Raw genomic sequence first — 107017 nt, forward strand, 5'->3', positions numbered from 1 at the left:
CCTCCTCCTACTCGATTTCGGAGTAGATAAAGAGAATTATTTGGCTGTTTTTATTGTGATTTCGTTTGCTACTTTTTGAGGTACAAACTGGCTAATATCCCCTCCGTGTATAGCGACTTCACGAACAATGGTTGAAGAGAGGAAAGCATACTCTTCTGAAGGGGTCAGAAATACGCTTTCAAGGCCAGGTAGGAGCTTACGATACATGCTAGTGAGACCAAACTCGTACTCAAAGTCCATGGTTGTTCTTAGACCACGTACTAATACGTTTGCTTGCTGCTGTTTAGCAAAGTCGACTAGTAACCCTGAGAATCCCTCTACAGATACGTTAGGTAAGTGAGACACCGCATCACGTAACAACTCTACACGTTCATCTAACTCAAACATGGTTTTTTTACTTGGGCTCGCTGCTACTCCAACAGTGATATGGTCAAACATGCTAGCGGCACGAACAATGATATCAAGGTGGCCATTGGTCACCGGATCAAAAGTTCCTGGATAAATAACGTGTGTGCTCATTTTAGCTGTCCTTGCTTAATGTAGTGTTCGAATTCGGTGCTTTACTAGAGTTTAAGGCCTTATCGAGTTGCTGCTTTACCATATCGAGTGTGATGTCTTTCATCAGGTCATCGCCTTTAGCACGGGTTCCCCATGGAAGGTCTGCGACTGGTTTACCTTGTTGTGCTTCTACGTGCTGTTGATAAACACTCACTACGATATCGAGATCGTTGTAAGGTCCTGTTCTACGAGGGTCGCTGTGTGCGTACAAGCCGATTACAGGCGTTGACTGCGTAGTTGCCAAGTGGGCTGGGCCAGTATCAGGTGCCAATACCACCGTTGCATGTTTCAGTACGGCAGTCAGTTGCTTCAAGTTCGTTTTGCCAATCAAGTTGGTTACTGGCGACTGGCATAATTTTTCGATGTCGCTACCAAGGTTAACTTCTCTTGGTGCCGGAGAACCACATAACACCACTTGCATGCCTTGTTCGACAGCATAATCAGCAATAGCTGCATATCGCTCAGTTAACCAATTGCGTGAATCTTTGCTTGCAGCTGGGGAGATAACCAAGGTCGGCTTGTCTGCCATGGTGCTAATTGCGAGTTGTTCATCTTCAGGTGTTAAAGGGATATCCCATTGAGGCTTATCGAAGGGGGCACCAATGTAGCGAGCAAATTCGGCAAAGTTATCCAACACATGAAACTTATCTGAAATAGGTAGATGGTGGTTGGTAAAGAGTGACTGCATTTCACGAGTACGGTTTTTGCCAAATCCCACTTTGCACTTCGCCTTTATTCCCCAAGATAGCACGCTGGCTCTGAGTGCGGCTTGCATATGCAGAAGTGCATCAAATTTACGATCAGATAGCTGACGCCATAATTCACGCATTCCTTTGAAGCCTTGTTTCTTATCGAAAACAATCACCTCAATACCGGGTAGATCGCCGATCAGCATGGCTTCTATTTTGCCCGTTATCCAAGTGATTTTCGTTTCAGGCCACTGCTTCTGGATGGCTTGAACCACAGAAATAGCATGACAAACATCGCCAATCGCGGAGAGGCGAAGTATGCAAAGAGATTGAGGTGCAGTTGAGAACAGTGACATAAAGTGCCCGAAAAAAGTGAATAACATCAGAATTATGCAGATACTCGCATTAGTTGTAAAATAGCAATGACGAAAAGCGACCCAAAGGCCTCATAGATGGAAACGATTAGCACCAAGAACCAAACAATTTGGTACGACCCTGAACTTTTGGCTCAGGTACCAGAGGGCGATATCGCTCAGATTTTTGAGGCTGAATATTGGCAGCAACAAGACGCCATTTCAGGCAGTGCTCAAGGACGCGGTACCACATGGTTCATTCAGCTTGATGGAATACAGGCCGCATTGCGCCATTATCGCCGTGGCGGATTGTTTGGGAAGCTAGTCGAAGACCAATATCGCTTCTCTGATTGGGAAAGCACGCGCTGTGCGATGGAGCTTAATGTTCTCAAGGCATTGGCAAACTCAGGTGTGAATGTACCGAAGCCCATTGCTGCTAGAGCCATTAAAAGCGGACTACTTTATCGAGCGGACTTAATGTCTGAACGAATTCCCAATGCCAAAGATCTGGTTGATGTCTTGGTCAATGGCCCGATAGATGCGGATGTTTATCGTCGAATTGGCCAAGAGGTACGCAAGATGCACGATGCTGGGGTTAATCATACCGATCTCAACATTCATAATATCCTGCTTGATGACTCGCAAAGGGTGTGGATTATTGACTTTGATAAGTGTGGTCAGCAAGCGGGTGATGACTGGAAAGAAGGCAACTTGAATCGCTTAAAGCGCTCGTTCTTAAAAGAAGTGAACAAGCGCCAGATTCAATGGCAAGAGTCGGATTGGGAGCCGATATTAAAGGGTTATCAAGGTTAGATGTTAAAGGGCTACCAAGGCTAATTAGGTCAAATAGTTGTTAGCTAAGAATGTATTCCAAGGTTTTATCCAACGCCCCTCGGTTCTGCTCAACTACTTGATAAGCCGCTAAGCCTTTAGTTTTGCGCAGCTCTGATTGTTTGAACAGTCGTTGGAGTTGGCCTGCGATATCTTGGCTATCTTGACATATAACCACGGCATTGGCTTCCAGTAGCTTGTCTGAGATCTCGCTGAAGTTAAAGTAGCTAGGACCATTCAATAAAGGTAGTTGTAGGGCTGCTGGTTCTAGAAGATTGTGGCCACCTACCTTATCGCCTACAAGGCTTCCTCCCATAAAACACACATCAGCACCACCGAGTAAGGTCAACATTTCTCCCATCGTATCAGCAATATACACTTCAACATCAGAGGCGATAGGTTGTTGACTTGTTCGAGTGATGGTGTTGAATTCTTGCTGTTTAGCCAGTTCCGTCACTTGGCTGAATCGTTCAGGGTGACGAGGCACAATCATCAGCAAGGTATTTGGATTGTCTTTAAGGAGCTGTTTATGAGCGTCTAAGATAATTTCATCTTCGCCTTGATGAGTGCTGGCTGCTATCCACACACAGCGTTCAAAGCCAATTTGTTCACGTAACGCTTTGCCTTTTGATACTTGTTCAGCTGAAACTTCAATATCAAACTTGATCGACCCAGTCACATGCACAGATGCTTTATCTAACCCTAATCGTATAAAACGCTCAGCATCACTTGGGTATTGGCAAAGTACTTGAGAGAGATTTTTGGCTAAGAGATCAAAAACGGCTTGGAATTTAGCATAACGCTGGCACGAGCGTTCAGATAGGCGAGCGTTGAGTACCGAAATGGGGATTCCAGCTTTCGCGACGCAGTGCAGTGTGTTTGGCCATAACTCGGTTTCCATGATTAGCATCTGTTTAGGCTGAACAGTCTTCAAAAAACCTCGAATACACCAAGAAAAATCAATCGGCATGTAGCGATGCTCGACTAAATCACCGAGTTTTTCTATCTGCTCTGCACCCGTGCTGGTTGTCGTGGTAACGATAATGGTTTGGTTTGGATTGCGTCGCTTCAGTTGCTTTATGATCGGTACGGCGGCAATCGATTCACCAACCGATACTGCGTGAATCCAGATAGGATTCTTACCTTGAGTTTGCGGTGTGATCCCGAAATGTTCTTTCCAACGCTGACCAAAACTTGGCTTTCCAGGTTTGCTCTTATAAAGCCCATACAGCAGTAGCGGAGAAGCTAATGACAATATGAGAGTATAGATAAGTCGTATAAGCATAAGAACAGTGACACCAGAAGGCAAAATCAATATTCAGAAGAGTATTTTCTTCAATCTCGAAAGTAAAGAGCGTTATAATTAAATGCTTAGTTGCGCTTTCAAACGGACATGGTGAATTTTATCTCATCGCTTATGCAAACCGATCAAACCTATCGTTTCTTGCTCTACGTCGAGCAAAATTATTCATTTGCTATTCTTCGCCCATTCTATGATTACGCGAAGCAACTCGGCCATGAGGTTAAGTGGTTGCTTGTTGGTGAAGACGCTTCTGAACATCTTTTACTGGATCAAGAGCAGAGCGTCTCTTTGACAGAAGCTATTGCCTTTAATCCTTCTGCCGTTCTAGTGCCCGGCGATCGTGTTCCAGCGTTTATTCCAGGGTTGAAGGTACAAGTATTTCATGGTTTGAACGAGAGCAAACGTGGGAACTTATACCCTGAACGTGGTCTATTTGATTTGTATTGCACCGAAGGCCATGAAAGAACAAGCTCGCTTGAGCCGCTAGCTAAGCAGCGCGGCTATTTTCAAGTTAAAGAGACCGGGTGGCTGAAGCTCGATAGCTTGTTTAATTATCAAACCAGTGACAAGCATTTTGAAAGACCTCAAATTCTATTCGCTTCCACTTTTTCGCCAAGTTTATCCTGTGCCGAATTGGTTTATGAAGAGCTTAAGCGCTTAAGCAAACTGAGCCAGTGGCAATGGTTAGTCACACTGCACCCTAAAATGAAGCTAGAGACACGAGAGAAATACCAAGCGTTGGAAGGTGATAATCTTCTGTTCTTCGATAATGATCGAGTGATTGAGATGCAGCATCGTGCTGATGTGATGGTATGTGACAACTCATCGATTTTTCAGGAGTTTTTGTTGCTCAATAAGCCTGTTGTTACGGTCAATAATCGAGACCCTCAAACGAGCTTCATTAATATAACCCAAGCGGAACAGTTAGAATCAGCAATTCAACAAGCGATGCTGCCTGATGAAGCAAGAGATAAAGCCATTGCTAATTATGGTCCGTCAATAACGCCATATTTGGACGGTCAATCCTCAGCGAGAGTTCTGAGTGCTATTACGGATGTGCTAGAAAGCGGTTGGCAGGATAAAAAACCAAAAAATTGGATTCGTAACTTTAAAATCCGTAAATCATTAAACTATTGGAAATTCTAGGGCTGAATAATGAAAATATTAGTTTGTGCATCGTATCTACATGCTTGGAATAGTATTCGCCCTGAAGCGGAGATATTTGTTGAACTAGCAAATCAGGGCCATAGCGTTACGGTTATGACCCAAGGTGAGTCTGAATACGTAGATCGGCTTCGAACAAATGGTGTGAAGGTCATCGATTGTTATCCTAAAAGAAAGGTTTGTTTTGATACGATCAAGACCATTCGACGAGAGTTAAAGAGTGGTGAATATGATATTTGTTATGCTTTTAACTCAAAAACTATTCCGAATGCGGCATTTGCATGTATTGGACTTAAAGTAAAGTTGATCGCCTACAGGGGAACAACGGGCGGCTTGTATCGACATGATCCAAGTGCCTACTTAACTCAACTTCACCCCCGTGTTGATGGCATCGTTTGCGTATCTGAAGCTGTTCGACAGGATGTTATCAAGCGAGTTTGGAAGAACAAAGATAATGTTGTCACCATATATAAGGGGCATCAATTAGAGTGGTATCAAGTCGATCCTACTTCTAGAGAGTCGCTAGAACTGAATCAGACTGATGTTGTTGCGTTTTGCGCTGCGCACGTGCGCCCTAGCAAGGGAATATCTGTTCTCCTCGAGGCGACTGAATATATTACAGCACCCAATTTTCATCTGGTTCTTGCAGGTAGTGGCTATGAGCCCCATTTCGACGAGATGAAAAATAGCCCGATCTCAGATAGAATTCACTATATTGGTCATCGAAAAGATATTCCATCATTAATGGCCATGGCTGATTTTCAGGTACAGCCATCGGTTAGTGGTGAGGGGCTGCCTCGTACAATTATTGAAGCGATGGCTAATGGAACAGCATCAGTTGTTACGACTACAGGTGGAGCTCCAGAGCTTGTCGAGGATGGCCAAACAGGTTTTATTGTTCCTACTGCTGATGCTCAGGCATTAGGTAAAGCTATTAACAAAATCGCCCAAGACAGACAGCAGTGCTCTGATATGGGGCTTGCTGCAAAAGAGAGGCTAGCGCGTCATTTTAGCTCTAAAGTGACAGTGGCCGAACACTTAAAGTATTTTGAACGTTTACTAGGTCATTCAAACTAGCTCAATGAAAAAGGTATATTGATTCAATGAGAACATTATCAGCGTTAATTATTTGTAAAAACGAAGAAGACCGTATTCGACCTTGTTTTGAATCGCTAAAAGGTTTTGCTGATGAAATAATTGTTTATGATTCTGGTAGCACGGATAAGACAGTTGAAATAGCAAGAGAATATACGGATAAAGTCTGGGTTACCGAAGATTGGCCTGGTGATGGTTATCAGAAGGCTAGAGCTTTTGAACAGGCTACGTGTGATTGGGCACTAATTATTGATGCAGATGAATACTTGGATGAAGATATGAAATCCGAGATAACACTTCAGTTAAGTGATCCGAATTTAGAAGAAGTAGCCTTCAAGCTACCTTGGGGTAACCTTATCTTAGGTAAACAAATGCGTTTTGGTCGTTCATCCAGAGCCCCTAAACGTCTTTTTAAGCGTGAAGGAGCCTCTATTACTAAAGTTGTAGTACATGCAAATGTAGAAACTGAAGGGAAGGTATCTACACTGAAAAAAGGTTTTTTGATGCATAACTCGTTGCGTGGCTTTGATCATTTGATGGAAAAAAGCCGAGTATATGGTTGGGAAACCACAAAAAAATATTACAGCAAGGGTAAGCCAAGTTTAGGGATTCCTTTCGCTATTGTGCGCTCAGTTTGGACATTTTTCCTAATTTATATTATCCGATTAGGATTTTTAGACGGTAGTCGTGGTCTATTAATGGCAGTGAACTTTGCTCAATCCTCATTTAACAAATATGCGGGTCTGTGGTACCTAGAGCAAGAAGCTAAATGGAAATCAAAATATTGATATTATTTTTTAATTTTATAAGTAGAAATATATGAAAATAGCAGAAAGAAATATTGGACGTAATCACAAACCATATATTATCGCCGAGATGTCCGGTAATCATAATGGTGATATAAACCGTGCAATTGAGTTGATTAAAGCAGCAAAAGATGCAGGGGCTGATGCAGTAAAGTTACAAACTTATACAGCAGATACGATCACAATTAATCATGATAGTGAAGAGTTTGTTATCAGTGGGGGGCTATGGGATGGCGCTAAATTATATGATTTATATGAGCAAGCTCATACACCTTGGGAGTGGCATAAAATATTGTTTGATGAGGCAGAAAAGCTTGGGATAACGATTTTTAGTTCTCCATTCGATCATTCGGCAGTAGACTTTCTTGAAAGTTTAAATGCACCAGCATACAAAATCGCGTCTTTTGAGTTAATCGATTTACCACTGATTCGGAAAGTAGCAGTGACAGGTAAGCCTATGATTATGTCGACGGGAAATGCGAATTTAGCAGAAATAGAGGAAGCTGTGGCGGCAGCAAAAGGTGCTGGAGCAAAAGATATTGTTTTACTTCATTGTACTAGCGGTTATCCTACTCCCGCCTCACAAGCGAATATTTCCACATTAGCAGTAATGCGTGATGCATTTGGTGTTGAAGTTGGGCTCTCTGATCACACAATGGATATAGGAGTCTCCGTTGCTGCAGTTGCTTTAGGGGCTTGTGTTATTGAAAAGCATTTCACATTGGCGCGTGCTGATGGTGGGGTTGATTCAGCTTTCTCTTTAGAAAAGGAAGAACTTACTTCTTTAGTTACTAATTGCAATATGGCATTTGAAGCTATCGGAAAACCAAACTTTATCAGTACTGAAGAAGAACTTAAAACTAAATGTCATCGTCGCTCACTATATATTGTTAAAGATATAAAAAAAGGTGAGGTTTTTACTACTGAGCATGTTAGATCTATTCGTCCAGGAAATGGAATTCTACCAAAGTACCTGGATGATGTTTTAGGAAAAATGGCTAAACAAGATCTTCAGTTTGGAACTCCACTACAGTTTAATCACTTTTAACTAAACTTAGAATGGAGCTATAAAGCTTTTTCAATTCGGCTTATTAGGCTATTGGGGTTATTCTTCCAGTGAATTATTATTTCATTGAATGACCCCATCTCTTCGTCTCTTATAAGTTTTTGTCTATTACAGAAAGACTCAAATCCGAGACCAGCAGTTGAATTTATAGAAATTATTTTCACATTACTAGTACTATTTATCAACTCAAGTTCTAATGGGTGCTTTACAGATAAAAATTTGTTTCTATCAAAATCGTGGAGGTATGAGTCAATATTTTCACTCGGGTGTAGTTTTATGTAAAAATTAATACCTCTCCTGTCTAGCATATCTGCAATAATTCGGTGTAAGTATATGAAGTAATGTGTATCATTTAGATTTTTGGCTAAGTGCTTTGATAGTGGTTGTGTCGCTATAATAACAATATTGTTACAGTTTTTTGGTATTTTTGGAGTGAATTTAAATATACGATTAATGAAATCTAAGCTATGAGATGTACCTAAAAAATCTATTTCTCTTCCCTTTCCTTGCACTTTAAGGGGGAGGTTCTCAGGGGTAGTTACATTGATTGCTGTACACCTATTACATTCACCTATAATCCAAGTGTTGTTGCCCTTAATATTCACAGGTTTTAAGTACCGACTTATTCCTTTTTTTGGTATGCTAAAATAATTTCCCACGCCATCTTCAATAACTTCATATTTTGTTACTAGTAACTTAAAAATACGAGCCATTTTATTTTTATCATTAAATAGAAACAGCGAAATTTTATTTATATCAGAGAGCCATTTGATCTCTTTTATTCTTGATAATTTATTAGCCATTAATGAGCTTGTTATTTTGTTAGGGAGAGTATTTCTCATTGCTAAAAAAAACAGAACCTTACCAATGGTCGTTTTTTTTAACTCTTTTTTTATAGAAGCCCGTGTTAAGGTTAAAATCTGTATATTACTTTTCAATGTGTTGGTTTCTATTTTTTTTGGATCTATGTTTTGGTAGTCATAAAAAAACAATATAGTCGATTTTTCTCTAGGATTATTTGATGCCTTGGAAATTGCAAATAATAAATGTCTCAGCGTCGAGCATATATATAAGTTCATAGTTTACTTTTCTGCCTTAATTTTGTTTATGCATATAATTGAGGTGAATAAGTATAAGAAGTATGTTCCGGGGTGAGATAGGGGAATATAGGTTAGACCGGCAGAAAATAAAAATATAGGCATAATTACTAGTAGTGGTGAGGAACTGGAAGATAAATTATTAATACCATAAAAGAATGGTATTAATATTATAGATAGATACAAAGCAAGACCTAAAAATCCATATTTTACAGTGCGATCAATGATACTATTATGAAAGTTCTTATTATCAAATTTAGCTAATGATTTCTTTACTTCCCCTCTCTCATACATGTCTTGAATGATCTTAATGTGAGCTGTTTGTCCTAAGCCTACCAATGACGGATTGTTTTTTATGATATCATAGCCCACCATCCATAACTGTAGCCTTATGCCCCATGAAGAGTTTAAATTACCCTCAGTTAGTAGCTCTACCTCATGAATGGAACGATCTATTCTATTTTCTATAATAGGGTAGCTTGACGCTGCTATAGTTGTGAATAATGAAAGAAAAATAAGAGTTACCTTCCAGTTTTTATTTTTCAAGAAAACAAGAAAAATAATAGTAATATAAACTGCAATCAATGCAAGCCAGGTACCTCTTGTATCTACAAGGATTACGTTTATAGTTAGCAAAATGAAGCTAAGAATAGAGAGGGAGACTAAAAGTTTATTCTTATTAATATAGGCAAGGTAAAGGGATATTATAGATAGCAATCCAGTAAAGTTAGCATAAGGAATTGCATTTAGAGGTAGTTGCTTACGTGTTAATCCTTGCAACTCCAATATGTTAATTGTTTGTGATAAGATAAATATAGAGCTTATCGTGATTGTATAAATTAAAGTTTCATGTTTTATTTTTTTAGGTAATGATAATGTGGCATAGAGTAGTGTGCTAATTAATACTCTTATTTCAGATGAGCTATACCCATTGTAAAAATATTTTATAGATGCGTAAATGCTTACAGCAAAAATTGAAAATATTAATAAATTAAAATTTATTAATATTTTTTCTTTTCTAAGGAAGTGAGATAGTAGTTTTGTGATTAAAGATGCTAAAATTAGGCTAACTAATATTTTATCACCGTTATTGACAATGAAAAGACCACTCACAGCCCAGTATATAGGGAGTAAGTGTATAGTGTTTATTATTTTTCGAAACATATTATTTATAAGGATTGACATGATTTTCCGGACGAGTCTTAAGCAGTCTTAAGATCCACATATATTGCTCTGGGTTTTTGCTCACGTAATTTTCAATACATTGGTTCATCATACGTGCGTCCTCTTCTTCGCTTCCTGTTGGGAAGGGTAGAGCAGGGTAGAAGTCCAAGGTGTATTGGCCTGTACTGCTATCGTATTGAGCAAACAAGGGCACAATTTTAGCTTTACTCAGTTTTGATAGGCGACCAAGGCCTGAGATAGTTGCTTTTTGAGTCGCGAAAAAGTCAACGAAGACACTGTGCTCACGGCCAAGATCTTCATCAGGGAGGTAGTAACCCAGGTACCCATCACGTACCGACTTGATGAAAGGTTTGATACCACCGCTGCGATCATAAACACGACCGCCGTATTGCACGCGCTGTCGGTGCATTAGCCAGTCACTGAGTTTGTTTTTTTGTGCTTTCGCCATCGCAGATACAGGTAAATTGCGTGAAGCTAATAATACCGCTGGGATATCGATAGCCCATGTGTGTGGCACCAGCAAGATCACATTCTCGCCACTGTCTATAATATCGGTTAGGTTGCTTAGGCCGTTTATCGAAGTATTATTCTCTAGCCAAGTTTTACTCTTGAGTGTCAGTGAAGCAAATCCCATCAAAAATGAGATGGAAGTAACGTATGACTGATAGAGAGTTTCTTCGCGCTCTTCGATAGATTGCTCAGGGAAACACATCTCAAGATTCACTCGAGCCCGGCGGTTAGCCTTATTCTTAATTTTTACAGCTTGCTTAGCCATAAACTTAGCTAATGCTAAACGAATGCTATTAGGTAAGAAGCAGACTAAAGACGATAACAAAACAGCAATCCAAGTTCCCCAGTATTTAGGTGCTAGAAAACCCCATTCAAACTCAGGATTGTAAGCTTTTGGATCAAAATCATTGCGTTGTGTGGTCATTCATTCACTACATTATTTAAATCAGAGAGTTAACTTAATATCGGTCACTCTGGGAATGATTATATTCGTTAGACATTCCCAATAATACACGCTAAAAGTAGGGTGTATTATTGGTCCTAATCTGAAATATACCGTTAAGCGTTTACGATCTTCATGTACTCAGCAACGCCATCGGCTACTGCTTTAAACTCGATATCGCAACCTGTACCGCGAAGCTTCGTTAGGTCTGCTTGAGTGAATTCTTGGTAAGCACCTTTTAAATGCTCAGGGAAAGGAATCGTTTCGATTTCGCCTTTACCATGGTGCTTGATAACTGCCTTGGCGACTTCTTCAAACGACTCAGCATTGCCAGTACCTAGATTAAAGAGGCCAGATACCCCATTTTCTAAGAACCACAAGTTTACAGCCGCAACATCACCTACATACACAAAATCACGCTTAAAGGTTTCGCTACCTGCGAACAATTTCGGGTTTTCACCGGAATTCATTTGGTTGTTTAGGTGGAAAGCGACAGAGGCCATGCTGCCTTTGTGTTGCTCGCGTGGACCATAAACATTGAAGTAACGAAACCCTACGATTTGCGAAAGCTTTTCGTTGTGTGCTGCTGCATCCGCGGTTAAGCGGCGAACGTAGTTATCAAATTGTTGTTTTGAATAGCCGTAGACATTCAATGCACCTTCGTACTCTCGTTCTTCAATGAAAGTGTCGGTTTCACCGTAAGTTGCAGCTGAAGAGGCATACAAGAAAGGAATTTCACGTTCAACACAGTAATGAAGTAGCTCTTTTGAGTATTCATAGTTGTTGAGCATCATGTATTTGCCATCCCACTCAGTGGTAGCAGAGCATGCTCCTTCATGGAAAACAGCTTCAATATGACCAAAATCATCACCGGCCATGACTTGAGTTAGGAAGTCATCACGATCCATGTAATCTGTGATGTCTAGGTCTACAAGGTTCTTAAATTTCTTACCATCTTTTAAGTTGTCGACGACTAGAATATCGTTGTGGCCCGCTTCATTAAGCGCCTTAACAATATTGCTGCCAATCATGCCAGCACCACCAGTTACGATAATCATAATTTCTAACTCTTTTGAATACAAAACTGTCACGAGTATAGCAAGGAATGGATAAAGCGGGCTAGTGGAATAATTCCCCAACCAGAGTATGATACGGCAAGCTAAGTTATAAATTATGTTGAGTTAATTACTCAAAACTATAGGTATTATCATGAAGATTGCAGTAGCCGGTACAGGGTATGTGGGTCTATCAAACGCTATGCTTTTGGCACAACATCATGAAGTCATTGCGGTAGATATCATCGATGAAAAAGTGGCAATGCTAAACAATAAGCAGTCACCGATTGTAGACAATGAGATTGAGCACTTTCTATCAAATAAGACGCTGAACTTCATGGCAACAACGGATAAAGCCGCTTACAAAAATGCTGAATTTGTCATCATTGCTACACCTACCGATTATGACCCTAAAAACAATTATTTTGATACCAGCTCTGTAGAATCTGTCATCAAAGACGTCATGGAGATCAATCCTGATGCGGTGATGGTTATTAAATCAACGGTGCCGGTTGGCTATACCGAGCGTATTAAGCAAGAGCTGAACTGCGAAAACGTCATGTTCTCACCGGAGTTTTTGCGTGAAGGCAAGGCCCTGTACGATAATCTACACCCATCACGTATTATCGTTGGTGAATGTTCTGAACGCGCTAAAGTGTTTGCGAATCTTCTTGTGGAAGGTGCGGAAAAAGAAAACATCGACGTACTGTTTACTCACTCAACGGAAGCAGAAGCAGTAAAGTTATTCTCAAATACTTATCTAGCGATGCGAGTTTCTTATTTCAATGAGCTTGATTCTTACGCGGAAGCGCATGGCTTGGATTCTCGTCAGATCATAGAAGGTGTTGGCTTAGACCCTCGTATCGGCAATCATTACAACAACCCTTCATTTGGTTACGGTGGTTACTGCTTACCAAAAGACACCAAGCAACTATTAGCAAACTATCAAGATGTACCAAACAACATTGTGGGTGCGATTGTTGATGCAAACCGTACCCGAAAAGACTTCATTGCGGATTCAATTATTAAGCGCTCGCCTAAAATTGTCGGTATTTATCGTTTGATCATGAAGTCGGGCTCTGACAATTTCCGTGCTTCTTCCATCCAAGGGATCATGAAGCGTTTAAAAGCCAAAGGCATCGAAGTCGTCGTGTATGAACCGGTATTGGAAGAAGAGCATTTCTTTAACTCGAAGGTTTATTCTGACCTAGAAGAGTTCAAAGCTGTATCGGATGTGATTGTATCTAACAGAATGGTAGAAGAAATCGCAGACGTTGCAGATAAGGTGTACACACGAGATCTGTTTGGCAGTGATTGATTACAGAGTGATTGATAGAAGGTTAGTTTTAGCGCTTGCTAATTCGACCAGATGTTAACAGCTCGATCTATCCGTTTAGTGGCGATATACTGAACCCCTAAACGGATAGGGATACTAATAACTAATGAAAACACGTGACAAGATTGTTTACGCTGCTCTAGAGCTTTTTAATGAGCACGGTGAGCGTAGTATTACGACCAATCATATTGCTGAGCATATCGAGATTAGCCCTGGTAACCTCTACTACCATTTCCGCAACAAGCAAGAAATTGTCCGTGACATCTTTACTCTCTATTCGACAGAGTTACTTGAAAGGTTCACACCGATTCAAGGGCAACAAGAAAGCCTGACGCTACTAAAGCGCTACTTAGATTCTATCTTCACGTTGATGTGGAAGTACCGATTCTTCTATGCGAACCTACCTGAAATATTGTCACGTGATGAAAAACTCCACCTTGATTACATGGCCGTACAAGAAAAGCTGCAAACGAATCTTGTGGATATTATGAGAGCCTTCGTTGAATTGAACTTGCTCAAAGCAACGGATACGGAAATGAAGTCGATGGTCACTTCTCTTCACTTGATCGCATCGGGTTGGTTAGCTTATCAATCTGCGATGTCTCCAAAAGCCCAAATTACCGAGCAAGTGGTACATCAAGGAATGCTACAGATGATCGCGACCGTTAAACCGATTGCGACAGCTCAAGGTTTTGAGCAGCTGACATTATTGGAAGATGGTGTAAGGGCGTTGAACTCTAAATAGAAAGAGACGAGTAAGCGGTATACGGGATTCGAAGAAAGATACTCGCATCCCGTATCTGCTCTTTATCGAACTAACCAACTCTTTGGATTCTGAGCTTGGCTGTTTCTTCGAATTTCAAAATACAGTGATGGGCGCGTTTGGCCGCCAGTGTCACCAGCAAGTGCAATCGCTTCACCCGCTTTAACTTTGTCACCTTCTTTCTTTAAAAGCGCTTGGTTAAAGCCATAGAGCGTCATATCGCCTTTACCGTGGTCAAGTAGCACCACTAAGCCATAACCACGCAAGTACTCTGCAAATACTACTGTGCCTGAATAAACAGACTTTACCTGCTGGCCGTACTTGGCGTTGATTACCATGCCTTTCCAGTTTATTTGACCCGTTTGGCGTGAACCGTAGTTATGTAGAACTTTGTCTTTGATTGGCCAAGGCAGTTTACCTTTGCGTTTGGCTAACCCATCCATAGGGACGGCATTACGTCTTTCTCGAGCCGCTTTTTCTGCTTTCGCTATTTCAGCTTTTAGGCGAGTTTCATTGCGCTGAAGCTCTGCTAAGTAATTTTTGTCGCCAGAAATATTCTTCTTAATACTACCGACGGTTTTCTTACGTTGTGTTTGGGTTTTGGCTAACGTATCGCGCTTGGTGGTTTGTTGTTTTAGCAGTATTGCTATCTGTTCTTGCTCGAGTTGACGCTGTTTGTGGCTTTCTTCTAGTTCAAGTTGCGTCTGTTCAATCGTGTTGATTGTTGCGGAGCGAGCTTTGGCAAGGTGCTGGTAATAGTGACTGATGCGATCTTCTTCTACACCGGTGTTGAGGATGTGAGAAGACGCTTTAGCTCGACTTGTCATGTAGTAAGTCTGAATCAGTTGCTCTAACTTACCGGTATGGACTTTTTTCTGAGCAGTAAGCGCTTTAATCTTAGCGTCTAAGTTAGCAAGATTTGCATTGGCCGTATTGAGCTGCTTTTTACTATCGAGTATCGCTTTTTCAAGCGAAGCGATGGATAGCTCTTGTTTCTTGAGGCTTGCTTGCAGGCTATCGAGCTTTTTCTGCTGTGAGGATAGGTTTTTTTGTTGGCGAGATATTTCACTCGTTACGCCTTTCAGTTCCCCCTGAGAGGCGGCAAATGACGATGTAGATAAAAGAGCAACACAAAGGCTGGCAGATATCAAAAGAGTCCGGTTAATGGCTCGAATTTGTTTCATCATTATCGTCATTTTGCTCTTATTCATGATCAACAGCTGCTTTTAAATCTTTTCGCATCTCGGCTATCGGTTATTCGTTGAATCCCGAACCTGCTCTTAAATCCCATCACCATGGATGAAGTTCTGAGAGCGACCATTGAATCCTTGGTCCATATCTAAAGATGGTTTATCGGTTTTTGGTTTGCCTACAATTTTTGCAGGAACCCCAGCGACTGTTGTATGAGGTGGTACGGCTTGTAGAACCACAGAGCAAGAACCAATCTTCGCGCCTTCACCCACTTCAATATTGCCAAGGATTTTAGCGCCAGCACCAATCATTACGCCTTCGCGGATTTTAGGGTGACGATCGCCACCTTCTTTACCCGTACCACCTAAAGTAACGTCTTGAAGAATCGATACATCATTTTCAACGACAGCGGTTTCACCAATCACAATACCTGTCGCGTGGTCGAGCATGATCGCTTTACCGATACGAGCCGCTGGGTGAATATCCACTTGGCAAGCAACCGAAATTTGGTTCTGTAGGTAAGTGGCAAGCGCAATACGGCCTTGCTTCCATAGCCAGTTAGCCACTCGGTAACCTTGAAGGGCGTGGTAGCCTTTTAGATAAAGCAGAGGCATTGAGTACATCTCGACCGCAGGATCTCGATTTACCGTCGCGCAAATATCACAAGCGGCAGCATCAATAATAGATTGGTCCTGCTTGAATGCTTGTTCAACCACTTCACGCACCGCCATTGCTGGCATTGAAGCCGTCTTTAGCTTATTGGCTAGGATATAACTTAATGCAGCGCCTAAGCTTTCGTGGTTGATAATGGTGGCATGGTAAAAACTCGCAAGCATAGGTTCTTGCTCCGACTGCTGTCGAGCTTCCTTCACAATGCATTGCCAAACTTTTTGTTGTTCACAGTGTTTCATTTTACCATCCATCTTATCTATTTTATCCCACGACTGAATACGCGATGTTATCGCTCTGACTTCTTGTCTCGTGCAAGTAGATCTTGTGCTGCTAAGTGTGCATCTTTTCCCTGATACAACACTTGATAAATTTGTTCAACAATTGGCATCTCAACGCCCATGCGTTCTGATAATAACCAAACTTCCTTGGTGTTGCGATAACCTTCGACCACTTGGCCAATTTCTTCTTGTGCCGTGTCGACGTCTTTACCTGAGCCTAAAGCTAACCCAAAGCGACGGTTACGTGATTGGTTATCAGTACAGGTTAGTACTAGATCGCCCAGCCCCGCCATACCCATAAAGGTTTCGGGTTGTGCACCCAGTGCAGCACCTAAGCGACTCATTTCAGCTAAGCCACGCGTGATCAGTGCAGTACGAGCATTGGCACCAAAACCAATGCCATCCGACATGCCTGCGCCAATTGCGATAACATTTTTCACCGCGCCGCCAAGTTGCATACCGATGAAATCTGAGTTTGCGTATACGCGGAATGTTTTACCGCAGTGGATCTTCTCTTGCAGCTCTTCTAAGAATACTTCATCTGGTGAAGCGACAGAGATAGCCGTTGGCATGCCCATCGCTAACTCTTTGGCGAAGGTCGGCCCGGATAGAACCGCTAAAGAGTAGCCATCACCCAGCACATCGTGCGCGACATCTTTAAGCAGGCGTCCTGTCTCTGGCTCTAAGCCTTTGGTCGCCCAACAGATGCGAGAGTCTGAGGCTAAGTAAGGTTTAACGCTATTAAGCACAACGCCAAATACGTGGCTCGGGACTACAAGTAAAAGGTCTCGGCTTGAAGTCACTGCTTTTTCTAAGTCTGATTCAATGATCAGGCTTTCTGGGAATTCTATATTTGGTAGAAACTCATTATTAGCGCGCTCAGATTCAAGGCGAGCCATATGAGCAGGGTCATGCCCCCAAAGAACAACGTTTGCACCGTTACGCGCTAGAGAGATAGCTAAAGAGGTTCCGTAAGAACCTGCACCAATGACAGTCATGGCGATCTCTTTGCCGTAAGCGCTGTCTTTACCGTAAGCGTCTGCCGTATTAGTCGGGCGAGTTGTTTCTGTCATGCTTCCACCTAAAAATAATGAGGGAAATCGAAGAGTTTTGAAAAAGCTATCCACTAAAATAAGAAGAGCTTTCAATCTTAGTACAGTGTAAAGAAAAAATGCACATCGCAGAAGTTGCGATGTGCATTTAAAAGCTAACTAGCGCTTGAATCGTTAGAGTTAAGTTCTACTTTGAGACTTAAGCCTGTTCGCCTTCAGCTTGTTGAGCTTGGTTTTGTAGGTAGTTCATGAACAAAGCATCAAAGTTTACTGGAGCTAGGTTCAGTTGTGGGAAGGTACCTTTAACCACTAGGCTAGAAATTGTTTCACGCGCGTATGGGAACAGGATGTTCGGGCAGAATGCACCTAGGCAATGAGCCAGTTGGCCAGCTTCCATTTCGCTTGCAGAGAAGATGCCACCTTGTTGAACTTCACAAAGGAACGCTGTGTCTTCAGCATTCTTAACGGTAACAGTGAGACGTAGGATTACTTCGTAAACGCCTTCGCCAAGTTCACGGCTTTGAGTGTCTAGGTCCAGTTTTACATCTGGGTTCCACTCTTTTTGAAACATGTCTGGAGAGTTTGGCGCTTCGAAAGAGACGTCTTTTAGGAAGATACGTTGGATTGCGAAGTTTTGTTGTGCTGCTTCAGCCATTTTCTTGTCCTTAAAAATTTAAATTAGGTTTTGTTCGTTATATCTGCCGAACAAAACCTTAAAGTTATATTCGTGTAATCGGGTCAGCTTACTGCTTGTCTTTAAAAGTTTTTCACCTTTAACTACTTCTTACCTTTAACCAAAGGTAAGTTAGCTTCGCTCCAAGCCACTAAGCCGCTTTTCAGTACGCTTACGTTTTCGAAACCTGCTTTAACCAGCAAGTTCGCGCTTTCTTGAGCGGTTTGACCTGTCTTGCATACTACGATGATTGGGTCTGCTTTGTGGCTTTCAAGGCTACCAAAGCTATTTGCTTTGATATCTGACGGCAAAATGTGAACTGCGTCCGTAATATGGCCCTTTTTGAACTCATCTTTAGTACGAATATCAACCACAACACCGTTTTCACGGTTAATCATGTGTGTGGTTTGCGCTGCCGTGATCTCTTTGTACGCTGCATTTGATGTTTTGATTACGTTCGCAATGATGGCAACAACCAAGCCGATCCATACGATGGCTAAAATCATATTCTCTTGAACAAATGGAACTAACTCTTGCATATCTTGAACTCTTATTCGTTATTGGGCGAAAAATTTCTTGGGTAGAAGTATAGCGATATTAAGATGCTTATGTACATAAGACTTGAGAGCTAAAAAAACTATCTCATCTATGTTTTGCAAAAAATTAGCATGATACCTAATAAAAGTGATCAATTGTGTGACTATTTGTATGTGTCAAGTGGTAAATATTGCTTCTAAGAGGAGTCATTATCAAGCTCACTGCACCTGATTTCGTTAAGTACTTGAGTTATTCAAGAAAGACAAAAACTTTGATTACTGTGTTCACATTATGGATAATGTGGCTTTACTTATAGGTAGAATAAATCTTTGAATGCCTATCTTCGACTTAACCCGCGTAGTGTGATTTCGCATAGTTATCAAGGGGCGGTAGCTTGCCTGTAATATACGGTAGATGTGTGTTTTTAAGCGAGGCATCTAAATTTAAAGTAGCATTCGGTGCTAGTACATAACGTACTTTGAGTGTTGATTGCGTACAATCCGGTACCCGGAAACATGAGTCATCCTGTGGTTCCGTGGTAGTGAAAACTTAACAAAAAGTGAAGTATTCCATGTTAAATAATAAAACAGTTTTAATTACTGGTGGTACAGGTTCATTTGGTAAGCAATTTATCAGAACAATTCTAGAGCGTCACCCAAATGTTAAAAAGATCATCATTTATTCTCGCGATGAGCTGAAGCAATCTGTAATTAAGCAAAAGTACCCAGCATACGACTTCCCTCAACTACGTTTCTTCATTGGCGATGTTCGTGATAAAGAGCGTATGACACAAGCTTGTGAAGGCGTTGATGTGATTATTCACGCTGCTGCGATTAAGCAGGTAGATACGGCAGAATATAACCCGACAGAGTGTATTCGTACGAACGTTGACGGTGCTGAGAATGTTATCCATGCTGCTCTAGCTTGTGGTGTTAAAGACGTAGTTGCTCTATCGACTGATAAAGCATGTGCTCCGATCAATTTATACGGTGCGACTAAGCTAGCTTCAGATAAATTGTTTGCAGCGGCAAACAACATTCGTGGTTCAAAGGACATTCGCTTCAGTGTTGTACGTTACGGTAACGTAATGGGCTCTCGTGGCTCTGTGATCCCTTTCTTCCTAGAGAAGCGTAAAGATGGTGTGTTACCAATCACTCACAAAGAGATGACTCGATTCAACATTTCGTTACAAGACGGTGTTAATTTAGTTATGTTTGCGCTAGACAATCACCTAGGTGGTGAGATCTTCATTCCTAAGATCCCATCATATAAGATTCTAGATATTGCAGAAGCGGTTGCACCTGAGTGTGAAACTCGTGACGTGGGTATTCGCCCAGGTGAAAAACTACACGAAGAGATGATTACAGATACAGACTCTCTTAACACAATCGACTTAGGTCCATACTACGCAATTCTTCCTTCAGTTTCTTACACATACAGTGAAGCTGAATACATTGCTCACCACAAAGCAGAAAAAGTGCCTTTTGGCTTTAAATATAACTCAGGTACAAATACTGAGTGGGAAACAGTAGAAGGTTTACGTCAGTTAATCGTTGATCATGTAGATCCTAATTTTAAGGCTTAGAAAATGATACCTTACGGCAAGCAAGAGATTTCACAGCAAGATATTGAAGCAGTGATCAATGTACTAAAATCAGACTTTTTAACGCAAGGTCCTCAGGTCCCAGCGTTTGAAAAATCATTAACGGACTTTACTGGGGCTAAACATGCATTAGCGGTTAACAGTGCCACTTCAGCCTTGCATATAGCTTGCTTAGCCCTAGGGTTAGGTGAGGGGGATTTGTTATGGACTACGCCAGTTACTTTTGTTGCCTCAAGTAATTGTGGTCTATATTGCGGTGCGACAATTGATTTTGTTGATATTGACGCAGCGACTTATAACCTTTGCCCTATTAAGTTAGAAGAGAAGTTAATCGCAGCTAAGGCTAAAGGTAGATTACCTAAAGTATTAGTTGCGGTTCACTTGTGTGGTCAACCCTGTGACATGAAAGCGATCGGTCGTTTAGCGAAAGAATACAATTTCAAAGTGATTGAAGATGCATCGCATGCCATTGGAGGGAGCTACCTTGATACACCGATTGGCTCGTGTCAGTATTCAGATGTTACCGTATTCAGCTTCCATCCTGTAAAAATAGTGACAACTGCTGAAGGTGGTGCTGCATTAACCAATGACTCAAACCTAGCCACACAAATGAACCTCTTTAGAAGCCACGGTATTACTCGTGACCCTGACTTAATGGTAGGCGAATCTGATGGTGATTGGTACTACCAACAGATTGAGCTTGGTTATAACTACAGAATGACCGAGTTACAGGCGGCTTTAGGTGTTTCACAAATGTCTCGTCTCAGTGAGTTTGTTGCTGCGAGACACGTATTAGCGAATCGTTATAACGAGCTGCTAAAGAATTTGCCCGTTACGTTACCATACCAGTTACCAGAAACCTATTCAGGTTTACATCTATACGTAATTCGCTTGCAGTTAGATAATATTGATAAAACGCACAAGCAAGTATTTGATGAACTGCGTGCTAATGGAATTGGCGTGAACTTGCATTATATTCCAGTGCATACTCAGCCGTATTACCAACAACTTGGCTTTAAATCAGGTGACTTCCCTGAGTCTGAGTATTACTACCGAGAAGCGATTTCGTTACCAATGTTCCACGCTATGACCGTTGAACAACAAGATGAAGTGGTGTCTGTATTGAATAAAGTGCTGCAGGGTTAATATGAACATCGCAATCATTCCTGCCCGAGGCGGTAGTAAACGAATCCCAAGAAAGAACATCAAAGATTTTAACGGTATACCAATAATAGCCTACTCAATTAAAGCTGCTGTCCAGTCAGGTTGTTTTGATAGAGTTATCGTTTCCACCGATGATCTGGAAATCGCTGAGGTTGCGAAGCGATATGGAGCTGAAGTACCTTTCATCCGTCCCCCTGAGGTGTCTGATGATTACGCAACTACTGCTGATGTGATTATACATGCAGTTAATTGGCTTGAGGAGGAAGGAACTTTAGTTAACTATGTTTGTTGCTTATACGCTACGGCTCCATTTATTGAAGTTAGTGATATACAGACAACATACCAAATGTTAATTGAAGAGCCTGAAGCTGACTATTGCTTTCCTGTATGTGAATTTCCTTTCCCTGTCCAAAGGGGGGTAAAACTAACAACTGGTAATAGAGTTGAAATGTTCCAAGCGGAACACTTTAATACTCGCTCACAGGATTTAGAACCAGGTTATCATGATATTGGTCAGTTCTATTGGGGCAAGCCAAGCGCATATAAGAATAATATTCCAATGTTTTCTCAGCGAGCGATTGCTTTTCCCATATCAAGGAAGCGAGTTGTTGATCTAGATACTCCTGATGACTGGGAGTATGCGCTAATGGTCTCTAAACTTTTAACGGGGGCTATTAAGTGCTGATAGCTATAAGAGTTGACGCATCCTTGAGAATGGGGACGGGGCACTCTTATCGGATGTTGACGTTAGCCAACAAGCTGGTGGAAAGAGGCCATTCCGTATTCTTTGTTGTGCGCCAGTTAAACGGGAACCTGATCGAAATTATCAGGGAAAATTTTGACGTTGTGTTATTAACTAAGCCTCTTGATAAATACACAACAAACGAGCACTGTCCCCATGCAGATTGGCTTGAAGTTAGCTATCAAAATGAGATTAATCAATCCTATACAGCGATCAGTGATAAGCTTGCAGATTATAATAGCGATGTTTTGGATTGCTTGATAGTTGATCATTACTCTATCGATTCAAGATGGCATAGCACATTAAAATCTTTGACCAAAACAATAATGCAAGTCGACGATTTGGCAGATCGTATGTTAGATGTCGATATTGTTTTAGACCAGAATTACTCAATTTTGGGAGATACACGTTACGATCCCGTTACTAAAGGGCAGGTGACAAAATTATGTGGACCGAAATTTGCGCTATTAAGAGACGAGTTCGCAGTTGCGCGAAATAAACTTCAACCGTACATGACAAGAATGGAACAACATCAGGTGGTTCTTTTCTTTGGTGGGATTGATGCGACTAACGAGACGACGAAAGCGTTACATGGTTTACTTAGCGTTGATACACAGGACCATTTTTGTGTAATTATCGGTAAAAATAACCCAAATAAAAAACAGATAATTGAACTAGTTGAGCAATATAAAAATAGATGTTCAGTTCATATACAAGTGAAAAATATGACTGATTTTCTATCATCTGCGTATTTGTTTGTCGGCGCTGTAGGTGCGACCACTTGGGAGAGATGTGCTTTAGGTATACCTGCTATAGTTTGTTCTGTTGCGGAAAACCAAGAGCAAGTAGCTCGTGACTTGAGTGAAATAAATGGTCACAACTACATGGGACCAAATCAACATTTAAGTTCTATGGATTACGCAGAAGCTTATAAGAGTTTGACTGGTGCCCCTCATTCACTTTATAAGCAAGCCCTTTGCTGTGAGAGACTGGTCGATGGAAAAGGTGCGTTACGGGTAGTACAACATTTAGAAGAGATTAGTAAATAATATGACTTATAGTGTTAGAGAAGCAACAAACGATGATAAGTGGACGGTGCTTAAATGGCGAAATCATCTCGAGGTTAGGGCTGTGATGCTAACAAATCATATAATTCAAGAGGAAGAGCATTCTAAGTGGTGGAATAACACGATGTCTTCAGATGACAGAAAGTTATTAGTACTGGAGTCTGAAAATGTACCGATTGGTCTTATTATTTTTAATCGAATTAATACCGATGTTCGAACTGCGTGGTGGGGCTTTTATCTTGACAATGCATCACTAGACGGACAGAAGAAAACAATAGCCTGGATGGAAGCTGAAAAAGCAGCATTACACTATGCAGGCACCATACTTAAACTTCATGAAATTTATGGAGATGTTGTTGAGGGGAATGATGGTGTATGGTTGTTACACAAAAAATTTGGGTTTATTGAGTGTCCTCTTCCTCCTGGTGCTGAGTCAACTCAAAGAAACGTGCGTTACATTAAACATGTTTGGCCAGAAAACTCACCAATTTTGAAACCTGATCTGTACTTATTTGCATCTCACAACACTGATTTCCTCTTAGATTTCCTAAATAAGAAGCAAGAGCTCTATGCAGTGTTTCCTTATAAAGCGCAAAAAAGTAATTTTGGTCAGTACAACCTTGATTTGTTGAATGATAAAGATCTCAAGACTAATGATCCATCAGCGGTATACTGCTTCATAGAGCGAATTGAAGATTTACTCTTATCTATATATGAACCGATCACAGAAACATCTATGCTTTCCGCAGAAACAAGGATTGAAGAGTATATTTTATTTATTACTTCTATTGCTAAAAGAGGTAATAAAGTTTTTGTGGCTGATTTTGCCATACAGAAGAGTTTTCCTTTATCAGGCTCGGAAAAAGAAAGTAACTCAAAATTAAAAAATATAGTTGAGAAGTGGAATGCTCGACTATATGCTCTAAAGCAAACTGGTATAGTTGAAGTATTACCTTACTCGCATTTAGTCTCTTCAGAAGGGCAGTCATTTTCTGATAAGTATTGGTATTTGGCGAGAGGTCCATTTAATAGTGAATTCTTAAATCAGTATAGCCAAGTGATCGTAGGTAGTATCCTGTCTTCCAATTCTTTGACTGCTCGAGTTTTAGTTTTAGATTTAGACAATACTTTATGGAAAGGTGTTATTGGAGATGATGGTATCGATGGTATTTCGTTAGGTGGAGATTACCCAGGGAATATATATAAAGATTTGCAATCACTATTCCTATCTCTGAAAGAAAGAGGTTTTTTACTCTCGATTTGCAGTAAGAATACTAAATCTGTTGCTTTAGAAGCTATTGAAAGTCACCCAGAAATGCTTTTAAAGCAGAATGACTTTGTAAGCTGGAAAATAAATTGGTCTCCTAAATCGTCTAATATTAAAGAATTATCTTCTGAACTTAATTTAGGTCTTCAATCATTTTGTTTTATCGATGATAACCCGGCAGAAAGAGCTGAAGTGAGAGCTAATACACCAGATGTTTTTGTTCCTGAGTTACCTGAAGACCCTGCTGAATGGTATCAATTTATATCTAAGTTGCCTGAACTATATGTACAGCAAGTAAATGAATCTGATAAACGTAGAGCAGAGTTGTATAAAAAAAGAGTTGATATCAAAAGAACTGAAACATCATTTACTGACCGTGTAGAGTTCCTCAAAAGTCTTGAAATTAAAGTTATCGTTGAAAATATAAATAATGACAATTTCGATCGAACTTTACAACTGTTTAGTAAAACAAATCAGTTTAATACGACAACGACTCGCTACACTAAGCAGCAATTAATTGATTGGAGAGTGAGTGATTCGAAAAAAATATTACACGTCAAAGCACAAGACAAATACTCCAAAGATTTTGAAGGTGTTGCAGCTCTAGTGCTCTATCTTGAAGACGATGTCTGTATCATAGACAATTTTGTCATGTCATGTCGTGTTATGGGAAGAGATATAGAAAAGGCAATAATATCAAAGTTAATTAATTATTCTTTTGAAAACGGTTTTTATAAATTAGTAGGCTCTTTTAAGCCTAGTAATAAAAATATTCCGGTGAAAGATCTGTATGAAGATTGTGGTTTTATACATCAAGATGGAGAGTGGGTGTATGAAGTTAGCGAAGGTAATTTGCCACCTGAATCAGAAATAACAAGTATAGATTGGAAACTTTAGGTTAATAAAAATGAAAAATATATTTAGTACGGTGCTTTATACTAATCATAGCAGCATCTATGTGTCAGATATAATGGCGACAATAAACTCTTTGCTATCAATACCGGGGAGTAAAATTATTCGAGGACCGATTAGTAACTCGAATATCGCATATGCATACGTTGAGTTGGAGGATCAAGGTGTAATCGAAGTAGTCTCACCAAATCATGAAGTAGAAAAACCTTTTATGGGGAACTCGTTTCATATTGATAGTGGTGCTTATTACCCTTGTTATACGGTCCCATGTGTTGATTCTATAATCAATAGTGCTGGTGATGATATTTCTTCCGTTATATTGTCACCAATTGAACACTTTGGTTTCGAAAAAAGATTTTTTGTTACAGTAAAACATGAACAACTGGGTACCCTTCAATTTATAGAACAGTATCCAAGAGATTTTAATTTCGGTTTCAATAATAAAACTAACAATAAAGGCTTTGAAAGTTCAATTTTTGCCATATTTAATAGAATTGTTAGTAAGACATCTCTAAACTTTTCTGAAGTATCTATGGATAGTGTGCCTGAATGGGACTCATTCAAGCACTTGCTCCTTATTATGGAACTTGAAAATTTCTTTGAGTTAAAGATACCAGCAGAAGAAATAGCAAATCTTAGTAATTTGAAAAAAATCTCAAATTTTATATCTAGGAATTGATGTTAATTATTACTGTTTTAGATATGCGTTTAAACTTCACTTTAGTATTATTATAAAACAAATAGGTTTTCAGTGAGTAGAAAAAAAGTTTTAAGAAATATCGTTAATAGGCTTAGGAGAAATCTAAGGCTCCAAAGTAATAACAAAAAAGATAATCCTCAACAGATTGAGTTTGACAAAGCTATACAATTCAAGTCTTACTTAACTGCTTATCACATTTATTGCTTAGGAAATGTTAGCACAACTAATTATAGATTGGCATTGTGTTTTGAATCTGATGGTAATTTGACTAAAGCTAGATATCACTTATTGAGGATTAAGAAAAAGAAAACAAAACATTGGCTTAAATTAGCTGAAATTGAAAATAAACTAAATAGAAATTTTAATGCTGATACTATTTACTCCCAGCATTTGAAAGATGACCTTGAGAATTCAAAGTATAAAAAAAGAATAATAAAACTCAAGTTGAAAATTTTATATTCTATAGGGGATTATGAAGAATTATGTAATTTAATTGATGAGTTTCTGGTTTCCGAATATGACTTATTGCTTAGAAAATATCTAATCATCTTTAAAGTTCGCTTGTATATAGAGATGAAGAGATTTGAAGAGGCTAAATATCTTATAAATTTAATAAAAGATGAGTTGATTTTCACAAGCGATGTATATCAAGTCGTTATTAACTATTTTTTTCAGTCCAACGATAATAAAGAACTAGACTTGTATACTAAATTATTTATTAGGGATTTTCCGAAAGCACCTCAATCTGTGGCTTTTAGGTTGAAATACTTATGGGAAAGTGGCAATTACTCGAAAATCGAAGCTCTTATCAATGCAACTTCTAGCGATGCATTACTATCCCCGGTCGTTGCAAACCTTTGTTCAGTTTATTCGTCCACGTCTGAGGATTTTTCTTTACTAGAAAGAAAAATTAAACATTGGGCATTGGAGGATTTGAAAAGGAAAAATACAAGTCACAAGTTATTGATGGTGTTTTTAAGTCTGCATGACTATGTCAGTGCTGAAGTTGTACTAGGTGATACTTTAAATTTAACTTCAGTAGAAGGTTGCTATATTAAGGGGCTGATATATAAATCAAGAGATGCTCATGACGCTGCTATTCGCTGCTTTAAGAAATGTATTGTCATGAATCATTCTTATGTAAATGCTTATAAGGAAATGTATGATTGCATCAATTATAGTAATGCTTCAAGGATTGGCCTATATTTAAAGTTAAGAAATAGGAATGTATCATCTTATTCTAAGAAACTACCAGATGGTATGAATAAAAGTGTTGACACTGAGTCGTTTCAATATTTGTTTGCTAGAGGACTACACTCACAAGCTTATAATTTAAAGCAGCAAAGGCCTTTAAATCGTTCATTAAAAAATAGATTCCCATTACAGGTATTATCACAACAAAAATCAATCAAGGATTTATCGAATAAAAAAGTGTTGATAATAGCTGAGGAAGGTGTTGGTGATGAGCTAAGAATGTCTGAGTTCTATTCTTATATTGATAAATATAATATTAACGCCACTGTAACCTGTGATCCCAGATTGGAAAATATTTTTTCAAAAAACTTTAAAAATATAAGCTTTCTTCCGGTTAGGCGTAAGTGGGATCAAATTCCTTTTGAAGATGTCTACGCAGGACAAAGTACGAATGTATCATGTCGTGTATTAGGGAAATATATAGATAATAAAGTTCTGGAAATATCGGATGAATTTGATGTTATTTGTATGTTAAATGAATATATATCTTTAGTTTGGAATGATTACCCTTTACTAGAGAGAAAAGGTAGGTTTCTGAGTTGTGATCATTTAAATGAAATCCCACTCGATTCAGACAAGATTAAAGTGGGAATACTTTGGTCTAGTAGCTTGACTACAAATACAAGGTATAGGCATTACTTATCACTAGATGATTATATTCCGTTATTCGAAGAGTTTCCTAAGATAGAGTTCTTTTCTCTTGCTTCAAATCTTACTAATTATGAGCAAGAAATTTGTGAAAAATATAATGTGAAATATTTCGGAAATATTGATATTAGGAACGATTTTGACACATTAAGCAGAATATTACCTCAATTAGATACTGTTATCGGTATTTCATCCTTTATTACAGAGTTTGCAGCAGCTTACGGTGTTAAATTTTACTTACATGCAATTTCTCCAATCGGTAACTATTTTAGAAGCGGTTATGAAAAAGAGTGTAACGATGTTGTGACGATCAACTCAGTAATTGTGGCCCCTGATAACTATAATCAGACTGTCGAAAACATAAAAAAAGAAGTTGTCTACAAGCAAAAATTAATAATGAGAAGCTTTTGAAAATATTTTTTGCTGTGTTATAGATTTTATTTAAGTGACTAAATTTTAGCTATATAGTTTGGTGTTTATATGCGCGATATGTTTTACTTGTTATTGTTTTTGTTATTAAATATTATTGCTTTTTTTATAGCTAAAGATAACAGTTTATTTTTGTTTTTTCTTCTTGCTATTGAAGCTGTTTTTGTTTTTGAGAATAAAGCAATTAAATATTTGTGGGTGAAAGGGTACCCAATATTTGTAGTTGTACGCACTATATACGTTATGGACGATGTTGGGTTTATGATTGCTGCTGCTATTGAAACATCCATAATACTCTTTGGTCTTTCCAATAAATATCATGTTGGAAATAGTACTTGTTATATAAATGGGCTATCTAATTTTTCTGACAAATTAAATCACTTTGTCAGCTTATTTACTCCTTATCTTAGAGTACTGACACCTTCACTTTATGCTATTTATCTTTATGACTTGATAATATTTTCCTCATTGATGGTAGCTTTATCAGTGTTACCATTTCTAGTAACAATTTATTACCATCACATATTTAGTTCATGCTCCCAAGATTCTGAGACTAAAAGATTTATTCTTGAATATGATCCAGAAGTAATTATGTATGTTTGTGGCGTGAAGGGCGGAAACTATCAGTTAGAGCAATGGATCAGTACTCTGGAAAAGCTAAACAGAAGAGTGTTAGTTGTAGCTAGGGAAAAGTTTTGGCTGAATAGTAGTACTAAAACTAATTTACCATTCGCTTATGCAAAAAGAATGATAGATGTAGAACAGCTAATATCTTCTAGTACTAAGGTATGTCTTTATCCAGCAAATGGCATTAAGAATGCCCAAATGATGAGGCGTACTGATATTAAACACATATTCATAAATCATGGCGAAAGTGATAAAATAGTTAATACTAGTAGGTTTTTAAATGCATATGATATTTGGTATTTAGCAGGAAACATGGCTAAAACCCGAATGGAAGATGCTGGGTTTAATGTTTCAGAGGAGCGTTGCCGTTTAATAGGAAGGCCACCGTTATCTATTAAATTGGATAACTCTTTATCATTACCAAACTTAGTTTTATATGCTCCTACATGGGAAGGGTTTGATGAAAACGCTTGTTATAGTTCAATTATAAGTCATGGCAAAAATCTGATAAATCAACTGATAAGCAGCGGTACGCAATTTATCTTTAAGCCTCACCCTCTAACAGGTCATGTCAAAAGAGAGTATAGAGAAGAACTTTCTCTGCTTATGGGCTTGGTTCGAACTTCAGAAAATGGAACTGTAGAGGAAAGTGCAGACATTTTAGATCTTATGAACTTAAGTTCTTTTCTGGTGACCGATATCTCTAGCGTTATGAATGATTATTTACAAACTAATAAGCCTTTCTTTGTAACTAATCCGTCATCCATACCTGTTGATAGATTTAATAATGAATTCAAGACTACAAAAGCTGCTTACATATACCAAATAGATGATGATTTTATTGAACTTTTCTCAAAGGTTTCTAAAGACGATTACTTATACAGTCAGAGAGCCATGATTAAGGAAGAGTCTCTCGGCCCTGATACCCCTGATTCTTTCAATAGGTTTTGTTCCTCCATTGATGAAGAGTTTGATTGCAATGAAAATTAAGTTTCTTTTGGTTAAGTTTTTATCTAAGTTTGGAGTGCTTGATTCTATTTTGAGGAGAGGGTATAGAATTGTTTCCTGTAACTTGTATAGAGTCTACTCTAGAAGATTAAAAGTTCAAGAAAACTTAATAGTTATGGAGTCATTTAGTGGGAAAAATATATGTGATTCCCCTTTCGCTCTATATGAAGAGTTAAAAAAAGATAGAAAGCTAAAGTTTATTTGGGTAGTGAATAGTACATCTGGTTCTAATGAAATACTTGAAGACCCAAACACAAAGTTCGTTAAGTTTAAAAGTAGAGAGTATTTTTCAGCTTATGCTCGAGCTAAGTACTGGATTTCTAATTGTAGGTTACCATATGAAATCCATAAGAAAAAAAATCAAATTTATATCCAATGTTGGCACGGGACACCATTAAAGAAAATTGGCTGTGATATCAATGAAGGATTAAATAAAAAGGTTAGTTTAAGAGCTTTAAAAGCTTCTTATAAAAACGAGTCAAAAAGACTAGATTACTTTTTGTCTCCAAGTAAGTTTTCTTCGACTTGTTTCTCATCATCTTTTAGGCTAGATAATCAGAAGATTGTCGAAGTCGGATACCCAAGAAATGATAGTTTGGTAAATCGAGCTGACGATAAGTATTATCTAAAAAAAATTAGAAATAAGCTCAATATACCCGAAGGGAAGAAGATAGTCTTATATGCTCCCACATGGAGAGATAATAACGTTTCTTCAGATACGGGGAAACATATGTTAGTTAATTTACTTGACCATCCTAAATTTATTGACGGCCTAGATGACTTTGTATTTTTGTATCGAGGACACTACTTTACACATTTGAGTGAGAAAGCCTCTGAGTTTAAAGATGTTTCTGATTATAATGACGTAAATGATTTGATGTTAGTATCTGATCTTCTTATTACTGATTACTCGAGCTTATTCTTCGACTATGCTATTTTAAATCGTCCTATTCTATTTTTTATGCCTGACCTTGATGAGTATAGTAAGAAAAATCGCGGATTTTATTTAGATGTTCATTCAGAATTACCGGGTAAGATATGTTATGATATGAATACTTTAAGATTAAACTTAGTCGAATCTAGTGTTCAGAAAGTATCTCATGATGAGTTTAACTTAAAGTATAATCCATACGAGGACGGAAGTTCCTCCAATCGTGTTATTAAAAAGATAGGAATCTGCAATGAGTAAACGAGTTATAACGTTTGGTACTTACGATATTTTTCATGTTGGTCATGTGAACATATTAGAGCGTTGTGCATCATTAGGTGATACTTTGATTGTAGGCATATCAACTGACCAGCTCAATTTTAATAAAAAGCAAAGAAATCCGGTTTATTCACAAGATGATAGAATGAAAATTGTACAATCACTTTCCTTTGTTGATGAGGTGTTCTTTGAGCACTCTCTAGAGAAAAAACGCGAGTATATCGAATTTTATCGTGCCGATATACTTGCTATGGGAGATGATTGGAAAGGGCGTTTTGATGAGTTTTCAGATATTTGTGAAGTTGTCTATTTCCCTCGTACCCCTTCGATTTCTACAACTGAAATTATTGAGATAACTAAGGCAATTTAATGGTTTCGCGGCTTAATACGCTCGTTATTAAAGCATATGAAGACTGGGTGTTTATCACAAAGTTGTTTTCTTTATTTAGAAATAGGTTTTCTGTAAGGTTAATATTGCTATCAACGCTAAGATTTACAGGGAAATTCTCCAATATGTTGGTTATGTTTTTGCCTCTAAAGATCTTTTTGCTGATATCTGGAACTAGTCAGGTGGGGATGTTTAAAGAGATAGAGGAGCAGTTAGGTACAAATGCTTATATTGCATTAATTCTTTTTGTTACATCACTGCTCTATATTTTAAATTTGGTTATTCAAATTTACTACTCGCGAGCTTTCAATCTTGAAAAGCTTAAGTTGCAAGGAACTAAAGACTTTGATGGCATGAGTATTAAATTTATAAGGAAGTTGTATACCCCTTATATCGATGTGCTATCAAGTTTGGTTATGCTGTGCATTTCTTTTTTGGTCTTTATGAGCCTTTCCTACGAATATGCTTTTTTGTTTTTTTTGGGTTTTGTAATCTATTATTTTATTGTTCAATATTTTTTATTTACTGATAGTAAGTATAAACTTAAAGAAAAAATGAAAGTCACTATACCACAAGCTTTAAATATTTTTAGTGGTGTGTTTTTCTTGTTTACTTTCTTTCTTGTTTTCTTTGTTTTTATGAAGTTTGATTTGCCGGTTATGTCAGCATTGTTGTTACTACTTTTATCCAGACTTACAAATAACTCAATAAAAGCTATGTTTTCCTCACTTTCAAAAATTAAAGTATTAAACAGTAATCGAATGCCATGAACAATGTAAATAAATATGCAATAGTCAGAGTTTCTCTTGTTTTGTTGGGGCTAGTGCCTTCTTTACTCTTCTTGTTTGCACCTAGGAAAAAGAAGTGGATAGTGTTTTCTTCTGAGTTTAACTGTCATTTTAACCATTCTTCTAAGTACTTATTTTTATATTTTATTCAACATTATGCCGACGATTTTAATGTAATGTATGTCGTTAATGATAAAGAAAAGCGCGAAGAACTATCCTTGAAATATGGAGATTACTTTATTAGCACTTATACATTTTCCGGATTTTTTAAGGTTCTGCTAAGTTATACTTGGATTACATCTTCTATAGAAACCCCTGTAGGCGGTTTTTTTCTTAGGTTCAGAAGAGTTATTGTTCATTTAAGTCATGGAGCACCTTTGAAAAATGTAGGGTTATCGGAGAAATATCCAAGTTTAAAAAAAAGCATTTACTATAATATAGTTAAATACAACTTTTCATACTTTTTCTCAACTTCTAAGGTTTTTGATGAAAATTGGGAACGGTGTTTAGGAATTGGGGCTAAACGCGTTCTCCGGGCTGGTTTGGCAAGAAATGATGTATTTATGTCTTCTGAAGCTTTAAAACCTTGTATTGAGCCCCGTAAGAAAGTTCTCTATGCGCCAACTTGGCGCCCATTCTCTAGCACACAAATATTTCCTTTTTCTGATTTCGACGCTAAGGTATTAGATGCTTTTTTAAAGGAAAATAATTTAACTATATACATTCGGCTCCATCCAAATTTTGAAGAGAGTATCGAAACCTTTTTATCTGAATTAAGTCATGTGGAGCTTTTGACTAAAGATGACCAAGAAGATATTAACGAGGTTCTACCTAGTTTTGATTTGTTAATAACTGACTATTCAAGTATTTATGTCGATTATTTGTTGTTAGACAGGCCAATCATTTTTTTACCATATGACTTGGAGCACTACAAATCAGAAGTGGGATTTTCTTTAGATTATGATCGTTATACACCAGGCCCCAAACCTATTTGTTTCACAGATTTTTTATCTGAATTGAGGCGATTATTGGGTGATGCTGATTATTTTGATCTAGAAAGAAAGACTACAAACATTCAATTGAATCCGATTAATCAAAACTTTTGTCAGCAAAATGCTATTCTCATCAAACGATTAATTAATGATTAATCTTATATCCAGTCGGTGCATCGAGTAGAATACGCTTGATGCACTCTACATTAAAATCATGGCAGCACTGGTCTAGCTCGTTCAATAGTATTTGCATCTCAGGCCAACTAAGCATACTTTCCATTGCCGTCATGATTTTTTCGTGGCTGGTTCCTTCAACATTGTCCCCAATAAGAAGCTCTTCATATAGCTTCTCACCAGGCCTCAGGCCTGTAAACTTGATTTCAACATCGCCTTCATCCGAACTTGAACCAAGATTCACTTTCATTCCCATCAGGTGCACCATGCGTTTTGCTAGGTCTAGGATCTTAATTGGCTCTCCCATATCCAACACGAACACTTGGCCATTATTACCCATGGCGCCAGCTTGAATGACGAGCTGCGCCGCTTCAGGAATCAACATAAAATAGCGGATGATGTCTGGATGCGTAACGGTGACGGGACCACCGGCTTTAATTTGTTTCTTGAATAGCGGTACAACGGACCCAGAAGAGCCTAAAACATTACCGAACCTCACCATAGTAAAGGTCGTTTGAGTATCTTTGTCTGCCAGAGCTTGAAGAACGAGCTCCGCCATTCTTTTACTGGCTCCCATTACATTCGTTGGCCTCACGGCTTTGTCTGTAGAAATGAGAGTGAAATTTTTAACACCACATTCTATTGCAGCTTGCGCGCAGGATAATGTCCCAAAAACATTATTTCGGATCCCTTCTACGACATTGTCTTCGACTAGAGGTACGTGTTTATAGGCTGCGGCATGATATAAAGTGTCAACTTCATAGCTTGTCATTAGCTTTTCAAGGCGATTTTGTCTTTGAACTGAGCCTAGTGCAGCAATAATTTTAGTTTGGCTTTTAAGGTTATGCTTGGTCGCATTGAGCTCTTGTTCGATCTTATAAAGGTTATATTCATTTAACTCGAATAAGACCAGTGTTTTTGGTTTTTGAGCTATGATTTGACGGCACAGTTCAGAACCTATTGAACCTCCGGCTCCGGTAACCATGACATTCTTATCGAATATATTCTTAGTCAATAAGTTGTTATCTGGGGTAATCGGTGTTCGACCTAATAGATCAGCAACATCAAGATCTTTTACTTCGGTCGCCGTTGCTTTGCCTGCAGCGATATCTTCCACTGACGGTACGGATTGTATAGCGATAGGCCAATTAGACAGTTTTTCTACAAGTCTTAATCTCTTACCTTTGTTGATATTGTTGATCGCAAGCAACAGTTTTACTGGCTGGTACAGAGATTGAAGGTGTTCAAATTCACTAGGATGATGGACTTTTAATCCAAAGAAGATATTGCCTCTTTTACTAGGATCATCATCGAGTAAAATAACAGGGTTGTACTCATCACCATGGATCAGAGCGTATGTGAGTTCTCGCCCTGTTGCGCCAGCCCCGTAGATAAACACATTGGGCTTTTTTCGTTTAAAAACTTGGTCATAAGCAGAGCGGATCATGATTCTTGGCCCGCCTAATGTCAGTATGGCTAACCCAGCATAGATAAAAGGGACACTTCTGGGGATGAAGGTATGAAAGAAGAATCCGCTCAAGACTAAGGTGAGCGATGATATAAACACCGCGAGAAATATGTTCCCGACCGCAGGAAACATCATGTAGCGTAATACCGCTCTATACATCCCGAGTTTAGCGAAACTAAATATAGTCACCGAAATGGTGAGTAATAGTGTTACCCATTCATCTAAACCCAGTTCAAAAGTGTATGTGCCTAGCCTTAAAGCTATAGCTAAATAAACCGATATAGTTATCGCGAATATGTCGTAGCCAATACTGATCAAACGCTTATTTTTTCGTTTAGTATTGAGGATAAGGCGTATCGGCTTAATCATTATATTCCTTGGTAACTGTTCTCAATCAGGCTTACAAGCTGTAGCTGAGTAATTTAATATCTGCGATATTTTAATGCTCTTAAGTGCGGTAAGCTAGTCGTAATTGATGGTTCTGTGTTGCTCAGTAGTTTTGCTGTTGATGCTGCTTGTTTTTTATTCAATATGTAGAGCTTTTTTGTATTATGAAATTATTAGTCACTGGTAGTACGGGCTTTGTCGGCTCTCGCGTTGCGAATTTAGCACAAGAGTGTCAGTGGGAAGTTGTGCCTGTAGTGCGAAAAGCGGCACAAATACAGCCTAATAGCTTGTTTGTTAATAGCCAGTTTGTTAATAACTTGGCCGTTAATAGCTTTGCTGTTTCTTCTATTGATTCGAGTACCGATTGGTCTGGTGCATTCGAAGGTGTGGATTGTGTTGTTCATTGTGCTGCTCGAGTGCATCAAATGAATGAGAGTGAGCAAGGTGCTTTAACTGCCTATCGAGATATCAACACCCTTGGCACTTTGAACCTAGCGAAGCAAGCCGCTGAAGCGGGCGTTAAAAGGTTTGTATTTGTCAGCTCTATTAAAGTTAACGGTGAATTCAGTGAGCCAAATTTACCCTTTGAACCGAATTTAAAGAATACTCCGCAAGACCCTTATGGTTTGAGCAAGTATGAAGCTGAAGTTGAGTTGGCTAAGCTTTCAAAAGAGACAGGGCTAGAAGTGGTTATCATTAGGCCTCCATTAGTTTATGGGCCTGGCGTCAAAGCAAATTTCTTATCTATGATGCGTTTGATTGATAAAGGCATTCCGTTACCGTTTGGTGCTATAAAGAACCAGAGAAGCTTGGTTTATTTGGATAATTTGTCCGATTTGATACTAACTTGTTGCGAGCACCCTTCAGCTCCGGGCTATACCTTCTTAGCTTCTGATGATCAGGATGTATCGACAACTCAATTGATGCAAACCATCGCTCATGCTATGGGGAAATCACCGCGATTAATTCCAATCCCAATGTCTTGGATACAAGCTGGATCGTCAGTTTTAAATAGACAGCACATAGCGCAAAGAATATGCGGCAACCTCCAAGTGGATATAGGTTTGACGAAAGAGATATTGGGATGGAACCCCCCTGTAAGTTTTGAACAAGGGATCAAAAGAACCGTAGAAGCTTACTTGAAGTCGCATTGATGCGTTTTAGGTAGTTTATGGCTTTCTTGTCCATAAATTTTTCAGGTATCCTTTATTGATTAGTGGTGCTTATAGTGCCCCCACGTTTTCAATCCGAATTTGATAGGACACATATTTTGATTCGTTTGTTCGATTTTATTTTTGCTTTCTTTGGTTTGCTGTTCCTTTGGCCAGCATTTCTCATTATTTGTATCCTTGGTTACTTTGACACGGGTTCTCCTGTCTTTTTTCAGACCCGAGTTGGTCGCAACAAAAAGCCATTCACTTTAGTTAAATTCCGCACTATGCCAGTGGAAACAAAATCTGTTGCGACCCATTTAGTTGGAGCGAGTTCAGTGACTAAGCTCGGTGGATTCCTGCGTAAGACCAAGCTTGATGAACTGCCTCAGTTATACAACGTACTTAAAGGTGAAATGAGTTTAGTTGGTCCAAGGCCATGCCTGTTTAACCAGCAAGAGCTCATCAATGAAAGAGAGTCGAGAGGCGTGCTGGCGGTAAGGCCTGGCGTAACCGGACTAGCTCAAATCAATGATATCGACATGTCGACACCGAAAAAACTCGCGGAGTGGGATCAACGCATGATTCAGACGTTGAGTACTAAATTGTACTTTCAATACATTATTCAAACCGTATTAGGTAAAGGCTCTGGCGACAGGGTTTAGTTAGATATGGTTTACGCTCTCTTATGATCATAGGTACTGGCTTCTGCGTTATACAAACATAGCTTTGTTGACCTCCACAGTCTCTAAGGCCATTTTTATGTGACGCTATTTCCTAAATAATGCTTTATAAGGTATTGCTTATGATTTATCCATTTACTTGATTGTGGTTATTATCTATGATGATCAATCAGTTGTTTAAGCTGAGCAACTGATTGAGGGTGTAAAACTTACTCTCTACATATAAACGTTTATATTAATGGAAATCATTATGAAAAAGATGGCTCTAGCAGCTGCATTAGCAGTTAGCTTCTCAGGTGCTGCATTTGCAGCTGAAGAAACAGCTGCGGCGGGTACTGGTTCAGGTACTGGTACAGCAGCAGGCGCTGGTGCATCTGCAGCTGCAACTGGTACGGCTACAACAGTAGCAGTAGCGACAGCAGCAGTAGCGGCAGCAGCAGCAGTAGCGGTTGCTTCTAACGAAAGCGGTGCAACAACGACAACAACGACTCGATAATTTTTGAGTAGGCGTTTAAAACCATTTTATGTGAAAGCATAAAGTGGTTTTTTTATATCTAATTGATTAATTTTCCATATTGGACATCAGCAACCAGATTGCTAGGAAGCAGAACTCGTCATGCTTAAACCTCTAATCATATCTCTTGGTCTTTTTCTTGCTGGTTGTTCTCAGCAGTTTCAAGACGTTAACTCTACTTTTGATGAAGCCTTTTTTGGAAGCTCCGATGTTGAGCTATCCAAGGAATACATTCAAACGTTACCTTATTCCAGCATTTATGCCGAAGTGAATGACCAAGGTAAGATCTTCATGGTCTTAGCGTACGTCGGTGAAAACCCGCAAACGGGCGCAGAGCAGTTAAAGTGGATGTCTTCTGACAAAGCGATGATCGTCACTGAAAATGGACGTATTGTACAAACGCTATTGCTTCCTTACGAAAACCTCTCTGGTTTGGCATTCCAACCGTTGAATGCATTCTCTTCTGCAAACAGCTCGTCGCCAGACTCTGCTTATGCGTTTGATGTGTCTGACAACCCCGGTGCCCAAAAATGGCAAGCGGTTTACGACTGGCAACCTAACTATCGATTCGGCTATAAAGCGAACATCACCCGAACGTATGTGGGAAATGACACGGTTGAAACTCCGTTAGCGTCTATCGATACCAAGAAATTCCAAGAAAAAATTCAATTCCCAATATTAGAACAAGACATCACCAACGAATATTGGGTCGACAGCGAAGGCAAAGTGGTAAAAACCATACAGTATTTAGGCCCTGATATGACAAGGCTTGAGTTAACCGTCCTTAAGCATTATCAAAGCAATTAACGAACAGGGTAATGAACTAAAATGATGAATTATATGAGTCATACATCAAAAATGATGGGACGTCGGTTGCCATTGGTGAGAACTTTATTAACGATGAGAGCTCTGTTAATGATGAGCGCTTTGTTTGCTTTGAGCTCCGCTTCTTCGGCTTCTGATCTTGTTACGCCTGAACGCTCTTCGTCGATTAAAACAACAATCGAGCTTCCTCTTCAAGGTGTGACGCTTGAGTATCAAACTAACGTTCGACTGCTTCGTGTATTAGACGACGCAAACGCGAATGCGAGCTCTAACGCTAACGGTACTATTGGTTACTTCCCCCTTTCGGCTCAACTGTTTGATATAACCAATACTGAAGCGACTGCAGTTACTGGATTTAAAGAAGCTAACCAAGCTATCGAAGCCAAAAAGCGCAATGTACTGAACCAGCTTGAAGCTTTCGCAGTAGAAGAGCCAGAAGCAAACTTAGTGCGCCAACAGTTAGCCTCTTTCCAATATCTCAATCGAGTTTTTATTGAATTAGACCGAAATGCGGTTATCTCGCAACCAGATAAGAATCCGTTACTTGTTTCAAGTTCCAATATTAACAAGCCGTCGTCTGCTGCCATTAAAAGAGTGTCGACTAGTGAAACTCAAGCCTTTTCTCTGTACTTACCACAACGACCAACGTCAATTCAGTTGATGGGTGCAATGAAAGAGTCGGTAACAATGAATCTGATTGAGCATGGAACGTTGAATGATTACCTCGATGCATTGCCGAATGGCTTTATTGGTGAATCTGCAGATAAAAGCGTGGCTTATGTTGTTCAGCCAGATGGCGTGGTGCAAACCATTCAATATGCATACTGGAACGAACAGCCGGTGTACTTAGCACCTGGTGCTATCGTATTTATGGCGTTCTACTCTCTGCCATCGGAATACTCAACGTTGAACCAAGATATTGTCGATTTGCTACGTCATAAGGTTGGCCTGTAATGCTGAAACAGAAATCATTCCCCCTATCGGCAGTGTGCACATCGGTTACGTGTGCTTTATTAATGACCAATAGTATGTCGATTAGAGCCGAAACAACCATTGATTCCTCTTCGATTCGAGCAGAAAAATCGTCATTCGACGACACTGAATACAGAACATCGCAAATGAACTTTGGTGGTGTTGGCTTAATGCAAATGCCAACAGGCCGAATGGCACCAGAAGGTGAGTTCAACTTTAGTGCTTCGTTTAACAATGAATACTACTTTTATAACGTCAGCCTGCAGGTGATGCCTTGGCTTGAAACCACCATTCGTTATACACAAGTACAAGACATGCTTTATAGCGGAGGCGCAGACCAAGACTGCTCCCAAAACTCATTCAGTGGTTGTACTAAATACACCGATAAAGGCATCGACTTTAAACTGCGTTTAATCGAAGAAGGGTACTACTTACCGGAAGTCTCGGTAGGTGTGCGTGACTTCGGCGGTACAGGTTTGTTTGATGGCGAATTTGTCGCGGCAACCAAGCGTTTTGGCCCCGTTGATTTTACCTTGGGTATAGCTTGGGGATACATGGGCACAAGTGGCAATTTTACCAATCCATTGTGTAAAGCTAGCGATAAGTATTGTGAACGCCCGTCTGATTTTAAAGGCAATGGCGGCAGTATTGACTTTGAACGCTGGTTTAAAGGTGATGCGGCGATTTATGGTGGTTTTGAATACCAAACCCCTTATAAGCCGCTAACCTTGAAAGTTGAGTACGATGGTAATGATTATTCTCAAGACTTTTCAGCCGTTCGTGGGGTAGACATGACGCAACACACTTCATGGAACGTGGGTGCTGTGTACCATTTCACTGATTGGGGTTCGGCGAAAGTCAGCTATGAGCGAGGCGATACTTTAACCCTTGGCTTCGATCTTTCTACCAACTTCAATGAAATGTATTCTGTGTGGCGAGATACTGAAACAGCAGAATTGCGCCCAAGCGATGTCGAGACGGTTGATGATATTGATATGGCTGCCCTCGCGGAAGAGCTAGAAACGATCGCGGGCTATGAACAAGCGCAAATCTTGGTCGACGATAATAGTATTGTGGTAAAGGGTACTCAGGTTAAATACCGAGACAGAGATATCGCCCTTGAGCGCGGTGCGACCGTGATTGCGAATGCGGTGCCAAGTTACATCGATACTTATAAAATCATCGAAAATGATAAATCGATGGAACTCACTGAGACAACGGTAGATGCACAAGCGTTCAAAGCGGCGGCTAATAACAGTTATCTCAATGCTCAAACCAGTGATGCAACCGATACTCACGAGTTAGAGCGTAAGAAATCCGTTATTTATCATGATGGGCGTGAGCGATTCGATGTGTCGATTTCACCAAACCTAGCTCAATCGTTCGGTTCGGCTGAAAACTTCTATTTATACAGTTTGGGTTTATACACCAACGCTTCGTTCTGGGCGTTAAACAATGTTGAACTGTCGGGCTCTTTGTACGTTAACTTAGTCGATAACTACGACAAGTTTAACTATACCATCCCATCAGACGGCACTGACCAAACGCCAAGGGTAAGAACCTTGTTCCGCTCTTATGTTGATGATCCGGTTCGTTTAGACCGTTTACAACTGACGTGGTTTGAAGACTATGGCAGTGGTATCTATACCCAAGCTTACGGCGGTTACCTAGAGAGCATGTTCGCGGGTGTGGGTGGCGAAATCCTGTATCGCCCATTCAACCAAAACTGGGCCATTGGTGCAGACATGACAGCAATAAGCCAGCGCGACCCAGAAAGCTGGTTTGGCACGTTTGATCAAGAGATCCAAGTCAACCCAGACGACAGCAGCCGAACGTACAAAGTGATCGATAAAGGCACGACTGGTTTTATTACGGGTTACTACACACCACAATGGGATTTCTTGAGTGGTACCTTGCTTAAAGTAGGCGTTGGTAAATTCCTTGCGGGTGATATCGGTACTCGTGTCGACTTCTCTAAGCAGTTTAAGAGCGGCGTTATTGCCGGTGCGTTTGTTAGCTTAACCGACATGACAACCGAAGAATACGGTGAAGGCAGCTACACCAAAGGCTTCTATGTATCGATTCCGTTCGATCTTGTTACTGTGAAACCAAGCTCAAGCCGCGCAGGTTTTACCTGGTTACCGATCACGCGTGACGGCGGGCAAGTGCTGAACAAGCAATACAACTTGTTCGATCAAACCGATGCTCGCTCACCTTGGTTCCAAAGGCCGAGTAGCGTTAAGTAGATCGAAAGCAGATGCGGGTGACGAGTAAGCGGGATACGAAGAGCGGGGAAAGAGCAGTCTCGAATAATCGAATAATCGAATAATCGAATAACGAATAGCTTAAGATATCGTGATATTCATCAAAGGGGGAGTTAGAGGGGGATATTAATCTATGTGTTACCAACCCCTCCCAGCCTCCCCTTATGTTGGTATTTTCTGCCAAGCAACAGTTGTGATAAAGGGGAGGAGCTAAAAGCATCCCGACACGGCTTTAGGCTCTTCGTTTACTCGTATCTCGCTACTCTCATCTGCTCTTTAGCTCTTTAGCTCTTTAGCTCTTCGCCACTCGCTCACTCGCATCTGCTCCTAAACCATTCAACTAGGTTGATAATAAACACAAATTGTGGATAATGCATACGCAATAAAATAACCGGGTGAAAGTCCGATCTTTGGCTCGGTTTATGACAAAAAACCTCTATCTCAATTCCAGATAGATAGAGGCAGATTAACTACGCAGTGTGATGTCGCGGAATATCAAAGGGCGGTAGCGTTCCTATCTTTGATATTAAGTGGGAGCGATATCACAGTAATAGCCCTCATTAACTCTATTAAATACTGCGTAGCTGATAAAATTGTTTGTTCTAACTTCTTTGGGTGTCCTTTGGGATATCACGACACATTCCGTTTCTATGACTTGGTTAACATGAAGATTAATAAAAATCGTCTCCTTTTAGCGCTCCTTCCTGCATTGCTTGCAGGGTGTACTACTCCAGGAACTCACCTGCCTACAGATGGTAAGAATGTGATTCAGCTCTCTGAGGAGCAGCAAGAGTTGGATATTTCTGATGAAGTTAACCTTTATCCACTTACGGCACAATCAGTCTCACATTACCGAACGGGTACCTTATCTGTCTCCCAAGCGAACCCTGAATTGGATGTTGATATTGCAAGATATGAGTACAAAGTCGGTGTCGGTGACATCTTAAATATCACCATTTGGGATCACCCTGAACTGACTATTCCTGCGGGCTCTTACCGTAGTGCTGAGGAAGCTGGTAATTGGGTTAGATCTAATGGGACTATATTTTACCCGTATATCGGAAGTGTTAATGTTTTAGGTAAGACTGTCGATGAGATTCGAACTGATATTTCTAAGCGTCTTTCTCAATATATTGAAAGTCCGCAAGTTGATGTCAATGTGGCGGGTTTTCGTTCCCAAAGAACCTACATTACTGGTGAAGTTGATTCTCCAGGACAACAAGCGATTACTAACATCCCCCTAACTTTACTTGATGCTGTAAATCGCTCTGGTGGTTTGTCTGAAGATGCTGATTGGCGAAATGTTTCGCTAACACGTAATGGTGTACAAGAATATGTTTCTTTATATGCGCTAATGCAGAAGGGGGATTTGACTCAAAATCGACTGCTGCAAACCGGTGATATTGTTCACGTGCCTCGTAATGACGCTCAAAAAATATTTGTTATGGGGGAAGTGAACAACCCTCAATTATTGAAGATTGACCGTGCGGGTATGAGCTTAACAGAAGCATTGAGTAATGTTGGTGGTATTGACCAACTGGCAGCCGATGCAACTGGTGTCTTTGTTATTCGCACTTCTGATGATAAGTCAGAACGCATGGCGGACATTTACCAGTTGAATATGGAAGATGTCTCGGCACTAGTTATTGGTACCGAATTTGATCTAAAGCCATACGATATCGTTTATGTTACTGCCGCACCTGTTATCCGCTGGAACCGAGTGATCAGTCAGCTACTCCCAACCATTTCAGGTTTCAATGAACTATCTGAATCTGTGTTGCGCGTTCGCGACTGGTAATGAGGTCAGGTTACATTTAGTGTGTAATCTGTTTTTTTTTTAAGCTTAAAAGCTCATTAAAGTTATAAGTCAGTTATGTTTAATAAAATTTTAGTTGTATGTGTGGGTAATATTTGCCGTTCACCGACAGGAGAACGAGTTTTACAAAAATTGCTTCCCAACAAAGATGTAGCCTCTGCAGGTATTGCAGCCGAAAAAAGTCGTTTAATCGGTAAACCGGCAGATGGCACTGCAATCTTAATCGCCGCTGAAAATGGGGTGGATGTTGAAAATCATCAATCTCAACAAGTCACGGCACTGCTTTGTGCTCAGTATGATTTGATATTGGTGATGGAGAAGGGGCATTTGGAAGCGCTCACTCAAATATCGCCAGAAACACGTGGTAAAACAATGCTGTTTGGCCATTGGATTGGCCAAAAAGACATTCCCGACCCTTATCGACAAAGTCGTGAGGCGTTTGAACACGCTTATAAGTTGATTGACGAAGCAGCACAGGCATGGGCGAGAAAACTGTAATTAAGGCCCAGCAATGGCATGCTACGCTTTACACTTTAGCTAATAGAACCATGTAAGGTAGTGAATGCGAAATTCGTATTTACTTATCTTAAGTACCTAGTTTAGGAAGTAGTAATCTGATGACAACACAACCATCTCAGCAACATTATTCTAATATTGTAGAAGATATAGATTTAGGAAAGTTACTTGGTATTCTTCTGGATGCTAAATGGTTAATCATGATGACCACATTTTCTTTTGCTATATTGGGTATTGCTTTTGCTTTGCTTTCAACCCCAATATATAAAGCGGACGCACTCATTCAAATTGAACAAAAAAACTCTGGTGGTATTTCATCTATGGTTGGTGATATGGGAGAGTTATTTTCTCAAAATTCATCTGTAACGACTGAAATAGAGATTATTAAATCTCGCATGATCTTGGGCGAAACCGTTGATAAATTTAACCTTACCACTATTACGTCACCTATCTATCTTCCTTATATAGGTAAAGGTCTTGCGCGCTTAAAAGGCGACATCAATCATATTAAAGTCAGCCGCTTTGTTGTTCCTCCGCACACAGCGGGTTCCCATAAAATTCAAATTTTAGATGCAGAACAAGGCATTTATCAATTAGTTCGTGGCGATGATCACGTTATCTTGAAAGGCAAAGTAGGTGAATTTGCAGCTGTGGATGGGTACAGTCTATTTGTAGCAGGCTTTGAATCGAGTAACGGCTTCGAGTTTGCTATTGGCAAGAGAAGTGAACTTGCTGCAATTGGATGGCTGAAATCTTCCTTGTCTCTATTCGAACAAGGTAGTAATACAGGTATGCTCAAACTGAGTTTTGAGGGTGAGGATAAACAGCAGATTTCTAAAATACTCAATCATATTAGCCAAACCTATTTTTTACAAAACGTTCAGCGTAATTCAGCGGAAGCAGAAAAGAGCCTATCTTTCTTAGAAAGTCACCTTCCTGGCATTAAGTCCCAGTTAACTAGTTACGAAGACACACTTAATAACTATCGTCAGAAGAATGACTCCATTGATTTAGGCTTAGAAGCACAATCAACATTGAAACTAGTGGTGGGGTTAGAGTCTCAATTGAATGAGTTAACGTTTAAAGAAAGCGAAATCAGCCAACGTTTTACTAAGGATCACCCTACATACAAATCTTTATTGGACAAAAGAAATATTCTTCTTGAAGAAAAAGAACGTTTAAATAAACAAGTACAGCGTCTCCCTAAAACACAACGAGAAGTACTACGTATGACTCGTGATGTTGAAGTAAACCAACAAATCTACATCCAACTTTTAAATAAGGTTCAAGAGCTGAGTATTATCAAGGCGGGTACTGTAGGTAACGTTCGTATCTTAGATGATGCCCAAGCTTACTCTGGCGCAATAAAGCCGAAGAAGTCACTTATTGTCGTATTAGTTACTATGCTTGGCGGAATACTCATTGTAGCTTTTGTGCTTATTAAAGCAGCGTTCCACCGTGGTGTGGAAAGCCCAGACCAAATTGAACAAATCGGCCTGCCTGTTTACGCAGCGGTACCAAAATCTGATTTACAGATTGAACTAACCAACCGCTTTAAATCGAAGAAACAGCAGACCAAGGGGACTCAAGCACTGCTTGCTGAATCGAACCCTGCCGATCTTTCGGTTGAAGCACTGCGTGGCCTTCGTACCAGCTTACACTTCGCAATGCTCGAAGCGAAAAACAACATCTTGATGATCTCTGGCCCTGCGCCGGGCATTGGTAAATCATTCATCTCGACTAACTTTGCCGCAGTAGCCGCAAAAACAGGCCAGAAAGTATTGTTGATTGATGCCGATATGCGTAAAGGTTACCTACAACAAAGCTTTGGTGTGAAATGGGACAACGGCCTTTCTGATGTGCTGAGCGGCAAGCAAGAGTTCGCTCAATCAGTGAAAACCACACCGGTAGAGAACCTAGATATTATTACTCGCGGCCAAGTGCCACCGAACCCATCAGAGCTGCTGATGCACCCACGCTTTGCAGAACTAATGGAATGGGCATCGAAAGAGTATGATTTGGTGATTGTTGATACCCCGCCCGTACTTGCGGTAACCGACCCAAGCATTGTCGGCGCCTTCGCTGGCACCACATTAATGGTCGCGCGTTATGGTCAAAACACCATTAAAGAGATTGATGTTGCTCGTAATCGTTTTGAACAATCTGGTATCGAAGTGAAGGGTGTTATCTTTAATGCCATAGAGAAGAAAGCATCAAGCTCGTACGGTTACGGTTACGGTTACTATAATTACGCATATTCGAGTGATAAAAAGTAATTAAAGCAGATACGAGATGTGAGTAATTGAGTTTCGAAGAGCTGTAGCTTAATACGAAAAGCGAAGAGTTGGTTCGTATCCAGCTCTTCGCATCTCCGTTACCTGCATCTGCTCTTTAGCTCTTAGTTTCATAATCGGACACGCTTTAGCCCCCATCTTTATGTCCCTTAACATTCTCATTTGAAATCAAGAACTGCTTTTGTAATGCAGCCATCAAACCAAGCAGTACCTTACGCTTCGCCAGCGTGAAGTTGTCTTCTGGTTGCAGCTCGACGTTTCAACCGTCTACCATACAAACTCCAATATAGCCACTATTGTATCCTTTCACATGCGCGTCGGTTTACTCCTGCGTGCTTGCCAAGTCATATCTCCTCATTGCTGTTGACGTCAAAGCAGTCTTCTTAACAAAATAACAACCTTCCATTTGGCTTTCTTTATAACTGCTAGCTTCATACACCAGTATTTGGCTACACCCCTCGTTATTACTAAAAAATAACTGCTAGTTTGACTGATTGGGGAATAAGGTCGACACTCGAGGCTCACCTACCGGGTTGTTATGCTGAAATAAAAAGAGAAACTATCGCGTTCATTTAGAACCTTATTGCTGCATGGGGAGAGCAATGTAAATCAAGATTTTTTATTGGGGTTTTCGCCCCTAAAGCGCCAATAAGTGTTGTTAATGCTTTTTCAATCAATAGGTTTTCATAGAATGACCAATTAATAAGGAGCGTTATCTATATGTTTTTATTTAATTTTTTATTTCATCCCATTAAAAGCTGCCTCACCTATTAGCAAGCTGTTACTATTAAAATTGGCGACAATGCAGACGCGCGCGGCGTGTGTTTCCCTTCCCTACATTACTTAGCGTAATATTGCGAAGTGTCAGTAAGAACCGTGAAACGACACGTTAATGAACTCGAAAAACAAGGCTTTGTGAAGCGGATAAAGCGGTTTGATGATTCAGGACGCTAGCGCAGCAATATATATCAGCTGAGCCTACCCAGCGACAGCCATATTCAGCAGACCGATCTAGACCTAAATGATCAAACCGACCTAGATAACGCCAATGTAGAACAAACAGACTTACCGCCAGCCTCGCAAGAAAATGCGTAGAAGGCAGAACTTACAAAGAATACAGATCACTCTGACACCCACCTAGGTGACTCAAGATCCAACACGAAGAGTGATCAACTGGCACACATAATCTTTCATAAAGAACATAAAACAGATATTCCTTGTAAAACAGCCCCAGATCTTGAAACAGCCTTGTTTCTTGAAAAAGAGTCAACGATACCTCAAGCCACTACTACCATAAGCCAACAGGATGAAGTCGTGATTCACCTGCTCACCAAAGAGGGCCGTGCGCCGATTTATCATGAGTTCACCACCATATTAGAACGCACCTGCCCAAAGTTAAATGTGCTACAAGAACTGCATGCCATGCAAGAGTGGCTGTACATCAACCCGGATAAGCGCAAGCCCTTCGAGCACATTGGCCACTTTGTGAATGGCTGGCTAAGAAGAAGCGCCCAAGTCAAAGCGAAGCGAGATTCATCGCCAGTCTTTAAGCAAACAAGAGCGGCTAAACAAGCTAAAGCGGCTAAGCAAACAAAAGAGGTGAAACCCTCAAAGAAAGCTCAATCGATAAAAGCCGTAGGATCAAGAAAAGCAGATGTGCCTACAACAGCTTCAAACCAAGCGCAGCCAGTCAAAAGCAATCAAGCCGAAAGCAAATCTCAAAACCCCACACCTGTCTCTCAGGCCCTAACGGACTGCAAAGCCAAAAGCACCATCAACCCATTTGAAGCACGTATCAAGGCCCTAGTTCAATCCAAATCGCCCGGCACGGATTCTAAGCAGTGACCATTCGATTATTCACACGGCCAAACGCGAAGGCAAAGAAAAAATTAGGGCAAACCAAAGGCTAGGGCAGACCAAGCGTGAATACAGACAAAAAACGTCAAGATACAAAAGTAGAATTAGGAAGAGGGCAAATGGACGATACCAGCCTAAAAAACTGACAACGAAAGAGAAAGTAATCATTTTAGAAAAAGAGATAGCGCGAGTGGAAGGGCGCATTGGCGAGTTATTGAACTGCTGGTTAACCACTACCCACAAGGGCTAACACGTACTGAGATTAAAGCGTTATTGGCGGTAAACAACAACCCAAGCTTCGTCTCGCTGTACAGAAACGGCAATATTTTCATTGTTATAGAAAACTCTACTGCGACGCAGCATAAGAAAATAGGTCCCATATAGGCACTCAATACCTGCAAGACGTACAATGCTTCCGCTGCCTGAATGCGTGGTGAGTTGTTTGTCATGCCAGAGTCAATTTCAAACTGGTTAATATGCACTTACTTTGTTAGAATACTCCGCATATTTAAAACCGTATGAAAAACGCATAAAGCGAACAAATTGTGACTATTGCCTTTAGGAGCCAAACCTAAGGGCGGTAGCGTACCCAAATGCGAGTGACTAGCAAGTAGTGCGGCAAGCTCAAAGGTTGAAAAAAGCCACTTTGGTGGCCTATTAAGGCGGTTTAAAAAAAGAGAGCAAAATCTAGGTTTTATAAGAGATTGTCGAAAATAGACTGTCTCAACATGAATAAAAAGTGTCTTAGTGGCTTTCATATCACTGAGATGTTTGTGTGATTAAATTCCTCATTTACAAACAGCATCTTCACGTTCGTGAGGTGTTCTAAGCATGATACTACAAGAGAATATTATGAAAATCCTCGTCACTGGTGGTGCTGGTTTTATCGGCTCAGCTGTTATTCGTCATATCATCAATAATACTTCTGACAGCGTGGTCAACGTTGATAAGCTCACTTATGCAGGTAATTTAGAGTCTCTTTTAGAAGTCGATTTGTCTGAACGTTATGCCTTTGAGCAAGTGGACATTTGTAATCGTACAGAATTAGATCGAGTGTTTAAAGCACACCAACCGGATGCAGTCATGCACTTGGCAGCAGAGTCACACGTTGACCGTTCAATCACAGGCCCTGCGGCATTCATCGAAACCAATATTGTTGGCACCTATACGCTACTAGAAGCAACACGCGAGTATTGGAATACACTTGAAGAAGGCGCAAAAGCTGAGTTCCGTTTCCATCATATTTCTACCGATGAAGTGTATGGCGATCTCCTACACCCTGATGAAGCTCCAGAGGGCACAGCGCTGCCAATGTTTTTAGAGACAACCTCGTATGAGCCATCAAGCCCATACTCGGCGTCAAAAGCCTCGAGCGACCACTTAGTTCGAGCATGGTTGCGCACTTACGGCCTGCCAACCATAGTAACCAACTGCTCAAATAACTACGGCCCTTATCACTTCCCTGAAAAACTGATCCCACTGGTCATTTTGAATGCGCTAGAGGGTAAAGATCTGCCTATTTACGGGAAAGGTGATCAAATCCGTGACTGGCTGTTTGTTGAAGACCATGCACGAGCGCTCTACAAAGTGGTGACCGAAGGTAAAGTGGGCGAGACCTACAATATTGGTGGCCATAACGAGAAGAAAAACCTCGAAGTCGTGAATACGATTTGTGAAATCCTAGATACGTTAGTACCGAAAAATTCGGCGTATGCAGAGCAAATCACTTACGTTCAAGATCGCCCTGGACATGATCGCCGTTACGCTATTGATTCATCTAAAATGCAACGTGAGCTCGGTTGGACGCCTGAGGAAACCTTTGAAACGGGTCTTCGCAAGACAGTGCAATGGTATTTAGATAATTCTACTTGGTGTCAAAACGTGCAAGATGGCAGTTACCAACGTGAGCGTTTAGGCGTAAACGAAGAGTAAATATGCACTTAACATTCACCGACTTTTACTAATAGAACAAGGTTCACAATATATGTCATCATTTTCATCCTTTAAGGTACAAACATCGAATACGAAAGGGATCATTCTTGCCGGTGGCAGTGGAACACGCTTATATCCTCTTACGCGTGGTGTTTCTAAACAATTGTTACCGGTCTACGATAAGCCGATGATTTATTATCCGATATCGACATTAATGCTTGCAGGGATAAAAGAGATATTGATCATTACCACTCCAGAAGATAAGCAAGGCTTTGAGCGAATCTTGGGTGACGGCTCAGATTTTGGTATAAAGCTTGAATATGCAGTTCAACCAAGCCCTGATGGTTTAGCTCAGGCCTTTATTATTGGAGAGAGGTTTATAGGTGATAGTTCGGTTTGCTTAGTGCTAGGGGATAATATTTTTTATGGTCAGGGTTTTCCAGAAACTCTAGCTAGTGCAAATAACCGCCAAAATGGTGCAACTGTATTTGGGTACCATGTCAAAGATCCAGAACGGTTCGGTGTTGTTGAATTTGATGAAAATCAGCAAGCTGTAACAATAGAAGAAAAACCAGAATACCCTAAATCCAATTTTGCAGTTACTGGCCTGTATTTTTATGATAACACTGTTGTTGAAAAAGCAAAAAAAGTTGAATATTCACAGCGTGGGGAGCTAGAAATAACCAGTATTAATCAAATGTATTTGGATGAAGGTAGCTTACACGTTGAATTGTTAGGTCGAGGCTTTGCTTGGTTAGATACCGGAACGCACGAAAGTTTGCATGAAGCTTCAAACTTTGTTCAAACCGTGCAGCATATACAAGGCCTAAAGATAGCTTGTCTAGAAGAAATTGCATGGAGAAACAAATGGCTGACAAGAGATGAAGTACTGACCATTGCTGAGCCAATGCAAAAAAATGAATACGGTAAATACTTAACTCAACTAATTAATTCGAAAAATGACGCATAATAAAAAAACAGTTAAAAGTGGTTTTATTTGGAGTGCATTAGATAGTTTAGGCTCGCAGGCCGTAGGTTTAGTTATTAGTTTGACCTTAGCCAACATTCTTGGCCCAAGCGTATTTGGTTTAGTGGCAATGCTGACTATATTCATCGCGATTGCGAATGTGTTTGTGAATAGCGGGTTTAGTCAGGCACTGATACGTAAAACTGATAGAAGCGAATCTGATTTTGCGACAACTTTTTACTTTAGCCTAGGTGTCTCAGTAAGTTGTTATGCTTTATTGTTTTTTTTCGCACCTTATATTGCTCAATTTTACCAGGAGCCCGAGTTAACCCTATTAACTCGGGTGATTGCATTAACAATCGTCATCAATACATTTTCAGCTATCCCAAGGGTAAAGCTCACCGTTAATTTAAACTTTAAAACTCAAGCTAAATGTAATTTAACAGCCCTAATTATCAGTGGTTCATTAGCTTTGCTATCAGCTTATTTTGGTTATGGGGTTTGGGCGCTAGTTGCTCAACAATTAGCTTTAGCAATTGTGAATGTGTTGATGCTTAATTTACTTACTCCTTGGTGGCCTAAGCATAAATTTTCTAATGAATCATTCAAGGATTTATTTGGATTTGGTTCAAAGTTGCTTTTATCTGGTTTGCTCGATACCATATACAACAATGCTTACGGCTTGATTATTGGTAAACAATTTAGTGCCATACAGCTTGGTTTATTCAACCAAGCAAATAAACTGTCAGGCTTACCTGCGATGACATTAACTGGGGTGATTCAAAAAGTAACCTACCCGATGTTAAGTGCCTTACAGAATGATGAAAAAAAACTAGACGAAACCTACTTACTTATCTTGAGGCTTTCCGCCTTTGTTATATTTCCAGTAATGTTTGGGATTTGTATCATAGCAAGGCCTCTTGTCGATATTTTATTAGGGCCCGAGTGGCAGGCTAGTGCAGAATTTATAAGTATAATTACAATGGCATTCGTACTTTATCCCATTCATGCGATAAATTTAAACATGTTACAAGTAAAAGGTCGTTCTGATATTTTTTTAAAACTAGAGGTGATTAAAAAGGCCATTATTACAATAATATTAATTATTACTGTACCAATGGGGATTAAAGCAATGTGTATAGGAATGGTTATAAGCTCTTATTTAGCATTGTTCGTCAATACCTACTACACTGGGAAACTTTCGAGTATAACGGTAACAAAACAGTTTCTAGCATTAACTCCTATCGCAATTATTACTGCATGTTCCGCCTTTGTTGGGTATATGGTGGGTATGCACATAACCAATAGTGTATTACAAATTTTGACTATGTTAGTAGTAGCCATTTGTACATATATAGGAATTATGTTGATTGTACAAAAGCCATTGCTCATGACCCTAAAAAACACAATAAAAGCTTAACGTTCTGGAGTTATAGTGCATGATCGCTTTGAATAGCCCTATTCAACCAAACTTGAAAAAATTACATAAATTATTAGAACAAGTTAATAGTAGCGGGTGGTTTACTAACTTTGGCCCTATGCATCAAGAGTTAACTGAGAGGTTAGAAGACTACTTAGGCGTCCAAAACCTGCTTCTTACAAATAATGGTACATCAGCCCTTCAGGTTGCCGGAAGAGCTATCGGCTGTAAATCAATTATATCTACGCCATTCAGTTTTGTTGCAACTGTTAGTGCATTTAAGTGGCAGAAAGATGAAGTGGCTTTTTCCGATATTAACCCTCATAGTTTGAATCTTTGTCCACAAGCCATAAAAACTGCTTATCGTAAAGGCTGTAAAGCCGACACTTTAGTTGCGACGCATGTTTATGGCAACCCATGTGATGTAACAGCAATAGATGAGTTGAGTGAGATAAATAATCTTCAGGTTATCTATGACGCAGCACATGCTTTTGGTGTGAAGGTTAATGGTCAATCAGTGTTAAACTATGGAGATGCAAGTACTCTTAGTTTTCATGCAACCAAAGTTTTTCATACAGTTGAAGGAGGGGGCATTGTTTTTAAAGATAGAGCCAATTATGAGAAAGCAAAAGATATTATAAATTTTGGTATCCATCCAGAACAAGGTATTGTGAATGTCGGCATTAATGCCAAAATGAATGAATACCAAGCTGCTGTAGGTTTAGTCAACCTAGAAGAGATAGATAATATACTCAATCACCGAACTGAATTATTTTATGCATATAGGTTAGGTCTCAAAGATGTCGTGGAACTACCCGTTTGGCATCCTGAATCCAATGCAAATGGTGCTTATATGCCAATTTTGTTAAAAAACAAACAGCAGTTCGAACGTGTTACACAAGAGTTGCGCGCAAATAATATTCAAAGTAGGCACTATTTTTCCCCCTCCCTAGATAAAATATTTGTTGATAGCCACAACTATGGTACACCGAATAGTTTGCACGCATCTGAAGTAATATTGTGCTTGCCTTTGCATGCTCATATGACAATAGAAAATGTAGCAACAGTCATAAAAACCATTCGAACAGGAGTCAACTGATGGCGGCTTATTTAATTGGTGCGGGTGGTTTTGCACGAGAAATATACAGCTATTTAGATAGCATTGGCTTCGATAAGTTAGGGCATGATTTTGGAGGTTTTCTTTCAGATTTTTCTAATGACCTAGACAACTTTAATTACAAGAGCGGAGTTGTTGGGCCGATTAAAAATTCATGTATCACAAAAAATGATGTGTTAATAATGGCTATAGCAGACCCTCAGTTTAAACAGCAATTATATGAATATTATAATCATCGAAATGTTACATTTATGACTTTTATTCATCCAACAGCAGTTATTGGAAAAAACGTGAAGATCGGAATTGGGAGTGTTATTTGCCCAAACGTTACTATTACAACAGATGTTGCTATTGGAAAGCTTTCTACACTCAACGCCCATTCATCAATCGGGCACGATGTTTTACTGCATGATTATTGTACGTTAAGTGGCCATTGTGATGTAACTGGTTTCGTAGAATTAGGTTCTAGAGTTTTCATGGGTTCTCATGCGCTTGTTATTCCAAAGGTAAAAGTTGGAGATGATGTCGTAATTGGAGCTGGTAGTGTTGTTGTATCAAAAGTAAAATCTGGGTCTACCGTATTTGGTAATCCAGCAAAGAAAATTAAATAGGAGTTAAAGTATGAGTAATGTAAATCAACTATTAGAGATTGTTGCGGAGATTTTAGAAATCGATGATGTAAGTTTAGATACAGAGCTGAATGAAGAAAACTGGGATTCTTTAGCGGTTGTTACATTTATTTCTGAAGCTGATAACGAGTTTGATACAGTTGTATCGCCATCTCAAGTAAATAAAGCGACAAAAGTTGCGGATTTACTAGAGCTAATCAAATAGCCTGATAGGATTCTAGATGTTAATAATAAATAATGTCGGCATAACTGCGGTTGCCACATCAGTACCGGAGACAAGTATTAGTAATTATGACCTTGCTGGAACGTATGGTGAGGCAGAAATCAAGAAGCTAATTTCTAGTATTGGCGTCCATACGCGAAGAGTTTCTGATGAGACTATTACAAGTGCTGATTTATGTTTAGATGCGGCTAGAAACCTTATTCAAAATACAGAGATAACAGAACTTGAAATTCAAGCTGTTATCTTTGTTTCACAGACTCCTGAATATCAATTGCCAGCAACAGCTTGTATATTGCAAGATAAGTTAAACTTAACTAACACAACTTTGGCATTCGACATTAATATGGGCTGCTCTGGCTATGTTTACGGCTTACAAGTGGCTGCAAGTCTCGTTAATAGTGGTTTAAAGCATGTGCTTTTATTAGTTGGTGATACAATTAGTAAAATAGTTAAACCAGAAGATCGAAGTACAGAGCTTCTTTTTGGTGATGCGGGAACAGCTACATTAGTTTCAAGTACTGATTCATCAAAAATGACATTTAAATTGGGAACAGATGGTTCTGGCTATCAACATATTATCGCCAAAGAACCTATCTTAAATAATAGTATTACTGGTCGGGCTGATAATTATTCATTTTTGGAAATGAATGGTGGGGAGGTTTTCTCTTTCACATTAAAAACCGTACCAAAGCTTATTCGTGGTTTCTTAAGTGAACTTGCTCTCGAGCCTGATATGATAGATAACTGCTTCTATCATCAAGCGAATCATTTTATGATTAAGCACTTATCTAAAAAGTCTAAATTTTCAGAAAACCAAGTTCCTATATCTATTGATAGATATGGTAATACTAGTGGCGCTTCTATTCCTGTAACCATCTGTGCATCGCCTAGGGAATTGTATGCAAGCACGTTGTTTGTTGGGTTTGGTGTTGGATTGTCATGGGGCGCTGTATATTGTGATCTTTCTAACACATTAATATTACCAATAAGTGAGTTTTCTAGTGGCGAATAATATTGTAGAGAATAAAAAAGTGTTGATAACAGGAGGGTCATCCGGTATTGGTAGATCTATTGCCCAAGTTTTTAGTCAACAAGGTGCTCAAGTTATAATTGTTGGGCGAAACTCTATCCGCCTTGACCAAACATTAGCGTTACTTGAAAAAGGGGATCATTTAGCTCTGCAGTGTGACCTAGCCTCCCCCTCTTCAATTGAAAACTTATTTAGAGAACTATGTACAGATATTGGTGAGTTGGACGCGGTAATACATTGTGCAGGTATTCAGAAAACGTTGCCGTTGCAAGCTCTTAAAGAAACTGATTTCGAACAAATTTTCAACACGAATGTTAAATCTGCTCAGTTTTTAGCTAAATCTTATAGGAAGAAAGGACGGTATAATCCATCCGGTAGCTCGTTAGTCTTCATGAGTTCGGTAGCTGGGACTTGTGGAGAGCCAGCTATCTCAACGTACTCAGCATCAAAGGCAGCTTTGCTAGGTCTGAGTAAGTCCTTGGCTTCAGAGTTAGCAAGAAACAAAATTAGAGTTAACTGTATTGCACCTGGTCATGTAGAAACTGAAATGGCAATTGAATTTTCTAAAACTCTAACAGCAGAGCAGAACCAAAGAATACACGACAAGCATCCTCTTGGCTTAGGTACTCCAGAAGATGTCGCTAATGCAGCGTTATATTTAGCTAGTGGCTTGTCTAGATGGGTGACGGGTACGACATTATATGTTGATGGAGGTTACAGTGCACAGTAAGGCAACTATTCTCGGAGTTTCATCTTACCTACCAGCTAATCGTTTGACGAATGAACAATTAGCTATCGAATATCCCGGTTGGAGTGTAGATAAGATATTTGAAAAGACGGGCATTAAATCTCGCCCAATCGCTAGTAAAGATGATTCTTGTTCATCTATGGCAATAGAGGCTTCAAAACGATTGTTTGAAAAGCTAAATGTTGAGCCGAGTTCTATCGATTACGTTTTATTGTGCACACAAAGTCCGGATTACAAACTACCTACGACTGCATGTATTGTTCAGCATAAATTAGGTATTCCCACAAGCGCAGGAGCTCTGGATTTTAATCTAGGTTGTTCTGGTTATGTATATGGTTTAAGCCTTGCTAAAGGCCTTATTGAATCTGGGCAATCAAAAAACGTATTACTTATAACTTCTGAATTGTATTCACGCTACATCAACGATCAAGATAAAAGCGTACGAACATTGTTTGGAGATGCGGCAACTGCCACTTTAGTTGGAGCTATCGAATCAAATGATGAACATATAAGTGGAGTTGTATTAGGTAGTGATGGTGCAGGGGACCAAAATTTGATGGTTCCTCACGGTGGTTCACTAAACCCTATTGAGGAATCATCTAACGTGGCGACAGTTGATGGTAGTGGGAATTACAGAAGCCTAGCTGATTTGTATATGAATGGCGCGGAAATTTTATCATTTACTCTAAAGTCAGTACCACAATTAGTTGAAAATGTTTTAGATAAGGCTAATTTAGGGCATTCTGAGGTTGATAAGGTTGTTTTTCATCAAGCTAATAAGTTTATGCTGGATAAGTTGCGAAAGAAAACGCAATTTACACAAGAACAATTTTTAGTTTCTTATGAACACTATGGTAATACCGTTTCTTCAACAATCCCACTTGGGCTTGAGTTAGCACAAAGTGAAGGCAAACTGAAACCAGGCGATAATGTATTATTATGTGGTTTTGGCGTCGGTTACTCTTGGGCTGGAGCTGTTATTACCTGGTAAGGTTTAATATAATCGAGTAACATGTTTATTTCAATTAAGGATTAAGGATTAAGGATTAAGGTTGTATTTTCTATATTATGAGTTGGTTAAACGATTTATTAAGGAAGGCTTATGTTTAAGAAGTTGAATGTGCCGACTAATGAAGAGGAGGTAACTAGAACGTGGAAATACATTGAACGTGTGTATGTTTCTGTTGTTTGTACAACCTACAACCAAGATATATATATTCGTGACGCAATTGATAGCTTTCTGGCTCAAGAAACTGAATTTAAGTTTGAAATTATTATTCATGACGATTTATCAAAAGATAGCACTAGAGAATTATTGTTCGAATATCAAAGAAAATACCCATCAATTATAAAGTTAATACTACCAGAGATTAATCAATATTCTATAAATATAAACATGCCATTTAAAAATTCATTAGCTGTTTGTGAGGGTGAATATGTAGCTATCTGTGAGGGTGATGACTTTTGGGTGGATAAATATAAACTTCAAAAGCAATTTGAGGTTCTAAGGGATAACCCTGACTTTAATTTATGCGCCCATCCAGCTTTCATTTTAAAATCGGATGGAGAGTGTATAGCCACGGATATACATTCAAATAATATATCTAGTATACCGACTAAAAATGTCGTTTCTTCAGGAGGAGCTTTTCTCCAAACTAATTCCCTATTCATAAGAGCGAGTAGCATAAAAAATCTACCTGAATGGTTTTATCAAACAGCACCAATAGGTGATTATTATGTTCAAGTGATAGCGAGTTATCCTAATGGAATAATGTATATACCCGATATTATGTCTATTTATCGTAATGAATCCGAAGGAAGCTTTACTAAGAATATTTTGAGTGATCGCTTTAAGTTAGTTTATTTAAACAAAAGTATAGTGCAACACAACCACCTGTGTGAACAACTTCTCGATAATAAATCTTTAGTAGAAAGCTTTTTTAATTTCAATAAGTGCCTTATTTTTTCATCGGTAAAATTGTCTGGTTCATATTTAAACATGATAAAGGTTATATTTTTGTTTAGAAGTGAAACTTTTAAATTTAAATTTTTAATATCCATTTTTTACAGTGTAAAAAATAAATTTCTCAGAAAATTAAAATGATTATATCGATCGAGTTGATAGTCGTTACTTGGTCGTAAATATTATTTGACTTGATAACTTTGACAAGTTGATATCCTTAGAGTAGAAGATGTATCTTATGAAAATAGCTAATAAAAACAATAATATTGCATTCATAATAGAGGGTTGGAGTCGAGGAGGTACGGAAAATTACTGTGTTGAGCTTTCATCCTATTTAAAAAATAAAAAATATAATGTTGATATTTTTATTTTGGGTGAAAATATTGATATTGAATTTTTGAATGAATCTGCTTTTTGCTTTAACAATGTTACATTTGGAAAGTCTATATTTGAAGTTGCTAACATTGTGGCTAGGGCCGAATACATTGCGATACACAACCATTTATATTCTAATTTGTTATATTTTACTACTTTGATTAAGTTTATAAGCTTATTTAAATGTAATGTCGTGACGACATTGCATATGCCTCTTCGTAATTGGGGGAATAAAGTATATTATCAGTGGATCATGGCAACTTATATTTCAGATAAAGTTTTTGCTGTTGCTAATCATGTCTATATGAAGAGAGATTCAACATCATTACGAAAGGCTAACAATTCCAATAAGTTTGAAGTGATTTACGCAAAAGTTTCTTTAGGAGATAGGTCCGATGATCAAGTTGTTCGTCGTCGGGCTACATTTAATATTTGCGGTTGTGGAAGGCTATCGAAAGAAAAAAACTGGCCTTTACTATTGCAATCTTTAGCATCTTTTAAAGATGATTTTAGTTCTGACTTTCACTTGACTATCGTTGGTGGTGGAGACATGGAACTGGAGTTACAAGATATGATTAAACGCTTGGGGCTTTGTGAACATGTACATATTACAGGCCAAGTCCCTAAAAGCGAGGTTGTGTCGATCATGTCATCATCGGATCTGTTAATATTACCATCAAAGTTTGAAGGATTACCTCTTGTAATTCTGGAAGCGATGGCACTGCGGTTGCCTGTTTTGGCGTCCAACATTCCTGCTGTTGAAGAAATTGTTACACATGAAAAAAATGGTTTGGTTTTTAACCTGGCTAGTAAAGATGATCTAACAGATAAGATACACTGGTGCTTTGAGCACTTAGATAGATTACAAAATCTCGGTAAGAACGGATATGAATTTTACACTAATGAAATAATCCCCAAAAGCAATTATGATAAGTACATCGAATCTTATCATAAAGGTACTTGTTAATTGATTTCTTATGTGAGGATTGAATTGTAAATGAATTTTTAAAATATAGGGTTGTGATTAATGACAAGAGTAGCATTTAATATTTGGTCTTTTTTTAAAAAATCTTTGAGGTTTATTAAACTGACTATCAGTCGCTTGATATTTAGTAAAGTATTATCAATTAAGAAAGGTCAAGCTTGCTATATAGGTGTAGGTTTACGACTCAATAATCCTGAAGGTATACTAATTTGTGATAACGTTTCGCTCGCTGATCAAGTTCGTATGTGGTCTGAACTACCGACAGGTAAATTAACTCTACATGATAATGTTCAAATAAATCGTGATGTCTTACTGGACTTTACGGGTACACTTGAGATAAAGAATAATGTTTTGATCTCTGAAGGTACTAAGATCTACACACATACACACGGATATGACCCTCGTTCAAGAGCAAAAGGTAGTAAATTGATTATTGGAGAAAATGCTTGGATTGGAACTAATACAATTATTTTACCATCGGTCGACTACATTGGCAAAAATTCAATTATAGGTAGTGGTGCAGTTGTATCTAAAAATGTGCCAGATGATTGTGTTTATGTTTGTGCTCCTGGTCGGTTTATCGAAAAAAAGAGAAATCCTTGTGACTAAAAAAATAATTTTCGTAGATAGGTTAGGAGCTCATTCCATCTGGAATGTACTTGACCCTGTTGCTAATCGATTGATTGAAAAGGGATATGACGTTTGTTATTGTAGAATGGATGATGGCAAACAAAGGGCTCCACTTAATCAACCTAAACATGTTGAAACTATAGATATAAGAGTTCCCTTTGCTAAGACTCCGTTTCATTTTATTATTCAACAAATGATTTGGTTCTATTACTTTTCCGTTTTCATTATTAAATATAAGCCTAACTTAACTCATACTAACTTTGTTATACCTGGAGCTGTATCCCGGTTTGCATGTAAATTTTTCAGAAAAGGAAGCGTTGTATCTACTCGACATGAATTACAACCTTCGATGAATCGTTTTCTTCAATTATTAGATAGTAAAACAGAAAAATACATAGATCATTCTATTTATATATCTCAGGTTGTTGCAGGTTCATATTTTTTAAGCAATTGTGAAAGCAGTATTGTACATAATGGTATAGACAGTTGTTTTCTGGAGGGTTTTATAAAACCCGAAGATAAAAAAAATAGTCATCATATAGTTTGTGTTGGAAGGATTCTTCCTGTTAAAGGGCAGTCATTGTTATTAAGATCAATGCCAACCGTATTGTCCAAATTTCCCAGCGCATCGTTAACTTTAATTGGTTCGGGATCTGAAGAAGGTGAGATTCTAGAAGCTGCAAATCAATTAGGTATAGCTGACAAAGTTAAAATAACTGGGTGGGTCCCACGAGAATATGCTTGTGATATGGTATCTTCTGCTGGAATGATAGTTATTCCAAGTGATGGTACTCAAGAGGGGTTTGGCCTTGTTGTAGGAGAGGGGTTATGCCTAGATATCCCTGTTGTCTGTTCTGATATAGCAGTTTTCAAAGAAGTGGTAGGTGATACTGCTATGATGTTTAAGGTTGGTGACAGTGATTCGCTTGCGAGTGCTATTATCAATGTTTTTGAACACCCTCAAGACGCAAGAGAGCGCTGTATTTTAGGTAAACAGCGAGCTTTGGAAAAATTTAGTGTTGAAGGGATGATTGAAGGTTATCTCTCTGTGTACAACCGATTACTGTAAAAAAGATAACAGCAGATTTTATTTGCTATTTACTATGAGAATGAGAATGCAAACGACAAAAGTTACGGCTATTATAACCGTTTATAATGAGCGAGAGTTGATAACACGTTCTATAGATAGCTTATTACTGCAAACATTATCCGCCATTGAAATTCTGATTATTGATGATGGTTCAAGTGATGGTACCCCTGAAGTTATAGAAGCGATTCAAGATTCACGAGTTAGGTTGATCCGCGGTAATCGCATGGGCCGAGCCGCTGCCTTAAAGTTGGCGTGTGAACAGGCGAAAGGGCAATATATTGCAAACTTAGATGCCGATGATATCGCTTACCCAGAACGTTTAGAAAAACAAGCACAATTTCTTGATAATAACCTGGATTATGCATGGGTTGGGTGTGGTGAAGAGCGCCGAGATACGCAGAGAAATGAACATATAGATCGCATTTACCCGCTTACAGATCAAGATATCCGACGACAATGCGCAAAGTGTATACCTTATACGCATAGCGGTATTACATTTCGACAATCATTAGTGGGTGAAGGTATTAACTATGATCCATTGCAGCCTTATCTTATTGATTTTGAATTTTTCTTGCGTATAGCTAGGAAATATAAAGTGGCAAATTTGCCCGAGGTATTGGCTTGCCGCTATGTTCGGGATGAAAGTTTTTTCCAAAGTAAATTTAAAACATCAAAACAAAATAGGCGATTAGCTTTCTTTGGCTTCCAATCTATTTTTTGGTTTCGACTTCCTCCATGGTATTTAGTGTATCCTCTGGCGAGACTTGTCTACCCTATGATTCCTGTGAGCCTAAAAAAGTGGGTGCGTAATGCCAATGGTTTAGAAGAGCGTAGAAACCAATGACTTATCTTTTAGGTATTATCGGTGTCGTCGTTGGGTTAATTGTGTTTTTATATATTTCTAGTTGGATTATTAAAAATCCGGTTAGAGGCCTTTACCTCGCTTTTTTTTCAACAGGAATTTTGGAAACCGTTAATTTAGGACCTTTAAGAGATAAAGTAGGCTTGACTGAGTTAGCAATTATTCTTACTTGGTTTGCTATGATTTTAAATAAACGTTGGAAACAAGATAGGTTCCCTTTAACTAAGTTACAAAAGTGTGCTTTTTTTATGCTTTCAGCTTTTGTTCTTATTCAATGGTTATCTTTCTTGGTTAATAATGCGACGTTTTATGATCACCTCGTAGGGAGTTTAGTTGAGGTATTAAACTATACTTATGGTGCCATGATGGTCATGACGGCGGTTCTACTTGTGAACACTTGGCAAAAATTAATGGGTTGTGTTTCAGGTTGGCTGTTAGGCACTGTCGTTGTTACGCTCATTGGTGTATGGGCACTAACAGGAACAGCTCCAGCATGGACTACGGATGAGTTTACAGGAAGAATTTCATCCACCCTAAAGTTCGAAAATCAAATTCCGGCTTTCATTATTCCTATTTTTGTTACTGCAATTATTATGAGTCTTTCTCGTAGTACCTCAAAGCTATTAAAAAAAGGTTTGTTTGCATTGGTTATATTGATGGCGATAACCATGATTGGTACCGGTAGCCGAACTGCATTTTTGTTGCTAATATTCGCTTTTGTATCCTTGTTTATTTTGGGTTTTATTGAAAAGAGTAATAAAGACTTACTTAAAGGACGTTTGGCTTTGGTGATGATATTATTATCATTAGGATTGACGGGTTATGTTATTGCTGCTTTAAGTGCATTTGATGGTCATTATGCTCTTGGTCATACTCCATCTTGGCAAAGACCTGTGGTCGTCATTTATAACACAATTACGAGTGAACAAGGAACATTAGATAACACTAGAACTAAACAAGCTGATATTATTTTAAATAATGCGGATGAGTCTATGTTTATTGGTAATGGACCTAAGTTGTATGGGGCTAAGTATTATGTGTCTGAGATTCATAATACGTATGCAGGAATATATACTGAGTCCGGATTTTTAGGTGTTATTTCTTTCCTTTCTTTTCTAGGTGTTTCTCTTTACACCGCGCTCTATGTTAGGAAAAGAGAAGCTATACCATATTATAAATTGATTATTGCTTCTTTATCATTCGGCTTTATTTTGCTTTTGTTGTATGGGATGACAATGTATGGCTTGAGACAACGAAATATTTGGCTGTTATCTGGCCTTTTGATCGCTAGCCACTCTTTTTTGTTGAGAAGGAATGAGTCGATATAGAATGAAAATACTATTTGTAGAAAGCTACCCTCAAGTTGTTTTTGGGCAGCAAAAAACGTTATTGTCGTTACTTTTTGCTGCAAAAGAGCAAGGGATAGATGTATCTGTCGCCTGTACTGAGCGAGGCGTTTTTACGGAAAAGGTGGAGCAATTAAACTATAACTTAGAACTGTTCCCTTATCCTGAAATGTTATCAACCTATGGCGGAGCTATATACCGCTATGGTTTAGTGAAGAAAATTAAGACTGCTTTTCAACTGGTTAGATACATTAGTGGCATTAGACGTGAGCTAAAAGCGTTAAATCCAGATGTGATTTTTTGTAATGACATGCGTGGTCTGTTAACGGTTGGCGTTGCCGCAAAATTAGTGGGTATTCCTGCGGTTATTTGGGATAAGCTAGACAAGCCTCATGGTTGGATGGATTGGTTTCAACTGCCACTGGTTAGCAAAAACATAACAATCTCTGACTCTGTGCGTGTGAAATACCCTCAATGGCAACAGTCTTTTTATGCTGATCGCATAGAGAAAATATATAACGGCGCTTATTTGGATGTGTATGAAAATACATTTGAAAAAAGAGCTAAATTGGGGTTGAATGATAGTGATGTAGCTATTGCGATTGTTGGTTCAATAAATTTTCGTAAAGCGCACGACCGAGTTCTTGAAATATTCCCAACACTTTATGAAAAAAATAAAAATATAAAATTACTCGTCGTTGGTGATTGTTCAAATAGTGCGGAAGACATTGCTTATATGGAACAACTACCAAATCGAGATCATATTGGTATTGAGTGGCTAGGTTTCCGTACTGATGCCCCTGAAATCATAAAATCTATTGATATTTTGGTTATTCCTTCTCGCTACGAAGGCATGGGGCAAGTTACAGTTGAGGCCATGGCTTCTGGTAAGCCTGTTGTTGGTGCGAATAATGGGGGGATTCCTGAAGTTGTAGAAAATGGTGTTACCGGTTTTATATTCGAGGGGGATGACCTAGCTGATTTTGAAAGTAAGGTATTTTCGCTGTGTGAATCTAGGGCTTTAAGAAAAGAGATGGGAGCTGCTGGATTGAAACGCGCGCAAAAATATTTTAACCGTAGTGAGCAGCATCAAAAAGTTATTAATTTGTTACGCCAGGTGGGTAAAAATAATGAGTGAAAAATTAAAAATAGCACACTTACAGTTACTCCCTTTAGTGACGGGGGTTCAGCGTGTCACACTAGATGAATTAGAGCGGTTAGATCCTTTATGTTTTGAACCTTACATTATTTGCAAAGAGCCGGGACCGATGACCGAAGAAGCGGAGGGTAAAGGCATTAGATGTTTTTATAGCTCTAGTCTAATGAGGGCTGTTTCCCCGAAAAATGATTTACTCGCTTTTTGGCAGTTATTCCGTTTATTTCGTCAGCACCGCTTTGATGTTGTACATAGCCATTCTTCTAAAACTGGTGTAATAGGGCGTGTTGCAGCCAAGTTAGCAGGTGTTCCCATGGTTACACATACTGTACATGGTTATGCTTTTCCTGCTGCAAATAGTAAGTTAGAAAAATGGATTTTTTTTGTTATGGAATGGCTTGGTACTAAATGTTCCGACAAGGTAATTTGCTTACACGAAGCCGATATGAAAATAGCTGAAAAACAGTTAAGGGCAAAAAGCTCACAGCTAGCGATACTTGCGAATGGGGTCGATACTGAAAAATTTAGTCCCGCTTCTGAAAAGAGTCGAAGTGAAGTTCGAGAGCAATTAGGCTTACCACCTGAGACTGTTGTGATTGGTATGGTGGGGCGATTATGGCGTCAAAAAAATCCACAAGCTTTTGTTAACTCAGCCATTGCATTGTTAGAGGAGCAGGTTGATGCTCATTTTGTTGTGGTCGGTGATGGTGAACTTAAAGCTGAATTAGAGCAACAAGTCATACAAGCTGGGTTTATTGATAAAATACATTTTCTTGGCTGGCGCAACGATACGCCACAAATTCTTACGGCATTAGATATTTTTGTACTGCCTTCTTTATGGGAAGGCATGCCACTGGCTATTCTTGAGGCACAAGCAACAGGTTTACCTTGTGTGGTGTCAAATATTCAAGGTAATAATCATTTGGTGACAGACCATAAAGATGGTTTGTTATTTGACTTAGACCAGCCACAACAATTGCCGAAAAAAATTAGCCAGCTAATTAATGATAAAGCGTTGCGCATCAAGTTTGCTTCGAACGCCCGAAATAAGATCCTGCGCGAGCACGATATTAATAACAGAATTGAAAATGTCGCTGAGCTGTATCTAGAAAATAGCTAGTATCCAACTTTCATGAGCCTAAAGTCACCAATAAAGTGAACGCTCACGTCGTATGGATGGGTGAGAACCCAATGCGCACGCACAAAGAGTACATCTTTAAGTTCGCCACTAAGTCGTGTGTAGGTAAAGTCACCGCTATCCCTCACAAAATTGATGTGAACACCCTTGAGCAACACGCTGAAGAGAGCGAAACGTTAAACCTTAACGAGATTGCTCTATCTGAGGTCACATTGACCGACAAAATTGCTGTCGATACTTACCAAACATTGCCACAAACGGGTTCGTTTATTGTGATTGACCGTCACAATAATGTGACAGTAGGTGCGGGTATGGTTGCATCGGTATCGGATGAACATGCAGAAGACGGTCGAGTTTACTCTCCATCAGAAAAAGACTTGAATGCCTACGTGCGTAAGAACTTCCCTGAGTGGGGTTGCGCAGAGATTTAACGATATCTAGCGTTAACCTGTTACCGATAAACCTTAGAAGGCTTTTGGCCCTCTAAGGTTTTCTTTTAAGCCGCTTATGTTTTTTGATGCTCCTAATACTCTGTATGGCGCGCGATTGGGAAAGTTAAAAACTTTTCCTGTCATCATCGAGTAAAATTAATAAGTTATGATTTTCTGTCTCTCAAGTGAGACAGATTTCATCCATTGATATTCTCCCCAATAGGCGAGTAGCCTAACTATTGTGGGCATTCGACTTCATCACTTTCGTTTCACCCTACATCTTAATTCCTATCAATTTTATATCATGGTTAATATATGAAAATTGCTATTGCTGGAACAGGCTATGTTGGTCTGTCTAATGCGATGCTGCTTGCTCAGCATCATAACGTCGTTGCGGTTGATATCGTGACTGAAAAAGTTGAGATGCTTAATAATAAGCAATCTCCAATTGTTGATACTGAAATCACCGATTTCTTGACCAATAAATCGCTTAGCTTCACCGCAACACTTGATAAAGAATTTGCTTACTCCAATGCTGAGTATGTCATTATCGCAACACCTACAGATTACGATGTGGAAACTAACTACTTCAACACCTCATCAGTTGAAGCGGTAATTAAAGACGTAATGGCGATTAACCCAAATGCAGTGATGGTCATCAAATCAACCGTACCTGTGGGCTATACAGCACGTATTAAAGACGAGTTGGGTTGTGAAAATCTGCTGTTCTCACCCGAGTTTTTGCGTGAAGGCCGTGCGCTGTACGACAACTTGCACCCGTCTCGTATTATCGTTGGTGAGCGTAGTGAGCGTGCGCAGGTGTTTGCTAACCTTCTGGTTGAAGGCGCTATTAAACAAGATATTGAAGTCTTGTTTACCGATTCAACCGAAGCGGAAGCGGTTAAGCTATTTTCGAACACTTACCTAGCAATGCGCGTTGCCTACTTTAATGAGTTGGACTCTTACGCAGAATCTCATAACCTAGATGCACGCCAGATTATTGAAGGTGTTGGCTTAGATCCTCGTATCGGTTCGCACTACAACAACCCGTCATTTGGTTACGGTGGCTACTGCTTACCAAAAGATACCAAGCAGTTGCGTGCGAACTATGCTGATGTGCCTAACAGCATCATTGGCGCCATTGTTGATGCCAATACTACCCGTAAAGACTTCGTGGCAGATTCGATCATCAAGCGTAATCCGCAACGTGTTGGTATTTACCGTTTGATCATGAAGTCCGGCTCTGACAATTTCCGCGCATCTTCAATTCAAGGCATCATGAAGCGCCTTAAAGCCAAAGGTATTGAAGTGATTGTGTATGAACCTGTACTGGAAGATAAAGAGTTCTTCCACTCTGCAGTGATCAAAGATCTCACCGACTTTAAAGCCATGTCGGATGTGATTGTTTCTAACCGGATGGTGGAAGAGCTGCAAGATGTCTCTGATAAAGTCTACACCCGAGATCTATTCGGAAGCGATTAGCTCTGCGCTTTCCAGTAACGCTTCAAATGTGTATTACTTTGAGCCGTTCATATTTCAGCAAACTTCAAAACTCTAATAATTATTTTGCCTCAGCTTAGCTTAGTTCGAGGTTCTATTTTGGGGCGCAAATGTCTCAATATCACCCACAATATTTTATATATACGTCAGTCAATAAAACACAAGAAATAAAACAATGATTAAACACTGCTTATTCCCCGCAGCCGGTTATGGCACGCGCTTTTTACCTGCGACTAAATCCATGCCAAAAGAAATGATGCCTATCGTTAATAAGCCGCTTATTGAATATGGCGTTGACGAGGCGATCCAAGCGGGCATGACCAGCATGGCCGTTGTTACTGGCCGTGGTAAAAGCTCGTTAATGGATCACTTTGATAAGAACTACGAGCTTGAGCACCAAATTCAAGGCACGAACAAAGAGTCTTTACTCGACGATATACGCTCTTTGATTGATTCAGCTCAGTATACGTTTATTCGCCAACGCGAAATGAAAGGTCTAGGGCATGCTATTTTAACAGGTAAAGAACTGGTGGGTGATAACCCATTTGCGGTTGTTCTGGCTGATGACCTTTGCATTAATGATGATAAAGGCGTGTTAGCACAAATGGCCGCTTTGTATCGCCAGTTCCGTTGCTCTATTGTCGCGGTAGAAGAAGTACCAGAATCTGAAACGCACAAGTACGGTGTGATTGCCGGTGAGCACTTAAGTGATGATCTGATTCGCATTACCGATATGGTTGAAAAGCCTGAGCAAGGTACAGCGCCAAGTAACCTCGCGATCATTGGTCGTTATATTCTAACACCAGATATCTTCGATATTTTGGAAGAAACGCAGCCGGGTAAAGGCGGCGAAATCCAAATTACGGATGCGCTTTTAGAGCAAGCCAAAAATGGTTGTGTGATTGCGTACAAGTTTAAAGGTAAGCGTTTTGACTGTGGTAGCGTCGATGGCTACATCGAGGCGACGAACTACTGTTATAAAAATGTCTACCTCAAAGGCAACAAAGCCGAAATGGATAAAACGGCAACCGAGAAAGTGTAGCCTATCCAAATTCGATGAATCGCGATGGCAGCTTTTTATTGTCGTCGCTTCATCACTCCTCGGAATCACCTTTATTTAATTATCCCAAAGGGCTTAAATCAATGTCGCTGTTTGATTACCTTATCGAACTCTCTATGTTCTTCTTTCTTGCCCTTGCGGTGTTGTATTGTATGCGTAAAGTCGGCTACGCCATTGGCTTAGTTGATAAACCGAATGCTAGAAAACATCATGAGGGTGTGGTCCCTTTGGTGGGCGGTATTTCCCTTTGTATTACCTTGTTGTACTTCTTCTACGTGAGTGCTTCAGAAATCAATAACATAGAGGTAATCGCCACGTGCTTAACGATACTGGTGCTGATCGGTGTGGTAGATGACCGCTTCGATATCAGTTTTAAACTTCGCATGGGTGTGCAAGCTGTCTTGACGCTGATCGTAATGCATTATACCGGGCTAACGCTTTCTCATGTTGGTAATGCGTTTGGGTTTGGTGTTTGGGACTTTCCGGTTGCCATCGATTATGTTGTTACCATATTAGCTGTGATCGGTGCAATTAACGCTTTTAACATGGTTGATGGTATTGACGGGCTATTGGGTGGTTTAAGCATAGTGGTGTTTGCCTCGTTAGGTGTGCTGTTCTATGCCCATGGCCTTGAGTTTTATACCTTCTTTATGGCAGTAATGGTGGTTATCTTACTTCCCTTCGTGCTGTTTAATTTGGGGTATTTTGGCAAACTACGTAAAGTGTTTATGGGCGATGCCGGTAGCATGATGATCGGCTTTCTCGTGATCTGGATTTTAATCCGAGGAACACAGCCTGAACACGGCCACTATACGATTCGTCCGGTGACGGCATTGTGGTTAATTGCGGTGCCTTTGATTGATATGATGGCCATTATGATCCGTCGTATTCGTAAGGGGCATTCTCCGTTTAAACCGGATCGCGAGCATTTTCACCACATCATGCAACGCATCGGTTTTACACCACGTGAATCTCTCGTTGTGATTTGCTCGGTACAGTTGATTTATTCCACCCTGGGTTTAATCGGTGAATATTTCCAAGTGCCAGAATACATTATGTTCTACACCATTACGGTGTGCTTCTTGTTCCACACTTACGCGATGACACACTCTTTTAAAATGGCGAAAATCGTAAGAAAGTGGAAGAAGCTAGAAATGAGAAAATTAGAAAGCGAGAAACAAGAAAAGCGAGTCGTTCGATAAAATGGCGTAGCGCAAAATACGGTAAATTTAGAAAGGGCCCAACCTCACTGTGAGGTTGGGCCCTTTTTCGTTTATTTGGTGAGTTCAGGTTTAATCTTTTGGTTCATAACCTTCTTCGTTTGAAAGTCTTCATTGACTCTTCTTTCTTGAGCCTTTTTTCTTGAACCTTCTTTTTTGAGCCTTCTTTTCTTAAGAACCTAGGCCATTAATACACTTTTTCGGGAAGGTTACGCAAACTTCTAATCCAGCTGGTGATGCGCCAAACATAGCTCATGGCTACAGTGTATGAAGCAAAACAAATCATAAACAGGATGAACATGGTCGATTCAGCGATCTCTAGGAATTCACCGTAGATACCGAAGCCAGCAAAGCTACTTGCGATAGCACAAATGATGGCCAGGGTTTGTCGCGATGTAAAACCAAGGCGTTGGAAGATGTGGTGTAGGTGCTCTCTGTCGGGCTTGAAAGGGGAGTCACCGCGGCGTACGCGTCTGAACATGATGGCAGCCATGTCCATCAGCGGAACAGCAATTAACCACAGTGCAGTAATCGGTCGCATCATAGCTTCTGATGGATCTTGGCTTGCGCCCAGCAGTAACCAAATCACAGTAAAGCCAATCATCATGCTGCCAGCGTCGCCCATAAAGACCTTACGCTCTCGCCCAAGAATGCCTAAGTTCATTAAGATATAAGGAATGGTTGCGACAATGAACACCACGCATAAATACGCTAAGCCATGTTGGCTGTCGACTTGAAGTAAAACGGCGATACCGCCAAAAGTTACAATAGCAAGCCCACCTAACAATCCATCAATGCCATCGACCATATTGAACGCGTTAATCGCACCAATCACAGCGAGTATGGTTACTACAGGGCTCAGGAAGCCTAAATGCAGGTCGCCAGTACCAAACAGGTTACCAATGTTATCTAATCGAATGTCGGCGAAATACATCATGCCGATGGAGAGAATTGCTTGCACCACCAGTCGTATTTTGAAGCTAATGTCGAATTTGTCATCAAGCGCCCCGATAATAATAAGAGCAATAACAGAAGCTAAAAAGAGTGGGCTATGCGGGATGACGTCTGGATGGGTAACGATGAATTGGCCAATGGTTAAGCTGATCGCTATACCACCTACCAATGGGATCGCACCAGTGTGTAACTTTCTCTCATTCGGTTTATCCACTAAGCCAATGGATTTTGCCACTTTTCTCATCAAAAAGAGTGAGGAAAAGGAGAAGAAGCCAACAAATGATAGCTCTAATAACATAATGAACTCTAGCCAATTTTTTGTAGGAGTTTATTTGCGTGTATCTTACGCTAAAACTATCAATATGTACACCTGGTTGAGTATGTTTTGTTCTGTGCATTTTGAATGTGACATTTGGTTTTAGTATGTAATTGAACGTTGATTAAGAATGGTGGCTACGATGTTTTGGCTAGTATTATTGCTTAAGCTTTGTAGGTGCCTTAAACACAAAATGACGCTTTTTTTCACATTCGATCATCCTACCTGCGCCCTTTCTTGATCTTCCACTACAGTTTTGACTGTAAACTGTAGTAAAATTACGCTAATTTGTTTTTATACCGATTTATTTTGAATTGAACGAGGTCAGTCCTATGTCAGCTAAGAAGCCAATGGCTCTAGTGATCCTTGACGGTTACGGTTACCGTGAAGACAACCAAGACAACGCTATCGCGAACGCTAAGACTCCAGTTTTAGACGGTCTTATTGCTAACCAACCTAACACGCTAATCTCGGCTTCTGGCTTAGATGTAGGCCTACCTGATGGCCAAATGGGTAACTCTGAAGTGGGTCACACCAACATTGGTGCGGGTCGCGTGGTATACCAAGATCTTACTCGTATTACTAAGTCAATTTCAGACGGCGAATTCGGCCAAACTGAAACGCTGGTTAACGCTATCGATAAAGCGGTGAAAGCTGAGAAAGCGGTTCACATCATGGGCCTTATGTCTCCAGGTGGCGTTCACTCTCATGAAGATCACATCTACGCAGCTGTTGAAATGGCAGCAGAACGTGGCGCAGAGAAAATCTACCTACACGCATTCCTAGACGGCCGTGATACGCCGCCACGTAGCGCAGAAAACACACTGGCACGTTTCCAAGAACTGTTCGCTAAGCTAGGCAAAGGCCGTGTGGCTTCGCTTATTGGTCGTTACTACGCAATGGACCGTGATAACAACTGGGATCGCGTTCAAGAATCTTACGACCTGCTGACTCAAGCAAAAGCAGAATTCACGTTTGATACAGCGGTTGCTGGCCTAGAAGCGGCTTACGCTCGTGATGAAAACGATGAGTTTGTAAAAGCGACTGAAATCAAAGCAGAAGGCGAAGAGTCTGCCGCTATCGTAGATGGCGATGCAGTTATCTTCATGAACTACCGTGCTGACCGTGCTCGTGAAATTACACGTGCATTCGTTCCTGATTTCGATGGTTTTGCTCGTAACGTATTCCCAGCGATCGATTTCGTGATGCTGACTCAATACGCAGCAGACATCCCGCTTCTATGTGCATTCCCACCGGCTTCTCTAGAGAACACTTACGGTGAATGGCTATCGAAGGAAGGTAAAACGCAGCTACGTATCTCTGAAACAGAGAAATACGCGCACGTTACTTTCTTCTTCAATGGCGGTATCGAAGACGAGTTCGAAGGTGAAGAGCGTCAACTTGTTGCTTCTCCAAAAGTAGCAACTTACGACCTACAGCCAGAAATGAGCGCACCAGAGCTAACTGAAAAGCTTGTTGCCGCAATCAAAGGCGGCAAATACGACGCTATCGTTTGTAACTTCCCTAACTGTGACATGGTTGGCCACACTGGCGTTTACGATGCAGCAGTTAAAGCGGTAGAGTCGCTAGACGAATGTCTTGGTAAAGTGGTTGAAGCAATCAAAGAAGCTGACGGCCAACTGCTAATCACAGCTGACCACGGTAACGCGGAAATGATGGTAAACCCAGAAACGGGCGGCATCCACACTGCACACACTAACCTACCAGTGCCACTTATCTACGTAGGTAACAAAGACGTTGAGTTCAAAGAGGGCGGTAAGCTGTCTGACCTTGCACCAACGATGCTTTCTTTGTCTGGTATCGCAATCCCTGCTGAGATGTCAGGCGATGTGATCGTTAAGTAATCACTTAACTTTCATCGAATACTAGAACGGCTACGCGTGAGTGTGGCCGTTTTTTTGTATCTGGAATTTGAGTATAGATGCGGGATGCGAGTAAACGGGATACGAAGAGCTTAAGGGCAGGAATTGGGTGAGAGAAATATGCAGAGGGGAACAGAAGGGCACGACCTTAAATAAAAGACGAAAAGAACGGCCTTGATGAATATCGAAAGAGTGACATTTCTTGAATGATTAGGTAGCTTAAGGCTCATACTATACTTGTCTTTTACCTTATATTTAGGCTGTTTATATGAACTCAAACCCAGACCGTTGGAAGCAACGACTGCAAAACTTAATGAAAGCGCAGCAAAGGCTTGAGAGAGCGTGCTCACAAGATAGCTACAATGAGTTAGAGCTCGCTGGGTTAGTACAAACTTTTGAATTTTCTTTCGAACTGACATGGAAGACCCTTAAAGACTTACTTGAGTTTGAAGGGTTTGATGTGGCTTCGCCGAGGAGCGTTTTTCGTACGGCCTTAGAAGCTAAGCACCTGTCTTCGGAGCAGTGTGAGATTATGCTTGAAGCACTCATAAAACGAAATTTATTGTCCCACACCTATGATGAGGAAAATGTCCTTGAAGCTCAGTCACTGATCTTAGAGTCATTTTCACCAGTGATAGGGCAAGTCACACTCTATTTAAAGCTTAAATGTGATCAAGAGGGTCAATGCGAACAAGAGGTTAAATGTGATCGATAGTTATTTGGGTAAACCAGACTCGGTCGGCCTTAAGCCTCATCAGTATCAGTTGATTGAAGATATTGTTTTGAGTCATGCCGCAGTCATTCATGCCTGGGTATTCGGTTCTAGAGCCCTTGGAACTTATAAAGATAACTCCGACATCGATATTGTTATCGAGGGGCATGGGATTTCGTTAAGTGTCGTCGCAGGCTTGCAAGATCGTTTAGAACAGTCGTCGCTTCCATTCAAGGTTGACTTGCTCGTTAAGCATAGAATTACATCAAGCGAGTTACTTGCCCATATTGACACTTATGGGATTAAACTAAAGTAACCGAACGTATTATTATCAGCGTAACGGTGATGTTGATTCTTGAACCGATTGTTTACGTTTTGCCAGTTTATCTCGAATCTGAGTACCTGAATTGACTCGGCCATGTTTTTTATCATCAATAGAAAACGATAATAGTTTCATTAGCGCTATAGCTCCATCTCTACGCTTTCGATCTTCATAAGATTCAATCGTATCAGTGGACATTACCATCACCTCTTTGTATGAAATTTTAAATATAGACTATATGTTGTCTGGTGATAATGGCGCTTCTTGATGGTGAAACTTTATATTATTGATCTAGCGAGGTAAGGCTTATTGCGTTCTATCTACAACCGAACGCTCAAAATCCAGTAACCACTCTTTGCGGTTCATGCCGCCGGTGTAGCCGGTTAATGTGCCATTTGCGCCGATGACTCGATGGCAAGGTACAACAATACTAAATGGGTTCTTGCCATTTGCACCACCCACAGCTCTTACTGCTTTTGGGTTGTCCATTCTCTTTGCTTGTTCACCGTAACTGATGGTTTCGCCATAAGGAATGGTTGTTAAAGCCTGCCAAGCTACTTTTTGAAACTCAGTGCCTTTTATCGCTCTTAATGGCAAATCGAATTCTATTCGTTGACCTGCGAAGTACTCATCTAACTGTTTCGCTGCCAGTTGGCAAAGGTCATCTGGATTGCTAGTCATTAGCTCTTCGTGATTTACATGGTCAATTTCAATAAGCGACACACCATTGCTCACAATGATCATCTTGCCAATTGGTGCGTCATAAAGCATTTTGTAAGTGGTGTCTTCCATGTCATCTTCCTTCTTTTAGTCTTTTTCTGCTCTCAAGCTCTTCGAATCTCGTATCTGTTTTTGAGGCTCTTCGCATCCCGTTTACCCGAATCTCGCATCTGCTCTTAAGCTGCTTGAAATTTGATTCATGATGCGCAACACGCTACACTCTCTGTATGATTAAAACATTCAAGCATAAAGGTCTCAAAAAGTTTTTTGAGACTGGCAGTAAAGCCGGTATTCAAGCTAAGCATGAGCATGAGCATGAGCATGAGCATAAGCTTAGGATGCAGTTGGCAGCTATAGATACTGCAACCATTATTGATGATGTTGATCTACCTGGCTTTAAGCTTCACCCATTAAAAGGGGATAGAGATGGTATTTGGTCAATCACAGTAAATGGTAATTGGCGTATTACTTTCGAATTTATTGATGGTAATGCCTATATTTTAAATTATGAGGATTATCACTAATGAGTATGCACAACCCTCCTCACCCAGGTGAGTTTATTTATGACCTATATATGGAACCGTTTGGTTATAGCTGTCGTTTTGTTGCAAAGCAGCTTGATGTATCCCCTTCTACGCTGAATCGTGTTCTTAAAGGCCAAAGTGCAGTTTCTCCTGAAATGGCTTTACGTCTTTCTAAGTCACTGGGTAGAACCCCGGAGAGTTGGTTAACAATGCAGGATCACTATGATCTGTGGCAAGCAAAACAGAACGTTAATCTAGCGAAGGTAAATACGATCAACTTTGCTCTAGCGACATAAATATAACGAAGATGGACTAAGCGCTGCGTAGTCAGCGTTTGTCTTTCAGTTTTTGGTTTGTACTATCCCTCTTCGTATCCCGCATCTGCTTTAGCCCTCACACGAAGTGCAAAGCAATACCCTGAAATACCACCCATGATGTTCCCCAAGGCTAAACCAATAAACAACCCTTCGACACCATCAATTTGGCTGCCTATCCACGCAAAGGGCAAGGTAAACACAAACAAACGCATGAAGCTCCATTGAAAGGCTTTGAGTGGTTGATGCATGGCATTCATTCCACTGATCAGCATCATCACAATACCTTGGAATCCATAGCTAAAGGGGACGACCAACAAGTAATGCCACAAAATGCCTCGTACGGATTCTTCTTGAGAGAACAGGGCAGCTAAGGGGATGCTCAACGGCACCATCATTAAGAAAATCAAACCTTGGAACATCACAGCAAAACGCATACTGAGAAACAATGCCTTAAAGCTGCGTTGAGAGTTGTTTGCGCCAAAGTTCTGCGCCATGAAAGGCGTAAGGGCTGAAGTCAGAGACATCAACACAATGATAAGAATGGATTCAATACGCTGAGCAGCACCATAAGCAGCAACGGCTTCGGTTCCCTGTTTGGCCAACATCATCATTATGATGGCACCCGCTAATGGATTGAGCGCATTGGACAGTGCCGCAGGAGTGCCGATAGTCAGTATTTGATACCAATCGCTAAGGATGTTTTTGATATTCGGTAAAGCCAGAAGCTTTTCTCGTTTAATCAAGATGTACAGCGAGCAACACAAAGCGCCAAACCAACTGAAACCACTTGCAATTGCAGCACCTTGAATCCCTAGTTCAGGGAAGGGGCCGTATCCAAAAATAAGCAAAGGGTCGAGAACGCCGTTGATTAACCCTGCCAGCATCATGATTTTAGCAGGCGTTTTGGTATCGCCACTGGCACGAATAGCGCTGTTGCCTGCCATTGGGATCACTAATAGGGGAATGGTGATATACCAGATCAGCATGTACTCAGAGATCAGAGGCAGTAACTCCGCTTCGGCACCCAATAAAGTAAATAAGGGGTCGAGTGAGATAATGCCAACAGCGGAAGCGCAGCAGACCAGAAGTAGCGCGAGTAATAATCCATGGCAGGTAAAGCGTGCTGCATTTTGTGCGCTGCCTTGGCCAAGCAATCGACCGATACATGTCGATAAGCCAATACCAATCCCCATGGTGATGCAGTTGATGGCAAAGGTGACTGGAAAGGTAAAACTCACTGCTGCAAGTGCTTGTGTGCCGAGCAGTGAGATAAAGAAGGTATCGACCAAGTTAAACATCAAGATCGCCACCATACCGAATATGGTCGGTATGGTCATGGTACGCAATGTACTCTCAATTGGGGCAGTTAATAGCCCGTGCTTATCTTGCATGCAAAACGCCGATAGAAACCAAAAGCGTAGGATAAACAGATGCGGGATACGAGTAAACGAAAAGCAGGGAAAGATGAGGGGTGAGAATCTGCACTTTAGCTCACAATTTTTTCGTTCCCCCCTTGGGATCTTTCACATCGCCCCCAACATATTGTTTGACCCACGCTAATCGTGGCAACTATCAAAATTTAAATGGAAATTATCAGGAGATAAGACCGATGAATATCCGTCCTCTACATGACCGAGTTATCGTTGAGCGCCAAGAAGTTGAATCTAAATCTGCTGGTGGCATCGTTCTAACTGGTTCTGCCGCAGAAAAATCGACTCGCGGTATCATTCTAGCTGTCGGCAAAGGCCGCATTCTAGAAAACGGTTCAGTGCAACCGTTGGACGTAAAAGTTGGCGATACCGTTATCTTTGCTGAAGGTTACGGCACGAAAACTGAAAAAATCGACGGCAAAGAAGTTCTGATTATGTCTGAAAACGACATCATGGCGATCGTCGAGTAATCTATTTTTCATTTAACTCTCAGTAAAAGTTATCAGAGCCAGTATTGGATGATTCATATCGTCATTCCAGAAATGAGGAACGAATTATCTGGAATCTAAACAGAGTGCGATTTGAGTAGATTCTGAATCACGTTCGTCCCTCACTGTTCAGAATGACGCGATAACGCTGAGACGCCCCGAAACAAAGAATTTGAAAGGAAATTAAGATGGCTGCTAAAGACGTTAAATTTGGTAATGACGCACGTATTAAAATGCTAGAAGGTGTAAACGTTCTGGCTGACGCAGTAAAAGTAACACTAGGTCCTAAAGGCCGTAACGTTGTTTTAGACAAATCATTTGGCGCACCAACGATCACTAAAGATGGTGTTTCAGTTGCACGTGAAATCGAACTTGAAGACAAGTTCCAAAACATGGGCGCGCAAATGGTTAAAGAAGTGGCTTCGCAAGCGAATGACGCGGCGGGCGACGGTACGACTACAGCAACAGTTCTTGCTCAAGCAATCATCACTGAAGGCTTAAAAGCCGTTGCTGCTGGCATGAATCCAATGGATCTTAAGCGCGGTATCGACAAAGCAGTTATCGCTGCAGTTGAAGAGCTAAAAGGCCTTTCTGTTCCATGTGCAGATACAAAAGCTATCGCGCAAGTAGGTACTATCTCTGCGAACTCTGATTCGACAGTAGGTAACATCATTGCTGAAGCGATGGAAAAAGTAGGTCGTGATGGCGTAATCACGGTTGAAGAAGGTCAGGCTCTACAAGACGAGCTAGACGTAGTTGAAGGTATGCAGTTCGACCGTGGTTACCTATCTCCTTACTTCATCAACAACCAAGAAGCGGGTTCTGTTGATCTAGAAAGCCCATTCATTCTTCTTATCGACAAGAAAGTTTCGAACATCCGTGAACTTCTTCCGACTCTAGAAGCAGTTGCTAAGGCATCTCGTCCACTTCTTATCATCGCTGAAGATGTAGAAGGCGAAGCGCTTGCAACTCTAGTTGTGAACAACATGCGTGGCATCGTTAAAGTGGCTGCTGTTAAAGCGCCTGGTTTCGGTGACCGTCGTAAGTCTATGCTGCAAGACATCGCTATCCTAACTGGCGGTACGGTTATCTCTGAAGAGATCGGCCTAGACCTAGAGAAAGTAACGCTAGAAGACCTAGGTCAAGCTAAGCGTGTAACTATCACTAAAGAAAACTCAACCATCATCGATGGCGCGGGCGAAGAAACAATGATCCAAGGTCGTGTTTCTCAAATCCGTCAACAAATCGAAGATGCAACGTCTGACTACGACAAAGAGAAACTTCAAGAGCGCGTAGCTAAGCTAGCTGGCGGTGTTGCAGTAATCAAAGTAGGCGCTGCAACTGAAGTTGAGATGAAAGAGAAGAAAGACCGCGTTGAAGATGCACTTCACGCAACTCGCGCTGCCGTTGAAGAGGGTGTGGTTGCTGGTGGTGGTGTTGCACTTATCCGCGCTGCATCTAAAGTTGCTGGCCTTGAAGGTGACAACGAAGAGCAAAACGTCGGTATCCGTGTTGCACTACGTGCAATGGAAGCGCCTATCCGTCAAATCACGAAGAACGCAGGTGATGAAGAATCTGTTGTTGCTAACAACGTTCGTGCTGGCGAAGGTAACTACGGTTACAACGCGGCGACTGGCGAATACGGCGACATGATTGCAATGGGTATCCTAGATCCAACTAAGGTAACTCGCTCTGCACTTCAGTTCGCAGCGTCAGTTGCTGGTCTTATGATCACAACAGAAGCGATGATCACTGATAAGCCACAAGATTCTGGCCCTGCAATGCCTGATATGGGTGGCATGGGCGGTATGGGTGGTATGGGTGGCATGATGTAATCATCCCCCTTTCTCTATAGCAGAGAAAGTCACACATAAGCTTTAGAAAACGGAGACTTCGGTCTCCGTTTTTTTTGCTCTTAAAGTCTTATTTATTCGCATCCCGTATCTGTATCTCAGCTTCACCATCACTCTTTTTTCCAAAGCTCCTTGGTCAGCCTGCCTTGTGCGTAAACTGTTGTTCATCAATTTTTTGCAGCATCATGTCACGCTTAAATGGTTTTGGAAGATAATCGTTCATTCCACACTCGAAGCAATGTTTAATATCATCATCGAGCACGGATGCCGTTAAAGCGAGGATATGTGTTGCCTGAAGTTGCAGATTTTCTTCATAGCGCCTGATTCGCTCTGTTGCCTCAAAGCCATCTACATTCGGCATCATGCAGTCCATCAAGATAAGGCCGATGTCTTGATGATGCTCTTTATATAAATCAATCGCTTCTTGTCCATCATTGGCAACCCAATATTCAATCCCTAACTTATCTAAATTGATACATACCACCTTCTGGTTTACGCGGTTATCTTCAACTACGAGGACTTTTTGACGTACAGTCGCTTCTATCGGCTCAGGTTGATGTTGAGGGGGTTGTGGCTGTGACCTTTCAAGCACGGAGTTCAACATGCTACTTAAGCGGGAACCGAGCATAGGAAGAGTCACATAGCCTGAGATAAAATGACACTCACTCATAGGATCACTAAGATTATCTTTCACTATGATGATTTTCACCTCTGGTGCTAAGCGATGCAGTGTTTTGGCTTGGTTAATATCTTCCATCAAAGCGATCTCTGGGAGGTCAGTTGCCGCCAAGTTTGTTTCGATTGATTTTAGTTGTGGTGAGTAACCAAGGCGGAACAAGTCATCGAGTAAAAGTTTCGATGGCGCATCTGAATAATAGACAACGGTTTGTTTACGATTTTTATGTTCAGAATGATCTGATGGCACTACGGTTAATTGGAAATGAAAGCAACTGCCCACGTCTTTCTCTGACTCAACGTTTATCGAGCCTCCCATCATTTCCACCATACGTGACGAAATACTAAGCCCTAATCCGGTCCCCGCAATATTGGAGGTGATGTTGGTATCTTCTTGGCAAAACGCTTTGAAAATGTGCTCTTGTTGGTCTGCTGCGATACCAATACCCGTATCTCGAACAGAAAACTCGACCACACACTCTGTTTCCAATGATGGAAGCCGTTTAGCGGTGAATACGATAGAGCCTTGTTCTGTAAATTTGATCGCATTTGAGGCTAAATTCATCAACACTTGGCGAATTTTATTCCCATCAACATGAATGTACTCTGGGAGCTCGCCATCAATTTCAACTTCCAACTTAATCTGCTTTTGATAAGCTTTAGAAGAAATCAGAGTCACGCTATCAAACAGCAGCTCTCTTAAGTCTGTCGTATGTGGATTAATTTCCAGTTTACCCGATTCAATTTTGGACAGATCGAGAACATCGTTGATCAACATAAGTAAGGTTTGAGAAGAGGTATAGATAGTCCCAAGGCAGTCTTTCTGTTCTGCGGATAGTTTGGTTTCTGCCAGTATTTCTGACATACCAATCACGCCATTAAGCGGTGTCCGTATCTCATGAGACATATTGGCAAGAAAGGCACTTTTTGCACGGTTTGCTTGTCGTGCTTTCTCTTGTGAAACAATCAATTGAGTTTCAAGTTGACTGGCACGCCACACAACATAAAGCAGCACCAGTAACGTCACCCCTCCTAATGCGGCTGTCGATAAGTAGCTGTACGACTTTATCTGCGTCAGGCTCTCTGCGATCTGCTTGGGTGTTTCGGTGAAAAGTAAGTTGAGCTCATCTTCAACATGATAAATACTGCTGGTGAGTTCTCCTTTGAGGCCGCTATCAGAGCTGTACCCGACACTCTTTAACCCTCGCTGCAATCGCCAAAAGTGGCGTTTAAAATTATTAAACGAAGCTAATGCACTGATCGTTCGGGAATTCTGTTCTATTTCATCTTGGATTTTGAACAATGAATCGACAATCTTATCTAATGTTGTCTGATCAAAATCGGTAAAGAACTGATACATGAGATCTTGTGTTTCTAAAGTCAATTCTTCAAGCTGCACATTATTGGATTCATGTACGAAGCGCTCAAGTGTCAACGCTGCATTTTTTAGTTTCTCAATGAGCCCAATTTGGTCCCTCTTGCCATGTATGCTGACTAACTCAAGGGCTAATAATGTAAAGGCGGTGTGGTACTCGTCGAGATACTCGACAACTTTGGCATAATTAAAAGAAATATTGAGGTCGCTTCGTACGATTTTCCCATCGATCTCAGCCAGCTTTTCGATCAGCTGACTTCGCTTTATATTGAGTTGTTCTTGAATCTCTGGTTGCCTTGTGGAAACAAACTGCTGCTCTTGTCGTCTGACAGAGAGCATAACGCTATAAGCTTCAGAAAGACTGAGCTGGAGATTAATCATGTCCTGCTCTTTGTTCTTCAGAGCATGGCTAACATAGATATAGAGGCCTAAAAATAACACGATAGCCAAAAAACCACGCGAAATAATTGCTTTAATGGTCTGTTTATTCGTAGGTTCCTTAACCATGCTATTCCCACTGTTTCATATCGTTCTATTCCTATATTAGAATTTAGTTTATTTTCAGAATTTTACGAACATTAGTTTTTGAATACCTGAGGTCTGTTGAGCTTTTATCAATAAATTTTTTAGGATGACATCGCTTTAGATGCGGCAATAAGTGTGTGGGCTATTATAAGCTTGTGAAACATGTTGATTTTCTCGCCTAGATTTTTGTTTGGAATAATAAGCGTTAGAGCGGAGGTTTCGGTCTCTGTTTTTTTTGCTTTTCGCATCTCGTTCACTCGAATCCCGCATCTGCTCTTAACCATTGCTCTTTATGATTTAGCGGCTTATATTCAACAGTACAGTTATTACATTGATTTAACATGGGTAGCTGTTGAATAAAGGACAATAAATGCTTGATTAAAAATGGATTAATCAAGTTAACAATAAGTCAGTGGAGACTCCCCAATGAAAAAACTACTTTCAGTACTTGCTGTGTCTGCAGCAGTAATGGCACCGGCGGCATTTGCCTCTTCGCCTGTTATGTTTTCAACGATCAATGGCTTCAACGCACCTGACTCAGATGCTGTTGGCGGTGTGCGCTTGGCTTTACTTCACGGACAAGTGAACGACCTTAAAGGTCTTGATCTTGCTGTTGTTGGTATGTCTGAGACGCAAACGACCACAGGTGTGAACCTGGGTATTTTGGGTGCATCAAAAGTGAACCAAGAAATGACCGGTGCATCTCTAGGTTTCTTCAACTGGAACACGGGTAAAACAACGGGTGTTAACCTTGGTGCTGTGAACATTACTAATGATGTGAAAGGCGCGAACGTGAGTTTCGTCAACTACTCAGAAGGTAACACTATGGTTGATGTTGGCGCTGCGAACCTTTCAGAAGTGTCTACGGTTCAGGTTGGTATCTTCAACAAAACCAACAAAATCGAAGGCGTACAAGTTGGTCTGATCAACTGTGCTGACAACGGTTTCTTCCCGTGCTTCCCGATTGTAAACTTTGCTAAGTAAGGCTTAGTGTTACTATAGTGATTCATAGCGCCTAAGTGCATCTGACTTAGGCGTTATTGCAACTCAACATTTTCTTATAGATATCCAAACGCCCCTCCAAAATAGATAAGCATATTGTTTTATATTTTCTATTGCAGTATTTTTACTTATGAGTACAATGTGCGATAAATCCCTAATGATGATTTATATGCTTTGATTAACCACCATACCGTCGATTTTAAAAAGGCTTTCTTAGGCCTGACCGCCAGTTTTTTAGTAGTTTTGAGCTTGTTGCTCGTTGATTCAGCGGAAGAATCAGATAAACAGTATGGAATGGAAAACCAAGGCGTAACACGCTCTTTAGCGGAGCTCACACAGATCATAAATGCGCTTGAGTACAACATCACTGCGCTTTATCCACTGCATGGGGATACCTACGTATTCTCGCATGACAAAAAGATCGAGGGTGAGACGTGTTACTTCACCAGTGAGGAGCAACATGCCCCTCGTTTTGATTTTATGTTCTCTGGCCCTCGCGAGATGTGCAACCCGGAATCGGAACTTTATACCGAAGCGGGCAAGCGCCTGTTCATCGCGCCGACCATGGCTTATTTTGCCAATACCATTGATACTATCTCTGCGATTTATTTCATTTCAAAAGAGAAATTCATTATCTCTTCGCCTTCTGATTTTGCCAGTTACATTAAGGGCGACACCTTTGATTCGGTTGTGAATAGCAGGCCTTATTGGGTGAACACGATTCGCTTTGGCTTAGCTCAAGGGCAAGACCAAGTGGTGTATACCGGCCAATATGATGACTACCTGACAGGTCAGAAAGTGGTGACCTTAACCAAAGGAATCTACGTTAATGGTGAGTTTAAAGGGGTGTTGGGTGTCGATGGCTATGTCTCGAACCTAGTATCGAACCCTACCCATGGCTATAAAGTCACCAGTACTCGAGGCGCAAACAAATACGGGTTTATGGATTTTACGTATTCCAAGCCTCTGTATGTTGATGACATTAACACCCAGCTATATCTGAGTATTGAAGAAGATAAGAGCGAGCACTTTCTGCATATCTTGGAAATGGAGAAGATTCAGCTTTCGATACTGTTGGTTTTGTATCTGCTCTCGGTTTTATGGCTATGGCGCTTCTATACAAGACAAGAGCACCAGCGTTTAAATGAGCTAGCAATGCGCGACCCATTAACGGGCTTGCTGAATCGACGTGGTTTTGAAGCTCGATTACTGGCTCAGGATGAGCAGCCGATTATTGGTGTTGGTGTGTTTGATATCGATGATTTTAAAGTGGTTAATGATCAGTATGGCCATAAAGTGGGGGACGAGGTGATTTGCCATGTTGCTCGGTTGATGCTGAACAGCGTTAGACAGCAAGATATCGTGGCTCGATTTGGTGGCGAAGAGTTTGTTGTCGCGATTACGGGTGAATCGTCTGAGTTGCTTTCATCGATCTTTGAGCGAATTCAAAACGACATTAGCCTACAGAGTTATCGATGCCCTACGGGTGACAAGATTAGTATCTCAGTGTCTGGTGGCGCGACGCTTTACTCTTTGTATAAGTTCGACAGTGTCGGGCACTTGTGGGAGAACCAGAGCATTCGTTCGTCTGATGAGCAGCTTTATAAGGCCAAGGCTGCAGGTAAGAACCAGGTGTGTATTCAGGTGTATTAATTAGTTGGATACACAAAGACCTAGTCGTGTGACTAGGCCTTTTTAATGTCTGTTTCAGGTTGAGGTTACTTCTTCACGCGGCCTTTTCTCATCCACTTCTGATGCACACCACGGCGTAGGCTCTGGAAGCTATTTTCCACTTTGTCGACACCAAGTAGGATAACCAGCGCCATTAGCGTGATGATGACCGATTGGGAAAGATGCCCTAGTGCGATCATCATACCTAATGCTGCGAGTACCCAGATAATTGCGGCTGAAGTCACGCCATGAATCTTGCCATCCAGTGTCATCATTACACCAGCCCCAAGAAATCCAACACCCGTAATTATCTGACCAAGCACACGAGCTTGATCGAGTGTGTTGGGGGATAGGCTGATCGCCATGGTGAGGAAGAAATAGGTACCACTGATGATCAGAATCGACGTTCGGATTCCGACGGGTTTACCGCGTGTTTGCCTTTCGATTCCGATTAAAGAACCACACAGCATGCATGCAGCGAGGCCTGCCCAGCTAAAGGGGGCAAGGTTGAGAGTTTGTTCTATAAATTGTGACATATCACCCCTCCTAAAAATTTAGAATAGAGCCGAGTATGCTAATAATAGACCGGACGATCGAACAAAAACTTTTTGTCTTAACGATTGATAAAGATTACTTAAAACCTAGCAGCCGCTTGTTGTTAAGGTGAAGGCTGGTGTCGTGGTCTCTGTCGCTTCTTGGTACTCAAGGTAGCAGTTATCAGCCTGTTTTTTTCGGCTAGAAGGCGCATAAAGAATAATGCCATCATTCGCATCTGTGTTGGTAAAGAACCAGTCAGCTCGACCCGTATCCCAAACAGCATCTAGAAAGGTTGATTCGATGAGCTGTGACCAAGTTTGATCGTTCATCGCTGCAGGATAACCATAGACCACTGAGATATTGTCACCCTCAACATTAATCGATGCGCTAGCTGCTTTATCTAAGCCCAATGCTGATGTCTTACCATAAAGCATAGCACTTGCGCCCTCCATTCCGCCTTTAAGGCCGTTTAATGTCGAGATACGAGCATCGCTTTGAAGGTTGAGGAACTTAGAAGCTGCAGTGACCGACACAATACCTAGAATCACGATCACCACGACCAGCTCGATGATGGTGAAACCTCTTGAGCTGAACCTAAGCGCTGGTTGAGATGTGGTTGCTGGTGGAGCAACTGAGGTATTGTGTTTCATTGATACAACTTCTCTATTCAATGTGTAGGTCGAGCGGTGTCTTGCTGCTGCGTCCGCCAATTTCACGGGTTAACTTAGGTACTAGGTAGCCAGAAACCTCAGAGATTAATCCTTTAAAGTGATGCTTCGCCTCTTCATCTGAAATATAGAAGTGCGCTGCGCCCTGAACCTTATCAAGTACATGCATATAGTAAGGTAAAATACCGGCGTCGAATAGCTTTTCGCTTAATTCTTTCAATGAGTTAGCGCTGTTGTTTACGCCTTTAAGCATCACGCCTTGGTTGAGCAGAGTAGCACCACTTAACTTAAGCTTGTGGAAAGCTTGTTTGAGCTCTAAGTTAATTTCGTTGGCATGGTTAATATGGCTCACCATCACCACATTAAGGCGAGTTTGAGCTAACAATTGGCATAGTTCATCCGTTACTCGAGCGGGAATCACAACCGGTAATCGGCTATGAATTCGAACTGTTTTCACATGTGGAATTTGTGCGATAGCATGAATTAGCCACTCTAGTTCGCTGTCTTTTGCCATCAGTGGATCGCCACCCGACAAGATAACTTCGTTGATCTCTGGGTGAGCCGCCACATAGTCGAGACTGGTTTGCCAAACCCACTTCGAGCCCTTGTTATCTTGGTAAGGGAAGTGACGACGGAAGCAGTAGCGGCAGTTAATCGCACAACCGCCTTTCACAATCATCAGTGCACGGTTCTTGTATTTGTGCAGTAGCCCAGGAATGGCGTTGTCTTGCTCTTCCAGTGGATCAGCGGAATAGCCTTGGTGTACCTCAAACTCTTCGCTTAGCGGTAAAATTTGTCGTAGCAATGGATCGTGTGGGTTGCCTTTTTCCATTCGTTCGACAAAGCTAAGAGGTATCCGAAGTGCAAATAACTCACGAGCAGCGAAGCCTGCTTGCCACGGTGTTGGGTCTATTTCCAATGCCTCAAGCAGTTTTGTCGGGTCAGAGATCGCATTCGATAGTTGTTTGAGCCAGTTTTGCTCAACAGATTCGACTTTTCGGGTTATGATATGCGGCATTGAAATTAACTCAAAGATGTGGAAGAGAAAATCATGGCGTCAGTAAGCACCAATGAATTCAAAGGCGGTTTAAAATTCATGATGGATAACGAGCCTTGCTCAATTATCGAAAATGAATACGTTAAGCCAGGTAAAGGCCAAGCGTTTAACCGTGTTAAACTTCGTAAACTGCTGTCAGGCAAAGTGTTAGAGAAAACATTTAAGTCAGGCGATACAGTAGAACTAGCGGACGTTGTAGACGTTGAACTAGGCTACCTATACAGCGATGGCGAATTCTACCACTTCATGAACAACGAAACATTCGAGCAAATCGCTGCTGATGCAAAAGCAGTAGGCGAGACTTCTAAATGGTTAGTTGAAAACGACGTATGTACTCTAACGTTGTGGAATGATAACCCTATCACAGTAACTCCACCAAACTTTGTTGAGATCGCAGTAACAGAAACCGATCCTGGCCTTAAAGGCGACACACAAGGTACTGGCGGTAAGCCTGCAACTCTAGCAACTGGCGCGGTAGTTCGCGTACCTCTATTCATCGCTATCGGTGAAGTTGTTAAAGTTGATACTCGTACTGGCGAATACGTTGGTCGTGTGAAGTAATTGACTTCAAGTATCTGAAAAAGGTCGCTTAGGCGGCCTTTTTTGTATCTGGAGATCGGGGAAAAGCAGAAGAGCAGACACGCGTAAACGAGATTCGGGATACGAAGAGCTTGAAAATCAAGAGTGAGTAAGCCAGATGCGATTCACAATGGTCACAAGGTTACATTGTGTGACCAGCATCATATTTTGGTTGTATTCTGGATGAAAATCAAAAATTTTATCTAACTTATAGATTTACAAGGTGTTTTTGGCGTTTATATATCGCAACAAAAATATCTCAATACAATATGTGGCTGTTTAGTATTGATTTTGTGAATGTGTGTGGTGGGAAGGGAAGCTGATTACAATATTGTTAGAATGAGTAGAGTCTACTAGCTTTATACGCGATGTTATTAAGCAACTATGTGGATATTAATATGAGACTTAATGCAATTACGTTGGCTCTTGGTTTGGTTAGTATCGTCGGGCTTTCAGGATGTGATGACGATGATACAACCGTGTCAACCACGACTCCGAGTGAGACTCCCTCGACTCCCAGCTCCCCAGCTGAAACGACTAAATACAGTGTGACTGCAATTGATGGTTATTTACGTCATGCTCGAATTTGGTTAGACCTTAACGGTAACTACGTCTTAGACGACGGTGAGCCTAATGCTATTTCTGGTGATGGCGGAGTTGCAGATTTAGACGTCACCGATGTCGACAACCCTGAACAGTACCCTGTCGTTGTGCAAGCGATCTCCGGGCAGACGATTGATGAAGATGAACCTGATGTTACGGTGTCTGACGACTATATTATGTCAGCCCCTCCAGGTGAAAAAGATGTCACCCCTTTGAGTACGCTAGTTCACGTATTGATCGAGCAAAACACTACAGATTCTGACGATGCTGCTGCGGTTGAAGCAGCAAAGCAAGCTGCCATTCAGCAAGTCGCTGATCAGCTAGGCTTAGATGAAGATGAAATCTTAGGTGATTTTGTTGAGTCAGGTGTTGAGGCTGCCGCTTATGCCGCTGAAAACTTGGTTGATTCAAATGTTTTGCCTTCATCTCCTCAAGAGTTGCAAGAAGTTGCTGAAAGTGAAGATAAAGGGACTAAGTTTATCTCTGTGACTGCATCTGTGAATAATGAAATCAAAAAGAAAATTGAAGAAGTTGCAGGTGATAGCGATAAGACATTTGATAATGTTGGTGGTGCGACAGAGGGTGTCGATTTTTCTAATGACACAGATGATGACGGCGTCCCCAATGACTTAGATGACTTTCCGAATGATCCCGATGAAAGTCTGGACTCCGATGGTGATGAGATCGGTAATAATGCCGACCTAAATGATGATACGGTGGACGGAGAAGATGACATCTACCCTGATGCCAATGATGCGTTTCCAACGGATCGTTCTCGTGCTGGTGACCATGATTCGGATGGGGTAGACAGTATTGATGATGTCTTCCCACAAGATCCAACTGAGTGGGCTGATAATGACTCTGATGGCTATGGTGACAATCAAGATGTATTTGATAATGACCCAACCGAATGGGCAGATACGGACGGTGATGGTGTTGGTAATAATGCCGATAAATTCCCATCGGATCCCAACGAGTCCTTAGATACGGACGGTGATGGCGTTGGTAATAATGCCGATGAATTCCCAACCGATGCGACCGAATGGGCAGATACGGATGATGATGGCTTAGGCGATAACGAGGATGACCCGTATCCAAACGATACGGATAACGACAGTTACAACAATGATGTTGATGAATTCCCAACCGATGCGACCGAATGGGTCGATGTGGACGGTGATGGCGTTGGTAATAATGCCGATGTTCATCCAGAGGATGGAAATAAGTCAATTGCTGATGTTGTGGCCAATGTTAGTGCAACTGATGTAGCAGTTTTAAACATAACAGATCGCGATATCATTACACTGGATATTGAGGTCGAAGAAATGGTTGAGACACTGAATAGCGGAGAGATTGTTACCACCATAACTACTCAATATATCACTGCTGATGACGTGGTATATGGCACGACACAAAGTGTCGATCACCTGTTAAATGATGACTTTACTCGTATCCAGACCTTTGCGTACGACTATAACCTCGATGGTACTGCACGTTACGAAGGCATGTCTCTTGAAATTGGTACTAGAACCGAAACAAGCGAGACGTATTGGCGCTATATCGATGAGGGTGATGCATCTCTTGAGGGCGGTTTCGGCGGTAATGGTCGTGTCTATGAACAAGGCGTAGCCTTAACATCTAGAGTTCACCCAAATGACTTATCTCAAATAGATACAATACATAGTGTATCAGTGGAATTTGAGGACGTCGCAGAGGGCGTTCAAGCGGTCGAAACGTTAACCGAATACACGGTAAATGGCTTTGATATCGACGATGTTCAAACCCATCAAGCTCAATGGGCTCAGACTTTAACCACTGTAACGCAGGATTACGTGCAGAGTTTCGTGGAGTCTAAGCAGGACTGGGGTGCAGACGGTTACATCAATGTTGAACTTCGATTTAATAATATCCCTGATGGTAGCTATGTCTACGAATATTCGACACCAATATGGGCAAACCCACAAGATGGTGAATTCCATGAGTACGCAGACTTTAACTTTAATGATGGCAAATGGGACGATCTTACAGCGTACTGGAATTACTACCGCAAAGAGGTACTGATTAATGGTGATGTTCTTGAAAGTGGAGAGCGTTCGGTTCTAGACGAGGAAACGAACACATTACTCATTGTCGATGGTGATCCAATCAATACCTTATTCCAAGAGTGGAATGCCGTCTCTCGCTCTGTTAGTGATGTGGAAGAAAATAAACACATAGAGTGGCAGCACTACCCATTAACTGATTATTCATTTACGACTGACACAGATAACGTCGGACAGGCCTATCGCGTTTACCAGAAACAATCTAATGGCCTTTGGGTTGCTACCTCATTTGATGAGTGGGGAACACAAGCGGTTGTGGATCTACCACAACAGGTAGAGGATGCCCGTGTTGCTGGCACAGAGTTGGAGCTTATTGATGACCAAATCATTCCAGGCCTGAGCCGATACGCTACGCTGTTACCTACAAGCAGTTTCCAATACGATGACAATGGGCCAATTCAATGGCACGTCGTAACACAAGACTATCTGTTCACTGATACTGGTATTCCAACACTGGTTACACTGGATCTTGGTGATAGTGGTGTGGTTCCTGGTTCGTTTACCGGAGTGAATGATGTTGATATGGTGCTTATGGTTCCGGTCGTCGATAATCCTTGGTCTTGGTACGATGCCTACTATCGTAGGGGCATAGATACATGGGGCATGGATCTAACAGAAGGAGACTTTAGTTGGAACAATAGCCTAGGAATGTTCTTCTTAAACGAGACAGCAGCTCAAGACTATCTTACACAGGTTCTAAACCAAGATAGTGACGACGATGGCTTTAAAGACTACGAGGATGCTTTCCCTAATGATCCAAATGAATGGGATGATAGTGATGGTGACTATGTTGGCGACAATAGCGATGCCTTCCCTTATGACTCATTAGAGTGGGCGGATTCTGATAGTGATGGTTTAGGCGATAACCATGAGAATGCAACCGAAGGTTTAGATCCGAATAATGCTGATTCAGATGAAGACGGCGTTTATGACGGTGAAGACCTTTATCCAACCGACCCAAATAAGTGGACTATTACCGCCCAAGAGTTTGCGGAGCAAGAGGGGACTCTTTACGGATTCTTCAGCGATTGGAGCGAACTATCGTTCGTAGATATTCTGTTTAAAGAAACCTTGAGTTATGGCGGTGATACGTTAACCCTTACGGAACTCATACAGTACCGTGGTGATCAATCCTTTATCCAGCTACCACTTGAAGCTGAGGGGGACGTACAGCTCACTGAAAACGGCTGGCAAACTCCGGTAGGTTATACGATAGACTTCTCTGGAGAGCAACTTATTGCCTATCCAGAAGACAATTCCAGTTTCTATTATTCAGTAGAATCAGAAGTGGTAAACCTATCGGGTATGGCATTGTATGAAGTCTACTTTGAGTGGTTCGACTTCATGGAAGAGGCGAGGTTCGCTGAAGGCTCACAAGCGGTAATGTTTACCTTCTCTCCAGCCGTAAACCAGTACTTCCTATGGGAGGGTGGTAGTCCGTACGTGAGGTTCTCTGACGTCGGTTATGATACGGATGGTAGCTCTATTACAAGTCTGGACGACATTATTGTGTCGCAGTCGGTCGGTGAGTCGGTTTCCACAGATCTTACTACCTCTGTTGGCCTCTATCTAGACTTTGATATCGAGTTAGTGAGTGATGGCACGGCGCATTATTACTTCTTTGATTGGGACGCAGGAACGGCAAGTCGCGTCGCTACTGCGGATTACTTACGTTACACATTACACGGTGAAGATATCGTCGAATTTACCGTACCAGTTGAGGCTATGCCCTACATGGGAGAGGGGGATACGCCTACCATGATCTTTAGCATGTACAATGGTGAACTTACGGTAGGTGAGATTGAGGCGCCAAGTGCTGAACCGTCGGACGATACTATGTACGCTTTCAATGGTATTGCCGCACAGTCTATAGAAGATGGTGTAGTGTTGAGCGATTACCTATTTACCTGCTACTTGGGTGATAGCGATGATCAGTCAAGCCCAATCATGGCTGACTATGAGCTTGCGATTACGGATTGTGGCGGTCGAACTCACATTACCAGCGAAATGGTCGAGGGTCTAAACTTCCAACGCGTTAAAGGCAATGGAAATACTCGTGACTACTTGTTCAATGCTGATGGCACAGTGCATGTATTGAAGGGAGAGGGCGGTAACTATACTGACGATTGGGTCATAGAAGATGGCTTGGTTAAGATCAGCTATTCTGATGAATCGGAGAGCTTCACGACTTACTGGGCACTGTTAGATTCGTTGGATGATACGTGGTCAATCAAGTTCTATGAGAACGAAGTTGTGGACGGTCAATCAAGTAGCTATATCTGGATGGATACTATTATTCAACAAGATCGTCCGATTGTGCTTGAAGAGTGCTACATCGGTGATGCAGAACCTGTTGAGGGGCAACCTATCCCGAGTATGAGTGACTACGAAACGGCGATCACGGATTGTGGCGGTCGAACTCACATTACCAGTGAGATGGTCGAGGGTCTAAACTTCCAACGCGTTAAAGGCAATGGAGATACTCGTGATTACTTGTTCAATGCTGATGGTACTGTACATGTATTGAAGAGTGAGGGTGGTGACTATATCGATGACTGGGCCATAGAAGATGGCTTTATTAAGGTTAGCTATTCTGATGAATCGGAGAGCTTCACGACTTACTGGGCGTTATTAGAGTCAATGGAGCAAACTTGGTCAATTAAGTTCTTCGAGGAAGAAACGTTAGGCGGTGTGACTGAAAGTTGGATATGGGCAGATACCGTGGTGCAACAAGATAGAAACGCTCTGCAGTTTGACCCGACTAACTTGGTATTGATGGAGTACGATGGTAACACCCTCTTTTTCCATGATAACGGCAGTATGAGCTATATCGGCAATGATGGCACTGAGACCTATGGGAACAGTTGGATGAAAACTTCAGCTAATACCATGATGATAACTTATGAAGATACCTCAACCGAGCAATGGGTACTTTTATCACAAACTGATGATGAATTAACTATCTCTAGGGATGGCTCAGAGGAGGTGCTTACAAATGTTACCTACGAGGGAACAGTAACGGTCTGTGAGGATGGTGATTCACCGTGGGATGATTTTACGGACCAACCCTCTGACTTTGGCACTCGTTCGGACTATGACAGCGCAGTCGCCAACTGTACCGTTGGTGGTGCTCAGTTTATAGAGTCTGATTTCACAGATAATGGCAGTGAAAGTTCTCGTTGGGAGCTCATCGATCTTTGGGAGATAAATGGCACCGTCATGGCTGTAGTTGAAGAAGAGGTTGTGTTCCATAGTAACGGTACTGGCTACTTTGACGATGATGAGGGATTGTTCGGGTTCGATTGGGTGATTTTGAATGGTGAGGTGACCTTAACCATAACCGAAGAGGAATTTATAGGAGCCAAAGACACCTGGAATAAGGTTGATCAAGATGGAGAGTATATTACGACTAAATCCTTCTGGAGCGATCCAACCTGGAGCAACCCTGCGCCGGCAGAGGGAGAAGCTGAGATATTCTCGGGTGTGATGCGATTTGTGGGGTTTGAATAGCCGTAACGCATAGACTTATCATCTAACATAGAATAAACGCCTAGGGTCAAACCTAGGCGTTTTCTATTTAACTGTTAAATCATAAAAATGAAGATAATAGACAGTGCGCTGATTAGGCCTGCAACGAAGTAGCAGCCCACTTTACCTGCAACGCCGACGTGGAACTTAAGGTCGTGCATGCCGTGGTGAAGGCGGTGCATTGCGTGCCACATTGGCAGTGCTAGCGTACCGATGATGAATAGCGCACCGATAATGCTGGTGGCAAATTCAGACACACGCTCGTAGCTCATTGCGTCCGCATCGATGATGCCCATTGGCACTAAGATACCTAACACTAGAACCGTGATTGGTGTGATCATCGCGAACCAAGTACCGCCAGCGCCAAATAGGCCCCACCAGATTGGCTCATCAGAGCGTTGTGGGTTGTGGTTAACAGGTTTTACTTTGTAATTTGTGTTCATAACGAAAGCTCCTTACACCACAACAAGAACGATTAAAGAAATAAAAGCCACCGCTGCCCACTGGGTCAGTACGATGATTTTTTTATCAACCAATTTGCCTTTAAGACGGATTGGCATTACTTGAGGCATCATGCTGAAGAAGGTTTGAGCGTGCAGCAAGCTGCCTAGCAGTGCCACGATGTTGATACCAACGACGATAGGGTTCGCCATAAAGCTCAACCAACCAGCCCACGCTTCAGGGCCTTTCACTAGTGCACCCAAACCGAAGGTTAGGAACAGAGTGAATAGAATCAAAGGCAGTACAGTCGCTTCACGTAGCATGTAGAAGCGGTAGAACGGATGGTTGCTCCACCACGTTCTCTTCATCTCACGAACATAAGGCTTACGATTGCTCATATTATGCCTCCTCTGCTGTTTTTACTTGCGATCCGTCTGGCTTGAACATCGAGATAACGAAGTCCATTGAAGACTCAACTTTACCTTGGTTTACTGCAGCCGCTGGGTCTACTTTCTTCGGACATACGTCAGAACAGTAACCTACAAACGTACAGCCCCAAGCGCCATTGTCGCCATTGATAAGCTTCATACGTTCAGCTTTACCATTGTCACGGCTATCTAGGTTGTATCGGTGAGCAAGAGCAAGTGCCGCAGGGCCGATGAACTCAGGGTTTAGACCAAACTGAGGACATGCTGCGTAACACAAACCACAGTTGATGCAGCCAGCGAACTGTTTGTATTTCGCCATTTGCTCTGGAGTTTGGATGTTTGTGCCGTCTTCTGGCTTACGGTCGTTACCGATGATGTAAGGCTTGATCGCTTCAAGGCGCTCGATGAACGGCGTCATGTCGACAATCAAATCTTTTTCGATTGGGAAGTTAGCCAAAGGCTCAATTTTGAAGCCGTTTGGATAATCACGTAAGAAGCTCTTACACGCCAGTTTTGGCACGCCATCAACCATGATGCCGCAAGAACCACAAATCGCCATACGACAAGACCAACGGTAAGACAGGTCTTTATCTAGGTTGTCTTTGATGTAACCGATCGCATCAAGTACTGACATGGTTTCATCAAACGGAACTTCAAAGGTTTGAAAGTGAGGTTCTGCATCGTGCTCAGGGTCATAACGCAGGATTTCAATTTTTTGGATTCGATTCGCTGACATTATGCTTGCTCCTCTTCGCTCTTCTTCGCATTCTCTTCTGCTGCTTTTTCAGCGGCAGCGGCTTTCTCAGCAGCTTCACCGTAAAGACGAGCTTTAGGTTGAGATTTAGTAATCTTAACGCCGCTGTAGTCGATGGTTGGTGCTGCATCTTCGTTGTAGAACGATAGAGAGTGTTTCAGGAAGTTCACGTCGTCACGTTCTGTGCAGTTGTCGTCTAGACGTTGGTGCGCACCGCGTGACTCTTTACGAAGAATAGCTGAGTGAACCATCGCTTCAGCAACTTCAAGACCGTAGCCGACTTCGATAGCGTAAAGTAGGTCCGTGTTGAACACTTGGCCTTTGTCTTTAATGCTGATCTTTTTGTAACGTGCTTTTAGCTCAGTGATTTTGTCGATGGTTTCTTGCATCAAGTCTTCTTGACGGTAGATACCACAACCCGCTTCCATGGTGTGACCCATTTCAGTGCGGATATCAGCCCAGTTCTCATCGCCTTCTTGGCTTAGCAGACCTGCGATGCGATCTTCAACCGCTTTCACTTGCTTCGCGATAGACTCTTCATTCCAGCCTTTGAATTCTGCTGCACGTTTCACGGCTTGTTCACCCGCTACGCGACCAAATACAACGAACTCAGCCAGAGAGTTAGAACCTAGGCGGTTTGCACCGTGCAGGCCAACTGAAGCACATTCACCAACGGCGAATAGGCCTTTAATGCGAGTTTCACAGGTACCGTTAGTTTCAATACCACCCATGGTGTAGTGAACGGTTGGACGAATTGGGATTGGCTCTTTTGCTGGGTCGACGTTTACGTACGCTTTTGCAAGCTCACAGATGAACGGAAGACGCTCTTGCAGGTACTCTTCACCAAGGTGGCGAAGGTCAAGGTGTACGACATCACCAAGTGGGTGCTTGATGGTGTTGCCTTTCTGCTGCTCGTGCCAGAATGCTTGAGAAACTTTGTCACGAGGACCCAGTTCCATGTATTTGTTTTTCGGCTCGCCCACTGGAGTTTCAGGGCCCATGCCGTAATCTTGCAGGTAACGGTAGCCGTTCTTGTTGACGATGATACCGCCTTCACCACGACAACCTTCGGTCATCAAGATGCCAGTGCCCGGTAGGCCTGTTGGGTGGTATTGAACGAACTCCATATCACGCAGTGGTACACCGTGGCGATAAGCCATTGCCATACCGTCGCCAGTTACGATGCCGCCGTTGGTATTACAGTGGTAAACACGACCTGCGCCACCGGTTGCTAGAACAACAGATTTTGCTTTGATGGTAACAAGCTCACCTTCAGACATGTGAATCGCGATTAGGCCTTGTACTTCGCCATCTTCAACGAGCAAATCCACCACAAAGTACTCATCAAATCGTTTGATTGTGTCGTACTTCATCGAAGTCTGGAACAGAGTATGAAGCATGTGGAAGCCGGTTTTATCCGCTGCGAACCACGTTCTCTCTACCTTCATACCGCCGAATCGGCGTACGTTTACTTCACCGTTTTCTTTACGACTCCATGGGCAGCCCCATTGTTCCATTTGGATCATTTCGCGAGTCGAGTTTTCAACAAAGTATTCAACAACATCCTGTTCACATAGCCAGTCGCCACCGCCAACAGTATCGTTGAAGTGGTTATCTAGGCTATCTTCGTCTTTAATTACCGCTGCTGAACCGCCTTCTGCCGCTACCGTGTGCGAACGCATTGGGTAAACTTTAGAAATCAGTGCTACTTCCAGTTCAGGATTAGCTTCAGCCGCAGCAATAGCTGTACGAAGACCAGCGCCGCCTGCGCCGATGACTGCGATATCTGTGGTAATTGTCTTCACAGTTATTCTCCAGTGTGATGCGGAGTATTCCGCTTGTTATTATAAAAAGCCTATTTAGGAGGTTCTAAATTGTAGGAACCATTTAGCACCCCTAAGCCTTAAGTGGTAGGTTCAGTGTAAGAGAGGAAGGTATTCGAAAAGTTGATGCATTTGGGTTTTTAGGTCGGTAATGCATATGGAGGCATAGAAATTATAGGTTATGTGACTGCAATCACGGCAATGAATCGTTGATAACGATTAACCCACAGGACGGGTGTTAACGGCTTGTTGAGTATGATTTTTGTTATCAATGTTGATGTGAGATATGTATTGATAATTGTATTGTAGAACGTAATTTTCTGGCTTCATTAAAACAACATTTTGCTTTCACGAATAGAAAGATAGAAGCTTACAAAAGCGATGAAAGGTGGTAATTTTCGTCGCCTAGAATTCAGTAATATGGAACTCAATAATGCACTCTACATGGCAACCGGCCGCAACCATTAAACAGTTAAAGCAACGTGCTGATATCCTTAATCAAATTCGTCAGTTCTTTGCTGAGCGAAACGTGATGGAAGTGGATACGCCTGCGATGAGCCACGCCACGGTGACGGACGTGCATTTGCATACTTTCAAAACTGAATTCGTAGGGCCGGGTTATGCGCACGGTCAGCCTCTGTTCTTTATGACTAGCCCTGAGTTTCATATGAAACGTCTATTAGCGGCGGGCAGTGGCTGTATTTACCAAATTTGTAAGTCTTTCCGTAACGAAGAAAATGGCCGTTACCACAACCCTGAGTTCACCATGTTGGAGTGGTATCGCGTTGGCTTTGATCACCATGACCTGATGGATGAAATGGATTTGCTGTTACAGCAGGTACTTAAATCGGGCTCAGCAGAGCGAATGACTTACCAACAAGCCTTTATTGACGTGTTAGGTGTGTGTCCCCTGGAAGATTCGATGGCTACGCTAAAGCAAGCCGCAGCAAAACTTGGGCTCAGCGATATAGCTGACCCTGAAGAAGATCGTGATACCTTGCTGCAGTTGCTGTTTAGTATTGGGGTTGAAGCCAAAATAGGGCAACAAGTCCCTGCGTTTGTTTATGACTTTCCGGCTTCACAAGCGGCATTAGCCAAGATTAACCCTGAGGACCCGCGAGTGGCGGATCGCTTTGAGGTGTACTTTAAAGGGATTGAATTGGCAAACGGCTTCCATGAATTAGATAAGCCACAAGAGCAGCTCAAGCGCTTTGAAGATGACAATGCCAAACGTATTGAGATGGGCTTATCGCCTCAACCGATTGACCATCACTTGATTGAGGCATTAAAAGCGGGCTTACCAGACTGTGCGGGTGTTGCTTTAGGTATTGATCGTCTGATCATGCTGGCGTTAGGTTATGACCACATCGATGACGTGACGGCTTTTCCTTTCCCACGTTCTTAACTTTTTGCTTTTGTTTTTACTGAGAGTGAATAGTCATTAGCTATTCACTCTCAGTTTCCAATCAGCTGCCAATTAACTTCACTAGCTAGCTGACTAGAATACCAGTGCCCACTACGGCAACAATGGCACCGATCCAAGCGTAGGCATTTGGTCTCTGTTTGGTGTACAGCCAAAGTATTGGTAACAACATGATAGGTGTGGTTGAAGACAACAGAGCAACCATGCCGACATTTCCTTCTTGCAGTGCATACAAGATCAGCGTCATTCCCACCGCCATAGCAAGAAAGCCGTTCACTGCGGTAATCGCGAATATTTGACCATTCATCGGGTTAATTGCGCGTGAGAGCTTAGCGCCAGTTAGACGAAATGCGGAGTGAGCAACAAAAGCGGTAATCATACGAATCGCTGAAGCGGCAACAGGGTCTATGCTGGTTTGCATCACGGGTTTTGCAATAATACCGCCCAAGGCTTGGCAAATAGCGGCAGTGATTCCGAGAGCTACACCAATCCACACGGTGCCCTTGATGGTTTCGAGTTGGTTGTTGGCTTGTCCTCGACGACCAAAGAATATCGCGGTTAATACACCACTGAACACCAAAGCCGAGCCAATCAGCTCCACCGAAGTCATGCTTTCGCTAAATAGGAAGTAACCAAGAATTGCCGAGAACACGGCGTGACAAGAGAACAGCAAACCTGCTTGGCGCGGTCCCATTCTGTTCAAACAAGCAAATAGGGCGGTATCACCAATGAAGATGCCAATTAGCCCAGACAGCATCATCGGCGTGACTAGGTCTGCTTCGACCGTTGACCAGCCACCAGTAAACCAAGCCATGCTCGATAAGATGATAGCAGTGCAACCCATGCGCCAACGGCTATAGGCGAAAGAACCTAAGTGTTGAGCAGGCTTTACTGACATCAGGCTCGCGATAGCCCAAAGAAAAGCGGCAGCAAGAGCCAACCATTCGAATCCCATCTGAATAACATCCTTGTGTCTGGGATAAATTAGCTCATCAATATGCATTAAACCGGACTGAGAACAAAGTGATTCTTGTGAAAAGAGTCACTTTGTTTCAGTTATCGGTTTACGTCACCGGCCGCTCGGTGGTGAGGTTTAACTTATGTTGCTTGAGATGAGTTATACCTTAAAGCGCTCCACATCTCGGCGCATCGACTCGGCAGCGTTACTCATTTCATTTGAGCTATTGCGGCTGCTTTCAGCTTGTTGTGCAAGATCGTCGGAGGCATCCTTGATTCCTTGCGTATTACGACTGATGTCTTCGCTTACTGCGCGTTGCTCTTCTGCAGCACTCGCTATTTGCAGCGCCATATCGTTGATTTCAGTGATCGCTTGGGTGATTTTAGAGAGGCTGCCATGAGCTTGCTCTGCGAAGCCAACGCTGTTCTCTGCCAGTTGGGTGCTGGTGGTCATGCTTTCAACGGCATGTTCGGTATTCTTCTGTAACGTATCAATCATCACGCGGATTTCTTCGGTCGAGCCATGCGTTCTTTGGCTCAGGACTCGAACCTCGTCTGCAACAACCGCAAATCCACGACCTTGCTCACCCGCACGCGCCGCTTCAATCGCAGCGTTCAATGCCAACAGGTTGGTTTGTTCGGCAATGCCTTGAATGGTGGATAGTATCTGATTGATGCTTTGCGCGTTGTTTTCCAGTTCTCGAATAACATTGGCAGCGTCTTCAACTTGAGTTGCAAGACCAGTAATCGCATCGCGGTTTTGTTGAATAACCTCTTGGCCTTCGTTACAAGCGGTGGCTGACGCTTGAGAAGCGGATGCCGTGAGTTCGGCATGGCTAGCCACTTCAGCTGCCGTGGCTGACATCTCATGAATCGCGGTCGCTATTTGATTGATATCGTTTTGCTGATTCTCAACTCGAATGGAGGATTGGGTCGCCAGTTGATTGGCTTTTTCTGCGTGATTATTTAAATCATGGCTGTGCTCGATAACGCCTTTCAACATGCTTTGCATCTGGCTTAAGAACTGGTTCACAAGTTCGGCTAGTTTGCCTATCTTATCCATACGCGTGATATCAATACGTTGAGTGAGGTCGCCTCTGCCTTGAGCCAGCTGAGTCAGCGCGTCAGACAAGGTTTGTAGTGGGGAAAGCAGGCGGTTGATCACCACTGTGCTCGCAATCGAAATGACGATATACAAAATCAAAGAAGTAAGAGCGATGAACTGAATCGCGTCAGATACTGCGGAAAACGCCATTTCCTTATCGATAACAATACCCAGTGACCAATCGGTATTCGGGACATTGGCAATGTAGACCATTTTATCCTCTTGGCCAGGCCAAGTTAGCGTAGTGATCATTTGGCCTTGGATCAGTTGTGACACTTTGTTGGCTGTTAGTTCCGGATTCAAACTGGTCAGTGGTTTCTGACTTAGCTCTTCATCACTGTAGGCAACGATGTTGTTGTTACCGTCAACTAAAAACGCAAAGCCATCGTTATCCAGTTTCACGTTGAGTACGGTGTCGATAATGCTGGTTACAGTTAGGTCTGCCGCGAGGACACCTTGTCTTTCACCGTTGAATGCTTTTGCAAAGCTGATGACAATGCTGCCGTCAAAGTCTTGATAAGGTTCAGTAATGACGAGGTCTGATGTTGCGTTGGCATCTTTATACCAAGGGCGGGTGCGTGGGTCGTAGCCTGCTGGCCAATCTTCACCTTTGTCGCCATACGCGATAGTGCCGTCGCTGAATCCGGCATAAACAGACAAGAATTGTCCAGCTTGTTTGGTGATTAGCAACTCGCGGTCAGAGTTACTGTTGCTTGAAATGGTCGGTTCATTAGCAAGCATCATATCGCTGCGAGTCGAGAGCCAATCGGCAATGTAATTGGTTGTCCCTACACTGACATTCTTCATTTCTTGATTGATCGCGACCTCTGTTTCTTGAGTGAGCTGGGTAACTGATATCCAAGCTTGGGTACCACTCACGACGGCGATAATGATCGCAATGGCGATCTGAATTTTAAACTTAATAGTATGTCTCAAGGTCCATTCCTCTCTGATTAGACAAAACCTAACTACGTTGACGTACTTAATAATGAATTGATGTGTCTTTGATTGGCGTATAGTGCCGCTGTCTTAAGTTGAATGACTGTGTTTAAAATCATAAATTCTAAATATATTTGCTCTGCTTTTTGTAAAACAGTGAAGTAATATCACAGTTACCTATTGATTGAAATGTCAGTTAATTGCTTGAGGTGGAGTGGTATAGATCGAAAAAAGCGCCAAATTTACATTCAGCGCTTTAGTTAGGATTAAAGGGGAGCGTTAACGCTTACTAGGTGATGATAAACAGGGCGAGGTAAACCATCAGCAAGCCCACAATACCTAAGATGATGCCCATCTTCGCCATGTCTTTGCTTTCGATAAGCCCGGTCGAGTAGGCCAGTGAGTTTGGTGGTGTCGATACGGGCAGAATCATGCCAAGTGACGCAGAGAAGGCGACCACAACCAGCAAGCCTTGCAGACCACCAATCGCAACTAGGCTTTCCATGGAAGCACCAATTGCAGCGGCTATCGGCATCAGCAAGTTGGCCGTCGCAGTGTTTGACATGAAGTTCGCCATTAACCAACACACGATAGACAATGTCAGTACCACAGCTGCAGGTGACAGCGATTCATAGTCAATTGCGTGTGCGAGTGCAGCGGCTAAGCCTGTTTTATCTAAGCCAATACCAATCGCAATACCACCTGCGACCAGCCACAACACATCCCAGTTAATCAGCTTGAGTTCTTCTTTGCCCATGATGCCAGTGAGCGTAAACACAGCCAGTGGAATGATAGACACGACATAGGTGTTCATGCCATGCAGTTTGGTGGTCATCCACAATAAGATTGTCGCAGCGAAGGTGATGTAAACCACAATCGCTCGCCAGCTCTTTCTAAATTGTCCATCAAGCTTGAGCACCATGTTTCTTTCTTTAGAAGGGAAGAGTTTTTGTAGAAGAAACCAAGCGATGGTGAGTTGGATGATCACAAAGGGTAAGCCCATCATCATCCAGCTGAGGAAGTCGATGGTATTTTCACCCGTTAGGTATTGCAGCGCGATGGCATTGGGCGGTGTACCGATTGGGGTTGCGATACCGCCAGTATTGGCAGCAATTGGAATACACAACACGAGCGCTTTGATACCCATATCGCCTTTTGGTGCAGATGCCACGATAGGGCCGAGCAGCGCAAGCATCATTACCGTCGTTGCGGTATTTGACATGAACATTGAGAACACGGCGGTGATCAGCATTAAGCCGAGCATAATGAAGCGCGGTTCTGTACCAAATGGTTTAAGTAGCACTCGAGCTAGGTTGTTGTCGAGTTCGTACTTGGATGCGGATATCGCAAGAGTAAAACCACCCATGAAAAGGATGATGATCGGTGACGAAAATGCACCGAAGATGTCGGTATATTTGATTAACTCACCGAGATCGTGCCCCGCTGGTGGATTTCTAAATAGGTGTAAACCTTTGTCAGATATCATCACCAGTTCAAGCGCAATGATCAAAATGGAAGTGGCGAATACCGGAACAGGTTCAAGCACCCACAGCAGGGCTGCTAATAAGAATATCGCCAACAGGCGGTGTTGAATCAGCGTGAGATCATCGATTGGTATTGAATCTATCGGCATGAATAACACGCCTAAGGGAATCGCAAAACAAATCAACAGCTTGACCAGAACGCCAACATTGAGTTTAGGCATGTACAAAGACCCTATAAATAAAATATCTTCAAATAGAGTAAGTTATCTGGATTTCTGGTACTTGGAGACGGGTTGGAAAATCAAAAAGTTGTTTAAGGTTTCGACAGTTGTTTTGTTTTTGGTCAATCTTTTATCTGGGCAATTAGAGACAAGAGTGAGAAGCATCAGGTGGCTGGGCAGGGTTTGAAAGATTGAGTTGTTAGAGCTTGAGTAGCAAATGAATCGGTAGAGTTAAGAAAAAGGCGCGTTCTTCTCTGAAATAGAAAAAGTAACGCGCCTTGAAAGCTTAAATGAGTTAACTCAAATTGTTAAGCTTGGTCAGTGTTCTCAGCAGAATCGGTAACAACATCGTCATTTGCTTGCGCTTCTTTGCCAGCAATGTGCGCGAAAGGTGTACCAAGAACCGTTTTCTCGCCATTTTGCATAGTGTCGTCAAACTTGATCGCATCTTTAGCGAACAGGTTGATAACGGTTGAACCAAGCTTAAAGCGGCCCATCTCTTCGCCTTTCTTCAAGATGATTGCTTTGTCACCTTGTGCAGGGTAATCCCATTTGTAAACCGAGTTACCACGAGGTGGGGTGATGGTACCTGCCCATACTTGCTCGATGCTACCTACGATCGTTGCGCCAACCAGCACTTGTGCCATTGGGCCAAATTCCGTATCGAAGATACAAACGACACGCTCATTACGTGCGAATAGGTTTGGAACGTTTTCTGCCGTTAACGGGTTAACTGAGAAAAGGTCACCTGGAACGTAGATCATCTGGCGCAGTGTGCCGTCGCATGGCATGTGCACGCGGTGGTAATCACTTGGAGACAGGTAAAGCGTTGCGAATTCACCGTCTTTAAATTCATCCGCTAGCGCAGCATCACCACCCAATAGCTCGCGAGCTGAGTAGTTATGGCCTTTCGCTTGAATCAGTTGACCGTCAGTAATTGGGCCAAATTGGCTCACACGTGCATCTGCAGGGTGAATAATAACAGACTCACCTTCAGCGATAGGACGCATGCCTTCTTTCAATTCACGCACGAAGAATTCATTGAATGTTTTAAAGTGTTTTGGATCGCTATGCAGAGCTTCATCCATGTTCACTTTGTATTGCTTGATGAACCAGTTGATGATCGCTGTCGTTAAGCCGCCCGCTTTAGCAGACGCAAGTTTGCCGACTAGGCGAGTTAATCCATGTTGTGGAATCCAGTACTGCAATCCAACTTTAATCTTATCCATTGTATTAATTTTCCAATGCTAATTGTTTTTCAATTAAATCTGTCGATGACGGTTTAGGGCGCGAGATGTTACTTAAATTCGCGCCAATTGTCAGTAAATGCACACATTTGTTCACAAAAACGCGATTAGAGATCGGCTTTTTTGTTGCGTGAATACTGACGGTTATCTTTGTTACTCGCCATGCTTTCAATGATGCGGTGGTAGTTGTCGAAACGTAATCGACTGATCTTTCCGTTTTCTACCGCTTCGCGCAGGATGCAGCCTGGGTCATCAATGTGTTTACAGTCACGGAACTTACAACCGCCAAGGTAAGGCTTGAACTCGATAAAGGCTTCAGTGATTTCGTCGGCCTCTAGGTGCCATAGGCCGAATTCACGCACTCCTGGTGAATCAATCAGATCACCACCAGAAGGGAAGTGGTATAAACGAGCTGCCGTGGTTGTGTGCTGACCAAGACCTGAGTTCTCAGAGACTTCGCCTTCTTCAATGTCTAGCGTAGGCATTAATGCATTCACTAGGCTTGATTTACCCACACCCGATTGACCAACAAAGATGTTGATACGGTCTTTGAGTTCAGCTTCCAGCTCTTTGATGCCGTAGCCAGACTCTTTACTCACGAACATCACTTTATAGCCGATCTTCTCGTACTCTTTAAGTGTTTCACGGTATTCAGCAATCTGCTCATCAGTCAGTAGATCGACCTTGTTCAGTACAACAAGCGGCGCGATGTTTACCGTTTCTGAAGCAATTAGGTAACGGTCGATAATATTAAGTGATAGCTCTGGTAGCACAGCCGATACGATAACCATTTGGTCGACGTTCGCAGCTACTGGCTTTAGGCCATCGTAGTAATCAGGGCGAGTCAGCATTGAAGTTCTCGGCTCAACCGCTTCCACAACGCCAGAAATACCGGCCATTGATTCTAAGCCTGCGCGCCAAGTCACTCGGTCACCAGAAACTAAAGTCTCGATACTACGGCGTAAGTTACAACGATGAACTTCGTTAGTTTCAAGATCTTCGATATCAGCATGTTGGCCAAAGCGCGTAATCACGAGTCCGCTTTTGGTTCCGCCAAGCATGTTCTCATCCCATTGGATAGAATCTTCTTTCTTGAGTCGCTTGTTCTGGTTGCTACGTACACGACGTACTTGACCTTTGGTTAACTTCTTTTTTTTAGCCACAATTTTTCACTTAACACATCTAACTTGATGATTGGGGACTCAAACAGGATGTTGCTGGTACCACGTGATTTCGATGGTCCTAAAGCTAGTTTGAGTATAGTTATTTGGGTATAGTACCTCTTTTACACATAAACAAATAGGCGACGCCTTATGTCCTTTAGCGATCAGAACCTTATTTGGGTTGATCTAGAGATGACAGGACTTGATCCTGAAACTCATAAAATCATTGAAATTGCTACTATCGTTACTGATAGTGAGCTTAACATCCTGGCTGAAGGACCTGTTTTGGCTATTCACCAACCTCAGAGTGAACTGGACAAGATGGATGAGTGGTGCACAACGACTCACACTGGCAGCGGCCTCGTGAAGCGAATTCAAGAAAGCACGGTTTCAGAGCAAGATGCCATCCAACAAACCATTGAGTTTCTTGAAAAATGGGTACCAAAAGGTAAGTCACCAATTTGTGGCAACAGCATTGGTCAAGACCGTCGTTTCCTATACAAGCACATGCCAGAGTTAGAAGAGTACTTCCACTACCGCTATGTTGACGTAAGCACTCTGAAAGAGCTGACTCGTCGTTGGAAACCTGAAGTGTTAGATGGTTTTTCTAAGTCGGGAAGTCACCTTGCGTTAGACGATATTCGAGAGTCGATCGCCGAGCTGCAGTACTACCGAAAAACGATTATTAACATCTAGTCGAATAAAATGATCACGTTTATCTAACTTTTCAGGGACATAAGAGCCGTTTTTTTTGCAAATCTGTGTGCTTTTACAGCAGTTGAGTAAAAAGTTTCGTAATTTTGCATTAAGGACTTGCATCACAAAAAAATGCTCTTATAATTCGCAGCCCTGAACGGCGAAAGACGTTTTCAGATTGCGATACTAGCTCAGTTGGTAGAGCGCAACCTTGCCAAGGTTGAGGTCATCGGTTCGAACCCGATGTATCGCTCCAAATTCTTCTCGGTTAGAGAAAAGATTCATTGACTTAAACAATGC

General features: G+C 41.4%; 91 protein-coding genes, 1 tRNA gene and 4 pseudogenes. 65 read left to right on the forward strand and 31 right to left on the reverse strand.

The window, feature by feature from the left end; all coding sequences use genetic code 11:
• Nucleotides 1-36 precede the first annotated feature (36 nt).
• The gene (gene coaD, locus AB4371_RS12885; RefSeq protein WP_371714009.1) at nucleotides 37-519 is read right to left on the reverse strand and encodes a pantetheine-phosphate adenylyltransferase; all 483 of its coding nucleotides are present in this window, start codon (nucleotides 517-519) and stop codon (nucleotides 37-39) included.
• A gap of 1 nt (nucleotide 520) precedes the next feature.
• Complete coding sequence (locus AB4371_RS12890; protein ID WP_017063093.1) at nucleotides 521-1603, reverse strand: glycosyltransferase family 9 protein; 1083 nt, start codon at nucleotides 1601-1603, stop codon at nucleotides 521-523.
• A 96-nt stretch (nucleotides 1604-1699) separates the two neighbouring features.
• Between AB4371_RS12890 and AB4371_RS12895 the strand changes: the two genes are divergently transcribed.
• Nucleotides 1700-2413 carry a 3-deoxy-D-manno-octulosonic acid kinase gene (locus AB4371_RS12895; RefSeq protein ID WP_017071073.1) on the forward strand — a complete coding sequence of 238 codons (714 nt, stop codon included), beginning with the start codon at nucleotides 1700-1702 and terminating at the stop codon, nucleotides 2411-2413.
• A 40-nt stretch (nucleotides 2414-2453) separates the two neighbouring features.
• Here the strand turns inward: AB4371_RS12895 and waaA are convergent, their stop codons facing one another.
• The gene (waaA, locus tag AB4371_RS12900; RefSeq protein WP_372149908.1) at nucleotides 2454-3716 is read right to left on the reverse strand and encodes a lipid IV(A) 3-deoxy-D-manno-octulosonic acid transferase; all 1263 of its coding nucleotides are present in this window, start codon (nucleotides 3714-3716) and stop codon (nucleotides 2454-2456) included.
• 132 nt (nucleotides 3717-3848) lie between these two features.
• On the opposite strand from waaA, the gene AB4371_RS12905 reads away from it, so the two are divergent.
• From AB4371_RS12905 to pseI, 4 genes are read left to right on the forward strand one after another with little or no spacing between them, the layout of a single operon-like run.
• On the forward strand, nucleotides 3849-4880 hold the full coding sequence (locus AB4371_RS12905) for a UDP-N-acetylglucosamine 2-epimerase (RefSeq protein ID WP_372129182.1): 1032 nt from the start codon (nucleotides 3849-3851) through the stop codon (nucleotides 4878-4880).
• Nucleotides 4881-4889: 9 nt separating this feature from the next.
• The gene (locus AB4371_RS12910) at nucleotides 4890-5975 is read left to right on the forward strand and encodes a glycosyltransferase family 4 protein (protein WP_372149911.1); all 1086 of its coding nucleotides are present in this window, start codon (nucleotides 4890-4892) and stop codon (nucleotides 5973-5975) included.
• A 26-nt stretch (nucleotides 5976-6001) separates the two neighbouring features.
• On the forward strand, nucleotides 6002-6781 hold the full coding sequence (locus AB4371_RS12915; RefSeq protein ID WP_372149913.1) for a glycosyltransferase family 2 protein: 780 nt from the start codon (nucleotides 6002-6004) through the stop codon (nucleotides 6779-6781).
• 31 nt (nucleotides 6782-6812) lie between these two features.
• Nucleotides 6813-7847, forward strand: a complete 1035-nt coding sequence (gene pseI / locus AB4371_RS12920; RefSeq protein ID WP_372149916.1) for a pseudaminic acid synthase — start codon at nucleotides 6813-6815, stop codon at nucleotides 7845-7847.
• 17 nt (nucleotides 7848-7864) lie between these two features.
• Here pseI and AB4371_RS12925 read toward each other — a convergent pair whose 3' ends face one another.
• The 4 genes from AB4371_RS12925 to rfaD all read right to left on the reverse strand — a co-directional run bounded on the left by AB4371_RS12925 (nucleotide 7865) and on the right by rfaD (nucleotide 12157).
• Nucleotides 7865-8944, reverse strand: a complete 1080-nt coding sequence (locus AB4371_RS12925; RefSeq protein WP_372149919.1) for a polysialyltransferase family glycosyltransferase — start codon at nucleotides 8942-8944, stop codon at nucleotides 7865-7867.
• A 3-nt stretch (nucleotides 8945-8947) separates the two neighbouring features.
• A complete protein-coding gene (locus tag AB4371_RS12930; RefSeq protein WP_372149922.1) occupies nucleotides 8948-10147 on the reverse strand; it encodes an O-antigen ligase family protein in 1200 nt (399 codons plus the stop codon).
• Nucleotides 10128-11081 carry a lauroyl-Kdo(2)-lipid IV(A) myristoyltransferase gene (gene lpxM, locus AB4371_RS12935; RefSeq protein ID WP_372149925.1) on the reverse strand — a complete coding sequence of 318 codons (954 nt, stop codon included), beginning with the start codon at nucleotides 11079-11081 and terminating at the stop codon, nucleotides 10128-10130. Before lpxM ends, AB4371_RS12930 begins: the two co-directional genes overlap by 20 nt.
• Before the next feature lie 134 nt (nucleotides 11082-11215).
• Nucleotides 11216-12157 (reverse strand): ADP-glyceromanno-heptose 6-epimerase, encoded by a 942-nt coding sequence (gene rfaD / locus AB4371_RS12940; protein WP_017063102.1) that lies wholly within the window; start codon nucleotides 12155-12157, stop codon nucleotides 11216-11218.
• Nucleotides 12158-12308: 151 nt separating this feature from the next.
• Here rfaD and AB4371_RS12945 point away from each other — a divergent pair, with 151 nt between their 5' ends.
• Nucleotides 12309-13472, forward strand: a complete 1164-nt coding sequence (locus AB4371_RS12945) for a nucleotide sugar dehydrogenase (RefSeq protein ID WP_372149928.1) — start codon at nucleotides 12309-12311, stop codon at nucleotides 13470-13472.
• Between the two features lie 124 nt (nucleotides 13473-13596).
• A complete protein-coding gene (locus AB4371_RS12950) occupies nucleotides 13597-14235 on the forward strand; it encodes a TetR/AcrR family transcriptional regulator (RefSeq protein WP_004733226.1) in 639 nt (212 codons plus the stop codon).
• Nucleotides 14236-14297: 62 nt separating this feature from the next.
• Here the strand turns inward: AB4371_RS12950 and AB4371_RS12955 are convergent, their stop codons facing one another.
• The 5 genes from AB4371_RS12955 to AB4371_RS12975 all read right to left on the reverse strand — a co-directional run bounded on the left by AB4371_RS12955 (nucleotide 14298) and on the right by AB4371_RS12975 (nucleotide 18658).
• Nucleotides 14298-15449, reverse strand: a complete 1152-nt coding sequence (locus tag AB4371_RS12955) for a murein hydrolase activator EnvC (protein WP_372150040.1) — start codon at nucleotides 15447-15449, stop codon at nucleotides 14298-14300.
• Between the two features lie 84 nt (nucleotides 15450-15533).
• Nucleotides 15534-16355, reverse strand: a complete 822-nt coding sequence (gene cysE, locus AB4371_RS12960; RefSeq protein ID WP_009847961.1) for a serine O-acetyltransferase — start codon at nucleotides 16353-16355, stop codon at nucleotides 15534-15536.
• Nucleotides 16356-16402: 47 nt separating this feature from the next.
• Nucleotides 16403-17467 (reverse strand): NAD(P)H-dependent glycerol-3-phosphate dehydrogenase, encoded by a 1065-nt coding sequence (gpsA, locus tag AB4371_RS12965; protein WP_017070569.1) that lies wholly within the window; start codon nucleotides 17465-17467, stop codon nucleotides 16403-16405.
• A 178-nt stretch (nucleotides 17468-17645) separates the two neighbouring features.
• Entirely contained in the window at nucleotides 17646-18101 is a 456-nt protein-coding gene (gene secB, locus AB4371_RS12970) for a protein-export chaperone SecB (RefSeq protein WP_372149929.1), read from the reverse strand.
• A 122-nt stretch (nucleotides 18102-18223) separates the two neighbouring features.
• Entirely contained in the window at nucleotides 18224-18658 is a 435-nt protein-coding gene (locus AB4371_RS12975; RefSeq protein ID WP_016786319.1) for a rhodanese-like domain-containing protein, read from the reverse strand.
• 569 nt (nucleotides 18659-19227) lie between these two features.
• On the opposite strand from AB4371_RS12975, the gene pseB reads away from it, so the two are divergent.
• From pseB to AB4371_RS13035, 12 genes are all read left to right on the forward strand, one after another.
• Nucleotides 19228-20241: a UDP-N-acetylglucosamine 4,6-dehydratase (inverting) gene (pseB, locus tag AB4371_RS12980; RefSeq protein WP_372149931.1), complete on the forward strand. Its 1014-nt coding sequence runs from the start codon at nucleotides 19228-19230 to the stop codon at nucleotides 20239-20241.
• 3 nt (nucleotides 20242-20244) lie between these two features.
• Nucleotides 20245-21405 (forward strand): UDP-4-amino-4,6-dideoxy-N-acetyl-beta-L-altrosamine transaminase, encoded by a 1161-nt coding sequence (gene pseC, locus AB4371_RS12985; protein WP_372149933.1) that lies wholly within the window; start codon nucleotides 20245-20247, stop codon nucleotides 21403-21405.
• 1 nt (nucleotide 21406) lies between these two features.
• On the forward strand, nucleotides 21407-22108 hold the full coding sequence (gene pseF, locus AB4371_RS12990) for a pseudaminic acid cytidylyltransferase (RefSeq protein ID WP_372149934.1): 702 nt from the start codon (nucleotides 21407-21409) through the stop codon (nucleotides 22106-22108).
• Nucleotides 22102-23214, forward strand: a complete 1113-nt coding sequence (pseG, locus tag AB4371_RS12995; RefSeq protein WP_372149936.1) for a UDP-2,4-diacetamido-2,4,6-trideoxy-beta-L-altropyranose hydrolase — start codon at nucleotides 22102-22104, stop codon at nucleotides 23212-23214. Before pseF ends, pseG begins: the two co-directional genes overlap by 7 nt.
• A 1-nt stretch (nucleotide 23215) precedes the next feature.
• Complete coding sequence (locus AB4371_RS13000; protein ID WP_372149939.1) at nucleotides 23216-25396, forward strand: HAD-IIIC family phosphatase; 2181 nt, start codon at nucleotides 23216-23218, stop codon at nucleotides 25394-25396.
• Between the two features lie 10 nt (nucleotides 25397-25406).
• Nucleotides 25407-26090 carry an acyl carrier protein gene (locus AB4371_RS13005; protein ID WP_372149942.1) on the forward strand — a complete coding sequence of 228 codons (684 nt, stop codon included), beginning with the start codon at nucleotides 25407-25409 and terminating at the stop codon, nucleotides 26088-26090.
• Nucleotides 26091-26162: 72 nt separating this feature from the next.
• A complete protein-coding gene (locus AB4371_RS13010; RefSeq protein ID WP_372149945.1) occupies nucleotides 26163-28424 on the forward strand; it encodes a hypothetical protein in 2262 nt (753 codons plus the stop codon).
• A gap of 69 nt (nucleotides 28425-28493) precedes the next feature.
• Nucleotides 28494-30059, forward strand: a complete 1566-nt coding sequence (locus AB4371_RS13015; protein ID WP_372149948.1) for a CDP-glycerol glycerophosphotransferase family protein — start codon at nucleotides 28494-28496, stop codon at nucleotides 30057-30059.
• On the forward strand, nucleotides 30049-31266 hold the full coding sequence (locus AB4371_RS13020; protein ID WP_372149950.1) for a CDP-glycerol glycerophosphotransferase family protein: 1218 nt from the start codon (nucleotides 30049-30051) through the stop codon (nucleotides 31264-31266). Before AB4371_RS13015 ends, AB4371_RS13020 begins: the two co-directional genes overlap by 11 nt.
• The gene (locus AB4371_RS13025) at nucleotides 31259-31654 is read left to right on the forward strand and encodes an adenylyltransferase/cytidyltransferase family protein (protein ID WP_372149953.1); all 396 of its coding nucleotides are present in this window, start codon (nucleotides 31259-31261) and stop codon (nucleotides 31652-31654) included. Before AB4371_RS13020 ends, AB4371_RS13025 begins: the two co-directional genes overlap by 8 nt.
• A gap of 143 nt (nucleotides 31655-31797) precedes the next feature.
• The gene (locus AB4371_RS13030) at nucleotides 31798-32442 is read left to right on the forward strand and encodes a hypothetical protein (protein WP_372149956.1); all 645 of its coding nucleotides are present in this window, start codon (nucleotides 31798-31800) and stop codon (nucleotides 32440-32442) included.
• Nucleotides 32439-33608 (forward strand): CDP-glycerol glycerophosphotransferase family protein, encoded by a 1170-nt coding sequence (locus AB4371_RS13035; RefSeq protein WP_372149959.1) that lies wholly within the window; start codon nucleotides 32439-32441, stop codon nucleotides 33606-33608. The genes AB4371_RS13030 and AB4371_RS13035 overlap by 4 nt, the downstream gene beginning before the upstream one ends.
• On the opposite strand, the gene AB4371_RS13040 is transcribed toward AB4371_RS13035, so the two are convergent.
• The gene (locus AB4371_RS13040; RefSeq protein WP_372149962.1) at nucleotides 33598-35463 is read right to left on the reverse strand and encodes a polysaccharide biosynthesis protein; all 1866 of its coding nucleotides are present in this window, start codon (nucleotides 35461-35463) and stop codon (nucleotides 33598-33600) included. The two genes, AB4371_RS13035 and AB4371_RS13040, sit on opposite strands and share 11 nt — an antisense overlap.
• Nucleotides 35464-35645: 182 nt before the next feature.
• Here AB4371_RS13040 and AB4371_RS13045 point away from each other — a divergent pair, with 182 nt between their 5' ends.
• From AB4371_RS13045 to AB4371_RS13085, 9 genes are all read left to right on the forward strand, one after another.
• Complete coding sequence (locus AB4371_RS13045; RefSeq protein WP_372135407.1) at nucleotides 35646-36635, forward strand: UDP-glucose 4-epimerase family protein; 990 nt, start codon at nucleotides 35646-35648, stop codon at nucleotides 36633-36635.
• 113 nt (nucleotides 36636-36748) lie between these two features.
• The gene (locus tag AB4371_RS13050) at nucleotides 36749-37297 is read left to right on the forward strand and encodes a sugar transferase (protein WP_372150043.1); all 549 of its coding nucleotides are present in this window, start codon (nucleotides 36749-36751) and stop codon (nucleotides 37295-37297) included.
• Nucleotides 37298-37565: 268 nt separating this feature from the next.
• Complete coding sequence (locus tag AB4371_RS13055) at nucleotides 37566-37811, forward strand: hypothetical protein (RefSeq protein ID WP_017060480.1); 246 nt, start codon at nucleotides 37566-37568, stop codon at nucleotides 37809-37811.
• Nucleotides 37812-37931: 120 nt separating this feature from the next.
• Nucleotides 37932-38636 (forward strand): YjbF family lipoprotein, encoded by a 705-nt coding sequence (locus AB4371_RS13060; RefSeq protein ID WP_372052440.1) that lies wholly within the window; start codon nucleotides 37932-37934, stop codon nucleotides 38634-38636.
• A gap of 24 nt (nucleotides 38637-38660) precedes the next feature.
• A complete protein-coding gene (locus tag AB4371_RS13065) occupies nucleotides 38661-39608 on the forward strand; it encodes a capsule biosynthesis GfcC family protein (protein ID WP_372150046.1) in 948 nt (315 codons plus the stop codon).
• Nucleotides 39608-41872 carry a YjbH domain-containing protein gene (locus AB4371_RS13070; protein WP_372149965.1) on the forward strand — a complete coding sequence of 755 codons (2265 nt, stop codon included), beginning with the start codon at nucleotides 39608-39610 and terminating at the stop codon, nucleotides 41870-41872. The genes AB4371_RS13065 and AB4371_RS13070 overlap by 1 nt, the downstream gene beginning before the upstream one ends.
• A 682-nt stretch (nucleotides 41873-42554) precedes the next feature.
• A complete protein-coding gene (locus AB4371_RS13075) occupies nucleotides 42555-43688 on the forward strand; it encodes a polysaccharide export protein (protein WP_136974353.1) in 1134 nt (377 codons plus the stop codon).
• A gap of 75 nt (nucleotides 43689-43763) precedes the next feature.
• Nucleotides 43764-44204 (forward strand): low molecular weight phosphotyrosine protein phosphatase, encoded by a 441-nt coding sequence (locus tag AB4371_RS13080; protein WP_136974352.1) that lies wholly within the window; start codon nucleotides 43764-43766, stop codon nucleotides 44202-44204.
• A 119-nt stretch (nucleotides 44205-44323) separates the two neighbouring features.
• Nucleotides 44324-46498, forward strand: a complete 2175-nt coding sequence (locus tag AB4371_RS13085) for a polysaccharide biosynthesis tyrosine autokinase (RefSeq protein WP_372149968.1) — start codon at nucleotides 44324-44326, stop codon at nucleotides 46496-46498.
• Between the two features lie 120 nt (nucleotides 46499-46618).
• Here AB4371_RS13085 and AB4371_RS13090 read toward each other — a convergent pair.
• Nucleotides 46619-46838 (reverse strand): annotated as a pseudogene (locus AB4371_RS13090) (N-acetylmuramoyl-L-alanine amidase); the annotation flags it as partial.
• Between the two features lie 396 nt (nucleotides 46839-47234).
• Here AB4371_RS13090 and AB4371_RS13095 point away from each other — a divergent pair.
• The 23 genes and pseudogenes from AB4371_RS13095 to wecA (AB4371_RS13205) all read left to right on the forward strand — a co-directional run bounded on the left by AB4371_RS13095 (nucleotide 47235) and on the right by wecA (AB4371_RS13205) (nucleotide 70177).
• Nucleotides 47235-48361, forward strand: a pseudogene (locus AB4371_RS13095) (helix-turn-helix domain-containing protein).
• Between the two features lie 131 nt (nucleotides 48362-48492).
• Nucleotides 48493-48810: pseudogene (locus tag AB4371_RS13100) on the forward strand (hypothetical protein).
• Between the two features lie 415 nt (nucleotides 48811-49225).
• Nucleotides 49226-50305: a dTDP-glucose 4,6-dehydratase gene (gene rfbB, locus AB4371_RS13105; protein ID WP_372149970.1), complete on the forward strand. Its 1080-nt coding sequence runs from the start codon at nucleotides 49226-49228 to the stop codon at nucleotides 50303-50305.
• 52 nt (nucleotides 50306-50357) lie between these two features.
• Nucleotides 50358-51275: a glucose-1-phosphate thymidylyltransferase RfbA gene (gene rfbA / locus AB4371_RS13110; RefSeq protein WP_372149973.1), complete on the forward strand. Its 918-nt coding sequence runs from the start codon at nucleotides 50358-50360 to the stop codon at nucleotides 51273-51275.
• Nucleotides 51265-52692: a lipopolysaccharide biosynthesis protein gene (locus AB4371_RS13115; RefSeq protein ID WP_372149975.1), complete on the forward strand. Its 1428-nt coding sequence runs from the start codon at nucleotides 51265-51267 to the stop codon at nucleotides 52690-52692. Before rfbA ends, AB4371_RS13115 begins: the two co-directional genes overlap by 11 nt.
• 19 nt (nucleotides 52693-52711) lie before the next feature.
• Nucleotides 52712-53791, forward strand: a complete 1080-nt coding sequence (locus AB4371_RS13120; RefSeq protein ID WP_372149978.1) for a DegT/DnrJ/EryC1/StrS family aminotransferase — start codon at nucleotides 52712-52714, stop codon at nucleotides 53789-53791.
• The gene (locus AB4371_RS13125; RefSeq protein ID WP_372149980.1) at nucleotides 53791-54420 is read left to right on the forward strand and encodes an acetyltransferase; all 630 of its coding nucleotides are present in this window, start codon (nucleotides 53791-53793) and stop codon (nucleotides 54418-54420) included. Before AB4371_RS13120 ends, AB4371_RS13125 begins: the two co-directional genes overlap by 1 nt.
• Nucleotides 54421-54430: 10 nt before the next feature.
• Nucleotides 54431-54643 carry an acyl carrier protein gene (locus AB4371_RS13130; RefSeq protein ID WP_372149982.1) on the forward strand — a complete coding sequence of 71 codons (213 nt, stop codon included), beginning with the start codon at nucleotides 54431-54433 and terminating at the stop codon, nucleotides 54641-54643.
• Nucleotides 54644-54659: 16 nt separating this feature from the next.
• A complete protein-coding gene (locus AB4371_RS13135; RefSeq protein WP_372149985.1) occupies nucleotides 54660-55673 on the forward strand; it encodes a ketoacyl-ACP synthase III in 1014 nt (337 codons plus the stop codon).
• Entirely contained in the window at nucleotides 55663-56421 is a 759-nt protein-coding gene (locus tag AB4371_RS13140) for an SDR family NAD(P)-dependent oxidoreductase (protein WP_372149988.1), read from the forward strand. The genes AB4371_RS13135 and AB4371_RS13140 overlap by 11 nt, the downstream gene beginning before the upstream one ends.
• Nucleotides 56411-57430 (forward strand): 3-oxoacyl-ACP synthase III family protein, encoded by a 1020-nt coding sequence (locus AB4371_RS13145; protein WP_372149990.1) that lies wholly within the window; start codon nucleotides 56411-56413, stop codon nucleotides 57428-57430. Before AB4371_RS13140 ends, AB4371_RS13145 begins: the two co-directional genes overlap by 11 nt.
• A 111-nt stretch (nucleotides 57431-57541) precedes the next feature.
• Nucleotides 57542-58543 (forward strand): glycosyltransferase, encoded by a 1002-nt coding sequence (locus tag AB4371_RS13150; RefSeq protein WP_372149993.1) that lies wholly within the window; start codon nucleotides 57542-57544, stop codon nucleotides 58541-58543.
• Nucleotides 58544-58640: 97 nt separating this feature from the next.
• Nucleotides 58641-59744, forward strand: a complete 1104-nt coding sequence (locus tag AB4371_RS13155; RefSeq protein WP_372149995.1) for a glycosyltransferase family 4 protein — start codon at nucleotides 58641-58643, stop codon at nucleotides 59742-59744.
• Nucleotides 59745-59804: 60 nt separating this feature from the next.
• Nucleotides 59805-60371, forward strand: coding sequence for an acyltransferase (locus AB4371_RS13160; protein ID WP_372149997.1), 567 nt, complete (start codon nucleotides 59805-59807; stop codon nucleotides 60369-60371).
• The gene (locus AB4371_RS13165; RefSeq protein WP_372150000.1) at nucleotides 60364-61461 is read left to right on the forward strand and encodes a glycosyltransferase family 4 protein; all 1098 of its coding nucleotides are present in this window, start codon (nucleotides 60364-60366) and stop codon (nucleotides 61459-61461) included. Before AB4371_RS13160 ends, AB4371_RS13165 begins: the two co-directional genes overlap by 8 nt.
• A 46-nt stretch (nucleotides 61462-61507) precedes the next feature.
• A complete protein-coding gene (locus tag AB4371_RS13170) occupies nucleotides 61508-62326 on the forward strand; it encodes a glycosyltransferase family 2 protein (protein WP_372150003.1) in 819 nt (272 codons plus the stop codon).
• On the forward strand, nucleotides 62323-63672 hold the full coding sequence (locus AB4371_RS13175) for an O-antigen ligase family protein (protein WP_372150006.1): 1350 nt from the start codon (nucleotides 62323-62325) through the stop codon (nucleotides 63670-63672). Before AB4371_RS13170 ends, AB4371_RS13175 begins: the two co-directional genes overlap by 4 nt.
• Nucleotide 63673: 1 nt before the next feature.
• Nucleotides 63674-64828 (forward strand): glycosyltransferase family 4 protein, encoded by a 1155-nt coding sequence (locus tag AB4371_RS13180; RefSeq protein WP_372150008.1) that lies wholly within the window; start codon nucleotides 63674-63676, stop codon nucleotides 64826-64828.
• On the forward strand, nucleotides 64821-65966 hold the full coding sequence (locus AB4371_RS13185) for a glycosyltransferase family 4 protein (RefSeq protein WP_372150011.1): 1146 nt from the start codon (nucleotides 64821-64823) through the stop codon (nucleotides 65964-65966). Before AB4371_RS13180 ends, AB4371_RS13185 begins: the two co-directional genes overlap by 8 nt.
• A pseudogene (locus tag AB4371_RS13190) lies at nucleotides 65963-66415 on the forward strand (elongation factor 1-alpha C-terminal domain-related protein); the annotation flags it as partial. The gene AB4371_RS13185 and the pseudogene AB4371_RS13190, both read left to right, overlap by 4 nt.
• A 315-nt stretch (nucleotides 66416-66730) precedes the next feature.
• Nucleotides 66731-67897, forward strand: a complete 1167-nt coding sequence (locus AB4371_RS13195; protein WP_372150014.1) for a nucleotide sugar dehydrogenase — start codon at nucleotides 66731-66733, stop codon at nucleotides 67895-67897.
• A gap of 193 nt (nucleotides 67898-68090) precedes the next feature.
• Nucleotides 68091-68957, forward strand: coding sequence for a UTP--glucose-1-phosphate uridylyltransferase GalU (gene galU / locus AB4371_RS13200; protein ID WP_372150017.1), 867 nt, complete (start codon nucleotides 68091-68093; stop codon nucleotides 68955-68957).
• A gap of 101 nt (nucleotides 68958-69058) precedes the next feature.
• Entirely contained in the window at nucleotides 69059-70177 is a 1119-nt protein-coding gene (gene wecA, locus AB4371_RS13205) for a UDP-N-acetylglucosamine--undecaprenyl-phosphate N-acetylglucosaminephosphotransferase (protein ID WP_372150020.1), read from the forward strand.
• A 205-nt stretch (nucleotides 70178-70382) separates the two neighbouring features.
• On the opposite strand, the gene wecA (AB4371_RS13210) is transcribed toward wecA (AB4371_RS13205), so the two are convergent.
• The gene (wecA, locus tag AB4371_RS13210; protein WP_372051586.1) at nucleotides 70383-71447 is read right to left on the reverse strand and encodes a UDP-N-acetylglucosamine--undecaprenyl-phosphate N-acetylglucosaminephosphotransferase; all 1065 of its coding nucleotides are present in this window, start codon (nucleotides 71445-71447) and stop codon (nucleotides 70383-70385) included.
• Nucleotides 71448-71797: 350 nt separating this feature from the next.
• Between wecA (AB4371_RS13210) and gpmM the strand changes: the two genes are divergently transcribed.
• The 3 genes from gpmM (at nucleotide 71798) to AB4371_RS13225 (ending at nucleotide 74376) form a co-directional block, all read left to right on the forward strand.
• Nucleotides 71798-73330, forward strand: coding sequence for a 2,3-bisphosphoglycerate-independent phosphoglycerate mutase (gene gpmM, locus AB4371_RS13215; protein ID WP_017060549.1), 1533 nt, complete (start codon nucleotides 71798-71800; stop codon nucleotides 73328-73330).
• 286 nt (nucleotides 73331-73616) lie between these two features.
• Complete coding sequence (locus AB4371_RS13220; RefSeq protein ID WP_017093683.1) at nucleotides 73617-74063, forward strand: HI0074 family nucleotidyltransferase substrate-binding subunit; 447 nt, start codon at nucleotides 73617-73619, stop codon at nucleotides 74061-74063.
• On the forward strand, nucleotides 74053-74376 hold the full coding sequence (locus AB4371_RS13225) for a nucleotidyltransferase family protein (protein WP_372051584.1): 324 nt from the start codon (nucleotides 74053-74055) through the stop codon (nucleotides 74374-74376). The genes AB4371_RS13220 and AB4371_RS13225 overlap by 11 nt, the downstream gene beginning before the upstream one ends.
• 15 nt (nucleotides 74377-74391) lie before the next feature.
• Here AB4371_RS13225 and AB4371_RS13230 read toward each other — a convergent pair whose 3' ends face one another.
• Together AB4371_RS13230 and AB4371_RS13235 are read right to left on the reverse strand one after the other, a co-directional pair.
• Complete coding sequence (locus tag AB4371_RS13230; RefSeq protein WP_017071100.1) at nucleotides 74392-74580, reverse strand: hypothetical protein; 189 nt, start codon at nucleotides 74578-74580, stop codon at nucleotides 74392-74394.
• A 108-nt stretch (nucleotides 74581-74688) separates the two neighbouring features.
• Complete coding sequence (locus AB4371_RS13235; protein ID WP_136975775.1) at nucleotides 74689-75174, reverse strand: methylated-DNA--[protein]-cysteine S-methyltransferase; 486 nt, start codon at nucleotides 75172-75174, stop codon at nucleotides 74689-74691.
• Between the two features lie 155 nt (nucleotides 75175-75329).
• Between AB4371_RS13235 and AB4371_RS13240 the strand changes: the two genes are divergently transcribed.
• Nucleotides 75330-75626, forward strand: a complete 297-nt coding sequence (locus AB4371_RS13240; protein WP_372150023.1) for a type II toxin-antitoxin system RelE/ParE family toxin — start codon at nucleotides 75330-75332, stop codon at nucleotides 75624-75626.
• Complete coding sequence (locus AB4371_RS13245; RefSeq protein ID WP_017067998.1) at nucleotides 75626-75922, forward strand: HigA family addiction module antitoxin; 297 nt, start codon at nucleotides 75626-75628, stop codon at nucleotides 75920-75922. The genes AB4371_RS13240 and AB4371_RS13245 overlap by 1 nt, the downstream gene beginning before the upstream one ends.
• Before the next feature lie 62 nt (nucleotides 75923-75984).
• Here AB4371_RS13245 and AB4371_RS13250 read toward each other — a convergent pair whose 3' ends face one another.
• Nucleotides 75985-77334: an MATE family efflux transporter gene (locus AB4371_RS13250; RefSeq protein ID WP_017067999.1), complete on the reverse strand. Its 1350-nt coding sequence runs from the start codon at nucleotides 77332-77334 to the stop codon at nucleotides 75985-75987.
• 218 nt (nucleotides 77335-77552) lie between these two features.
• Here AB4371_RS13250 and AB4371_RS13255 point away from each other — a divergent pair, with 218 nt between their 5' ends.
• Nucleotides 77553-77843, forward strand: a complete 291-nt coding sequence (locus AB4371_RS13255; RefSeq protein WP_010433998.1) for a co-chaperone GroES — start codon at nucleotides 77553-77555, stop codon at nucleotides 77841-77843.
• A 206-nt stretch (nucleotides 77844-78049) separates the two neighbouring features.
• Nucleotides 78050-79696 carry a chaperonin GroEL gene (groL, locus tag AB4371_RS13260; RefSeq protein ID WP_017061290.1) on the forward strand — a complete coding sequence of 549 codons (1647 nt, stop codon included), beginning with the start codon at nucleotides 78050-78052 and terminating at the stop codon, nucleotides 79694-79696.
• A gap of 154 nt (nucleotides 79697-79850) precedes the next feature.
• Here groL and AB4371_RS13265 read toward each other — a convergent pair whose 3' ends face one another.
• Nucleotides 79851-82145 carry an ATP-binding protein gene (locus tag AB4371_RS13265; RefSeq protein ID WP_372150025.1) on the reverse strand — a complete coding sequence of 765 codons (2295 nt, stop codon included), beginning with the start codon at nucleotides 82143-82145 and terminating at the stop codon, nucleotides 79851-79853.
• A gap of 570 nt (nucleotides 82146-82715) precedes the next feature.
• Here AB4371_RS13265 and AB4371_RS13270 point away from each other — a divergent pair.
• Entirely contained in the window at nucleotides 82716-83273 is a 558-nt protein-coding gene (locus AB4371_RS13270; RefSeq protein WP_017061293.1) for a VC2662 family protein, read from the forward strand.
• A 192-nt stretch (nucleotides 83274-83465) separates the two neighbouring features.
• On the forward strand, nucleotides 83466-84944 hold the full coding sequence (locus tag AB4371_RS13275) for a diguanylate cyclase (protein ID WP_372150028.1): 1479 nt from the start codon (nucleotides 83466-83468) through the stop codon (nucleotides 84942-84944).
• Between the two features lie 65 nt (nucleotides 84945-85009).
• Here AB4371_RS13275 and AB4371_RS13280 read toward each other — a convergent pair whose 3' ends face one another.
• The 3 genes from AB4371_RS13280 to epmB all read right to left on the reverse strand — a co-directional run bounded on the left by AB4371_RS13280 (nucleotide 85010) and on the right by epmB (nucleotide 87185).
• Nucleotides 85010-85498: an MgtC/SapB family protein gene (locus AB4371_RS13280; protein WP_004733333.1), complete on the reverse strand. Its 489-nt coding sequence runs from the start codon at nucleotides 85496-85498 to the stop codon at nucleotides 85010-85012.
• Nucleotides 85499-85603: 105 nt separating this feature from the next.
• Nucleotides 85604-86149: a prepilin-type N-terminal cleavage/methylation domain-containing protein gene (locus tag AB4371_RS13285; RefSeq protein WP_136977157.1), complete on the reverse strand. Its 546-nt coding sequence runs from the start codon at nucleotides 86147-86149 to the stop codon at nucleotides 85604-85606.
• Nucleotides 86150-86162: 13 nt separating this feature from the next.
• On the reverse strand, nucleotides 86163-87185 hold the full coding sequence (epmB, locus tag AB4371_RS13290; protein WP_372150032.1) for an EF-P beta-lysylation protein EpmB: 1023 nt from the start codon (nucleotides 87183-87185) through the stop codon (nucleotides 86163-86165).
• A gap of 33 nt (nucleotides 87186-87218) precedes the next feature.
• On the opposite strand from epmB, the gene efp reads away from it, so the two are divergent.
• Both efp and AB4371_RS13300 read left to right on the forward strand, forming a co-directional pair.
• Entirely contained in the window at nucleotides 87219-87785 is a 567-nt protein-coding gene (gene efp, locus AB4371_RS13295; RefSeq protein WP_017067165.1) for an elongation factor P, read from the forward strand.
• A gap of 416 nt (nucleotides 87786-88201) precedes the next feature.
• Nucleotides 88202-94018 (forward strand): hypothetical protein, encoded by a 5817-nt coding sequence (locus tag AB4371_RS13300; RefSeq protein ID WP_372130580.1) that lies wholly within the window; start codon nucleotides 88202-88204, stop codon nucleotides 94016-94018.
• Nucleotides 94019-94092: 74 nt separating this feature from the next.
• Here the strand turns inward: AB4371_RS13300 and frdD are convergent, their stop codons facing one another.
• Genes frdD through frdA form a run of 4 tightly spaced genes read right to left on the reverse strand, consistent with a single transcriptional unit; the run spans nucleotide 94093 to nucleotide 97464 of the window.
• Nucleotides 94093-94479, reverse strand: a complete 387-nt coding sequence (frdD, locus tag AB4371_RS13305) for a fumarate reductase subunit FrdD (protein WP_065584500.1) — start codon at nucleotides 94477-94479, stop codon at nucleotides 94093-94095.
• Nucleotides 94480-94491: 12 nt separating this feature from the next.
• On the reverse strand, nucleotides 94492-94875 hold the full coding sequence (gene frdC / locus AB4371_RS13310) for a fumarate reductase subunit FrdC (protein ID WP_017061300.1): 384 nt from the start codon (nucleotides 94873-94875) through the stop codon (nucleotides 94492-94494).
• Nucleotide 94876: 1 nt separating this feature from the next.
• Nucleotides 94877-95641: a succinate dehydrogenase/fumarate reductase iron-sulfur subunit gene (locus AB4371_RS13315; protein WP_009847917.1), complete on the reverse strand. Its 765-nt coding sequence runs from the start codon at nucleotides 95639-95641 to the stop codon at nucleotides 94877-94879.
• A complete protein-coding gene (gene frdA, locus AB4371_RS13320; RefSeq protein WP_102363352.1) occupies nucleotides 95641-97464 on the reverse strand; it encodes a fumarate reductase (quinol) flavoprotein subunit in 1824 nt (607 codons plus the stop codon). Before frdA ends, AB4371_RS13315 begins: the two co-directional genes overlap by 1 nt.
• A gap of 451 nt (nucleotides 97465-97915) precedes the next feature.
• On the opposite strand from frdA, the gene epmA reads away from it, so the two are divergent.
• Nucleotides 97916-98887: an elongation factor P--(R)-beta-lysine ligase gene (gene epmA, locus AB4371_RS13325; RefSeq protein WP_102332661.1), complete on the forward strand. Its 972-nt coding sequence runs from the start codon at nucleotides 97916-97918 to the stop codon at nucleotides 98885-98887.
• Nucleotides 98888-98972: 85 nt separating this feature from the next.
• Here epmA and AB4371_RS13330 read toward each other — a convergent pair whose 3' ends face one another.
• The 5 genes from AB4371_RS13330 to rsgA all read right to left on the reverse strand — a co-directional run bounded on the left by AB4371_RS13330 (nucleotide 98973) and on the right by rsgA (nucleotide 106021).
• Entirely contained in the window at nucleotides 98973-99860 is an 888-nt protein-coding gene (locus tag AB4371_RS13330; RefSeq protein WP_017071213.1) for a DMT family transporter, read from the reverse strand.
• Between the two features lie 162 nt (nucleotides 99861-100022).
• Complete coding sequence (locus AB4371_RS13335) at nucleotides 100023-101903, reverse strand: methyl-accepting chemotaxis protein (RefSeq protein WP_372150035.1); 1881 nt, start codon at nucleotides 101901-101903, stop codon at nucleotides 100023-100025.
• Between the two features lie 292 nt (nucleotides 101904-102195).
• Nucleotides 102196-103611: a DASS family sodium-coupled anion symporter gene (locus AB4371_RS13340; protein WP_372150037.1), complete on the reverse strand. Its 1416-nt coding sequence runs from the start codon at nucleotides 103609-103611 to the stop codon at nucleotides 102196-102198.
• A 308-nt stretch (nucleotides 103612-103919) separates the two neighbouring features.
• Nucleotides 103920-104840 carry an archaetidylserine decarboxylase gene (gene asd, locus AB4371_RS13345; RefSeq protein ID WP_102397878.1) on the reverse strand — a complete coding sequence of 307 codons (921 nt, stop codon included), beginning with the start codon at nucleotides 104838-104840 and terminating at the stop codon, nucleotides 103920-103922.
• Between the two features lie 125 nt (nucleotides 104841-104965).
• Nucleotides 104966-106021 carry a small ribosomal subunit biogenesis GTPase RsgA gene (rsgA, locus tag AB4371_RS13350; protein WP_017061306.1) on the reverse strand — a complete coding sequence of 352 codons (1056 nt, stop codon included), beginning with the start codon at nucleotides 106019-106021 and terminating at the stop codon, nucleotides 104966-104968.
• A gap of 150 nt (nucleotides 106022-106171) precedes the next feature.
• Here rsgA and orn point away from each other — a divergent pair, with 150 nt between their 5' ends.
• Nucleotides 106172-106717, forward strand: a complete 546-nt coding sequence (gene orn / locus AB4371_RS13355; RefSeq protein ID WP_010434065.1) for an oligoribonuclease — start codon at nucleotides 106172-106174, stop codon at nucleotides 106715-106717.
• Between the two features lie 180 nt (nucleotides 106718-106897).
• Nucleotides 106898-106973: transfer RNA gene (locus AB4371_RS13360), tRNA-Gly, on the forward strand.
• Nucleotides 106974-107017 lie beyond the last annotated feature (44 nt).

Source organism: Vibrio sp. 10N.261.51.A3 (assembly GCF_041471965.1).
Taxonomy (GTDB): Bacteria; Pseudomonadota; Gammaproteobacteria; order Enterobacterales; family Vibrionaceae; genus Vibrio; species Vibrio crassostreae_C.

Excerpts from the sequence above, each read along its gene's own strand:
- coaD (WP_371714009.1), bottom strand. The coding sequence starts at position 519 with ATGAGCACACACGTTATTTATCCAGGAACTTTTGATCCGGTGACCAAT.
- AB4371_RS12890 (WP_017063093.1), bottom strand. The coding sequence starts at position 1,603 with ATGTCACTGTTCTCAACTGCACCTCAATCTCTTTGCATACTTCGCCTC.
- AB4371_RS12895 (WP_017071073.1), top strand. The coding sequence starts at position 1,700 with ATGGAAACGATTAGCACCAAGAACCAAACAATTTGGTACGACCCTGAA.
- waaA (WP_372149908.1), bottom strand. The coding sequence starts at position 3,716 with ATGCTTATACGACTTATCTATACTCTCATATTGTCATTAGCTTCTCCG.
- AB4371_RS12905 (WP_372129182.1), top strand. The coding sequence starts at position 3,849 with ATGCAAACCGATCAAACCTATCGTTTCTTGCTCTACGTCGAGCAAAAT.
- AB4371_RS12910 (WP_372149911.1), top strand. The coding sequence starts at position 4,890 with ATGAAAATATTAGTTTGTGCATCGTATCTACATGCTTGGAATAGTATT.
- AB4371_RS12915 (WP_372149913.1), top strand. The coding sequence starts at position 6,002 with ATGAGAACATTATCAGCGTTAATTATTTGTAAAAACGAAGAAGACCGT.
- pseI (WP_372149916.1), top strand. The coding sequence starts at position 6,813 with ATGAAAATAGCAGAAAGAAATATTGGACGTAATCACAAACCATATATT.
- AB4371_RS12925 (WP_372149919.1), bottom strand. The coding sequence starts at position 8,944 with ATGAACTTATATATATGCTCGACGCTGAGACATTTATTATTTGCAATT.
- AB4371_RS12930 (WP_372149922.1), bottom strand. The coding sequence starts at position 10,147 with ATGTCAATCCTTATAAATAATATGTTTCGAAAAATAATAAACACTATA.
- lpxM (WP_372149925.1), bottom strand. The coding sequence starts at position 11,081 with ATGACCACACAACGCAATGATTTTGATCCAAAAGCTTACAATCCTGAG.
- rfaD (WP_017063102.1), bottom strand. The coding sequence starts at position 12,157 with ATGATTATCGTAACTGGTGGTGCTGGCATGATTGGCAGCAATATTGTT.
- AB4371_RS12945 (WP_372149928.1), top strand. The coding sequence starts at position 12,309 with ATGAAGATTGCAGTAGCCGGTACAGGGTATGTGGGTCTATCAAACGCT.
- AB4371_RS12950 (WP_004733226.1), top strand. The coding sequence starts at position 13,597 with ATGAAAACACGTGACAAGATTGTTTACGCTGCTCTAGAGCTTTTTAAT.
- AB4371_RS12955 (WP_372150040.1), bottom strand. The coding sequence starts at position 15,449 with ATGACGATAATGATGAAACAAATTCGAGCCATTAACCGGACTCTTTTG.
- cysE (WP_009847961.1), bottom strand. The coding sequence starts at position 16,355 with ATGAAACACTGTGAACAACAAAAAGTTTGGCAATGCATTGTGAAGGAA.
- gpsA (WP_017070569.1), bottom strand. The coding sequence starts at position 17,467 with ATGACAGAAACAACTCGCCCGACTAATACGGCAGACGCTTACGGTAAA.
- secB (WP_372149929.1), bottom strand. The coding sequence starts at position 18,101 with ATGGCTGAAGCAGCACAACAAAACTTCGCAATCCAACGTATCTTCCTA.
- AB4371_RS12975 (WP_016786319.1), bottom strand. The coding sequence starts at position 18,658 with ATGCAAGAGTTAGTTCCATTTGTTCAAGAGAATATGATTTTAGCCATC.
- pseB (WP_372149931.1), top strand. The coding sequence starts at position 19,228 with ATGTTAAATAATAAAACAGTTTTAATTACTGGTGGTACAGGTTCATTT.
- pseC (WP_372149933.1), top strand. The coding sequence starts at position 20,245 with ATGATACCTTACGGCAAGCAAGAGATTTCACAGCAAGATATTGAAGCA.
- pseF (WP_372149934.1), top strand. The coding sequence starts at position 21,407 with ATGAACATCGCAATCATTCCTGCCCGAGGCGGTAGTAAACGAATCCCA.
- AB4371_RS13000 (WP_372149939.1), top strand. The coding sequence starts at position 23,216 with ATGACTTATAGTGTTAGAGAAGCAACAAACGATGATAAGTGGACGGTG.
- AB4371_RS13005 (WP_372149942.1), top strand. The coding sequence starts at position 25,407 with ATGAAAAATATATTTAGTACGGTGCTTTATACTAATCATAGCAGCATC.
- AB4371_RS13015 (WP_372149948.1), top strand. The coding sequence starts at position 28,494 with ATGCGCGATATGTTTTACTTGTTATTGTTTTTGTTATTAAATATTATT.
- AB4371_RS13020 (WP_372149950.1), top strand. The coding sequence starts at position 30,049 with ATGAAAATTAAGTTTCTTTTGGTTAAGTTTTTATCTAAGTTTGGAGTG.
- AB4371_RS13025 (WP_372149953.1), top strand. The coding sequence starts at position 31,259 with ATGAGTAAACGAGTTATAACGTTTGGTACTTACGATATTTTTCATGTT.
- AB4371_RS13030 (WP_372149956.1), top strand. The coding sequence starts at position 31,798 with ATGTTGGTTATGTTTTTGCCTCTAAAGATCTTTTTGCTGATATCTGGA.
- AB4371_RS13035 (WP_372149959.1), top strand. The coding sequence starts at position 32,439 with ATGAACAATGTAAATAAATATGCAATAGTCAGAGTTTCTCTTGTTTTG.
- AB4371_RS13040 (WP_372149962.1), bottom strand. The coding sequence starts at position 35,463 with ATGATTAAGCCGATACGCCTTATCCTCAATACTAAACGAAAAAATAAG.
- AB4371_RS13045 (WP_372135407.1), top strand. The coding sequence starts at position 35,646 with ATGAAATTATTAGTCACTGGTAGTACGGGCTTTGTCGGCTCTCGCGTT.
- AB4371_RS13055 (WP_017060480.1), top strand. The coding sequence starts at position 37,566 with ATGAAAAAGATGGCTCTAGCAGCTGCATTAGCAGTTAGCTTCTCAGGT.
- AB4371_RS13060 (WP_372052440.1), top strand. The coding sequence starts at position 37,932 with ATGCTTAAACCTCTAATCATATCTCTTGGTCTTTTTCTTGCTGGTTGT.
- AB4371_RS13065 (WP_372150046.1), top strand. The coding sequence starts at position 38,661 with ATGAATTATATGAGTCATACATCAAAAATGATGGGACGTCGGTTGCCA.
- AB4371_RS13070 (WP_372149965.1), top strand. The coding sequence starts at position 39,608 with ATGCTGAAACAGAAATCATTCCCCCTATCGGCAGTGTGCACATCGGTT.
- AB4371_RS13075 (WP_136974353.1), top strand. The coding sequence starts at position 42,555 with ATGAAGATTAATAAAAATCGTCTCCTTTTAGCGCTCCTTCCTGCATTG.
- AB4371_RS13080 (WP_136974352.1), top strand. The coding sequence starts at position 43,764 with ATGTTTAATAAAATTTTAGTTGTATGTGTGGGTAATATTTGCCGTTCA.
- AB4371_RS13085 (WP_372149968.1), top strand. The coding sequence starts at position 44,324 with ATGACAACACAACCATCTCAGCAACATTATTCTAATATTGTAGAAGAT.
- rfbB (WP_372149970.1), top strand. The coding sequence starts at position 49,226 with ATGAAAATCCTCGTCACTGGTGGTGCTGGTTTTATCGGCTCAGCTGTT.
- rfbA (WP_372149973.1), top strand. The coding sequence starts at position 50,358 with ATGTCATCATTTTCATCCTTTAAGGTACAAACATCGAATACGAAAGGG.
- AB4371_RS13115 (WP_372149975.1), top strand. The coding sequence starts at position 51,265 with ATGACGCATAATAAAAAAACAGTTAAAAGTGGTTTTATTTGGAGTGCA.
- AB4371_RS13120 (WP_372149978.1), top strand. The coding sequence starts at position 52,712 with ATGATCGCTTTGAATAGCCCTATTCAACCAAACTTGAAAAAATTACAT.
- AB4371_RS13125 (WP_372149980.1), top strand. The coding sequence starts at position 53,791 with ATGGCGGCTTATTTAATTGGTGCGGGTGGTTTTGCACGAGAAATATAC.
- AB4371_RS13130 (WP_372149982.1), top strand. The coding sequence starts at position 54,431 with ATGAGTAATGTAAATCAACTATTAGAGATTGTTGCGGAGATTTTAGAA.
- AB4371_RS13135 (WP_372149985.1), top strand. The coding sequence starts at position 54,660 with ATGTTAATAATAAATAATGTCGGCATAACTGCGGTTGCCACATCAGTA.
- AB4371_RS13150 (WP_372149993.1), top strand. The coding sequence starts at position 57,542 with ATGTTTAAGAAGTTGAATGTGCCGACTAATGAAGAGGAGGTAACTAGA.
- AB4371_RS13155 (WP_372149995.1), top strand. The coding sequence starts at position 58,641 with ATGAAAATAGCTAATAAAAACAATAATATTGCATTCATAATAGAGGGT.
- AB4371_RS13160 (WP_372149997.1), top strand. The coding sequence starts at position 59,805 with ATGACAAGAGTAGCATTTAATATTTGGTCTTTTTTTAAAAAATCTTTG.
- AB4371_RS13170 (WP_372150003.1), top strand. The coding sequence starts at position 61,508 with ATGCAAACGACAAAAGTTACGGCTATTATAACCGTTTATAATGAGCGA.
- AB4371_RS13175 (WP_372150006.1), top strand. The coding sequence starts at position 62,323 with ATGACTTATCTTTTAGGTATTATCGGTGTCGTCGTTGGGTTAATTGTG.
- AB4371_RS13180 (WP_372150008.1), top strand. The coding sequence starts at position 63,674 with ATGAAAATACTATTTGTAGAAAGCTACCCTCAAGTTGTTTTTGGGCAG.
- AB4371_RS13185 (WP_372150011.1), top strand. The coding sequence starts at position 64,821 with ATGAGTGAAAAATTAAAAATAGCACACTTACAGTTACTCCCTTTAGTG.
- AB4371_RS13195 (WP_372150014.1), top strand. The coding sequence starts at position 66,731 with ATGAAAATTGCTATTGCTGGAACAGGCTATGTTGGTCTGTCTAATGCG.
- galU (WP_372150017.1), top strand. The coding sequence starts at position 68,091 with ATGATTAAACACTGCTTATTCCCCGCAGCCGGTTATGGCACGCGCTTT.
- wecA (WP_372150020.1), top strand. The coding sequence starts at position 69,059 with ATGTCGCTGTTTGATTACCTTATCGAACTCTCTATGTTCTTCTTTCTT.
- wecA (WP_372051586.1), bottom strand. The coding sequence starts at position 71,447 with ATGTTATTAGAGCTATCATTTGTTGGCTTCTTCTCCTTTTCCTCACTC.
- gpmM (WP_017060549.1), top strand. The coding sequence starts at position 71,798 with ATGTCAGCTAAGAAGCCAATGGCTCTAGTGATCCTTGACGGTTACGGT.
- AB4371_RS13220 (WP_017093683.1), top strand. The coding sequence starts at position 73,617 with ATGAACTCAAACCCAGACCGTTGGAAGCAACGACTGCAAAACTTAATG.
- AB4371_RS13230 (WP_017071100.1), bottom strand. The coding sequence starts at position 74,580 with ATGTCCACTGATACGATTGAATCTTATGAAGATCGAAAGCGTAGAGAT.
- AB4371_RS13235 (WP_136975775.1), bottom strand. The coding sequence starts at position 75,174 with ATGGAAGACACCACTTACAAAATGCTTTATGACGCACCAATTGGCAAG.
- AB4371_RS13240 (WP_372150023.1), top strand. The coding sequence starts at position 75,330 with ATGATTAAAACATTCAAGCATAAAGGTCTCAAAAAGTTTTTTGAGACT.
- AB4371_RS13245 (WP_017067998.1), top strand. The coding sequence starts at position 75,626 with ATGAGTATGCACAACCCTCCTCACCCAGGTGAGTTTATTTATGACCTA.
- AB4371_RS13250 (WP_017067999.1), bottom strand. The coding sequence starts at position 77,334 with ATGCAAGATAAGCACGGGCTATTAACTGCCCCAATTGAGAGTACATTG.
- AB4371_RS13255 (WP_010433998.1), top strand. The coding sequence starts at position 77,553 with ATGAATATCCGTCCTCTACATGACCGAGTTATCGTTGAGCGCCAAGAA.
- groL (WP_017061290.1), top strand. The coding sequence starts at position 78,050 with ATGGCTGCTAAAGACGTTAAATTTGGTAATGACGCACGTATTAAAATG.
- AB4371_RS13265 (WP_372150025.1), bottom strand. The coding sequence starts at position 82,145 with ATGATTAATCTCCAGCTCAGTCTTTCTGAAGCTTATAGCGTTATGCTC.
- AB4371_RS13270 (WP_017061293.1), top strand. The coding sequence starts at position 82,716 with ATGAAAAAACTACTTTCAGTACTTGCTGTGTCTGCAGCAGTAATGGCA.
- AB4371_RS13280 (WP_004733333.1), bottom strand. The coding sequence starts at position 85,498 with ATGTCACAATTTATAGAACAAACTCTCAACCTTGCCCCCTTTAGCTGG.
- AB4371_RS13285 (WP_136977157.1), bottom strand. The coding sequence starts at position 86,149 with ATGAAACACAATACCTCAGTTGCTCCACCAGCAACCACATCTCAACCA.
- epmB (WP_372150032.1), bottom strand. The coding sequence starts at position 87,185 with ATGCCGCATATCATAACCCGAAAAGTCGAATCTGTTGAGCAAAACTGG.
- efp (WP_017067165.1), top strand. The coding sequence starts at position 87,219 with ATGGCGTCAGTAAGCACCAATGAATTCAAAGGCGGTTTAAAATTCATG.
- AB4371_RS13300 (WP_372130580.1), top strand. The coding sequence starts at position 88,202 with ATGAGACTTAATGCAATTACGTTGGCTCTTGGTTTGGTTAGTATCGTC.
- frdD (WP_065584500.1), bottom strand. The coding sequence starts at position 94,479 with ATGAACACAAATTACAAAGTAAAACCTGTTAACCACAACCCACAACGC.
- frdC (WP_017061300.1), bottom strand. The coding sequence starts at position 94,875 with ATGAGCAATCGTAAGCCTTATGTTCGTGAGATGAAGAGAACGTGGTGG.
- AB4371_RS13315 (WP_009847917.1), bottom strand. The coding sequence starts at position 95,641 with ATGTCAGCGAATCGAATCCAAAAAATTGAAATCCTGCGTTATGACCCT.
- epmA (WP_102332661.1), top strand. The coding sequence starts at position 97,916 with ATGCACTCTACATGGCAACCGGCCGCAACCATTAAACAGTTAAAGCAA.
- AB4371_RS13330 (WP_017071213.1), bottom strand. The coding sequence starts at position 99,860 with ATGGGATTCGAATGGTTGGCTCTTGCTGCCGCTTTTCTTTGGGCTATC.
- AB4371_RS13340 (WP_372150037.1), bottom strand. The coding sequence starts at position 103,611 with ATGCCTAAACTCAATGTTGGCGTTCTGGTCAAGCTGTTGATTTGTTTT.
- asd (WP_102397878.1), bottom strand. The coding sequence starts at position 104,840 with ATGGATAAGATTAAAGTTGGATTGCAGTACTGGATTCCACAACATGGA.
- orn (WP_010434065.1), top strand. The coding sequence starts at position 106,172 with ATGTCCTTTAGCGATCAGAACCTTATTTGGGTTGATCTAGAGATGACA.